Origin of the sequence: Nocardioides sp. NPDC051685 (assembly GCF_044453405.1) — a bacterium.
Classification (GTDB): Bacteria; Actinomycetota; Actinomycetes; order Propionibacteriales; family Nocardioidaceae; genus Nocardioides.
On record NZ_JBITCR010000001.1, the window covers coordinates 913,544 to 1,026,356 of the forward strand.

Annotated in this window: 105 protein-coding genes and 3 tRNA genes (2 of these 108 cut by a window edge); 49 read left to right on the forward strand and 59 right to left on the reverse strand. The window is 69.5% G+C overall.

Annotation, left to right across the window (positions count from 1 at the left end; genetic code table 11):
* On the forward strand, positions 1–1,241 hold the 3' portion of the coding sequence (locus ACIA03_RS04425) for a polyamine aminopropyltransferase (RefSeq protein ID WP_396979623.1). It extends 310 nt beyond the left edge of the window; 1,241 of the gene's 1,551 nt are visible here — the last part of the coding sequence; the start codon falls outside the window, past its left edge; its stop codon occupies positions 1,239–1,241.
* Positions 1,241–2,266, forward strand: coding sequence for an ion channel (locus ACIA03_RS04430; RefSeq protein ID WP_396979625.1), 1,026 nt, complete (start codon positions 1,241–1,243; stop codon positions 2,264–2,266). The genes ACIA03_RS04425 and ACIA03_RS04430 overlap by 1 nt, the downstream gene beginning before the upstream one ends.
* A gap of 72 nt (positions 2,267–2,338) precedes the next feature.
* Here the strand turns inward: ACIA03_RS04430 and topA are convergent, their stop codons facing one another.
* Complete coding sequence (gene topA / locus ACIA03_RS04435) at positions 2,339–5,032, reverse strand: type I DNA topoisomerase (RefSeq protein WP_396979627.1); 2,694 nt, start codon at positions 5,030–5,032, stop codon at positions 2,339–2,341.
* Positions 5,033–5,326: 294 nt separating this feature from the next.
* On the opposite strand from topA, the gene ACIA03_RS04440 reads away from it, so the two are divergent.
* Entirely contained in the window at positions 5,327–6,064 is a 738-nt protein-coding gene (locus ACIA03_RS04440) for a hypothetical protein (protein WP_396979628.1), read from the forward strand.
* On the opposite strand, the gene ACIA03_RS04445 is transcribed toward ACIA03_RS04440, so the two are convergent.
* Together ACIA03_RS04445 and ACIA03_RS04450 are read right to left on the reverse strand one after the other, a co-directional pair.
* Complete coding sequence (locus ACIA03_RS04445; RefSeq protein ID WP_396979630.1) at positions 6,012–7,490, reverse strand: methyltransferase; 1,479 nt, start codon at positions 7,488–7,490, stop codon at positions 6,012–6,014. The genes ACIA03_RS04440 and ACIA03_RS04445 overlap by 53 nt on opposite strands.
* 25 nt (positions 7,491–7,515) lie before the next feature.
* Positions 7,516–7,851, reverse strand: coding sequence for an anti-sigma factor antagonist (locus tag ACIA03_RS04450; protein ID WP_189117522.1), 336 nt, complete (start codon positions 7,849–7,851; stop codon positions 7,516–7,518).
* Positions 7,852–8,039: 188 nt separating this feature from the next.
* Between ACIA03_RS04450 and ACIA03_RS04455 the strand changes: the two genes are divergently transcribed.
* Entirely contained in the window at positions 8,040–10,346 is a 2,307-nt protein-coding gene (locus ACIA03_RS04455) for a DEAD/DEAH box helicase (RefSeq protein ID WP_396979633.1), read from the forward strand.
* 15 nt (positions 10,347–10,361) lie between these two features.
* Positions 10,362–10,694, forward strand: a complete 333-nt coding sequence (locus tag ACIA03_RS04460) for a hypothetical protein (protein WP_396979635.1) — start codon at positions 10,362–10,364, stop codon at positions 10,692–10,694.
* Here ACIA03_RS04460 and ACIA03_RS04465 read toward each other — a convergent pair.
* The 7 genes from ACIA03_RS04465 to ssd all read right to left on the reverse strand — a co-directional run bounded on the left by ACIA03_RS04465 (position 10,691) and on the right by ssd (position 15,560).
* The gene (locus ACIA03_RS04465; RefSeq protein WP_396979637.1) at positions 10,691–11,044 is read right to left on the reverse strand and encodes an Rv3654c family TadE-like protein; all 354 of its coding nucleotides are present in this window, start codon (positions 11,042–11,044) and stop codon (positions 10,691–10,693) included. The two genes, ACIA03_RS04460 and ACIA03_RS04465, sit on opposite strands and share 4 nt — an antisense overlap.
* Entirely contained in the window at positions 11,041–11,415 is a 375-nt protein-coding gene (locus tag ACIA03_RS04470) for a TadE family type IV pilus minor pilin (protein ID WP_396979638.1), read from the reverse strand. The genes ACIA03_RS04465 and ACIA03_RS04470 overlap by 4 nt, the downstream gene beginning before the upstream one ends.
* Positions 11,416–11,418: 3 nt before the next feature.
* Positions 11,419–11,595: a DUF4244 domain-containing protein gene (locus tag ACIA03_RS04475; RefSeq protein WP_396979639.1), complete on the reverse strand. Its 177-nt coding sequence runs from the start codon at positions 11,593–11,595 to the stop codon at positions 11,419–11,421.
* A gap of 263 nt (positions 11,596–11,858) precedes the next feature.
* Positions 11,859–12,575, reverse strand: coding sequence for a type II secretion system F family protein (locus tag ACIA03_RS04480; RefSeq protein WP_396979641.1), 717 nt, complete (start codon positions 12,573–12,575; stop codon positions 11,859–11,861).
* Positions 12,572–13,345, reverse strand: coding sequence for a type II secretion system F family protein (locus ACIA03_RS04485; RefSeq protein WP_396979643.1), 774 nt, complete (start codon positions 13,343–13,345; stop codon positions 12,572–12,574). Before ACIA03_RS04485 ends, ACIA03_RS04480 begins: the two co-directional genes overlap by 4 nt.
* On the reverse strand, positions 13,342–14,508 hold the full coding sequence (locus ACIA03_RS04490; RefSeq protein ID WP_396979645.1) for a TadA family conjugal transfer-associated ATPase: 1,167 nt from the start codon (positions 14,506–14,508) through the stop codon (positions 13,342–13,344). The genes ACIA03_RS04485 and ACIA03_RS04490 overlap by 4 nt, the downstream gene beginning before the upstream one ends.
* Positions 14,505–15,560: a septum site-determining protein Ssd gene (gene ssd, locus ACIA03_RS04495; protein WP_396979647.1), complete on the reverse strand. Its 1,056-nt coding sequence runs from the start codon at positions 15,558–15,560 to the stop codon at positions 14,505–14,507. The genes ACIA03_RS04490 and ssd overlap by 4 nt, the downstream gene beginning before the upstream one ends.
* 124 nt (positions 15,561–15,684) lie before the next feature.
* Between ssd and ACIA03_RS04500 the strand changes: the two genes are divergently transcribed.
* Positions 15,685–16,479 (forward strand): HAD family hydrolase, encoded by a 795-nt coding sequence (locus ACIA03_RS04500; RefSeq protein WP_396979649.1) that lies wholly within the window; start codon positions 15,685–15,687, stop codon positions 16,477–16,479.
* Between the two features lie 260 nt (positions 16,480–16,739).
* Here ACIA03_RS04500 and ACIA03_RS04505 read toward each other — a convergent pair whose 3' ends face one another.
* Positions 16,740–17,471, reverse strand: coding sequence for an oxidoreductase (locus tag ACIA03_RS04505; RefSeq protein ID WP_396979651.1), 732 nt, complete (start codon positions 17,469–17,471; stop codon positions 16,740–16,742).
* 34 nt (positions 17,472–17,505) lie between these two features.
* Here ACIA03_RS04505 and ACIA03_RS04510 point away from each other — a divergent pair, with 34 nt between their 5' ends.
* Positions 17,506–18,402: a class I SAM-dependent methyltransferase gene (locus ACIA03_RS04510; protein ID WP_396979653.1), complete on the forward strand. Its 897-nt coding sequence runs from the start codon at positions 17,506–17,508 to the stop codon at positions 18,400–18,402.
* Here the strand turns inward: ACIA03_RS04510 and ACIA03_RS04515 are convergent.
* Positions 18,386–19,225 carry a hypothetical protein gene (locus ACIA03_RS04515; protein WP_396979654.1) on the reverse strand — a complete coding sequence of 280 codons (840 nt, stop codon included), beginning with the start codon at positions 19,223–19,225 and terminating at the stop codon, positions 18,386–18,388. The two genes, ACIA03_RS04510 and ACIA03_RS04515, sit on opposite strands and share 17 nt — an antisense overlap.
* A 349-nt stretch (positions 19,226–19,574) precedes the next feature.
* Between ACIA03_RS04515 and ACIA03_RS04520 the strand changes: the two genes are divergently transcribed.
* A complete protein-coding gene (locus tag ACIA03_RS04520) occupies positions 19,575–20,774 on the forward strand; it encodes a glycosyltransferase (RefSeq protein ID WP_396979656.1) in 1,200 nt (399 codons plus the stop codon).
* 53 nt (positions 20,775–20,827) lie between these two features.
* On the opposite strand, the gene ACIA03_RS04525 is transcribed toward ACIA03_RS04520, so the two are convergent.
* The 3 genes from ACIA03_RS04525 to ACIA03_RS04535 form a co-directional block, all read right to left on the reverse strand.
* Complete coding sequence (locus ACIA03_RS04525) at positions 20,828–21,688, reverse strand: S1 family peptidase (RefSeq protein ID WP_396979658.1); 861 nt, start codon at positions 21,686–21,688, stop codon at positions 20,828–20,830.
* Positions 21,689–21,929: 241 nt separating this feature from the next.
* On the reverse strand, positions 21,930–22,802 hold the full coding sequence (locus tag ACIA03_RS04530; RefSeq protein ID WP_396979660.1) for a S1 family peptidase: 873 nt from the start codon (positions 22,800–22,802) through the stop codon (positions 21,930–21,932).
* Positions 22,803–22,968: 166 nt separating this feature from the next.
* Positions 22,969–23,841: a S1 family peptidase gene (locus tag ACIA03_RS04535; RefSeq protein WP_396979662.1), complete on the reverse strand. Its 873-nt coding sequence runs from the start codon at positions 23,839–23,841 to the stop codon at positions 22,969–22,971.
* Between the two features lie 384 nt (positions 23,842–24,225).
* Here ACIA03_RS04535 and ACIA03_RS04540 point away from each other — a divergent pair, with 384 nt between their 5' ends.
* On the forward strand, positions 24,226–25,119 hold the full coding sequence (locus tag ACIA03_RS04540) for a hypothetical protein (RefSeq protein ID WP_396979664.1): 894 nt from the start codon (positions 24,226–24,228) through the stop codon (positions 25,117–25,119).
* Positions 25,120–25,130: 11 nt separating this feature from the next.
* Here the strand turns inward: ACIA03_RS04540 and ACIA03_RS04545 are convergent, their stop codons facing one another.
* Positions 25,131–25,925, reverse strand: a complete 795-nt coding sequence (locus tag ACIA03_RS04545; protein WP_396979666.1) for a hypothetical protein — start codon at positions 25,923–25,925, stop codon at positions 25,131–25,133.
* Between the two features lie 53 nt (positions 25,926–25,978).
* The gene (locus ACIA03_RS04550; protein ID WP_396979668.1) at positions 25,979–26,752 is read right to left on the reverse strand and encodes an IclR family transcriptional regulator; all 774 of its coding nucleotides are present in this window, start codon (positions 26,750–26,752) and stop codon (positions 25,979–25,981) included.
* A gap of 151 nt (positions 26,753–26,903) precedes the next feature.
* On the opposite strand from ACIA03_RS04550, the gene ACIA03_RS04555 reads away from it, so the two are divergent.
* Both ACIA03_RS04555 and ACIA03_RS04560 read left to right on the forward strand, forming a co-directional pair.
* Positions 26,904–27,092 carry a hypothetical protein gene (locus ACIA03_RS04555; RefSeq protein WP_396979670.1) on the forward strand — a complete coding sequence of 63 codons (189 nt, stop codon included), beginning with the start codon at positions 26,904–26,906 and terminating at the stop codon, positions 27,090–27,092.
* 5 nt (positions 27,093–27,097) lie between these two features.
* Complete coding sequence (locus tag ACIA03_RS04560) at positions 27,098–27,757, forward strand: maleylpyruvate isomerase family mycothiol-dependent enzyme (protein ID WP_396979672.1); 660 nt, start codon at positions 27,098–27,100, stop codon at positions 27,755–27,757.
* Positions 27,758–27,769: 12 nt separating this feature from the next.
* Here ACIA03_RS04560 and sigJ read toward each other — a convergent pair whose 3' ends face one another.
* Positions 27,770–28,651 (reverse strand): RNA polymerase sigma factor SigJ, encoded by an 882-nt coding sequence (gene sigJ / locus ACIA03_RS04565; RefSeq protein WP_396979674.1) that lies wholly within the window; start codon positions 28,649–28,651, stop codon positions 27,770–27,772.
* Positions 28,652–28,792: 141 nt separating this feature from the next.
* On the opposite strand from sigJ, the gene ACIA03_RS04570 reads away from it, so the two are divergent.
* Positions 28,793–29,245, forward strand: a complete 453-nt coding sequence (locus ACIA03_RS04570; protein WP_396979676.1) for a carboxymuconolactone decarboxylase family protein — start codon at positions 28,793–28,795, stop codon at positions 29,243–29,245.
* Between the two features lie 87 nt (positions 29,246–29,332).
* Here the strand turns inward: ACIA03_RS04570 and ACIA03_RS04575 are convergent, their stop codons facing one another.
* Both ACIA03_RS04575 and ACIA03_RS04580 read right to left on the reverse strand, forming a co-directional pair.
* Entirely contained in the window at positions 29,333–29,515 is a 183-nt protein-coding gene (locus tag ACIA03_RS04575) for a hypothetical protein (RefSeq protein WP_396979678.1), read from the reverse strand.
* Entirely contained in the window at positions 29,516–30,304 is a 789-nt protein-coding gene (locus ACIA03_RS04580; protein WP_396979680.1) for a calcium-binding protein, read from the reverse strand.
* 153 nt (positions 30,305–30,457) lie between these two features.
* On the opposite strand from ACIA03_RS04580, the gene ACIA03_RS04585 reads away from it, so the two are divergent.
* Together ACIA03_RS04585 and ACIA03_RS04590 are read left to right on the forward strand one after the other, a co-directional pair.
* Positions 30,458–31,243: a hypothetical protein gene (locus tag ACIA03_RS04585; RefSeq protein WP_396979682.1), complete on the forward strand. Its 786-nt coding sequence runs from the start codon at positions 30,458–30,460 to the stop codon at positions 31,241–31,243.
* Between the two features lie 81 nt (positions 31,244–31,324).
* A complete protein-coding gene (locus ACIA03_RS04590) occupies positions 31,325–32,227 on the forward strand; it encodes an endonuclease/exonuclease/phosphatase family protein (protein WP_396979684.1) in 903 nt (300 codons plus the stop codon).
* 4 nt (positions 32,228–32,231) lie between these two features.
* On the opposite strand, the gene ACIA03_RS04595 is transcribed toward ACIA03_RS04590, so the two are convergent.
* Positions 32,232–33,455: an alanine racemase gene (locus ACIA03_RS04595; RefSeq protein WP_396979686.1), complete on the reverse strand. Its 1,224-nt coding sequence runs from the start codon at positions 33,453–33,455 to the stop codon at positions 32,232–32,234.
* A gap of 97 nt (positions 33,456–33,552) precedes the next feature.
* On the opposite strand from ACIA03_RS04595, the gene ACIA03_RS04600 reads away from it, so the two are divergent.
* Entirely contained in the window at positions 33,553–34,158 is a 606-nt protein-coding gene (locus ACIA03_RS04600) for a TetR/AcrR family transcriptional regulator (protein WP_396979688.1), read from the forward strand.
* A gap of 17 nt (positions 34,159–34,175) precedes the next feature.
* Here the strand turns inward: ACIA03_RS04600 and ACIA03_RS04605 are convergent, their stop codons facing one another.
* On the reverse strand, positions 34,176–35,267 hold the full coding sequence (locus ACIA03_RS04605) for a DUF1152 domain-containing protein (RefSeq protein ID WP_396979690.1): 1,092 nt from the start codon (positions 35,265–35,267) through the stop codon (positions 34,176–34,178).
* 60 nt (positions 35,268–35,327) lie between these two features.
* On the opposite strand from ACIA03_RS04605, the gene ACIA03_RS04610 reads away from it, so the two are divergent.
* Entirely contained in the window at positions 35,328–36,071 is a 744-nt protein-coding gene (locus tag ACIA03_RS04610; RefSeq protein ID WP_396979692.1) for a GntR family transcriptional regulator, read from the forward strand.
* 235 nt (positions 36,072–36,306) lie between these two features.
* Positions 36,307–36,948 (forward strand): TetR/AcrR family transcriptional regulator, encoded by a 642-nt coding sequence (locus ACIA03_RS04615; RefSeq protein WP_396979694.1) that lies wholly within the window; start codon positions 36,307–36,309, stop codon positions 36,946–36,948.
* A 60-nt stretch (positions 36,949–37,008) separates the two neighbouring features.
* Here the strand turns inward: ACIA03_RS04615 and ACIA03_RS04620 are convergent, their stop codons facing one another.
* Positions 37,009–38,217, reverse strand: a complete 1,209-nt coding sequence (locus tag ACIA03_RS04620; RefSeq protein WP_396979696.1) for an amino acid deaminase/aldolase — start codon at positions 38,215–38,217, stop codon at positions 37,009–37,011.
* 116 nt (positions 38,218–38,333) lie between these two features.
* Here ACIA03_RS04620 and ACIA03_RS04625 point away from each other — a divergent pair, with 116 nt between their 5' ends.
* Together ACIA03_RS04625 and ACIA03_RS04630 are read left to right on the forward strand one after the other, a co-directional pair.
* Positions 38,334–39,641 (forward strand): D-arabinono-1,4-lactone oxidase, encoded by a 1,308-nt coding sequence (locus ACIA03_RS04625; RefSeq protein ID WP_396979698.1) that lies wholly within the window; start codon positions 38,334–38,336, stop codon positions 39,639–39,641.
* Between the two features lie 241 nt (positions 39,642–39,882).
* On the forward strand, positions 39,883–41,928 hold the full coding sequence (locus ACIA03_RS04630) for an acyltransferase family protein (RefSeq protein ID WP_396979700.1): 2,046 nt from the start codon (positions 39,883–39,885) through the stop codon (positions 41,926–41,928).
* 10 nt (positions 41,929–41,938) lie between these two features.
* Here ACIA03_RS04630 and ACIA03_RS04635 read toward each other — a convergent pair whose 3' ends face one another.
* The 3 genes from ACIA03_RS04635 to ACIA03_RS04645 form a co-directional block, all read right to left on the reverse strand.
* A complete protein-coding gene (locus tag ACIA03_RS04635) occupies positions 41,939–43,234 on the reverse strand; it encodes an MFS transporter (protein WP_396979702.1) in 1,296 nt (431 codons plus the stop codon).
* Positions 43,235–43,435: 201 nt separating this feature from the next.
* Positions 43,436–44,359, reverse strand: a complete 924-nt coding sequence (locus tag ACIA03_RS04640) for a serine hydrolase (protein ID WP_396979704.1) — start codon at positions 44,357–44,359, stop codon at positions 43,436–43,438.
* On the reverse strand, positions 44,356–45,219 hold the full coding sequence (locus tag ACIA03_RS04645) for a LysR family transcriptional regulator (RefSeq protein ID WP_396979706.1): 864 nt from the start codon (positions 45,217–45,219) through the stop codon (positions 44,356–44,358). The genes ACIA03_RS04640 and ACIA03_RS04645 overlap by 4 nt, the downstream gene beginning before the upstream one ends.
* A gap of 108 nt (positions 45,220–45,327) precedes the next feature.
* Between ACIA03_RS04645 and bla the strand changes: the two genes are divergently transcribed.
* Positions 45,328–46,209, forward strand: coding sequence for a class A beta-lactamase (gene bla / locus ACIA03_RS04650; protein WP_396979708.1), 882 nt, complete (start codon positions 45,328–45,330; stop codon positions 46,207–46,209).
* Positions 46,210–46,322: 113 nt separating this feature from the next.
* On the opposite strand, the gene ACIA03_RS04655 is transcribed toward bla, so the two are convergent.
* Positions 46,323–47,204, reverse strand: coding sequence for an SDR family oxidoreductase (locus ACIA03_RS04655; RefSeq protein WP_396979710.1), 882 nt, complete (start codon positions 47,202–47,204; stop codon positions 46,323–46,325).
* Positions 47,205–47,315: 111 nt separating this feature from the next.
* Here ACIA03_RS04655 and ACIA03_RS04660 point away from each other — a divergent pair, with 111 nt between their 5' ends.
* The 5 genes from ACIA03_RS04660 to yidC all read left to right on the forward strand — a co-directional run bounded on the left by ACIA03_RS04660 (position 47,316) and on the right by yidC (position 51,140).
* Positions 47,316–48,059 carry an enoyl-CoA hydratase family protein gene (locus ACIA03_RS04660; RefSeq protein ID WP_396979712.1) on the forward strand — a complete coding sequence of 248 codons (744 nt, stop codon included), beginning with the start codon at positions 47,316–47,318 and terminating at the stop codon, positions 48,057–48,059.
* A 229-nt stretch (positions 48,060–48,288) separates the two neighbouring features.
* Positions 48,289–49,359 carry an NAD(P)H-dependent flavin oxidoreductase gene (locus ACIA03_RS04665; RefSeq protein ID WP_396979714.1) on the forward strand — a complete coding sequence of 357 codons (1,071 nt, stop codon included), beginning with the start codon at positions 48,289–48,291 and terminating at the stop codon, positions 49,357–49,359.
* A gap of 16 nt (positions 49,360–49,375) precedes the next feature.
* On the forward strand, positions 49,376–49,945 hold the full coding sequence (locus ACIA03_RS04670; RefSeq protein ID WP_396979716.1) for a GNAT family N-acetyltransferase: 570 nt from the start codon (positions 49,376–49,378) through the stop codon (positions 49,943–49,945).
* 35 nt (positions 49,946–49,980) lie between these two features.
* The gene (locus ACIA03_RS04675) at positions 49,981–50,268 is read left to right on the forward strand and encodes a hypothetical protein (protein WP_396979718.1); all 288 of its coding nucleotides are present in this window, start codon (positions 49,981–49,983) and stop codon (positions 50,266–50,268) included.
* 59 nt (positions 50,269–50,327) lie between these two features.
* A complete protein-coding gene (yidC, locus tag ACIA03_RS04680; RefSeq protein WP_396979720.1) occupies positions 50,328–51,140 on the forward strand; it encodes a membrane protein insertase YidC in 813 nt (270 codons plus the stop codon).
* Here yidC and ACIA03_RS04685 read toward each other — a convergent pair.
* From ACIA03_RS04685 to ACIA03_RS04695, 3 genes are all read right to left on the reverse strand, one after another.
* Positions 51,124–52,272 (reverse strand): acetyl-CoA C-acetyltransferase, encoded by a 1,149-nt coding sequence (locus ACIA03_RS04685; protein ID WP_396979722.1) that lies wholly within the window; start codon positions 52,270–52,272, stop codon positions 51,124–51,126. The two genes, yidC and ACIA03_RS04685, sit on opposite strands and share 17 nt — an antisense overlap.
* Before the next feature lie 155 nt (positions 52,273–52,427).
* Positions 52,428–53,222: an SDR family oxidoreductase gene (locus ACIA03_RS04690; protein WP_396979724.1), complete on the reverse strand. Its 795-nt coding sequence runs from the start codon at positions 53,220–53,222 to the stop codon at positions 52,428–52,430.
* Complete coding sequence (locus ACIA03_RS04695; protein ID WP_396979726.1) at positions 53,219–54,397, reverse strand: acyl-CoA dehydrogenase family protein; 1,179 nt, start codon at positions 54,395–54,397, stop codon at positions 53,219–53,221. The genes ACIA03_RS04690 and ACIA03_RS04695 overlap by 4 nt, the downstream gene beginning before the upstream one ends.
* A gap of 47 nt (positions 54,398–54,444) precedes the next feature.
* Here ACIA03_RS04695 and ACIA03_RS04700 point away from each other — a divergent pair, with 47 nt between their 5' ends.
* The 6 genes from ACIA03_RS04700 to ACIA03_RS04725 all read left to right on the forward strand — a co-directional run bounded on the left by ACIA03_RS04700 (position 54,445) and on the right by ACIA03_RS04725 (position 60,004).
* The gene (locus tag ACIA03_RS04700) at positions 54,445–55,290 is read left to right on the forward strand and encodes an enoyl-CoA hydratase (protein ID WP_396979727.1); all 846 of its coding nucleotides are present in this window, start codon (positions 54,445–54,447) and stop codon (positions 55,288–55,290) included.
* A gap of 119 nt (positions 55,291–55,409) precedes the next feature.
* Positions 55,410–56,540, forward strand: a complete 1,131-nt coding sequence (locus ACIA03_RS04705) for an acyl-CoA dehydrogenase family protein (protein ID WP_396979729.1) — start codon at positions 55,410–55,412, stop codon at positions 56,538–56,540.
* Complete coding sequence (locus ACIA03_RS04710) at positions 56,537–57,499, forward strand: acyl-CoA dehydrogenase family protein (protein WP_396979731.1); 963 nt, start codon at positions 56,537–56,539, stop codon at positions 57,497–57,499. Before ACIA03_RS04705 ends, ACIA03_RS04710 begins: the two co-directional genes overlap by 4 nt.
* On the forward strand, positions 57,496–58,452 hold the full coding sequence (locus ACIA03_RS04715; protein ID WP_396979733.1) for an acyl-CoA dehydrogenase family protein: 957 nt from the start codon (positions 57,496–57,498) through the stop codon (positions 58,450–58,452). Before ACIA03_RS04710 ends, ACIA03_RS04715 begins: the two co-directional genes overlap by 4 nt.
* The gene (locus ACIA03_RS04720) at positions 58,449–59,258 is read left to right on the forward strand and encodes a CoA transferase subunit A (protein WP_396979734.1); all 810 of its coding nucleotides are present in this window, start codon (positions 58,449–58,451) and stop codon (positions 59,256–59,258) included. The genes ACIA03_RS04715 and ACIA03_RS04720 overlap by 4 nt, the downstream gene beginning before the upstream one ends.
* Positions 59,255–60,004, forward strand: coding sequence for a CoA-transferase subunit beta (locus ACIA03_RS04725; protein WP_396979736.1), 750 nt, complete (start codon positions 59,255–59,257; stop codon positions 60,002–60,004). Before ACIA03_RS04720 ends, ACIA03_RS04725 begins: the two co-directional genes overlap by 4 nt.
* 167 nt (positions 60,005–60,171) lie before the next feature.
* On the opposite strand, the gene ACIA03_RS04730 is transcribed toward ACIA03_RS04725, so the two are convergent.
* Positions 60,172–60,789: a TetR/AcrR family transcriptional regulator gene (locus ACIA03_RS04730; protein WP_396979738.1), complete on the reverse strand. Its 618-nt coding sequence runs from the start codon at positions 60,787–60,789 to the stop codon at positions 60,172–60,174.
* A gap of 46 nt (positions 60,790–60,835) precedes the next feature.
* On the opposite strand from ACIA03_RS04730, the gene ACIA03_RS04735 reads away from it, so the two are divergent.
* Together ACIA03_RS04735 and ACIA03_RS04740 are read left to right on the forward strand one after the other, a co-directional pair.
* A complete protein-coding gene (locus ACIA03_RS04735; protein WP_396979740.1) occupies positions 60,836–62,371 on the forward strand; it encodes an AMP-binding protein in 1,536 nt (511 codons plus the stop codon).
* A 69-nt stretch (positions 62,372–62,440) separates the two neighbouring features.
* On the forward strand, positions 62,441–65,269 hold the full coding sequence (locus ACIA03_RS04740; RefSeq protein WP_396979742.1) for an FG-GAP-like repeat-containing protein: 2,829 nt from the start codon (positions 62,441–62,443) through the stop codon (positions 65,267–65,269).
* An 8-nt stretch (positions 65,270–65,277) separates the two neighbouring features.
* On the opposite strand, the gene ACIA03_RS04745 is transcribed toward ACIA03_RS04740, so the two are convergent.
* Positions 65,278–66,909 carry a cation:proton antiporter gene (locus ACIA03_RS04745; RefSeq protein WP_396979744.1) on the reverse strand — a complete coding sequence of 544 codons (1,632 nt, stop codon included), beginning with the start codon at positions 66,907–66,909 and terminating at the stop codon, positions 65,278–65,280.
* A 43-nt stretch (positions 66,910–66,952) separates the two neighbouring features.
* On the opposite strand from ACIA03_RS04745, the gene ACIA03_RS04750 reads away from it, so the two are divergent.
* Positions 66,953–67,213 (forward strand): ribbon-helix-helix protein, CopG family, encoded by a 261-nt coding sequence (locus ACIA03_RS04750; RefSeq protein WP_045549171.1) that lies wholly within the window; start codon positions 66,953–66,955, stop codon positions 67,211–67,213.
* The gene (locus tag ACIA03_RS04755) at positions 67,210–67,461 is read left to right on the forward strand and encodes a type II toxin-antitoxin system RelE/ParE family toxin (RefSeq protein ID WP_396979746.1); all 252 of its coding nucleotides are present in this window, start codon (positions 67,210–67,212) and stop codon (positions 67,459–67,461) included. Before ACIA03_RS04750 ends, ACIA03_RS04755 begins: the two co-directional genes overlap by 4 nt.
* 119 nt (positions 67,462–67,580) lie before the next feature.
* On the opposite strand, the gene ACIA03_RS04760 is transcribed toward ACIA03_RS04755, so the two are convergent.
* The 3 genes from ACIA03_RS04760 to ACIA03_RS04770 all read right to left on the reverse strand — a co-directional run bounded on the left by ACIA03_RS04760 (position 67,581) and on the right by ACIA03_RS04770 (position 70,544).
* On the reverse strand, positions 67,581–68,798 hold the full coding sequence (locus tag ACIA03_RS04760) for an acetyl-CoA C-acetyltransferase (protein ID WP_396979748.1): 1,218 nt from the start codon (positions 68,796–68,798) through the stop codon (positions 67,581–67,583).
* A gap of 9 nt (positions 68,799–68,807) precedes the next feature.
* Entirely contained in the window at positions 68,808–69,575 is a 768-nt protein-coding gene (locus ACIA03_RS04765; RefSeq protein WP_396979750.1) for an SDR family oxidoreductase, read from the reverse strand.
* Positions 69,576–69,656: 81 nt separating this feature from the next.
* The gene (locus tag ACIA03_RS04770) at positions 69,657–70,544 is read right to left on the reverse strand and encodes a hypothetical protein (protein ID WP_396979752.1); all 888 of its coding nucleotides are present in this window, start codon (positions 70,542–70,544) and stop codon (positions 69,657–69,659) included.
* A gap of 217 nt (positions 70,545–70,761) precedes the next feature.
* On the opposite strand from ACIA03_RS04770, the gene ACIA03_RS04775 reads away from it, so the two are divergent.
* Positions 70,762–71,454 carry a nitroreductase gene (locus ACIA03_RS04775; protein ID WP_396979754.1) on the forward strand — a complete coding sequence of 231 codons (693 nt, stop codon included), beginning with the start codon at positions 70,762–70,764 and terminating at the stop codon, positions 71,452–71,454.
* Positions 71,455–71,549: 95 nt separating this feature from the next.
* Here the strand turns inward: ACIA03_RS04775 and ACIA03_RS04780 are convergent, their stop codons facing one another.
* On the reverse strand, positions 71,550–73,646 hold the full coding sequence (locus ACIA03_RS04780; RefSeq protein ID WP_396979756.1) for a YhgE/Pip family protein: 2,097 nt from the start codon (positions 73,644–73,646) through the stop codon (positions 71,550–71,552).
* A complete protein-coding gene (locus ACIA03_RS04785; RefSeq protein WP_396979758.1) occupies positions 73,643–76,336 on the reverse strand; it encodes an MMPL family transporter in 2,694 nt (897 codons plus the stop codon). Before ACIA03_RS04785 ends, ACIA03_RS04780 begins: the two co-directional genes overlap by 4 nt.
* Positions 76,337–76,397: 61 nt before the next feature.
* On the opposite strand from ACIA03_RS04785, the gene ACIA03_RS04790 reads away from it, so the two are divergent.
* The 4 genes from ACIA03_RS04790 (at position 76,398) to ACIA03_RS04805 (ending at position 79,547) form a co-directional block, all read left to right on the forward strand.
* A complete protein-coding gene (locus tag ACIA03_RS04790; RefSeq protein ID WP_396979760.1) occupies positions 76,398–77,018 on the forward strand; it encodes a TetR/AcrR family transcriptional regulator in 621 nt (206 codons plus the stop codon).
* Between the two features lie 48 nt (positions 77,019–77,066).
* Positions 77,067–78,293 carry a TerC family protein gene (locus ACIA03_RS04795; RefSeq protein WP_396979762.1) on the forward strand — a complete coding sequence of 409 codons (1,227 nt, stop codon included), beginning with the start codon at positions 77,067–77,069 and terminating at the stop codon, positions 78,291–78,293.
* 94 nt (positions 78,294–78,387) lie between these two features.
* Positions 78,388–79,053: an NAD(P)-dependent oxidoreductase gene (locus tag ACIA03_RS04800; RefSeq protein ID WP_396979764.1), complete on the forward strand. Its 666-nt coding sequence runs from the start codon at positions 78,388–78,390 to the stop codon at positions 79,051–79,053.
* A 71-nt stretch (positions 79,054–79,124) separates the two neighbouring features.
* Complete coding sequence (locus tag ACIA03_RS04805; protein ID WP_396979766.1) at positions 79,125–79,547, forward strand: anthrone oxygenase family protein; 423 nt, start codon at positions 79,125–79,127, stop codon at positions 79,545–79,547.
* A gap of 29 nt (positions 79,548–79,576) precedes the next feature.
* Here the strand turns inward: ACIA03_RS04805 and ACIA03_RS04810 are convergent, their stop codons facing one another.
* Positions 79,577–80,470, reverse strand: a complete 894-nt coding sequence (locus tag ACIA03_RS04810) for a sigma-70 family RNA polymerase sigma factor (protein WP_396979768.1) — start codon at positions 80,468–80,470, stop codon at positions 79,577–79,579.
* A 180-nt stretch (positions 80,471–80,650) separates the two neighbouring features.
* Positions 80,651–81,562: an AraC family transcriptional regulator gene (locus tag ACIA03_RS04815; RefSeq protein WP_396979770.1), complete on the reverse strand. Its 912-nt coding sequence runs from the start codon at positions 81,560–81,562 to the stop codon at positions 80,651–80,653.
* A 73-nt stretch (positions 81,563–81,635) separates the two neighbouring features.
* Between ACIA03_RS04815 and ACIA03_RS04820 the strand changes: the two genes are divergently transcribed.
* On the forward strand, positions 81,636–82,424 hold the full coding sequence (locus ACIA03_RS04820; protein ID WP_396979771.1) for an NmrA family transcriptional regulator: 789 nt from the start codon (positions 81,636–81,638) through the stop codon (positions 82,422–82,424).
* Complete coding sequence (locus ACIA03_RS04825; RefSeq protein ID WP_396979773.1) at positions 82,421–82,858, forward strand: anthrone oxygenase family protein; 438 nt, start codon at positions 82,421–82,423, stop codon at positions 82,856–82,858. The genes ACIA03_RS04820 and ACIA03_RS04825 overlap by 4 nt, the downstream gene beginning before the upstream one ends.
* 158 nt (positions 82,859–83,016) lie before the next feature.
* Here the strand turns inward: ACIA03_RS04825 and ACIA03_RS04830 are convergent, their stop codons facing one another.
* The 3 genes from ACIA03_RS04830 to ACIA03_RS04840 all read right to left on the reverse strand — a co-directional run bounded on the left by ACIA03_RS04830 (position 83,017) and on the right by ACIA03_RS04840 (position 94,494).
* Entirely contained in the window at positions 83,017–84,369 is a 1,353-nt protein-coding gene (locus ACIA03_RS04830; protein WP_396979776.1) for a serine/threonine-protein kinase, read from the reverse strand.
* Between the two features lie 699 nt (positions 84,370–85,068).
* The gene (locus tag ACIA03_RS04835; protein WP_396979778.1) at positions 85,069–85,923 is read right to left on the reverse strand and encodes a hypothetical protein; all 855 of its coding nucleotides are present in this window, start codon (positions 85,921–85,923) and stop codon (positions 85,069–85,071) included.
* Positions 85,924–85,938: 15 nt separating this feature from the next.
* Complete coding sequence (locus ACIA03_RS04840; RefSeq protein ID WP_396979780.1) at positions 85,939–94,494, reverse strand: DNRLRE domain-containing protein; 8,556 nt, start codon at positions 94,492–94,494, stop codon at positions 85,939–85,941.
* Between the two features lie 947 nt (positions 94,495–95,441).
* On the opposite strand from ACIA03_RS04840, the gene mobF reads away from it, so the two are divergent.
* The gene (gene mobF, locus ACIA03_RS04845; protein WP_396979782.1) at positions 95,442–98,147 is read left to right on the forward strand and encodes a MobF family relaxase; all 2,706 of its coding nucleotides are present in this window, start codon (positions 95,442–95,444) and stop codon (positions 98,145–98,147) included.
* Between the two features lie 19 nt (positions 98,148–98,166).
* Here the strand turns inward: mobF and ACIA03_RS04850 are convergent, their stop codons facing one another.
* From ACIA03_RS04850 to ACIA03_RS04875, 6 genes are all read right to left on the reverse strand, one after another.
* A complete protein-coding gene (locus ACIA03_RS04850) occupies positions 98,167–98,502 on the reverse strand; it encodes a helix-turn-helix domain-containing protein (protein ID WP_396979784.1) in 336 nt (111 codons plus the stop codon).
* Between the two features lie 28 nt (positions 98,503–98,530).
* Complete coding sequence (locus ACIA03_RS04855; RefSeq protein ID WP_396979786.1) at positions 98,531–98,851, reverse strand: type II toxin-antitoxin system RelE/ParE family toxin; 321 nt, start codon at positions 98,849–98,851, stop codon at positions 98,531–98,533.
* A 507-nt stretch (positions 98,852–99,358) separates the two neighbouring features.
* Positions 99,359–99,583, reverse strand: a complete 225-nt coding sequence (locus tag ACIA03_RS04860) for a helix-turn-helix domain-containing protein (protein WP_396979788.1) — start codon at positions 99,581–99,583, stop codon at positions 99,359–99,361.
* A gap of 121 nt (positions 99,584–99,704) precedes the next feature.
* Positions 99,705–100,982 carry a tyrosine-type recombinase/integrase gene (locus ACIA03_RS04865; RefSeq protein ID WP_396979790.1) on the reverse strand — a complete coding sequence of 426 codons (1,278 nt, stop codon included), beginning with the start codon at positions 100,980–100,982 and terminating at the stop codon, positions 99,705–99,707.
* Positions 100,979–101,263, reverse strand: coding sequence for a helix-turn-helix transcriptional regulator (locus ACIA03_RS04870; protein ID WP_396979792.1), 285 nt, complete (start codon positions 101,261–101,263; stop codon positions 100,979–100,981). Before ACIA03_RS04870 ends, ACIA03_RS04865 begins: the two co-directional genes overlap by 4 nt.
* 148 nt (positions 101,264–101,411) lie before the next feature.
* Positions 101,412–101,484: transfer RNA gene (locus ACIA03_RS04875), tRNA-Arg, on the reverse strand.
* Between the two features lie 107 nt (positions 101,485–101,591).
* On the opposite strand from ACIA03_RS04875, the gene ACIA03_RS04880 reads away from it, so the two are divergent.
* Complete coding sequence (locus tag ACIA03_RS04880; protein ID WP_396979794.1) at positions 101,592–102,671, forward strand: LuxR family transcriptional regulator; 1,080 nt, start codon at positions 101,592–101,594, stop codon at positions 102,669–102,671.
* Positions 102,672–102,683: 12 nt separating this feature from the next.
* Here the strand turns inward: ACIA03_RS04880 and ACIA03_RS04885 are convergent, their stop codons facing one another.
* The 3 genes from ACIA03_RS04885 to ACIA03_RS04895 form a co-directional block, all read right to left on the reverse strand.
* Complete coding sequence (locus tag ACIA03_RS04885) at positions 102,684–102,839, reverse strand: hypothetical protein (RefSeq protein WP_396979796.1); 156 nt, start codon at positions 102,837–102,839, stop codon at positions 102,684–102,686.
* A 182-nt stretch (positions 102,840–103,021) separates the two neighbouring features.
* A tRNA-Ser gene (locus tag ACIA03_RS04890) sits at positions 103,022–103,112 on the reverse strand.
* A gap of 43 nt (positions 103,113–103,155) precedes the next feature.
* Complete coding sequence (locus ACIA03_RS04895) at positions 103,156–103,650, reverse strand: hypothetical protein (RefSeq protein ID WP_396979886.1); 495 nt, start codon at positions 103,648–103,650, stop codon at positions 103,156–103,158.
* A gap of 90 nt (positions 103,651–103,740) precedes the next feature.
* Between ACIA03_RS04895 and ACIA03_RS04900 the strand changes: the two genes are divergently transcribed.
* Positions 103,741–104,046 carry a hypothetical protein gene (locus ACIA03_RS04900; RefSeq protein ID WP_396979798.1) on the forward strand — a complete coding sequence of 102 codons (306 nt, stop codon included), beginning with the start codon at positions 103,741–103,743 and terminating at the stop codon, positions 104,044–104,046.
* A gap of 3 nt (positions 104,047–104,049) precedes the next feature.
* Here ACIA03_RS04900 and ACIA03_RS04905 read toward each other — a convergent pair.
* The 4 genes from ACIA03_RS04905 to ACIA03_RS04920 all read right to left on the reverse strand — a co-directional run bounded on the left by ACIA03_RS04905 (position 104,050) and on the right by ACIA03_RS04920 (position 107,100).
* Positions 104,050–104,137 (reverse strand) — tRNA-Ser (locus ACIA03_RS04905).
* A gap of 42 nt (positions 104,138–104,179) precedes the next feature.
* Positions 104,180–104,410: a biotin/lipoyl-binding carrier protein gene (locus ACIA03_RS04910; RefSeq protein WP_396979800.1), complete on the reverse strand. Its 231-nt coding sequence runs from the start codon at positions 104,408–104,410 to the stop codon at positions 104,180–104,182.
* A 49-nt stretch (positions 104,411–104,459) separates the two neighbouring features.
* Positions 104,460–106,238, reverse strand: coding sequence for a hypothetical protein (locus tag ACIA03_RS04915; RefSeq protein ID WP_396979802.1), 1,779 nt, complete (start codon positions 106,236–106,238; stop codon positions 104,460–104,462).
* 85 nt (positions 106,239–106,323) lie between these two features.
* A complete protein-coding gene (locus ACIA03_RS04920) occupies positions 106,324–107,100 on the reverse strand; it encodes a carbon-nitrogen hydrolase family protein (RefSeq protein WP_396979804.1) in 777 nt (258 codons plus the stop codon).
* Between the two features lie 24 nt (positions 107,101–107,124).
* Here ACIA03_RS04920 and ACIA03_RS04925 point away from each other — a divergent pair, with 24 nt between their 5' ends.
* The 3 genes from ACIA03_RS04925 to ACIA03_RS04935 all read left to right on the forward strand — a co-directional run bounded on the left by ACIA03_RS04925 (position 107,125) and on the right by ACIA03_RS04935 (position 109,433).
* Positions 107,125–107,694 (forward strand): molybdenum cofactor guanylyltransferase, encoded by a 570-nt coding sequence (locus tag ACIA03_RS04925; RefSeq protein WP_396979806.1) that lies wholly within the window; start codon positions 107,125–107,127, stop codon positions 107,692–107,694.
* Between the two features lie 159 nt (positions 107,695–107,853).
* Entirely contained in the window at positions 107,854–108,828 is a 975-nt protein-coding gene (locus tag ACIA03_RS04930) for an NAD(P)H-quinone oxidoreductase (RefSeq protein WP_396979808.1), read from the forward strand.
* Between the two features lie 14 nt (positions 108,829–108,842).
* On the forward strand, positions 108,843–109,433 hold the full coding sequence (locus ACIA03_RS04935) for a bacterial proteasome activator family protein (protein ID WP_141795874.1): 591 nt from the start codon (positions 108,843–108,845) through the stop codon (positions 109,431–109,433).
* Between the two features lie 101 nt (positions 109,434–109,534).
* Here ACIA03_RS04935 and chrA read toward each other — a convergent pair whose 3' ends face one another.
* Positions 109,535–110,671, reverse strand: coding sequence for a chromate efflux transporter (chrA, locus tag ACIA03_RS04940; RefSeq protein WP_396979810.1), 1,137 nt, complete (start codon positions 110,669–110,671; stop codon positions 109,535–109,537).
* A gap of 165 nt (positions 110,672–110,836) precedes the next feature.
* Between chrA and ACIA03_RS04945 the strand changes: the two genes are divergently transcribed.
* On the forward strand, positions 110,837–111,052 hold the full coding sequence (locus ACIA03_RS04945; RefSeq protein WP_396979812.1) for a hypothetical protein: 216 nt from the start codon (positions 110,837–110,839) through the stop codon (positions 111,050–111,052).
* A gap of 266 nt (positions 111,053–111,318) precedes the next feature.
* Here ACIA03_RS04945 and ACIA03_RS04950 read toward each other — a convergent pair whose 3' ends face one another.
* The 3 genes in view from ACIA03_RS04950 to ACIA03_RS04960 are tightly spaced (at most 10 nt apart) and all read right to left on the reverse strand, a layout consistent with a single transcriptional unit that may run on beyond the window.
* Entirely contained in the window at positions 111,319–111,888 is a 570-nt protein-coding gene (locus ACIA03_RS04950) for an NUDIX hydrolase (RefSeq protein ID WP_396979814.1), read from the reverse strand.
* Positions 111,889–111,898: 10 nt separating this feature from the next.
* Complete coding sequence (locus ACIA03_RS04955) at positions 111,899–112,228, reverse strand: YnfA family protein (RefSeq protein ID WP_396979816.1); 330 nt, start codon at positions 112,226–112,228, stop codon at positions 111,899–111,901.
* A protein-coding gene (locus tag ACIA03_RS04960) for a histidine phosphatase family protein (RefSeq protein WP_396979818.1) crosses the window boundary here: on the reverse strand, positions 112,225–112,813 show its 3' portion. 47 nt of this gene lie beyond the right edge of the window; only the last 589 of its 636 coding nucleotides appear in the window; its start codon lies beyond the right edge, outside the window; it ends in the stop codon at positions 112,225–112,227. Before ACIA03_RS04960 ends, ACIA03_RS04955 begins: the two co-directional genes overlap by 4 nt.

Consider the following 112,813-nt stretch of genomic DNA (forward strand, 5'->3'; position numbering starts at 1 on the left):
ACACCCCGATGATGCTGCTGGTGACGTTCCTGATCGGCGCGCTGGTCGGCGCCGAGATCCCGCTGCTGATGGAGCTGCTGCAGCGGCTGCGCCGCCAACAGGCCTCGCTCGCGGTCGCCGACATCAACGCGGTCGACTACGTCGGTGCGCTGATCGGCGGGCTGGCGTTCCCATTCGTGCTGCTGCCGACCCTGGGGCTGCTGGTGGGCACGGTGGCCACGGCCGCCCTGAACGTGCTCGCCGCCTGGACGGTCGGGGTCGCGCTGGCCGGGTCGCGCCGGCATCGCGGGCTCGTCACGGCGGTCTGCGGCGTCCTCGCCGTCGCCCTCGGCACGACCGCGGTGTTGGCCGACTCCTTCGAGCTCAACGCCCGGCAGGCGCTCTACCGCGACCCGATCGTCCACGCCGAGCGCTCGGACTACCAGGAGATCGTGGTGACCCGGGGCGCCCCGTTCGGACCGGAGTTCGACGACGTACGCCTTTTCCTCGACGGTGACCTGCAGTATTCGTCCTTGGACGAATACCGGTATCACGAGATGCTCGTCCATCCGGCGATGAACGGTCCCCATGCGCGGGTGCTCATCCTGGGTGGCGGGGACGGGCTCGCCGCGCGGGAGGTGCTGCGCTACCGGTCGGTCTCGTCGGTGACGCTGGTCGACCTCGACCCTGCCGTGGTGTCGCTGGCGCGCACCTTCGCGCCGTTGCGGGTGCAGACGCACGGCTCCCTCGACGACCCGCGATTGACGTACGTCCCGGCGGACGCGTTCTCCTGGGTGCGGGACTACTCGGGGGCACCGTTCGACGTGGTCATCGCGGACTTCCCCGACCCGGACTCGACCGCGCTGGCCAAGCTCTACTCGGTCGAGAACTACACCATGATCTCCCGGCTGATGGCTCCGTCCGCGCGGCTGGTCGTGCAGTCGGGCAGCCCGTTCTTCGCGCCGGACGCGTTCTGGTCGGTGCGGCACACCCTCGCCGCGGCCGGCTACCGCACCACGCCGTACCAGGCGGACGTGCCGTCCTTCGGGAACTGGGGCTACGTCCTCGCCGGGCGGGGTTCGTCGGCTCCCCCGCTCGCCCTGGACGACGAGGCGCCGGGCGGGCTGCGCTACGCCAGCGACACCGTGCTCGCGGCAGCCGCGTCCTTCCCGCCCGACCGTGCCGAACGGCCCACCTCGGTCACCACGCTGCTCGACCCGGCGATCCTGGACTACGCCCGCAAGGGCTGGGTGGGCTACTGATGTTCTTCCTTCTGCGCATGGTCCGGCGCACCTCGCGGCACTACGCCTGGGTGCTGCCGCTCGCCATCATCTGCTTCGTCTTCGTCACCGGCTGGATCGCCATGGCGCTGGCCCAGCCGGGCACCGACATCGTGCATCCCGCCAACTACTGGTGGTGGTTCCTGGTCACCGCGACCACGGTCGGCTACGGAGACTTCTTCCCGGAGACCACCGGCGGCCGGTTCGTCGGGGCGTACGTCGTCTTCGGCTCCATCACCACCCTCGCCATCTTGTTCAGCCGGATCTCGGCAATCATCGAGAACGCCAAAGGACGCCGCATGCGTGGAGAGATCAGCTTCAGCGGACAGAACCACATCGTGCTGCTCGGCTACACCGCCGGGCGCACCGAGCGGCTCCTGGCCGAGCTGCTCTCCGAGCCCGAACGCGAGGTCGTCCTCGCGACCTGGGAGGACCAGCTCGCCGAGCACCCGATGGCCGGCGAGGACCGCCTTCATTTCGTACGCGGCGACATCACCGATCTCTCCGTGCTCGCCCGGACCGGGCTGTCCGGTGCGCACAGCGTGCTGATCGACGCACGCGACGACAACGAGGCGGTCACCCTCACCGTCGCGGCCAACACGGCGGCTCCGTCGGTACACACCATCGTCGCCCTGCGGGACCTGCGGGTGCAGCGCACGATCTTCCGCATCGACACCACCGTCCACTGCGTGCAGTGGCACAACACCCAGCTCATCGCGGAAGAGCTCAGCGACCCCGGGATCGCGGAGGTCTACCAGGAGCTCGCCACCGCCGGCGGCAAGGGCACCTACTCGCTCACCGTGCCTGACTCGGCCCCGACCGCGGCCGTCGGCGCCTGGCAGTCCGCTCTCGGGCGTGGCCACGGCGCCACGCTCCTGGCCGTCCGCACCGACGGCGGCATCCAGGTCAGCCCCTCCTGGGATCTGGTCGTCGGTCCCGGCGCTCGGCTCTTCTACATCGCCGCCGACCGGTTGGACTACGACGAGGTCGTCGGGTCGCTCGGCTGAGGGTCGCCCTCAACTGACAGAACCCCGCCATGGCGGGGTTCTGTCGAGTGCGGCCAGGCCGCGGCGTACGGACTATGACTTCTTGGTCGCAGCCTTCTTGGTCGTCTTCTTGGCGGTCGACTTCTTCGCCGGGGACTTCTTGGTGGTCTTCTTCGTCGTCCGCTTGGTGGTCTTCTTCGCCGGGCCCTTGGCGCGCTTGTCGGCGAGCAGCTCGGCGGCACGCTCGGCGGTCAGGGTCTCCAGGTCGTCGGCGGCCCGGAGGGTGGCGTTGTATTCACCGTCGGTGACGTAGGGACCGAAGCGACCGTCCTTGACGATCATCGGCTGCCCGGAGACCGGGTCGGGGCCGAGCTCCTTGAGCGGCGGCTTGGCCGCGGCACGGCCACGCTGCTTCGGCTGAGCGTAGATCTGCTCGGCCTCCTCGAGGGTGATCGTGAGCAGCTGGTCCTCGGAGCTCAGCGTGCGGGAGTCGGTGCCCTTCTTCAGATAGGGCCCGTAGCGGCCGTTCTGGGCGGTGATCTCCTCGCCGTCGGCGGCGGTGCCGACGACCCGGGGAAGGGTCAGCAGCTTGACCGCGTCCTCGAGCGAGATCGTCTGCAGCGACATCGACTTGAAGAGGCTGGCGGTGCGGGGCTTGGCGCCCTTCTTGGCGTCCTCGGGGAGCTGCTCGGTGACGTACGGACCGAACCGGCCGCTCTTCGCGACGACGGTGAGTCCCGTCTCGGGGTGGACGCCGAGGTTGAGCTCCTCGCCGGCGGGGTTGGCGAAGAGCTCCTTGGCCTTCTCCAGGGTGAGCTCGTCGGGGGGCAGGTCGTCGGGGACGTTGGCCCGCACCGCGAACGGGGTGCCGTCGTCGCCCGGGCCCTCGATGTAAGGGCCGTAGCGACCGACCCGGAGGTTGACCCCGGCCTCGGGGCTGCCGACCGGGAAGGTCGCCAGCTCGCGGGCGTCGATGTCGCCGAGACCGTCGACCAGCGGCTTGAGACCCTTGACCCGCTCCGAGCCGAAGTAGAACTCCCCGAGCTCGGTGGTCATGTCCTTGTGGCCGTTGGCGATCTCGTCGAGAGTCTCCTCCATGCTCGCCGTGAACCGGTAGTCGATCTGGCGCGGGAAGTGCTCCTCGAGGAGCCGGACCACCGAGAACGCGACCCAGGCGGGCACCAGCGCGGTGCCCTTCTTGAAGACGTAGCCGCGGTTGATGATCGTCTGGATGATGCTCGCGTAGGTCGACGGGCGGCCGATCTCGCGCTCCTCGAGCTCACGAACGAGGGTCGCCTCGGTGTAGCGGGCCGGGGGCTTGGTCTCGTGGCCGTCGGCGGTGATGCTGGCCGCGTTGACCGTGTCGCCCTCGGCGAGGTTCGGGAGCCGGGTCTGCTGGTCGTCGGAGGTCTGCTCGGCGGAGTCGGTGCCCTCGACGTACGCCTTCAGGAAGCCGTGGAAGGTGATCACGCGACCGGTGGCGGAGAAGACCACGTCCTCGCCCGTCGTCGCCGTCGCACCGAGGCGGATCGCGACCGAGTTGCCGACCGCGTCCTTCATCTGGGAGGCGACGGTGCGCATCCAGATCAGCTCGTAGAGGCGGAACTGGTCACCGGTGAGCCCGGTCTGCGCCGGCGTCCGGAAGGAGTCGCCGGCGGGCCGGATCGCCTCGTGGGCCTCCTGGGCGTTCTTGACCTTGGAGGCGTACGTCCTCGGCGCATCCGGCAGGTATTCGGCACCGTAGAGCTCCCTGACCTGAGCGCGGGCGGCGCTGATGGCGTCGCCGCTCAAGGTGGTGGAGTCCGTACGCATGTAGGTGATGAAGCCGTTCTCGTAGAGACGCTGCGCGACCGACATCGTGGTCGACGCGCTCATCCCGAGCTTGCGGCTGGCCTCCTGCTGCATCGTGGTGGTGCGGAAGGGGGCGTAGGGGCTGCGCTTGTAAGGCTTCGACTCGACACTGCGGACCTCGTAGGTCTGGTTGTCGAGGGCTGCCACTAGAGCCTCGGCGCGGCTGCGGTCGAGGTGGACGACCTTGTCGCTCTTCAGCACGCCGTCGGGGCCGAAGTCGGCGCCGCGGGCGACGCGGTTGCCGTCGATCGAGGTGATCTTGGCCGGGAACATCCGCGGGTCGTGGTCGGAGCCGGCGTCGAAGGTGCCGGCCAGGTCCCAGTAGGAGGCGGTGCGGAAGGCGATCCGCTCGCGCTCGCGGTCGACGACGAGCCGGGTGGCGACGGACTGGACCCGCCCGGCGCTCAGCCGGGGCATGACCTTCTTCCAGAGCACCGGCGAGATCTCGTAGCCGTAGAGACGGTCGAGGATGCGGCGGGACTCCTGGGCCTCGACGAGGTCCATGTCGAGCTCTCTCGGGTTCTCCGCTGCCGCAAGGATCGCCGGCTTGGTGATCTCGTGGAAGACCATCCGCTTGACCGGGATGCCCTTCTTCGGCTTCAGCTCGTCGAGGAGGTGCCAGGCGATGGCCTCACCCTCGCGGTCCTCATCGGTGGCGAGGTAGAGCTCGTCGGCGTCCTTGAGGAGCGACTTGAGCTTGGCGATCTGCTTCTTCTTGTCGCTGGGCACGACGTAGTAAGGGGTGAAGCCGTTGTCGACGTCGACGCCGAAGCGCCCCCACGGCTTGTCCTTGATCTTGGCGGGGGTGTCTGCCGCGCTCTGCGGAAGGTCGCGGATGTGCCCGACGGATGCCTCGACGACATACCCCTGTCCGAGGTATCCGCCGATCTTCTGAGCCTTCGCCGGGGACTCGACGATCACCAACTTGTGTGCCACTGACGTCCTTATCTCACTGCAGCAGAGCCTGGCACCACTGACAAGCTCTGGCGAGACACGTTAGCGCGTGTCTCCAGCCGGCATGGGTCCAGTCACCGCGGTTCATGCGGCACTGAGCTCTCGGACAACATGGCGTGTTGCCTTGGGCGCCGCGAAGACAATACCTAGCACGGCCGGGAGCGGGAGCGTGAAATCGGTGTCTCATCCGCTGCTGTCCAGAAACTGTCGGTGGTCGCCCCTAGAGTGGCTTTTCGAGGACGGCGAGACCCTTTCCGAACCGAGAGGTCTCTCCTGATGATCGACACCGAATACATCGACTACACAGAAGGCCTGGCCACGCCCCCGGAGCATCTGGTCTGCTCCGAGTGCGCCCAGCTGCTCACCAGGACCAACATGATCCTGGAGCGGCTGGAGGCCGAGCTGACCCGGCCGGCCGCGCCGCGTCCCGAGCACGAAGTGGCGCTGGACTGGCTGGCCGCGCTCTGCGGCGGCCACGAGGCGGTCACCGCGCTGGATGCCGCGCCGCTGGTCGACGACGCGCTGGACCTGCCGGTCGTGGAGGACGCGGCGGGACGTACGCAGCTGGCGGCGGTGGCCGCGCTGCTCGACGAGGTCGCGGCCGACTTCCCGGTCGAGGAGGTGGGCTTCGCCTTGCGTCGGGCGCTGCTGCGGCTGTGGGAGATCGACCCGCTGGTCATCGACCGGCCCGCGGCGCCGGCTCAGGTGGCCGCCGGGATCGTGTGGATGGTCCTGGGTGCCAACGGGCTCGCCGGGCCGGGTGGTCTGGTCACCGCGACCGCGCTCAAGGAGCGGCTGGGCCTGAGGACGATGCCGACGGCTCACGGGAAGCAGCTGGCCGCCGCGCTCCGAGGCTTCTGGCCGTGGCAGACGCAGCGACCGTGGGGCATGCGGGACCTGCCCGACCTCGAGCCGCTGGGCTATCCCGACCTGCTCGTCTCGAGCGTGCGCCGACGCCTGGTCAGGCTGCGGGACCAGGCGTGCCTGGCGCGGGACGGAGGAAGCCCTCGCTGACCAGCTCCCGGGCGATCGGCAGATAGCTGCTGCGCACGACCGCGGGATCGCGGTCGAGGATCTGCGCGAGCGCGTCGAGGATCTGGCCGACGGTCAGGTCGCCGTCGCATGCGCCCGCGAAGGCCGCCTCGATCGTGTCGGCCTGGCGCGCGCGGCGCAGACCCCGCTGCTGGCGCAGGATGACGGTGCTGGGGTCCTCGGCGCCGGGCTGGCCGAGGGTCTCCTGCTGGACGTCCTCGACGAGCACCAGCGTGGAGTCCTCGGTGACCTCGACGCGGGCGGCCTCGCCCCATGCCTTGAGCGCCGGGGCGATCGGCTGCTCGACGTCGTAGGGCCACTCGAGGAGCTCGCGCTTCGGGTTGCTTGCGCCGGTGCGGTGAAGATTGATCCAGCCGAACCCGACACCCTCGATCTTCTGCTCCTCGAACCAGGACAGCCAGGTGTCATAACGGGTCAGGTAGTCCTGGGCGCCGTGGTGGCCGGAGTCCTTGAGCCAGAGCTCGACGTAGGCCGCGGGGTCGAGGATCTCCCGCTGGACCACGAACGCGTCGACCTCGTCGCCGAGCCATCCCTCGAGACGGTCGTCCCAGGGCTGGTCCTCGGAGATGATCCAGTTGCCCAGGATCTGACACCAGCCTCCCTCGGTGAGCATCCCGGGGGCGGCCTTGACGATGTCCTCGACCACCCGGTCACCGGGGAGGCCGGAGTCGCGGTAGACGAGGCGCTCGCCGGTCGCCGGGCTGATCACGAACGGCGGGTTCGTGGCGATCAGGTCGAAGCGCTCGCCGGCGACAGGCTCGAAGAACGACCCGTTGCGTACGTCGATCCGGTCGGCCACGTCGTTGAGCGCGGCGTTGAACGCGGTGATCCACAGTGCTCGCTGGTTGACGTCGGTCGCGACCACCCGGTCGCTGTGCGTGGCCAGGTGGAGCGCCTGGACGCCGCAGCCGGTGCCGAGATCGAGCGAGGTGCCGACCTGGTCGCGGATGGTCAGCTGCGCGAGGGAGGTCGAGGCAGGGCTGATCCCGAGCACGTGCTCGGGACCGACGCGCTGGGGGCCGCCGTCGAGCCCCGGCGTGAGGTCGGAGACGACCCAGAGGGCGGTGTCATCGGTGGCGTACGGACGTACGTCGAGGCGGGCCGCGACCTCGCCGACCGACTGCTCCAGGATCCCCTCGACGGCGAGCCGGTCGACGAGCCCGGGGAGAGCTGCCTCGGCGAGGTCGAGCGAGACGGTCGTCTGCAGCAGGAAGAGCCGGATGAGGGTCTCCAGCGGGGAGCCTCCGTGGGTGCGCCGCCGGCCCGGGAGCGTCTCGTTGCGACTCAGCGCATTGTGCGCGATCGGGCCGAGCAGCTCGGCGACGGAGTCGTAGGAGAAGTCGGCCTGCTGGAGGGCGTCACGGAGCCGGTGCGGGAGGTCACTCACACCTGGAGCCTATGGCCTGGTCGGGTCAGCCCGCTGCCGCGCCCTCGGCGCTGGCGTGGATGTCGAAGACCTTGGCGAGTCCGGTGATCCGGAAGATCTTGAGCAGTCGCTCCTGGGTGCAGACCAGGCGGAGCATGCCGTTGTGCTGGCGGACCTTCTTCAGGCCACCCACGAGGACGCCGAGGCCGGTGGAGTCCAGGAACTCCACGGCTTCGAGGTCGACGACGATGTCGTAGTGACCCCGGGCGACGAGCTCAGTGATCTTGTCCCTCAGCTTCGGCGCGGTATAGACGTCGATCTCGCCGCCCACGGCCACAACGGTGGCCGAGTCGAGCTCGCGAGTCGCAAGCGTCAGATCCACTTCGAAGTTCTCCTGCCAAGGAACGTGAGACAACCGGCTCCGGTATCGAGCATCCTCGCGTCCGATACCCAGAGTCGATCGTAATGTAACCACGCCTCACCAGCATGCGCGCAAGAAACTCGCAACGTCATGGATACGATCCAGGGCCGCAAGCGTGGCTACCACCAGGATTCTGGGAGAATAGGCAGGTGTTGACGACAGCGACCGGTGATCTCGTACGCCGGCTCGCCGCCGTCCCCGGTCGCGAGGACCGGCTGGCTCACCTCGAGCAGGTTCCGCCACGTGAGGCCGTCTTCGCCGACTGGCCGACCTGGGCTTCCGCCGATGTGGTCGGCGCCTTCACCGCTCGCGGGATCCAGCGCCCCTGGCAGCATCAGGTGGTGGCCGCCGAGGCCGCGTACGAGGGCAGCCATGTGATCGTCTCGACCGGCACCGCGTCGGGAAAGTCGCTGGCCTATCAGCTGCCCGCCCTGACCGCGATCCGAGACGGACGGGGTCCACGTGGTGAACGCGGCGCCGGTGTCCTCTATCTGGCACCGACCAAGGCGCTCGCCCAGGACCAGCTGACCGGCCTGCGCGAGCTGGGCGTCGATGTGCGTGCGGTGACGCACGACGGTGACAGCACCCGGGAGCAGCGGGACTGGGCGCGAGACTTCGGCGAATACATCCTGACCAACCCCGACATGCTGCACCGCTCGCTGCTTCCCGGACACGAGCGCTGGACGGCCTACTTCCGGTCGCTGCGCTATGTCGTCATCGACGAGTGTCATCACTACCGCGGTGTCTTCGGGGCCCACGTCTCACATGTGTTGCGGCGGCTGCGGCGCATCTGCGCGCTCTACGGCTCCTCGCCGACGTTCATCCTGGCCTCGGCGACCGTCGCCGAGCCGGCAACCGCCGGCGAGCGCCTCATCGGCCTCCCGGTGCTGCCGGTGACCGCCGACTCGTCACCTCGCGGCGAGCTCTCCATCGCGCTGTGGCAGCCCCCGCTGACGACGTACGCCGGCGAGAACGGCGCCCCCGTACGCCGCGCCGCCTCCGCCGAGACCGCCGATCTACTCGCCGACCTGGTCTCCTCGGACGTACGCACCCTGGCGTTCGTACGCTCTCGGGTCGGTGCCGAGCAGGTCGCTCTGACCGCGGCCGCCGAGCTCGCCGAGGTCGATCCCTCGCTGCCGGGGCGGGTGGCGTCCTATCGCGGCGGCTATCTGCCCGAGGAGCGCCGGGCGATCGAGGCATCGCTCCGCTCCGGCGAGCTGCTCGGGCTGGCGGCGACGAACGCGCTCGAGCTCGGCATCGACATCAGCGGCCTGGACGCGGTCGTGCTGGCGGGCTACCCCGGCAGGCGTTCGGCCTTCTGGCAACAGATCGGCCGCGCCGGACGCGGTGCGGGCGACGCCCTCGGCATCCTGGTCGCCCGCGACGACCCGCTGGACACCTACCTCGTCACCCATCCGGATGCGCTTCTCGGTCAGCCGGTCGAGGCCACCGTCTTCGACCCGGCGAACCCGTACGTCGTCGGCCCCCACCTGTGTGCCGCCGCGCAGGAGCTGCCGCTGACCGAGACGGACCTGCCGCTCTTCGGACCGGGCGCCCGGGAGATCCTGGACAACCTGGTCGCCGCAGGGCTGCTGCGCAAGCGGCCTCGTGGCTGGTACTGGACCGACCGCCGACGTGCTGCCGACCTCGCCGACATCCGCTCCTCGGGCGGGTCGCAGGTACAGCTGATCGAGGCCGAGACCGGCCGGGTCGTCGGCACGGTCGATGCGGCGAGCTCGCACGCGAGCGCGCATGCCGGCGCCGTTTACATCCACCGCGGTGAGACCTATCTCGTGCACGAGCTGGACCTGGAGGAGAACGTCGCGGTGATCTCCCGTGACGACCCCGGCTACTCCACCTCCGCCCGGGAGATCACGGAGATCTCGATCGTCGCCGAGCGCGAGCAGGTCGCCTGGAGCGAGTGCCACCTGGCGTACGGCGATGTCGACGTCACCCACCAGGTCGTCTCCTTCCTGCGTCGGCGCCAGCCGAGCGGCGAGGTGCTGGGAGAGGAGCTCCTGGACCTCCCCGAACGTACGCTGCGAACCTCCGCCGTCTGGTGGACCGTGCCCGCCTCGGCTCTCGAGTCGGCTGGCCTGGAGAAGGCGGACATCCCGGGCGCCGCCCACGCCGCCGAGCACTGCTCCATCGGGCTGCTCCCGCTGATCGCGACCTGCGACCGCTGGGACATCGGTGGTGTCAGCACCGCGTCTCACCCGGACACCGGCATGCTCACCGTCTTCGTCTACGACGGTCACCCTGGTGGCGCCGGGTTCTCCGAGCGTGGATTCCGTGCCGCCCGGGAGTGGCTCGGCGCCACCCTGGAGACCATCGAGGCGTGCGAGTGCGACGACGGCTGTCCTTCCTGTGTGCAGTCGCCCAAGTGCGGCAACCAGAACAATCCCCTCGACAAGCGGGGCGCGATCGTGTTGTTGCGTCTCCTGCTGCAGAAATAGGCCTACGCTGGGGAAATGTTGATCCTGGGACTCGTGCTGATCGTCGTTGCAGCAGCTCTCATCGCTATCGGTCTCTTCACCACCGGCAACGGTGACCTCGAAGACCCGACCGCCACTCTTCTCGGTCTTCCGGTCGGCGCGACCACGATCTTCGTGATCGGCCTCGTCGCCGGCGTACTTCTCCTCTTCGGCCTCTCGCTCACCAAGTGGGGCGGCAAGCACCAGATGAAGTACATGAAGGAGAAGCGCCAGATGCGAAGCATCGTCAAGACGCTCCAGGACGCCGAGCCCAAGTCCGAGCCCAAGTCCGACGAGCCCAAGTCCGAGCCCAAGTCCGACGAGGCCTAGTCCGATCGTGAACCGGTCGGACCGGCCCTCGCTTTGGCGACCGGATCCCCCGGCTGGCCGAGCCAGCGTGGCCCCTCGACCCGCACCGTGACGGTGACGTCCTCCCCAGCGATCTCGCACGACTCCAGCGTGGCCCGGTTGCGGTCGGCAATCGTCGCTGCTGCCGCGCATGCGTCCTCGGAGATCTGGAGCGCGTTGGCCCCCGCCAACGCTGCCAGGTCGGCCGCGGACTGTGCGGTGCGGTGGGCCACGAAGACCGCGCCCACCACACCCAGCGCTGCACCGAGGAAGAGCAGCAGCCCGATCGCGCCGACCGCGAACGCCGCAGCCGAGCCGCGTTCGTCGCTCACCGCTCCTCCTGGGTCGCCTCGGTCGCGGCAACCGCCTCGCCCCGCACCGTCACCCCCGGCATCCAGCTGAAGATCCCTCCTGGACCGTCCACGCGGGCGCGAGCCGACGCCACGACCTCCTCCGCACCGGCACTGACACTCACCTGGGTGCCCGCAGGTCCGACCCGACGTCCGCGAGCCGCGGCGGAGCCGCTGTCGTCGCCTCGCGCGACAGCCCGGGCGGTCTCCCGGGCCGCGTCGACCACCTGGATCTGCGCCGCTCCCACCGACAGCAGCCACACCAGCCCGATGGTCACCGCCACCAGGAGCGGGATGACCATCACCAGCTCTGCGGTGGCGGCACCCCGCTCGCCCCGCTGCCCACGGACCACGGCTCAGATCCCCAGCAGGCTGAGGACGTGCTGGAACAGCCGGTTGAGCAGGTCGTTGCCGAAGCCACCGGTGAGCAGCTTGTAGAGCAGGCCGGCGAGCCCCGCACCGGCCGCCGTGCCCACGGCATATTCAGCCGTCGTGATCCCCTTCTCGTTCTTCTCGAGATGTGCCTTGGCCATGGTTGGTCCTCTCTGGTCGATGGCCGTCCCTACGGCCGTTCAAGGACGACGATGACCTGCTCCAGCGACATTCGCGACCGCCTTGTCGTCCGCTGTGGACAACTCGATCCCGAACCCACCCTGTGGATGACAAACGGCCCGTTGATCAGGGAAAACAATCCTGACGAGACGTCACGCAGGTCGGCCGAGTTGGCAGTCGAATGCCAACTCGGCCGACGCAAGTGACGTCTCGGCCGACGGGGGTGACGTCTCGGCGAGGGGGGTCAGATGCCGAGGTTGGTGAGGAGGCCGCCGACGACCGGGACGACGCCCAGCAGCAGGAAGGCGGGGAGGAGGCAGATGCCGAGAGGTACGGCGGCTTTGACTCCTACCGCACGGGCCCGGTCCTCGACCTCGGCGCGGGCGTTTCTGGTCAGGTCGTCGGCGAGGCGCTCGACGGTGGTGGCGACCGGGGCGCCGGTCGCCTGAGCTCGGGCCAGCGCCCGGCCCAACGGCGCCAGCGCGGGATCGTCCACCAGGGTGCGCCACGTCTTCTCCGGATCTGCCCCCAGACGGAGCCGGGAGGCCGCCGGCAGCAGCCGGGCAGCCGCCGGACCGGGCAGGGCTGCCGCAACCGCCACCAACGCCTCGGCGGGCGCCGCGCCGGAGGAGAGGGCAGCGGAGAGAAGGCGAACCAGGGCAGGCAGCTCGGCCTTCGCGGCCTCCCGCTCACGCCGGACCTCGACAGGCTCGGCCCGGCCGATGACCAGCCAGCAGACGACGCTCGCCGGCGCAGCGAGCACGACACCCACGGTGCCCCCGACGAACACATGGACCGCAACGGCGGCGAGCAGCGCCAGCAGCGGTCGCCAGCGCATCATCCAGCCGTCCGTCTCACGCCGCTCCGCAACGGCCGCGACCGTGCCGGGAAGTGGTGCTGTCGGCGCGGGCAGCAATGCCGCCGCCAACCCGAGCGCGACCACCGCGAGCCAGATACTCATCTGGCCTCGACCCCGCGCGCGATCGCTTCGATCCACCACAGCCCCAGCCAGCCGAGCAGCAGCCCCAGACCGAGGCAGGCCAGGCCGACCGGCGAGCCGAGGAGGAACGCCAGCGGGTCGCCGCCGACTCCGCTGCCCATCGCCAGGGCAGCCACCGGCAGGCCCGCGATCAAGCGTGCGGTGGAGCGGGCCGACCCGAGCTCGCCGTCGACCACCCGCTGGGTGGCGGCCGCTGCCCGCAGATCGAGCGCAACCCGGTCGAGCGCGTCCGCGAGACCACTCCCGGTCTGGTGCGCGATCTGCCAGGCCGCGGCGACCACGCGGAGCGAACCCGCACCGGGAACGCTCGCGACCTGTCGCCAGGCGGCCGGGACGTCGGAGCCCATCCGCTGCGCTTCCGCGACCGGCTCGATCACCGGCCACTCGGTGGCGAGCTGCGACAGCGCCGGCCCGGGCGGGTGCCCGGCGGCCAGCTCGGCGGCCATCTGCTCGCAGGCCTCGACCACCCGGTCAGCCGTACGTCCCGCCTCGATCCGCTCGCGGCGGCGCCGCCACAGGGCGACGCCGCCGAAGCTGGCGATCCCGAGCAGGACAGTCGCGACGACCGCCTTGCCCGGGAAGACGACGGGGATCAGGGCGACCAGGAGGAACGCCCACCGCGGCACCCGCCACACCGGCGGCCGTGACCCGACCGCGGCTCGCGGGCGGATCATCAGCGCCGCCGCGGCACCGGCCAGGCAGGCGATCAGCCCGAGGCTCAGCCCGCTCAACGTTCCGCTCCCAGCAACGTCTCGAGCCGGCTCGAGGCGGGGCCGGCGATCACGTCTCCGTCGGTGGCCACCGAGCAGGCGGTCTCCATCCGGACCAGCCCGTCGGCCCCGCGACACGGGACCGCGATCTCGGTCAGCACCCGGCGGCCCCCACGCCGCCGCAGATGCACGACCACGTCCACCCCGCTGGCGAACTGGCTGTGCGCCGCCTCTCTGCCGAGGCCCGCGGCGAGCGCCAACGCCTCGACGCGGGCCGGGACATCGGCGGCGGAGTTGGCGTGCAGCGTGCCGCAGCCGCCTTCGTGGCCGGTGTTCAACGCGGCGAGGAGGTCGACGACCTCGGCGCCACGCACCTCGCCCACGACCAACCGGTCGGGCCGCATCCGGAGCGCCTGGCGGACCAGCGTGTGCAGCTCGACGGCACCGGCGGCCTCGATGTTGGCCGGGCGCGCCTCGAGGCCGACCACATGGGGGTGGTCCGGACGCAGCTCGGAGGCGTCCTCCACCAGCACCAGGCGCTCCTCGGGCGGCACCAGCGAGAGCAGCGACGCCAGCAGGGTGGTCTTCCCGGTGCCGGTGCCTCCGGACACCAGGAACGCGGACCGTGCCAGCACCAGCCGCCGCAACAGATCGGCCACGAACGGAACGACCATCCCCGAAGACTCCAGCTCGGAGAGCGTGAAGGCGCGCGCAGAAGGCACGCGCAACGAGATCACCGTGCCCGGACGCGCCAGCGGCGCGAGCACCGCGTGGAACCGGCTGCCGTCGCCCAGCCGCAGATCGACGTAGGGCGAGGCGTCGTCCAGCCGTCGGCCGGCCCCGGCCGCCAGCCGCTGCGCGAGCCGTCGGACCGCATCGTCGTCGGGAAACGCGACCGGAGCGGGCTCCAGACCAGCTCCGCGGTCGATGAAGACCTGATCGGCCCCGTTGACCAGCACGTCGGTCACCCCGGGCAACCGCAGCAGCGGCTCCAACGGTCCCGCCCCGACCACATCGCGACGCAGCATCTCGAAGACCGCCAGCACGGTCGCGTCACCGACGATCCGCCCCTCCGCGCGGAGCGCCTCCTGGACCCGGTGTGGGGTGAGCTCTCCCGGCGTACGCGCCAGGTGGTCGCGGACGAGGTCGACGACCTGGGGCGCGATGTCGACGGCGCCGATCATGCGACCATCACCCCGGCGCGGACCCGGCAGCGCATCAGCACCTCGGCCGCGGCACGGGCCAGCGGCGCCCGCTTCGAGCGGATCGGCCCCAGGCCCAGGTCGATGGCCTCCGAGAGCCCGCGCTGGTCGGACATCGAGGCAATCACCGGGAGCCCGAGCGCACGCCCGACGGCCTCCGGCTCGGCCGCGCGGCCACGGACGACGACCCGCACCCGATCCCGCTCGGGAAGGCGGGAGATCAGCCGGGCGGCGGACGCCGTGCCGGTGACGTTCGCCCGAACGACGACGAGGACGATGTCGCAGCCGGTCAGCAGCGCCTCGGTCCCGGCGTCGGACTCGCGTGGCAGGTCGACCACGACCAGGTCATGGCCGCGACGCGCGGCGGCGAGCACCTCGCGCACAACCTCCGGCCGCGGCGGCACCACCTCGCCACCCGGCCACCCCAGCAGGCCCAGCGACCCGACGTGCGGCACCGCCTCGCGCAGCGCCCGCGCCCCCAGCCGCCCCGCGGTCTGCCCGAGATCACCCCAGGTCACTCCCGGAATCTCGTCGAGGCCGAGCACCCGCCCGGCGCCAGGTCCGAGCCGATCCGCGTCGATCAGCAGGGTCGGCCCGCGGTCGGCCCCCAAGCTGGCCAGGGCCGCGGCGTACGTCGTCGCCCCGGCGCCACCCGATCCGGCCAGCACGCCGACGACCATGCCGGCGCCGCCCTCACCGTCGCCGACGTCGGCGAGCAGTCCGGCGACAGCGGCCTCGGCCGCGGGCAGCTCCAGCACCGTCTCCGCACCGATCTCCAGCGCAGCCCGCAGCAGCGGCTCCCCGGTCGAACCCCATCCCACGACGTACACCCCGTCTCTCCGGGGCGGACGCAGCGATGCCACCTCCGCCAAGAGGTCGGCGCCGACGAGGATCAGTGGTGGGCGTTGCCATCGACGCAGCGCGCCTACGGCGTCGGTGCACTCCTCGACGGTGACGCCGGAGGCGGCGGCCAGGCGGGCCGCCTCAGCGGCCAGCAACGAGTCCGAGGTGATGACGAGAGGTTCCGAGGTCATGGCAGCAGGATCCGCCGCGGCACCCACATTTCCAGCCGCAAATCCGGCGCCTGTGGATAACCCCGTCCCGAACCCGCCCTGTGGAGGGTGATCGGCCCGCCCAAGGGCCGTCTACCATGTGCCCATGACACGCATCGCTGCGTTCTTCGATCTCGACAAGACGATCATCGCGAGGTCGAGCACGCTTGCGTTCTCCAAGCACTTCCAGGCCGGCGGCCTGATCACCCGCGCGGCCATGATCCGCTCGGCCTACACGCAGTTCGTCTACGTCGTCGGCGGTGCCGACCACGACCAGATGGAGAAGATGCGCAAGGCGCTCTCCGAGATGGTCACCGGATGGGACGTGGCGACCGTCAAGGAGATCGTCGCCGACACCCTCCACAACGTGGTCGACCCGCTCGTCTACGAGGAGGCCGTGCAGCTCATCGAGCAGCACCACGCCCAGGGCCACGACGTCATCATCGTCTCCGCCTCCGGCACCGAGCTGGTCGAACCGATCGGGGCGATGCTCGGCGCCGACCACGTCGTCGCCACGCAGATGAAGATCGAGGACGGCCGCTACACCGGCGAGATCGCCCTCTACGCCTACCGCGAGGAGAAGGCCCGCGCGGTCCAGCAGCTGGCCGAGCGGTTCGGGTACGACCTGGAACAGTCGTACGCCTACTCCGACTCCGTCACCGACCTCCCCATGCTGGAGGAGGTCGGTCACGCGTTCGCGGTCAATCCCGACAAGGACCTCCGCAAGGTCGCCAAGGAGCGCGGCTGGGACATCCTGGTCTTCAACAAGCCGGTCGCCCTGCGCAGCCGGGTGCTCACGCCGTCCACGCCGACCCTGGCCGCGCTGGCCGTCGGGGGTGCCGTGGCGATCGCCGGCGGCGTCATCTGGGCGGGCACGAAGCGCCGTCGCCTCGGCGCCTGACGCGATTCTGCAGGAGCGACATGATCCTCCTCATCCTGCAGAAATTCCAGCCTTGAATCTGGCCGCCGATCAGCGTAGAAACGAACACGTAACAAGACGTACACGAGGCCAGGCACCCACGCGGCGATCCACCCATCTGATGGGGTGCTGTAGCCGGGGAGACATCCCGACGCAGTGACCAGACCTTGCACGCTTGGTAACCAGAAAGCCTCGTGGACACGGTGGCATCCGGTGCTCACAACCCACCGGGTGCCACCACTTTATTCGGCCGCGTTCAGGCGCAGCGGCGATGCCTCGGCCCCGGCGGCGTACGCCTCGGCCGCATAGAGCAGCCACGAGTGCGCGCCCGCCTGACCGCCCTCGCGGAAGCCGCGCAGGTTCGACTCGTAGGCGGCGCGCAGCGCCAGATGGCCGGCCTCGGGCACGACCAGGGACTTCTCGTCCACCCCGCGCGCGACCAGGATGAGCCGCTCTGCGGCACGCGCGACCATCCCGTTGTGGGAGGCGAACGGAGCCGCGGTCGCCAGATCGGCGTGCACGAACGCCGCCACGACCAGCGCCGGCGCGGACGTCGGCGCGAGCAGCAGATCGGAGAGACGCCGCAACCGCTCGGCCGACTCGGCCGACCGCGGACGGCCCAGCTCCTCGGCGTCCAGCGACGCCCCGGCCGCCAGCGCGTGCAGCCGCGCGAACGCCTGCAACGGCGCCTGCTTCACCACCGGCACCAGCGAGAGCAGCTCGGTCGAGAGCCGCACCGCGTCCTGCGCGATCGCGTCCCCGCCGGAGGCACGGACCTCGCCCAGGGACGACGAGGACCCCTCCAGCACAGCAGAGGCGTGCGCCCCGCGCAGCAGCGACTCGGCGGTCGTCTCCGGAGACGTACGCCGCAGTCCCCGGTCACGCAGCATCACGTCGATGCCGTCACGAGCTGCGGCGAAGCCCGAGGCCACACCTTCGAGCGACACCAACCGGGCAAGCGGATCGTCCTTCACGCGTCAACCTTAAGCGCGCGTTACCCTGACCGAGATGACGGACCCAGCGAACCCCGACCCGGCACGCTCCTTCGGAAGCGTGGCGGACAGCTATGACCGCGGGCGCCCGTCCTACCCGGCCGATGCGGTGAAGTGGCTGGTCGGCGACGAACCGGTGAGCGTTCTCGAGCTCGGCGCCGGCACCGGCAAGCTCACCGAGGTCCTCGTGCAGCTCGGCCACGACGTCTTCGCGACCGACCCGGACGACGCGATGCTCGACATCCTCTCCGAGAAGCTCCCGGACGTACGCGCCACCAGCGGCACCGCCGAGCAGATCCCGACCGGGGACGGCCTCTACGACGTGGTCGTCGTCGGCCAGGCGTTCCACTGGTTCGACCACGCCAAGGCGCTGGCGGAGATCGGCCGCGTCCTCAGGACCGACGGACGGCTCGCCGTGATCCAGAACGAGCGTGACGAGCGGATCCCCTGGGTGCGCAAGCTCGGCAGGCTGATCGGCACGCACGACAATGGCTTCGACCCGAACCCGATCCTCGACGACTCCGGGATGTTCTCGGCCGTCGAGGCGCAGACCTTCCGGCACTGGCAGGTCGTCGACCGCCACTCGATCCAGGACCTGGTCCTGTCGCGTTCCAACATCGCGGTCCTCAGACCCGAGGCCCAGGACCACAAGCGCCGCGAGGTGCTGGCCTTCTACGACGACTACGGCCGCGGCATGGACGGCATGCAGCTGCCCTACAACTGCCGTGCCTGGCGCGCGCAGGTGCTCCCCCACGCCCCGGTGGTCTCGACAGGCTCGACCACCGGTGGGCACGAGGCCGACGAGGAGCCGTCGGTGCCGCTGGCCAAGCGCACCGACACCGCCGTACGCCTCCCCCGGGTCGTGACCGACCCCGAGAACGGCGACGACGACCTGCTCATCGACTTCCGGTGAGCGGGTCTCGCGGACGCGTGGTGGCGGCGTCGCGCTCCGGGTCCATCAGGTCGAAGCTCTGGATGACCCAGAAGATCGCGAAGCAGGCCAGCAGCGAGACCTCGGTCGCCAGGAGCCAGTAGGTCCAGCCGGTCAGACCCAGCACGATGCCGGCGCCCAGCAGCACCACCATCGCCAGCACCAGGGCCCAGTAGGTCTTGTCGAGCCGCGTACGCGCCTTGTCGGCCTCCCGCGCGATCTTCCGCACGCCCCAGTCGGTGTTGAGCACGACCGCCAGCGCGAACGGCGTGAAGGTGAAGATCGCCGCCAGCCCGTGCGCCTTGGTCGCGAAGCTCTCCTGGTCGATCAGCAGCCAGCCGACGCCGACGACCCACGCCCCGGCGACCGAGACCAGGCCGATCAGCCCCCAGCGCGACGGCCAGGCCCCGGCGGCGGCGCGCTTGCGGAGGCCGAAGATCAGCACGACCACCCAGCCGATCGCCATCACCGCCAGATAGCTCCAGGCGTTGTTGACGATGGCCGCCTTGTCGATCTGCTGCCCGATCTCCGGGGTCGGCACGAAGCCGACCATCGGCGCCGAGAGCCCGGCGAGATTGAGCGCGGTGTCCTCCGCGTCGGTGTAGCCCCGCAGCACCACCAGACACACGCCCAGCGCGCAGAGCACCGCCGTGAAGACCGGGCCCGCCGCGGTGTAGTAGTAGGACGAGATGGAGGTCTCCCACTCGCCGCTCGCGATCGTCTGAGCGCCCACCGAGATCGCCAGCCCGGCGAGCAGACAGCACAGCGCGAAACGGACATAGCGGTACGTCGTCACCTCGGTCATACTCCCCGAAGGTAGCGGGATCCGGCCGCCCACGGGGCCCTATCCGGCAGCGCGTCCGAGACCCGCTCCAACCGTTCGCCGAGCAATCTCGGTGAACGCATAGCGTGACGCACACCACATCAGATAACGTAAATCGACTCCGGATGCCCGCCGGTTTCGATAAATCCTCCGCCTCTCCCTACGATGCGCGCGTGAAGATGACCATCAAGTGAAATCCTTCGCCCCGAGCCGACGATGTCTTGGGAAGCGCCCACGGACGCGTTAGCGTCCGGACGAAGCCGCAAATCTCTGCCGTAGCCCCACCACCATCACCGCTCGGGCGATGCCTCTGCGGAAAAGTGAGGTCGACATGTCTACCGTGGCATACCTCGAGGACGGCCCCGCCGTCCTCTCCCTGTACGAAGGATTCTTCGCCGGTGGCGCCCGGATCCTGCACACCGCAGTCGTCCGCGCACTCGACGCGACCACACCGCAGCAACACAGCGTGCTGAGCCTCAGCGACCGTGTGCAGCGCGAGTTCACCGCCCAGCGGATCTCCTCCGACAACTCCTACCGGCGACTGACCGCGGCCGGTGTGCCGGTGAGAGCCTTGAGGCGTACGCCGACGGGCCCCATCACCGCCAGCCAGCTCAAGCGGGTGGCGCAGTCGGTGGCGAAGGCCGACGTGGTGCTCTCCCTCAAGGAGCAGCCGCTCACGGTGCTGGGCCGGGTCGGCACGTCGGGCACCCCGCTGATCACCTGCCTGCACCGCTCCGACCCGGAGCACCAGGGAGCCGGCGTACAGGAGCTCATCGACCTCGACCGGGCCGGGTTGCTGACCGCGGCGGTCTGCTGCGCGGAGTCGACCCAGCTGGCCTATCACGAGGCGACCGGGATCCCACTGGAGCGGCTGCCGGTCTTCCCCAACGGGGTCGACCTCCACAAGTTCCGCACCGATGCCGAGCTGCGCGCGAGCAAGCGCGCCGAGCTAGGCGTGAGCGGCGAGGAGCCGGTCGTGATGATCGCGGCCCGCTTCGACGAGATGAAGAACATCCCGCTCTTCGTCCGGGCTGCGCGCCGCTTCGTCCAGGAGCACCCCGACGCCCACCTCGTGATGTGCGGCGCCGGGATGACCGCCGACAACCCGGCCTTCGCCCAGCTGATCACCGAGGAGCTCGGCGCCTGGCCGGCCCTGGAGACCAACCTGCACGCGCTCGGGATCCAGAGCCAGATGGCGCCGCTCTACAACGCCGCCGACCTGATCACGCTCACCTCGGCGTTCGGCGAGGCCGCCCCGCTGTGCCTGCTCGAGGGGATGGCCTGCGGCGCGGTCCCGGTGACCACGCCCGTCGGCGACGCTCCGGCGATGGTCGGCGACCCGCGCCTGGTGGCGACCTTCGACCCGGCCGAGATGGCCGAGTCCTGGAAGGCCGCCTTCGCCCAGCGCGAGGAGCACTTCGAGCGCATCTTCCGCAACCGGCAGCGCCTCTCCGAGCAGCGGCTCTTCGACGCGTACGCCCGGCTCATCAACGAGTCGGCGGACTCAGCCCTGATCCCGGTCGCGGTCTGAAACGACCGCTGGTCGAGCCCCGGGAACGGGACTCGACCAGCGGAAAGTGTGGCTCAGTAGACGGTCACGCCATAGGCGTTGACGGCCTCACGAACAGGCTGGAAGAAGGTCGTTCCGCCCGTGGTGCAGTTGCCGGAACCGCCCGAGGTGATGCCGAGGGCCTTCGTGCCGTCGTAGAGCGCGCCGCCGGAGTCGCCCGGCTCGGCGCACACATTGGTCTGGATCAGGCCGCTGACCCGGCCAGAGCCCTGGTAGCGAACGGTGACGTTGAGCGCCTGGACGGTGCCGGTGTGGATGCCCGTGGTGGAGCCGTCACGGGTGACCTTCTCCCCGACGTACGCGTCGGCGACCGTGAAGCCGCCGGGGTGCGAGAGCGAGGCGTTGTCGTAGCGGACCAGGGCGTAGTCGTTGCCCGGGAAGCTCGAGGAGACCGTCGGGCCGATCAGGGTGGACTGGGCCGAGTTGGCGTACCAGGTCGGGACCACGTCACCGCAGTGACCGGCGGTGATGAAGTAGTAGCTGCTGCCACTCTGCACGTTGAATCCCAACGAGCAGCGGTAGCCCGAGCCGTAGATCGCGTCGCCGGCGGCGAGCAGCGTCGTGAACTTGCCTGCGGAACGCTTGATCGTGAGCGCGTCGGCGTTGGCGCCGGCGGCCTTGGTGACCTTGGCGAGCTCCGCCTTCGAGACGGTGGAGTCGGCGGTGACGACCACCTTGCCGGTGGCTTCGTCGGTGTACCAGGCGATGCCGGACACGGCCGACTTGTCGACGGCGGAGTTGACGGCAGCCAGCGCCTTCGGGCTGAACTGCTTGTGGGCTGGCGCGGCGACGGCGGGCATGGTGGCAGCGGTGGCTGCCAGGCCAAGACCGGCCAGGACTGCGGCCAGGCGGGTGCGGGACGTGGTGAACCTCATGCGTTCCTCCTACGAAACGACCAGGAACCCGCGTGGTTGCGGGCGCCAGGAGTGCCCGACCACCGCGATGTGCCCGAGCACGACCTTCTCGGGAGTATGTCGGCGGGTCAGCGGGGCGGCCATGCCAAGGAAGAAAATTTCACCGTTACCACGAAATCATTACCCAATGGGGCGAAGTGGTTCAGACCACTTCGCCCCATTTTCGGTCCTTCCGTGCCTCGGCGAGAGGCATCCACCTGTCTCAGTAGATGTTCACGTCGTACGCGTTCAGAGCTTCGCGGACGGGCTGGTAGAAGGTGGTGCCACCCGAGGAGCAGTCGCCGGTCCCGCCCGAGGTGATCCCGAGGGCGGTCGAGCCCGCGTAGAGCGGGCCACCGGAGTCGCCCGACTCGGCGCAGATGTCGGTCTGGATCATCCCGCGCACCGTGCCGGACCCGCGGTAGCGGACCGAGACGTCGAGCGCCTCGACCTCGCCGGAGTGCGCACCGGTGGTCGAGCCGTCGCGGGTGACGCGCTGGCCGACCCGGGCGTCGCCGACGCTGTAGCCACCCTGGTGGCTCAACGAGCTGTTGGCGTAGCGCACCAGGGCGTAGTCGTTGCCCGGGAAGCTCGACTTGACGGTCGGTCCGATCCGGGTCGTCTGATCGGAGTTGGTGTACCACGTCTCCACCTCCTCGGCGCAGTGACCGGCGGTGAGGAAGTAGTTGGTCCCGTTGCTGCGTACGTTGAAGCCGAGCGAGCAGCGGTAGCCGTCCCCGTGGATGGCGTCGCCAGGGCCGAGGAACGGCTTGAACTCGCCCTCGGCACGCTTGAGGGTGATCGCGTCGGCATCGGCGCCGACGGCGTCGGTCAGCCTGCTCAGTGCGCCCGAGGGGACGGTGGAGTCGGCGGTCACGACCACCTTGCCGGTGGCCTCGTCGGTGTACCACGCGATGCCGGACAGCGCGGACCTGTTGACCGCGGCATCGACGGCGGAGTAGACGGCCGCGAGCGCCCTGGCGCTGCGCTTCTCATCCGGAGGGGCGGCGACCGCCGGCATGGCCGCGGCGCCGGCCGCGAGTCCTAGACCGACCGCTGCAGCGAGCAGACGGTTACGTGACCTGGTGAACCTCATACGTTCCTCCACCGCGATGTGCCCGAACACGACCACAGTGAGTATGTCGTTGTAGATGCCTCATCGGCCAGTCGTTGGCAAAAAACTTTCGTAGTTCGACGAGATTTCGTACGCCGCGGAGCAAAGTGGCCCAAACCACCTCACCCCGCGGCGTACCTGTGATTGATCAGTAGATGGTGGCGCCGTACACGCTGAGCGCCTCGGTCACCGGCTGGAAGAAGGTCGTGCCGCCGGTGGTGCAGTTGCCCGACCCGCCGGAGGTGAGACCGAGCGCGGTCGAACCGGAGTAGAGCGCACCGCCGGAGTCACCGGGCTCGGCGCACACGTTGGTCTGGATCAGACCGCTGACGGTGCCCTCGGCGTAACGGACGCTCGCGTTGACCGCCGTCACGGTGCCGGTGTGGACACCGGTGGTGGAGCCGTCACGGGTGACGCTCTGGCCGACCCGGGCGGTGCCCGCGGTGAAGCCACCGGTCTTGGTGATGGTCGAGTTGTAGCGGACGATGCCGTAGTCGTTGCCCGGGAAGCTCGAGCCCGCGGTCGAGCCGAGCAGCGTGGTCTGGGACGAGTTGGCGTACCAGGTCGAGACGTCGTTGGTGCAGTGGCCCGCAGTCAGGAAGTAGTCGGCGCCGCCGACCTTGACGTTGAAGCCGAGGGAGCAGCGGTAGCCGCCCCCGTAGATGGCGTCACCAGCGCCGATGAGCGGGGTGAACTCGCCCTTGGTGTGCTTGACGGTCACGGCCTGGTCGCCCTGGCTCGTCTTCTCGGCCGCGGCCTTCTTCACCTCGGCGATCGCCGAGTCGGAGACGGTCTCGTCGACCGTGATCACGACCTTGTTGGTGGCCGGGTCGGTGTACCACGACGAGCCGACCGGGGCGGACTCGGCGACAGCCGACTTGACCGACGCGACCTCGGCCTTGCTGAACTCGGCGTCCGCGGCGGCTGCCGGGACGGCGACTGCGGCGGAGGCCGCGAGACCCACACCCGCGACGAGCGCGGCGAGCGTGCGGGGACGGAAGGTGGTGCGTTCGAACCTCATACGTCTCCTCCTGGGGGAAAGGCCCGCTCATTGCGGGCTCCGCCCCCGGAACCACGGGTTTCGCGGCTTACCGGGAACGGGTAACTGAGTTTCGTGTTCTTTCCGCCACCCCGCATCACATTCGATTCCCCAAGAATCTGCATTGCAAAGACTCGTTCTTCGGACTTCTGCACTGCAGCAACACGCGACGACCGCAGGGTTTCCGGCGCTCGGCCGGTCGAAGAGGATTGGGTAAGCATGGCCAAGTTGTAGGTGCCCGCGCCGTGGGCCGCGTACGGTGGGTATCCCTGTTCATCTCGCTGCTCGAGCGGGAGATTCGGATGGAAATCGTCCGTCTTCCACACCTTCGGCGTGGCGACCGTTGATAGATGGTAGACAAACCCCATGCCGTATCCGCCGCCCCCAGGCTCCCCCGGTTCGGGCGCGCCTGACGAGGAGCCGCAGAAGCAGCCTGCGCCGTTCGACTACAACGAGCGCCTGATCGGGCTCTCCGAGGAGATCGGCGACCGGCCTGCCTTCAACGCCCGCAAGGAGCGAGCCGGGCACGGCGGCGCGCTGCGCCAGGTGCTGACCATCGCCGCCTCCCTCGCGCTCGTGGTCGTGTGCGGGGTCGTCGTCTACGCCCTCTTCACCCGCGAGGACGACGCGGCCACGACCGCCGGGGCGCCGACGGCGAGCGAAACCACCTCCACGAGCACGGGACCGAGCGAGTCGGCGGGGGCGGGCGGTGGGACCTCCGACGTCGGCGGCGAGGCCAGCGGCTGGCCCGGGACGAGCTCGCCGACCGACCCGAGCGACGGCGCCACCTCGCGTTCGACGATCGGCCCCGAACACCTCTCCAAGGCCGACGTCCCGCGCCCCTGGAAGTTCACCTACGGCGAGGTCACGCTGAAGGCCCGCTACCTCAGCGGCAAGGACTACTCCGGCTGCAAGGCGACGCTTCGGCGCGCGATCCGCGACATCGGCTGCGACTACGCCGTCCGGGTCTCCTACAAGGCTCAGCAGGGCAACTTGCGGATGACCCACTTCATCTACGACTTCAGCACCGTCGAGGACGCCGAGAAGGCCGCCGCGAAGATCGAGCCCAAGCACGTGATCCCACCCGAGGAAGCCTCCCTGCCCGGCTACACGCAGGGCTGGTTCAAGGTGAAGGACTACGGCAAGTACGTCGTCTACACGATGGTCACGGCCAACGACGCCATCACCGTGGCCAAGGGCAAGGAGTACACCTCCTACGGCAACACCGACCTCGGCGCGGAGATCCTCTTCCGGATGTGAGTGCCCCTGGCTCAGGGAGTGGGCTCGTCCCCTACGGCCGATGACGTCGGGGCCGTGGGCGAAGGCTCGCTCGACGCGCTGCCGCTCTCGCTCGGCTGCGCCGTGGGCGAAGCGCTCGACCCGGTCGAGGACGACGGCTCGGCGCTGGGCTCCTCCGTCGTGGCCGACTCCGACGGCTCGGTGCTCTCCGAGGGCTCGGTGCTCGCGCTCGCCGACTCCTCCGGCGTTGCGGTGGCGCCCGTCGAGGGATCCTCGCTCCGCCCCTCGTCGCCCTTGTCCGAACCGCCCCCGGTCACACCGGAGATCGTCGTGCCGCCGTTCCCGCCACCCACGATCGAGCTGACGCTGCGTCCGGCCAGCAGCTCGAAGGTCGTGATCACGGCGATCACGACCACGAACATCGCCAGCGACAGCAGCGCGATCCGCTTCCAGGGCAGTGTCTTGAGGCGCTCGCGCCAGGGCGGCGTCGGCTCCGCTTCGCCGCTCTCCGCCGCCGCGGCGTCATCTGCTGCCTCGGCCGTCGACATCGAGCCGTTCCGTACGCCGGCGAGCCCGGCCGAACGCCACCGGGCCAGCGCCTGGACGCTGGTCACCTTCTGGTGGGTCTTGGCGAGCCACTGCGAGTAGAGGTTGGAGCCGATCGTGGCCGCGACGCTGCCGATCGCTGCCCCGACGAGGGTGCCGACGGCACCGAGCGTGGAGAGCAGCAGCGCGGAGGTGACGGCTGCGAGGGCACCGGCTGTGGTCGCCAGCCAGTCGATCGGTTTCGTTGCTGGGGTGTCGCTGGAGGGCGGATTGTCGCTCATCGACCTCCACGGTAACTCGCCAACCGATGCTACCGGGGGTAACTTGACGCAGATCACCCTTGACTCAGGTCACGCTCCAGAGCCGCAGCACCGGACATCAGGGTCGCGACGACGCTCGGCAGCGACTCCTTGTCGTAGCGGACGCTGGGCATGGAGATCGACATCCCGGCGACGACGTCGCCCCCGGCGCCACGGACGGGGACGCCGACCGCGATCACACCACGCTCGGAGCGGCCGTCGTTGAAGGCGAAGCCGTTGCGGCGTACGCGCTCGAGCTCGGTACGCAGCGCGTCCAGGTCCGGGCGATCGGCCAGGTGATCGGCGTACCTCTCCCGGGAGTAGATCGAGGCGAGCTCGTCGTCGGAGATCTGGGCCAGGAGCAGGAGACCGGCGGTGGTGCGGTGGGCCGGGAAGACCATGCCCTCGCGGGAGCCGACCTTGAGCGACTGGGGAGACTCGACCGAGGCGATGAACCGGCAGGTGTCACCGGCGCGTACGGCGACGTTGGCGGACTCGCCGAGCAGGTCGACCAGGCGCTGCAGGTGCGGCAGCGCCACCTGGCGGAGCCGTGAGGCGGTCGAGCGCGAGTGGGCGGCCAGCTCCAGCACCGGTCCGGCCCGGTAGACCTTGTCCTCGTCCTGGACCGCGAAGTCGCGGTAGACCAGCATCGCGAGCAGCCGGTGGGCGGTGGAGCGGGCAACGTCGAGCCGAGCCGCTGCCTCCGAGACGGTCAAACGGCCTTCGAGCTGAAGGATCGTCGCCAGCTTGAGTGCGTGGTCGACGCTGGTGATCGCGTACGGGGGCCGGGTCTTGAGCGGCTTGTCCATCCCACCTCTTCCTGATCACACCAAACCTGGCACCGATCGCTCGCCGCCGCAGGAGATTGACCGAGCTGGGGGCGACGCTGTGACAATGGCCACGCCTTCGAGGCGGTGCGTCCCGACCACACCCGGATCGACAAGTGAGGAACACCAGACGATGAAGCTCACCACCATCCGTACGGCCGCGGGAACCCACGCGGTCAGGCTCGACGGGGACCAGCACGTGGACCTGGGCTGCGGGGTCGGGCACGCCCGGGCGCCGCAGGAGTTCCTGTGGGGCGGCGAGTCCGTCGAGATCACCGTCGAGGGGATCGGCACCCTCACCAACACGATCGTGAAGGGCTGAACGCGATGAGCCTCCTGATCGGCACCACCCCGACGCGTACGTTCGACGACGCCCGCCGCTGGGTCACCGAGGGCACGGCCCTGCTGACCGGCGCCATCGAGGGTCTCGACGTGGCGGCCTTCGACGACGACTCCCAGCTGCCGGGCTGGACCCGCAAGCACCTGCTCGGCCACGTCGCCGCCAACGCCGACGCCCTCGGCAACCTGATCTCCTGGGCCGAGACCGGCGTGGAGAAGCGGATGTACGCCTCCACCGAGCAGCGCAACGCCGACATCAAGGCAGCCGCGACACGGCCGGCCGACGAGCTCCGCGCGTGGTATCACCGCAGCGCCGGCGAGCTCGAAGCGGCCATGGGCCGGCTGAGCGCCGAGCAGTGGGAGCACGAGATCATCACCGCGCAGCTCGTCACCCGCAAGGCCTCCGACGTCCCCTGGATGCGCGCCCGCGAGCTCTTCGTCCACGCCGTCGACCTCGGCGTCGGGATCACCTTCGCCGACCTCCCCGACGACTTCCTGCTCGCCCTCGCCGACGAGATCCGTACGAAGCGGGGGCTCTCCGACGACGACCTGCGCGGCGTCGAGGGCTCGCTGCCCGACGTCGCCGCCTGGCTCGCCGGACGGCCGCACGGCCTCGTCGCCGCGCCGGAGCTCGGGCCGTGGCTGTGACGATGCCTGGGATCAGCTCCAGCGGGCGAGCTTGTCCGGGTTGAGCACGATCCAGACGTCGGTGACCCGGCCGCCGGCAACCCGGAGGTTGGCGACGCCTCGGTGAGCGCCGTCCTCGACGAGCGTGAACCCGAGACCGTCGGCGGTGGCCTCGGTGCGGATCGTCCAGGTCGGCCGCTTCGTGAGCACGCCGAGCAGGAACCGGGCCACCTTCTCCGCTCCCTCGATCGGGTTGCGGGCCGCGCTGACCCGGCCGCCGCCGTCGGAACGGAGCGTGACCGACGGGTCCAGCAGGGTCACCAGCCGGCCGAGGTCTCCCCCGGCGGTGGCCGATACGAAGGCGCGGACGACGTCGTCGTGCTCGGGCGGCGGGGCGACGTCCGCACGATGCTCGGCGACCCGGCGGCGCGCCGAGGCGGCGAGCTGACGCACCGCGGCCGGGGAGCGACCGACCACCCCGGCGATCTCGCCGAATGGGACCGCGAAGATGTCATGGAGCACGAACGCGACCCGCTCCGCCGGCGTCATCGCGTCGAGCACGACCAGCAGCGCGGTGCTCACCGTGTCGTCCAGGGTCGCCCGGTCGGCCGGATCCTCGGGTCCGACGAGGAGACCCGGCCGGACCGGCTCGGGCAGCCAGGGGCCGACGTACCTCTCCCGGCGGGAGCGGGCCGACTTGAGCACGTCGAGGCAGACCCGGCTGGTGACGCGGCTCAGCCAGCCGGACGGGTTGTCGATGGCGGCCCGCTCGTCGTCGGAGAGGCGATACCAGCGCAGGTAGGTCTCCTGGACCGCGTCCTCGGCCTCCTCGACCGTGCCGAGCAGTCGGTAGGCGAGCGCGATCAGGCGACGACGCTCGACCATCACCTCGCCCAGGTCGTCCATGTCAGGCATCGTGGCACCTTTCTCTCGCGCTCGCTCAGTGTGACGAGGCAGACAGCGCGAATGTGAGGCCGTGACCTCACATTCGTTCTCGACGTCTCGTCAAGCAGTGCGAGTGCCCGCGCAGTGGCGGGCCAGAACCGAAGGACCCCGATGCTCGCCAACGTCAACGTGACCAAGCTGTTCCCCGCTGCGTACAAGGCCCAGATGGCCGTCGAGGAGGCGGTCGAGGAGGCCATCACCGTCGCCGGCCTCGACCGGCTCGCCGTCGACCTCGTCAAGCTCCGCGCCTCCCAGATCAACGGCTGCGCCTTCTGCCTGCGGATGCACACCCAGGACGCCCTCAAGAACGGCGAGACGACCGACCGCCTCGCCGTCGTGGCCGCCTGGTGGGAGTCGCAGTACTTCACGCCCGAGGAGCAGGCCGCCCTCACCATCGCCGAGCAGATCACCCGCATCGGCGAACTCCACAACGCGCCTGCCCCCAAGGTCGACGTCGAGAGCATCCTCGACGCCAAGCAGATCGCCGCGCTGACCCTGGTCGCGATCTCGATCAACACGTGGAACCGCATCGCGATCTCCAGCCACTACCCCGTCGCTCCGTGACCGAGACGGTGTGACGAGGTAGTCCGGGACGTTCTGGTCCATTACCCGCGGGTATAGGGACCGGAACGTCCCGAACTAATTTCGGGACTACCGGTTGCTGTCGCGGCCGAGCAGGTAGCCGACGGCCAGCGCAACGATCGCCAAGGCCACCGGATAGCTCCTCAGGACACCCCCGAGAACCACGTCGGCCATGAACCCGAGCAGTTCGAGGATCACCCAGATCGCCAGCACCGCGCCGACGACGATGAGGACCTTCCACTTGGTTTCCATCTACTGGCTCACATAGTCGGTGCCGGAGCCGCCGTAGAGCGCATCGCTTCCGGTGCCGCCATACAGGTGGTCCGATCCGGACCCGCCCCACAGATGATCGGCGTAGTCGCCGCCGTAGAGATGGTCGTTGCCGCTGTCGCCGTGCAACCAGTCGTTCTCGCCGCCTCCGTAGAGCTTGTCAGCGCCTCGGCCACCGTAGAAGTAGTTCTCGTCGATGTCTCCGATCAGGGTGTCGGCGTACGCCGTTCCCGTGATCGCCTCCACCCCGATGAACGAGTCCTTGCCTGCACCCGTGGCCTGTGCGGCTCGGGTGGCGAGCGAGACCTGTACGCCTCGGACATGACCGGCATAGGTCACTCGATCCTGAGCGCCCGAACCACCGTCGATGCGGTCGTTGCCGGTGCCCGGACGGATGACGTCCTTGCCGACGGACGCGTTCAAGACGTCGTTGCCAGGCCCGCCGTCGAGCAGGTCCGCACCCAGGCTCGCCGAGATGTTGTCAGCACCGCTGCCGCCGTACATCCGGTCGGAGCCGTCGGCCCCGACGATGGTGTCGTCGCCGCCCAGTGCGCAGACCAGGTCGTCACCGCTCATGGCGTAAATCGTGTCGTCACCGCTCGTGCCGAGGATGACATCACGTCCCGAGGTGGCCGATTGCCCCTTGCCCAGGTCGACGGTGACGGCAACGCCGTGGCAGGTCGGCGCCGCAGAGGCGTGCCCCTCGGAAAGAGCGAGGGCCGGAACGAGAAGCAGACCAGAGATGACGTAGGTGGCCAAGCGGGGGCGCATGGGGATCCTTTTGCGGAGACGTGAGTGACCGAGACGGCGCCCACCCGTCGGCGCATCGCTGAAGGTAGCAGCGGCGGTTGGGACGTACGAGAGAATCGTGGAACCGCGTGGGAACGCTTCTCCCACGAGATTCTTTACTCGGGCAAGGGACTGATGACGACACCGACACCACCGCCACCACCGTCGCAGCCGGACGGCTACGGTGCGATGCCTCCGGCGCCGGACCTCGGCACGCAGCCCGGATGGACGCCGAACGAAAGTTCGTTCGACGCCGGAGGACCACCGCCACCGGAGAAGCCGCACAACCCGTGGCCGATCGTGATCGGGCTCGGCGCGATCGCCGGGGTGCTGGTGATCGGCGTGATCATCACTGCGGCGATCGTCATCCTCCGCGGCGCCGAGGACCCCACCACCCGGCCCGGTCCGGTGACGGTGACCGCGACGCCGACCACCTCGCCGGACCCGTCGTCCGCGGCCCCTGCCCCCGGAGGACTGGCCGCGGAGCTCTTCGAGGGTGACTGGAGGTTCAAGCTCGGCGACGTGAGCATGAACGCGACGTACGTGGCCGCCCAGGACTATCCGGACTGCGGGCCGATCGCGTCGGCGGCGCTGGACCGCAAGGGCTGTCGTTACGCAGCGATGGGGATCCACGACGCCGAGGGCGGGAAGCTCCGGATGCTCCGGGTCATCTACGTCTTCGACAGCGAGGCGAAGGCGACGGCGGCCGCGGAGTCGGTGAAGGAGACCGACATCGACCTGCCCACCGGCAGCCTCGTCCAGGACGACGTGATCGGGAAGTGGGTCGCGAAGGACTCCTCCAAGGCGGTCGTCGTGGGTTTCGTGACCGCGCAGAAGGGCGTGCCGGAGACGACCGTCGACGATTTCCTCCACTACGGCACCGCCGACATCGCGGGCGCTCTGATCTTCATGGACCTGTAGACCCGCAGGTTCACCCGAGGTTTCTGAGTATTCGAAAGCGTTTGGTTCAGCGCACACGGCGGACTCATACCGTCGGTAGGCGTGTCCCCCAGACTCTTCGCCTCGGGCCCCAGCCGGGCGGCGTTGCTACGCGCTTCGGTGCCTGCAGTCGCGCTCTGCGGCGTCCTCGGCGCCGCCCTGAGCTTCCTCGTCCCGACGACCGCCGCCGCCGGCCCGACCGTCGAGGTCACCCAGGCGGCACCGGTGCAGCCCGGCTTCCAGCGCTTCGCCTGGCTCAACGCCTGGGCCGACCACCACACCGCACCCGGGGGCGCTGCCGCCGGCCGGCTCGACGGCGTGCCGCGGATGCGGATCGTGGTCGGGCACCTGCGGCGTACGGTGGTCGATTTCGGCGTGCTCGCCGAGGTGGAGGCGCCGCAGCGGGAGGCCTTCGAGTCGTTCGGCCGGGAGTATGCGCTCGTCTCTACGCCCGACGCCACCGACGACGGGGTCTTCTACCGCCGCTCGGTCTTCCGGCTGGTCAGCGCGGACACGGTGACCATGTACTACCGCCACGGAGCCCGCGTGACCTCGCCGGTGGTCGTGCTCGAGGAGCGTTCCTCGGGGCAGCGGGTCGGGGTCCTTCCCGTCCACTTCCCGGCGAGCATCCCGTCGGCTCCCCGGCAGAAGAAGTGGCGCGACGTGAACGCCCAGATCGTCAGGGACGTGGTCGCGCGCGCCGAGGTGCCGATGGTCGTCGCCGGCGACTTCAACCAGCGCAACGACATCCTGTGTGCCCTGACCTCACCCGGGACCGGCCTGGTGAGCCCGCTCGCGGAGCACGAGGAGTGCGCCACCGGGCGCCGGGCGCCGATCGACCAGGCCTTCCTCAGCCCGTCGCTGCGTCCCGACCGCTACCAGGTCTACTCCGGCCCGTCGGCCCGGCGGGCCACCGACCACGGCGCGTTCTACCAGCTCCGGGTGCGGCTCTCCGGCATCGCCTGATCCCTCAGAAGTACGTCCGGACCAGCTCGGTCACGGTGTAGTCGAGGTCGACGACCGGGATCAGCCGCCACTTGTCGAACGCCGTGCACGGGTGCGAGATCCCGAAGCTGACCAGGTCACCCGGCCGCAGTCCGGCATCGGTGCGCAGGAAGCCGTGCTGGTCGCCCATCTTCTCGACGGTGCCCTCGAACGGCTCCGCGCCGCCGAACCCGTTGCGCCGCACTGCGAGCGGGACGGGCATGCCGCTGTCGTAGGGCGCGTCCCGCCTGCCCATGCCCACGATGACCAGCCCCTCCTCGGGCGCCGAGACCACCTGGGCCCAGACCTCGATGGCCGGGTCGAGAGTGCCCTCGATGCGGTTGTAGGGCGTCTCCTCGGCATAGAGGCTGTGGTCGTGGGTGACGTACGCACCGCTGCGCAGCACCTTGCGAGGCGTCATCCCGTCCGGCCAGCCCGTGGACCAGCGCTCGGCGAGGACGTCGAAGAAGGCACTCCCACCTGCGGAGACGATGGCGTCGGCAGCGACCAGGCCCTTGGTGAACAGTGTCGAGGCGAGCTCCTTGAGCCGGTCGAAATAGTCGCCGACGGCCTCGACCGTCCCCAGTCCGCCCTCGTAGCCGGCCACGCCGGCCAGGAGTACGCCGGGAGTGGAGTCCACCAGTCGGGCGAGCTCGACCGCCTCCTCGACGGAGCGGCAGCCGGTGCGACCGCCGGGGAAGCCCAGGTCGATCAGCACCGCCAGCGGTCGGTCCGCGACACCCACCAGGGCCGAGGCCTCGGCCGCCGCCTCGACTCCCTCGATCGAGTCGACCCAGTGCAGGTGGAGGAACTCGGGATCGGCCGCACGCTCCGAGGCGACCCAGCTCAGCGCGCTGTGGTCGAGGATCTCGTTGGCGACCAGGACCCGGCGTACGCCGGCATGGCGGGCGACCAGCGCCTGGCTCGGCGTGGCGACCGTGATCGCCCACGCCCCCGCGTCCAGCTGCCGCTGGTAGAGCGAGGGCGCCATCGTGGTCTTGCCGTGCGGCGCCAGCAGCAGGCCGTGCTCCTCGGCGAACTCCGCGAGGGTCGCGATGTTGTGCTCCAACGCGCCCTTCTTGAGCACCATCACCGGCCAGGTGAACGAGCCGTCGAAGAGGTTGCGGCCGGAGGCAGCGTACGTGGTGAGATCGGCGGCTTCGCCCGGCTCCCAGAAGCCCTTGTCAGCCCAGGTCACGTGATCGTCCATCGGGACCGAACCTACCGACGGCCCACCTGCCCGGCATCGGGTTTCGAGAAAACTTGGAAATCGCCGCGGCGTTCTCGGCGTCGCATATCGTGACGCCATGGCAAGCCGCCGGACAGCCCAGAGGGAGATGACCCGCCGCCTCCTCCTGGACGCGGCGATGGAGCGGTTCGTCGCCAGCGGCTACGCAGCCACGACGATCGACGAGATCGCCTCCGCGGCGGGCACGACACGGGTGACCTTCTACGCCTACTTCCCCTCGAAGTCGGAGATCGTCAAGGCGCTGATCGCCGAGCGGCTCGACGGGGAGCTCGCGCGGGCCCCCGAGGGTTGTACGACGGCCCTGGCACTCATCGACGCCGTGGCGCACGGCACCCGCGAGCACCTCGGCGCGTGGATCCGTGACGTCGCGGCTCACTGGCCGACGGTGCAGCCGATCATCAAGATCTGCCGCGCCGCCCAGGCGATCGACCCCGACCTGTGCGCGGGCATCGACACCTGGATCGAGCAGGCGATCGACGACATCAGCGCCGGGCTCGCCAAGGCCGGCCGGTTCGAGGCCGAGAGCCGGCACTTCCGTGGCGCGCTGGCGATGGGACAGTTCGACTACGTGTTCCAGCGCTGGACCGACGGGATGTGGGGTGTCGACCAGGAGCGCATGTGCGAGCTGCTCACCCACAGCTGGTTCCAGCTGCTCGGCGAGTGACCGGCCGAGCTTGGCGGTCAGTGGCGGGTTGTCACTGCACTGGCTGCGAGTTCATCGAGATCCCACAGCCCGAGCCCATCGACTCGCGCCGTCTCAAGGCTGAGCAGATCGGTTGTCCCCGTCTCCAGCAGTCTGCGCGTCGTGATGAACGTTGCACCTTGGTGGCGGCTGGCTTCCACGACGACGGAGGTCGACTCGGCCGGCGGCTGCGAGTTGCGCTGTGTGGCTCGCCGACGTTCGTAATCGAGCTCGTCGACGGCGACGTCTCGCATGATCCGCTCGGCGCTGACGAGGCTGCGCGTCTGCATCAGCGCCGATGCGAGGGGAAAGCTCGCCGGATCAGGAGAGTCCAAGACCCATACGGCCGCGCTGTCGTCGAGCAACGGCACGGGCTCCAGACCTCGCCGCATGTCGACGGCGCCTCGGTGCCCGAGCGCGGCCGCTGCCGCAAGGGTCGTCGCCTCCGTCGGATGCCACACAAGGACATCGTGAAGTGCCGCCACATCGTCGGGCGTCACAACGCCAATTCTCTCAGCTCGAAGGTGCCTCAGAATCTTGGTCACGTCGTTTGCGGTGAGTTCTCCGTCGACTCCCGGACCGAGGATCGCGAGCCGAACGGAGAGCCCCGTCCGGATACTCGCTGCGAGGGTCAACGAGTCCGCCAACGGGCTGAGAAGCCCGCGCTCACCACCATGTGCAACAACGTCTCCGCCGACGTCGACAACGGTGAGGGACTCGGCACCGACCGAGTTGGCCAGGGCTCGGAGCTGATCGGCTAGGCCCACCGCACCCCCGGTGAAATCGTGCACGAAGATTCGGGCGTCGACATCCCCGGCCAACCTGGGCAGCACTGATCGGCCGGCAGGAAGGGTGTCGCTGGTGGGCACGACCTCGGCTCGAACTCCACCGACGGATCGAAGACCAACGAAGTCGCTGCGAGATCGTGGACCTGGCACAGGATCAATGCGGAGACGCTCCCACGCACAGGTCGAAATCAGGGCTGGTTCACCCCCGATCGACTCCAGCAGGCGCCGAGCCAACAACGTACCGACGGCGTCGCCTCCCCCACCAGCCGCCACATAGAGAGTCCGCACGCTCTCGATTCTCACCTTTGGTCGGGAGACGCGCTACCGTTCACAAGTGGTATTCACCAGTTGGACGAAGTGGCGATGAGCAGCAAGGCACAAGGATCACCGAAGTTCCGTCAGATCGCGGAGCAGATTCGCGCCCGGATCCTCAGCGGTGAGCTGCGCCCCGGGGACGAGATCCCGAGCGAACGCGCGGTGGCTGCGGATTACAGCGTCTCGCGCCCGACGGCAACCAAGGCTCTGATGCTTCTTCGGGAACTCGGCCTGGTGCACTCGGTGCAGGGCTCGGGGACCTTCGTGTCCGACCTGGCGGTCAACCGTCGAGCGAGTGAGCGCTACAGGAAGGCTCGTACGTCTGGACGGATCTACGCCGACGACACCCGCGCCGAGATCGTGGCGGCCGAGCTCGTCCCCGAGGCCCCGAAGCACGTCGTACGGGCACTGCAGCTCGAGGCCGGAAGTGCGGCCATCCGCCGGCGCCGCATCACCTGGGAAGGTGATCGCCGAGCCGAGACCTCGACATCCTGGTTCAGCGCCGGACTGACGGCATCCGCTCCTCAGCTACTCGTCAAGGAGCGGATTCTCTCCGGGACACTGGCATACGTCGAGACTCAGACCGGCCGCCACGGGACCTACGCCCGCGACCGAACATGCGCGCGTGCGGCCGGCGCGGACGCAGAGGACCTCGGACTGACCGACAACAGCGCACCGGTCCTCGTGGTCGAGCACACCGTCTATGACCAGCACGATCACGCAATCGAGTTCGTGGAGGCGGTCTATCCGCCGGATCGCTGGACCTACGAGCAGCGGTACGACCTCAGCTAGTTCCCACATTGAGCTTGCGGAACACTCTTGCGATTCCAAGTGGTATATGCCAATCTGTGACAAGTGGCATATACCACTTGGTTCAGGGCTCCGGTTCAACGAACGAAGGATCGGCTGACCCAGTTCAGCGTTACTCGCAGTCTCGACACGCCAGGAGACCCACATGTCACCAACCGCGCGCCAAGCAGGGCGCCCGCGTCTCGTTCCGCGCGTAGCGGGCGGGCGACGATCTGACATGGAGCCACGCGAGGAGATCCTCGACGTCTGCGCGGGCCTGTTCGTGGACTGCGGCTTCGCAGCGACCTCGACCCGGGACATCGCCGAGGCCGTCGGGATTCGCCAAGCCTCGATCTACTACCACTACCCCGCCGGTAAGGACGCGATTCTTGCCGAGCTGCTCCAACGATCCATCCGGCCCACCCTCGACAGGATCGAGAAGATCAAGATCCTCGGAGCCGAGACCGAAGCCGCACCCGAGGCCCTGCTGTATCTGCTGGTCATGCTCGACGTACGCACCCTCGCCGATGCGCCACGCAACGCCGGAGCGCTGGCCAGGCTGCCCGAGGTGCAACGCAAGGAGGTCTTCGAGCCGTTCGGTTCCGCACGCGAGGAGCTCGGGGCTGCGTACGCACGACTGGGGGCGCAGGTCGCAGCGGCTCATCCGGAGGCACGGATGACACCGGACAGCAACCTGCTGGGCACATTGCTACTGGGCTTGGTCGAAGTCGTCATCGCAATGCGCTCCGAAGGACACTCCATCACCCCGAGCATCGAGGCCATCGTCGCCGCATCGTGTCTGCGGATCTGCCTGGCCGACCAGACCAGCATCGATGCCGCCGCCGCACGAGCGGCCGACCTGATCGGGGCTATCGAATAGCCGCAGGCCACGAACCGGTCGCTGGCCCATCACGAGGTGGCGGGTCGGCGACCGCACGTGTCACAGGAACGTCTGGCCCTCGCCGCGGTAGGTCGGCGCGACGGTGATGATCGAGTCGCCCTCGATCAGCTGGAGCACGTCGAGCCGCTCGCAGACCTCGCCGGCCTTCGCATGGCGGAACCAGACCTTGTCACCGATCGCGAGCTCGTCGGCGGCATGGCCACGCAGCGGCGTCTGGACCTCCCCGGCACCTTCGGTGCTGACGTACGACAGGCCGAAGGGGTAGGTGGGGCTCGGGACGCGGTCGAGTCCTGGTGGACCCGAGGCGATCCAGCCGCCGCCGGCGACCGTGACGATGCCGGGGGCGGGACGGCGGACGACGCTCAGCCCGAAGTACGCCGCCGGGTGGGGTGTGAAGCCGTCGTAGCGGTCGAAGAGGGTCGGACCGAAGAGGCCGGAGCCGGCGGCGATCTCGGTCACGGAGAGGTCGGCGTGGGTGGACTCGATCGAGCCGGTGCCGCCGCCGTTGACGAACTCGAGGTCGGTCAGGGAGCGTACGGCCGCGACGATCCTCCCGCGGCGCTCGGTGATCTCGGCGATCGAGGCCTTCTTCATCCGCCGGATCACGGGCGCGGGCGGGTTGCCGCTCAGCGGGCGGTCGACGGTACCGGCGACCTGGCCCTCGTAGGCCATCAGCCCGACGAGCTGGAAGTCAGGGTCCTCGGCGATGATCCGGGCCAGCGCGACGGCATCCTCGGGGGTGCGGACCGGGGAGCGGCGGGCGCCGAGCCAGATGCGGCGCGCGATGACCAGCGCCGCGTCCAGGTCGATGGCCACGCGTACGGGGGCGGCCGGGGTGCCGATCGCGGCCTTGACCAGCGACAACCCCTCCGCGCTGTCGATCATCAGGGTGATCCGGGCGAGCTTCTCCTCGTCCTTCGCGAGGGCGGCGAGCGTTGCCCGGTCGACGGTCGGATAGCCGACCACGACGTCGTAGTGCGTCTCGGCCAACCACAGCGCCTCGCCCAGGGTGAAGGCGAGGATCCCCTCGTACCCCTCGCGGGCGAGCACACGGTCGATCAGCGCCCGGCAGCGTACGGACTTGCTGGCCACTCGGATCGGGGTGCCCGCGGCCCGGCGCACGAGGTCGTCGGCGTTGGCGTCGAACGCCTCCAGGTCGACGGCTCCGACGGGGCCGTCGAGAGCGGCGGTCGCACGGTCGAGCCGCTCGTGCTGCTGGGCGGAGAGATGGTGGGAAGTCGTGACCACGACCCAAGTGTTTATGCCCCGCGTGGCAGTCGCGTCAACGGCAGATGACCAACTGTGCCGCCGCGCGGTCCGAAGGATCTGTTGACCGGACGGCTCCGACCCGACACCCTTGCCGCGTGGGTGAGTGGCAGAACTGGGCGGGCAACCAGCAGACCGGGGCGATCGAGGTCGTCGTGCCTCGCGACGAGGCGGAGCTCGCCGCGGTCGTCGTGGCCGCCGCCGAGGCCGGGCGGAGGGTCAAGCCGATCGGCGCCGGCCACTCATTCACGGCGATCGGGTCGCCGGTCGACGTCCAGGTCAGCCTGGACCGGCTGTCCGGGATCGTCCGCGCCGACTCGACCACCGGGCTCGTGACGGTGCGCGGCGGCACCCGCCTCAAGGTCCTCAACCGCGCCCTCGAGGCGCTCGGGCTCTCGATGACGAACCTCGGTGACATCGAGGAGCAGTCCATCTCCGGTGCGATCTCGACCGGCACCCACGGAACCGGAGCGCGCTTCGGTGGCCTGGCGACCCAGGTACGCGGCCTGCGGCTGCTCCTCGCCGACGGCTCCGTTCTCTCCTGCTCCGCGACGGAGAATCCGGAGGTCTTCGACCTCGCCCGCGTGGGGCTCGGCGCACTCGGGATCATCGTCGAGGTCACCCTCCAGACCGAGCCGCTCTTCGCACTGCATGCGCGTGAGGGCAACGGGGAGCTCGCCGACGTGATGGCCGCTTTCGACTCGCACGCGTCGGAGACCGACCACTTCGAGTTCTACTGGTTCCCGCACACCACCCGGGTGCTGACCAAGCACAACACCCGATTGCCGCTGCCGGAGACTCCGCTGGAGCCCGTGGGCCGGGTCCGCGGGTGGATCGACGACGAACTCCTCTCCAATACCGCGTTCGGGGCGACCGTCGAGCTCGGTCTCCGCGTCCCCCGCCTGGTCAAGCCGCTGGCCCGCTTCGCCGCCTCCGCGCTCTCGCCGCGCGAGTTCACCGACATCTCCTACCGCGTCTTCACCTCGGAGCGGAGGGTGCGGTTCGTGGAGAGCGAGTACGCCGTCCCGCGCGCCGCCGGCATGGAGGTCCTCGCCTCGCTGCAGCGTGCGGTCGAGGCGTCCTCGTGGAACATCTCCTTCCCGGTCGAGGTGCGGGTCGCGGGCGCCGACGACATCCCGCTGTCCACCGGATTCGAGCGCGAGAACGTCTACATCGCCATCCACACCGCACCCTCGTCTCCGTGGCGATCCGAGTATTTCGCGGCCTTCGAGCGGATCGCCACCGAGGCCGGCGGCCGCCCGCACTGGGGCAAGATGCACACGCTTTCCGCCGCTGACCTGGCCGAACGCTATCCGCGCTTCGGTGACTTCGTCGCGCTGCGCGACAAGCTCGACCCGTCGCGCACCTTCGGCAACCCCCACCTCGAGCACATACTCGGCTCCTGACCGCCGACTCGGCACAACTGTCCCGCCCAGAGCCGCCGAGTCGGCGCCAATGTCCCATCTCCGGCACCCGAGTCGGCGCCAATGTCCCAAGCCTCTGGGACTGACGCGCCGAGTGGACACCGGATCCTGGGAGAGTTGCGCCGACTCGACGTTGTTTGGCGGGACAGTTGCGCCGGGTCGACCTACCTGGTCTTCACTTCGCCGTCTTCCCGGTGTCACCGGCCAGACCTAGCCTGGCGCGATGCCAGACGCCCCACGTCCCCAACGGATCGCCGAGATCCACGGGCTGCGGGGGCTCGCGCTGGCGCTCGTGGTGGTCTTCCACCTCTTCGGCAACGGCCGGGTCTCCGGCGGCGTCGACGTCTTCCTGGCGCTGACCGGGTTCCTGGTGACCCGGTCGCTGGTCCGCCGGGTCACCTCCTCGGAGCTGCGGCTGGCCGACCACTACGGGCGTACGTTCCTGCGGCTCTCGGCTCCGACGCTGGTCGTGCTCGCGGGGACGGCGGTGCTGATGGTCGCGGCCATGCCTCGGTCGATGTGGGGCTCGACGCTGCGGGAGATCGCTGCGTCGGCGGCGTACGTCCTGAACTGGGAGATGATCCGCTCGCAGCTCGCCTACGGAGCGGCCGGGCCGAGCGCGAGCCCGCTGCAGCACTTCTGGTCGCTGGCGGTGCAGGGGCAGTTCCTGCTGGTCTGGCCGGTGGTCGTGGTGGTGGTCGGGCGGCTGGCGCGGGGGCGGCTGCGGCTCGTGCTGGCGCTCGTCGTGGCGGTGGGGACGCTCGCCTCGTTCGTCTTCGCATGGTGGCTCGGGGTGGCCGACCAGCAGGTGGCGTACTTCCACACCGGAGCGCGCTTCTGGGAGCTCGGCCTGGGGGCACTGGTCGCGCTCAGGCTCGATCATTTGCGTCCGCCGGACGCAATTCGCCCTGCGCTCGCCTGGCTCGGCCTGCTGCTGGTCGCCAGCTCGGGGTTCGTGCTCGACGGAGCGGCGCTCTTCCCGGGGCCGTGGGCGCTGTGGCCGGTCGGCGGGGCGCTGCTGGTCGTGCTCGGCTCCGGATCTTCGGCCCGATGGGGCCCGCAGCATCTCCTCGCGATCCGTCCGCTGCGGTTCGTCGCGGACATCTCCTTCCCCCTCTATCTGTGGCACTGGCCGCTGCTCGTGGCGTGGCTGAGCTGGACGTACGCCACCCGGATCACCCTCCCCGCCGCCGTGGTCGTGCTCTCGGCCTCGGTGGCACTGGCCTGGCTCACCCACCGCTTCGTCGAGCTGCCCGTCACGCGCGTGGGGCCGCCCTTCGCCGGTCTCCGGCGGCTCGTGACCGTCCCGGTCGTGCTCGCGCTCGTCGCCGCCGGGACGCTCACCGGCGCCGCCGAGGTGGAGCGCCAGGACGCCGCGGCGAGACAGGCCGCGGTCGAGGCCGCGAAGAGGTACGCAGGCTGCATCGGCGCCGCCACCCTGGACCCAGCGACCGCCGGCTGTGAAGGTCCGGACCGACTGCTCGACGCCAGTCTCGGCTACCAGGCGCCCGACGGGTCGGACTGCTGGTCCAACAAGGAGCGGCCGGTGCGGTTCAAGGTGTGCACGCTCGGGCCCTCACGGGGCTATCCGCGCCGGCTGCTCGCGATCGGCGATTCGCACAACCACCAGCTCGTCCCCGCCTACCGCGAGATCGCCGAGCGTCGCGGCTGGCGCATCGACGTCGCCAGCCGCGCCGGCTGCCACTGGAACGCCCGGGACCGAGTCGGGTCGCCGCGGACGACCGTGGACCTGTGCCGGGAGTGGAAGTCGCAGCTCGCCGCCTATCTGGAGACGGAGCCGGGGATCGACGCGTACCTCGTCATCCACTCCAGCCAGATCGCGGTCGAGGCCCACGACGGTGAGACCCCCGGCGAGGCGCTCAGCAACGGTCTCGCCGAGGCCTGGGCGAGCCGGCCCGACCCGACGGTGCCGGTCATCGCGATCCGGGACAGCCCGATCTTCGAGGGCAGCACGACCCGGTTCGCGCGTGTGGTCCAGCCGTGCATCGACGACGCCGGGCTCGCGGCGGCGACCTCGTGCGCGCGCGACCGGAAGCAGGTCGTACGCGACGACGGCACCGCCGGCGCCACCCGGCTCACCGCCAACGCCCATCGCATCGACCTCACCGACTACTTCTGCCGGGCCGAGACGTGCTCCCCCGTCGTCGGCAGCCTGCAGGTCTACCAGGACGGCTTCCACATCTCGCCGCTCTACGCCGCCACCCTCGCGCCCTATCTCGGCGACCGGATCGCGAAGATCCTGCGCTGATCCGGCCGGGCTAGGCGACCGCGGGCTCCGGCTCGTCCTCGCGGGGGAAGTGGGCCTCCTTGAAACGTACGGCCAGGGCGACCGACGGGCGCATCGCGGCGGCGGCAGCGACGATGATGGCGCCGATGACGATCCAGCCCGCGCCGCTGTAGAAAGCCGGGTGCCAGCCCATGGCGAGGAAGGTGAACAGAGCGGGCGCCCAGGCTCCGCCGAGCTGGCGGCCGATGCCGGCGACACCTTCGTACTCACCTCGTCTGGCCGGGTCCATGAGCTCGGCTTGGAAGGCCCAACCGGCGGAGCCGATGGCCAGCTCGGCGCCGGTGACGGCGACGTGGCCGAGCCAGACCAGGAAGATGGTGAGGAACCCGTGGGTGTCGTGGGTGACCAGCGTGATCGCGCAGGCGGCGACGAAGAACGCACTGCTCCACCAGACCCGGCGCAACGCGTCGCGGACGCCGTGGACGCCCTTCGAGGTGTAGGCCGGGAGGACGATGCACAGCACCGTGTTGGTCGCGAAGAGCCAGGCCAGCAGCCAGCGCGGTGAGTCGGTGTAGTTGACCAGCCACAGCGGGATCACGGTGTGCAGCAGCACCTGGTTGGACCACAGTGTGCCGGTGAAGGTGGTCACCAGCAGCCAGCCGACGTTGCGCAGCGCACCCGGACCGGGCACCTTCTCGGTGACCTCGCCGGCCGCGCGCCGCTCGTCGTGAGGCGCCCTCGGCAGCCGGGAGATCCAGACCGAGTTGGCGATCCCGACGGCCAGCGCGAAGAACGGCACGCCCCACTTGAGGACCGTGTCGGTGTCCATCGCGAGCGCGATGCCGGCGATCAGGGCGCCGATGGTGAAACCGAGGTTGAGGCTCGAGTACATGAACGCCTGGGTCTCGACCCGCTCCTTGTCGGGGAGCACATCGAGGACGTACGCATTCCGGCCGGCGCCGCCGGCGTTGTTGACCACCTCGAAGACCACGATGACGCCCAGGTAGGCCCAGAAACCGTGGATGAACGGCATCGTCGCGAACATCATCGCGCTGATCAGGGCACTGATCGCCCAGATCCGCTTCGGGCCCACGAAGTCGGCCAGCCGGCCCATCGGGTAGGCGGTGAGGAACGACGCGATCCCCGCCACCGTCAGGCCGATACCGATCTGCGCCGGGGTCAGCCCCACGAACGCGACCAGGTAGAACGCGGCCGCGGTGTTGAACGTCCCGTCCCCTGCTGCGAAGAGCAGCGACTGCGTCGCCAGACGCTTCGACAACGGCGTCGGCGGGATGAGGTTGTCGATGAAACCGGGCAGGGCGGGCACCGGCCAATTGCACCACCGGGAGGGGGACGTTGCCATCTGGTTTTTGCCGAGGCGTCAGTCCGGTCGGCCGAGGCGTCAGGCGCGTCGGCCGAGGTGGCATCGGGGTGACGCCTCGGGCGACGTACGTGACGCCTCGGCCGACGTAGGTGACGCCTCGGCCGACGTAGGTGACGCCTCGGCCGACGTAGGTGACGCCTCGGCTCAGGGGTGGCGGGAGGCGAGGGCGTCGACGGCGTCGCGGGCGGTGGCGGCGATGGCGAGGTCGACGTCGTTCTGGATCCGGGCGGTGCGGTCGGAGTCGGTGAGTACGGCGATGGCGACCCGGCCACCGGGGTGGGTGACGACGGCGATCTCGTGCCGCAGGGTGAGGAAGCCGCCGGTCTTTCCGGCGAGCTCGATGTCGTCGGCGAGCAGGTCGGCGGCGATCCGGTGGGTGAAGACCTGCTTGCCCATCAGCCGTCGCACCATCTCGGTGGCCTCGGGCTTGGCGACCTCGTCGCGCCAGACACGCTGGAGCAGGTCGACGCAGGCGCGCGGCGAGCCGATCGTGGCGCGCTCGACGTCGAGGGAGTCGATGACGTGCCGGCCGCCCGGCCGGCGACCCTCGACCGCGAGCTGGGTGGCGAGGGCGAAGTCGGGGCCGGCGACGCGGGTGGCGTAGTCGTACATCGGCTGCATCCGGTGCCGCACCCGCAGCCCCTCGATCCCCCATTCGGCGAGCTGCTCGTCGACCTCCTTCGGCGGGACGAGGTCGAAGAGCGCGTCCGCGGCGGCGTTGTCGCTGAGGCCGAGCATCATCAGCATCAGGTCGGCGACGGAGCAGGTGGCGTCGTGGGCGAAGGCCGAGATGCCGTACGGCCCGTAGCTCCGCTCCGCCGCGGTCAGCGTCACCATCGCGCGGCCGTCGATCTCACCGCGGGCGATCCGGTCCGCCACGACCAGGGCCAGCGGCACCTTGGCCACCGAGGCCAGCGGCATCGGCCGGTCGACGCCGACCCCGACCTCCTGGCCGGTGTCGATGTCGCGGGCCAGGAACACGGCCCGCACCTGGAGGGTCTCGAAACGCTCCGCGGCCGCCTCGGCGAGGTCGATCAGGCCTCGGTCGCTGCCGACGAGCGGACTCATCCGCGCTCCTTCTCAGGGGCGCCGAGGCCCTCACCGAGCAGCGCGAGCGCCTGCTCCCGCACCGGACCGGCGGCCAGCGGCCCGGGCACCGGCGCCTGCTCGACGAGCCGGTGACCGCGCGGCACCGGGTCGATGAAGGGCGACCAGCTCAGCCCGTACGTCACCGCCTCGTGCCGCGCACAGACCAGCGTCCCGCGCCCCGCCAGCGCCTCGGCCACCGCGAGCCGGTGCGGCGCCGCGCGCAGGGTGGCCGGTCCGACGCCGGCCCGGTCCGCCAGCCGTCTCAGCCGGCCGGCGGGGTCGTCCAGGTCTCGCGGGAGAGCCAGCACCTGCGTACGTTCCCCGCCTCTGCGGGGTCGGAGGGCGCTCAACGACACCGGCCCCTGCGCGGTCCCAGGCGCGGTGGCCGCACCCAGCGGGGTGACCCAGGTGGCCGCGTCGGGGTCGCACGCCTCGACCAGCCAGGCGGCCGACTCCGGCACGTCGGTGGTGGCGCTCGCGAGGCGTACGTCGACGCCTTCCTCCTCCAGCAGCGCGACCAAGCGGGAGAGCGGGGCGGGGTCGCAGCCCGGCGGCACCGCGACCACGAACGGCTCGCGCTCGTGCCGGCGGACGCTCCGCAGCAGATGGTCGGCCTGGTCGACGAGATGCCTCGCCCGCGGCAGGAGCGCGTGGCCGGCTGGGGTGAGCGCGATCTGCCGCCGGCTGCGGTCGAGCAGCTCCACCCCGAGCTCCCGCTCGAGGGCACGCAACCGACGGCTGAGGAGCGGCTGGTCGACACCCAGCTCGAGCGCGGCCTCGGAGACGCTCATCTCGTCGGCGACCGCGGTGAAGCCGCGCAGGTGAAGCAGTAGGTCCACGCGTACAGGATGGCTGATCGCCCCCACCTCGTCCCATGTCAGCGATGCATACGTCCATGCCGGATCGTCCTTGGACGCCGGCCTCGCGGCGGCGTCACGATGCCATGCATGACCCACCCGATCCTCAGCCGCCGTGCTCTGCTGGGCGGAGCCGCCACAGCGGCCGCCGCTGCCACCGTCGCCGCGACCGGCAGCTCGGTGGCGTACGCCGCCGACAGCCCCGCGATCGCCGCCCTCGAGCAGAAGCACCAGCGCCACCTCGGCGTCTGGGCCAAGAACCTGCGGACCGGCCGCGTCGTCGAGCACCGTGCCGACGAGCGCTTCCCGATGCTGTCGACCTTCAAGACCCTGCTCGTGGCCGCGATCCTGCGCGATCTGCCCGCGCGTACGCTCCAGCAGCGTCTGACCTGGGACGACGCCGACGTCGTCGTCAACTCTCCGGTCACCTCGCTCACTGTTCGTAACGGTCTGACCGTGGCGCAGCTCGCCGAGGCGACGATGACGCGCTCCGACAACACAGCGGCCAACGAGCTGCTCCACCTCGTCGGTGGCCCCGCCGGCGTGACGTCCTTCGCCCGATCCCTCGGCGACACCGTGAGCCGGCTCGACCGCTGGGAGCCCGAGCTCAACACCGCGATCCCGGGCGACCCGCGCGACACCACCTCGCCGCGTGCGATCGCCCAGACCTACACGCGGCTGGTGCTCGGAGACGCCCTCGGTGGTGCGGACCGGGATCAGCTGGTCACCTGGATGCTCGCCAACCAGTCGACCGTCACCCGTTTCGGCGCCGGGGTCCCGGCCGGCTGGCGGCTCGCCGACAAGACCGGCGGCGGCGACTACGCGTCGCGCAACGATGTCGGCGTCACCTGGACCCCTGACGGCGCCCCGATCGTCATCGCCGCCCTCACCCGCTCCGACGACCCCGCCGCAGCGCCCCTCGACACCCCGCTCGCGGACATCGCGGCGACGGTCTGCGCGGAGCTCGGCTGACGGGCCGGCGAGCTGTAACACGTCGTTCGTAGGTCTTCTCGCCCTATCAGAACGACCGGATAGTCCTACGAACGACGTGTTACACGTGCGGCATCGGCCTGATCTCGGCCGACTCAGGCTCCGTAGACACCCTCCGGCTCCGGCGCCTCACCGAGCAGCTTGCGGAGGGCCGGTCCGACATCGGCAGCCACCCAGCGAGCCCCGGCATCGGCGGAAGGGCCGTGGGCCCAGCCGTTCTCCACGGTGATCACCGAACCGTCGATCTCGATGACCCGCCCGGTGACATCGCGCGCGTCCGGAGAGGCGAGCCAGGCGACGACCGGTGAGTTGTCCTCGGGGAGCGCCATCGCGGAGGTGTCGAAGGCGCCCTCGGTCATCCGGGTCTTGGCGACGGGCGCGATCGCGTTCACGGTGACGCCATAACGCGCCATCTCGGCGGCGGCGACCAGGGTGAGCCCGGCGATCCCGGCCTTGGCCGCGGAGTACGTCCCCTGCCCGATCGAGCCCTGCAGGCCAGCACCCGAGGAGGTGTTGATGACCCGGGCGTCCCGCTGACGGCCCGCCTTGGACTCCGCCCGCCAGTACGCCCCCGCGTGCCGCAGCGTCGCGAAGTGCCCCTTCAGGTGCACCCGGATCACCGCGTCCCACTCCTCCTCGGAGGTGTTGACGAGCATCCGGTCGCGTACGAAACCGGCGTTGTTGACGAGGATGTCCAGCCCTCCGTACGTCTCGATGGCCTGCTGCACCATCTCCGAAGCCGCCGCGAAGTCGGCCACGTCGGCGGCGTTGGCAACCGCATCCCCACCTGCGGCAACGATCTCGGCCACGACCTGGGACGCGGGCGACTCACCGGTCCCCTCGCCCGCCAGCGAGACGCCGAAGTCGTTGACGACCACCTTCGCGCCGTGGCGGGCGAGCTCGAGCGCGTGCGCCCGGCCGATTCCCCGCCCCGCTCCGGTGACGATCGCGATCCGGCCGTCCAAGAGTCCGGTCATTGAGTGCTCCCTGCGTCGATACGTACGTCGGTCTTGCCAGCGTGAACCAAGCAACTGCTAGGCTACCAAGCAATCGCTAGGTTAGGCAGTGCACATTCAAGGACGGACGCCATGGGCATCTCCACCGAGATCACCGACGAGCAGATCGCCGTCGTCACGATGAACCACCCGCCGGTGAACGCGCTGCCGGTCAAGGGCTGGTTCGAGGTCGCCGACGCGGTCACGACCGCCGCCGACAACGGCGCCCGGGTCGTGATCCTGCGCGCCGAGGGGAAGGGTTTCAACGCCGGCGTCGACATCAAGGAGATGCAGCAGATCGAGGGGTTCGAGGGCATCCTCGGCGCCAACCGCGGCTGCTATGCGGCCTTCAAGGCGATCTACGAGTGCCCGGTCCCGGTCATCGCCGCGGTCAACGGCTTCTGCCTCGGCGGCGGCGTCGGCCTAGTCGGCAACGCCGACACGATCGTGGCCAGCGACGACGCCTACTTCGGTGTCCCTGAGGTCGACCGCGGCGCCCTCGGAGCCGCCACCCACCTGAGCCGGCTGGTGCCCCAGCACATGCTGCGTACCCTCTACTTCACCGCGCAGACCATCACCGCCCAACGCCTCCACGAGCTGGGGTCCGTCCACGCGGTCGTCCCGCGGGCGGACCTCGACGAGAAAGCCCTCGAGGTCGCCCGGCAGATCGCGAAGAAGGACCCGCAGGTCATCCGCGCCGCCAAGGCCGCGCTCAACGGCATCGACCCGGTCGACGTGAACGCCTCCTACCGCTTCGAGCAGGGCTTCACCTACGAGCTCAACCTCGCCGGCGTCGCCGACGAGCGCCGCGACGCCTTCGTGAAGGACGGAAAGTGATGCCCACTCGGCGCAACTGTCCCACCCCACAGCGCCCACTCGGCGCATCTGCCCCATCCCACAGCGCCCACCCGGCGTGTCTGTCCCAGGACCTTGGGGCAGACGCGCCGACTCGCGCCGGTTTCGCGGGGCACACGCGCCGAGTCGGCATCAGATCTTGGGGCAGACGCGCCGAGTCGGCGCCGGATCTTGGGGCATTCGCGCCGACTCGGCAGGATCAGGAGGCTCGATGAGCACCGAACAGACATTTCGTACGCCGCTGACCGACCTCACCGGCGTCGACCACCCGATCGTCCAGACCGGGATGGGTTGGGTCGCCGGCCCGCGCCTGGTCTCCGCCACCGCGAACGCGGGCGCGCTCGGCATCCTGGCCTCGGCCACGATGACCCTCGACGAGCTCGAGAAGGCGATCGTCGAGGTCAAGGGCCGCACCGACAAGCCGTTCGGGGTGAACCTGCGCGCCGACGCCTCGGACGCTCCCGACCGCTGCCGGCTGCTCATCGACCACGGTGTGAAGGTCGCGAGCTTCGCCCTGGCGCCCAAGCCCGAGCTGATCAGCAAGCTCAAGGAGCACGACATCGTCGTGATGCCGTCGATCGGCGCGGCCAAGCACGCCAAGAAGGTCGCCGGCTGGGGCGCGGACATGGTGATGATCCAGGGCGGCGAGGGCGGTGGCCACACCGGCGCGGTCCCGACCACCCTGCTCCTCCCCTCCGTCCTCGACGCCGTCGACATCCCCGTCGTCGCCGCAGGCGGCTTCTTCGACGGCCGCGGACTCGCCGCGGCGATGGCCTACGGCGCCGCCGGTATCGGCATGGGGACCCGCTTCCTGCTCACCGCCGACTCCGCGGTCCCCGAGGACGTACGACGGCGCTACCTGACCTTCGGTCTCGACGGCACTGTCGTGACCACGAAGGCCGACGGAATGCCGCACCGCCTGCTCCGCACCGAGTTCATCGACACTCTCGAGAAGGAGGGCATCACCGCGAAGCTGGCCCGCACGATCAAGCGGACAAGGCAGTTCAAGGAGATGTCCGGCCTCCCCTGGCGCACGCTCGTCAAGGACGGCCGGAGCATGGTCCACGGTGGCGACCGCACCTGGGCCGAGGTCGTCCTCGCCGCCAACACCCCCATGCTCCTCCGCGCCGGCCTCGTCGAGGGCGACACCTCCGCAGGGATGCTCTCCAGCGGCCAGGTCGTCGGCCTCCTCGACGACCTCCCCACCTGCGAGAAGCTGGTGGACCGCGTCATCGCCCAAGCCGCCGACCGCCTCAAACATGTGGACGCGAACCGCGCCTGAGCAGCAGGCTGGCCCCATGGCCATCGAGGTTCGCCCGGCAGAGGTGTTCGAGGACGTACGCACCCTCGTCGGACCCAAACGCCCCGACGCCAGCGTGTGCTGGTGCCTGAGCTACCGGATCCCGTCGACGATCAACAACAAGATGCGCGGCCAGGAGCGCGGTGAGTTCGTACGCAACCTGCTCGCCGACGGGCCACTGGGCGTGCTCGCCTACGACGGCGAGGAGCCGGTCGGCTGGGCCGCCGTCGCGCCACGCGCGGACACCACCTTCGCCCGCAACCGGAAGATCCCGCACGTCGACGACCTGCCGGTCTGGTCCGTCTGGTGCATCCGGGTCCGGCCCGGCCACCGCGGCCAAGGCATCTCGCACACGCTCATCGAGGGTGCCGTCGAGTTCGCGCGCGACCGCGGCGCCCCGGCCATCGAGGCCTATCCGCTCGACAACCAGGGCGCGAAGGTCGACCTGACGATGGCCTACGCCGGGATCCGCAAGAACTTCGAGGCCGCGGGCTTCACCTGGGCCGCCGACACCACCTCGGTCCTCGCCGGCCACCCACGCGTCCTGATGCGGCGCGACCTGAGCTGACGCACCGGTTGACCATCATCGGTACACTGACGTGCGTGAAGACCGACACGAGCCGCGTACGCATCGCGCTCGTCGCGCTTTTCACGCTGATGCTCCCGGCGCTGATGAGCGTCGACCCCGAGCAGGCGCTGCTGACCATCGCGGTCTCGACCGCCCTCGCCGCCGTCACCATCGGCGCGATCCACAACATCGGGTCGTTCGCCCTGGTCAGGGCCCATTCGACGGCCCCTCGTGACGCCTCCGACGGGCCTCACCATCTCGCTGCCCGGGTCACCGACCCGGTCTGCTCCCCGCGCCGTCCGCGCGCTCCTGAGCAGGTCTGACCGCTCGCCCACCGGGGCGAACCACGTCAGGCCATCCCACTCACCTCAGGAGCACACCCATGTCCGTACTCGCCCCGTTGTCGCATGCCCTCGCCGCCGTACTCGCCGGCGCCCACCACGTCCTCGCCTTCGCCGGCGACAACGTCAGCTGGCTACTGGCCATCGCCGCCGTCGTGGTGCTGGTCCGCCTCGCCCTCCTCCCGTTGACGATCCGCGGCGTACGCACCGCCCACGCCGCCGCCCGCGCCCGCCCGCAGCTCCAGGCGCTGACCAAGAAGTACGCCAAGAAGAGCTCCTCCGGCAGCCCGACCCAGGCTGACATGATGGCGATGATGGAGGAGCGGCGGAAGATCAACGAGGAGCACGGCGTACCCCGCTTCGCGATGCTCGCCGCCTTCGCCCAGCTGCCGATCTTCCTGGCGCTCTACCACCTGCTCTCCGACGTCAGCCGGCAGCATGCGGTCGGCGCGATGGGCGACTCGCTGGTCGCCTCGCTCGGGGCGGCGACCTTCCTCGGCACGCCGCTCACCGGCCGCGGCTACCTCTCCGGCGACACCACCCATCTGGTGATCACCCTCGGCCTCGCCGCCACCGCCGCCGCGGTCAGCTACCTCAGCCAACGGCTGTGGGTCCTGCCCAACATGGTGCGCGCCGACATGCCCGAGTCGATGATCCGGATTCAGGAGCTCATGCCCGTCATCTCCGCCGGCGGCATGCTCCTCGCCGGCAGCAGCGTTCCGCTCGCCCTGCTGGTCTACTGGGTCATCAGCGGCCTGTGGACCGCCGGCCAGGCCGCGGTCATCCACCGCTGGTTCCCCACCCCCGGCTCCCCCGCCGCCGAGAAGCAGCTCGAGCTCAGAGCCGCTCGATGATGGTGACGTTGGCCTGGCCGCCGCCTTCGCACATCGTCTGGAGACCGTAGCGACCGCCGGTGCGCTCGAGCTCGTTGAGGAGGGTGGTCATCAGCCGGGTGCCGGTGGCGCCGATGGGGTGGCCGAGGGCGATGCCGCCGCCGTTCACATTGACCTTCGAATGCGGGATGTCGAGCTCCTTCATCCACGCCAGGACGACGGAGGCGAAGGCCTCGTTGCACTCGAACAGGTCGATGTCGTCGACGGTGAGGCCGGTCTTGGCCAACGCGTGCCGGGTGGCCTCGATCGGTCCGGTGAGCATCCAGACCGGGTCGTCACCGCGGACCGAGAGGTGATGGATCCGGGCTCGCGGGGTGAGGCCGAAGGTGCGTACGGCCTGCGCGGAGGCGACCAGCAGCGCCGAGGAGGCGTCGCAGATCTGCGAGGCGACCGCCGCGGTGATCCGCCCACCCGGAGCGAGCGGCTCCAGCGAGGCCATCTTCTCGAGCGACGTGTCGCGCGGGCACTGGTCGACGGCGAAGTCGCCGACGGGCACGATCTCCCGGTCGAACCGCCCCTCGGCGATCGCGGTCTTGGCGCGCTGATGGGAGGCCAGGGCATAGGCCTCCATGTCCTCGCGGGAGATGTCCCACTTCTCAGCGATCATCTCGGCGGAGCGGAACTGGGAGACCTCCTGGTCGCCGTAGCGCTTCACCCAGCCGGGCGACTCGGCAAACGGGGTGGTGAACCCGTATTCGGCGCCCACCAGCATCGCCGCCGAGATCGGGATCGCGGACATGTTCTGCAGCCCACCGGCGACCACCAGGTCCTGGGTCCCCGACATCACCCCCTGCGCCGCGAAGTGCACCGCCTGCTGGGAGGAGCCGCACTGCCGGTCGATGGTCACGCCGGGTACGTGGTCGGGCAGGCCGGCCACCAACCACGCCGTCCGCGCGACGTCGCCGGCCTGCCCACCGATGGTGTCGCAGCACCCCATGATCACGTCGTCGACGGCCCCCGGGTCGATCCCGGTGCGGTCCACGAGCGCGGCCAGCGAGTGCGCACCCAGATCTGCCGGATGAATCCCGGCCAGCGCACCCCCGCGCTTCCCCACAGCCGTACGAACCGCATCGACGATGAATGCCTCAGACATGAGCCCTCCAGACTCTCCGCGAAAGGTCGATTTCTGACGCCGAGGCGTCGATTATTGGCGTCGAAGCGTCAATTTCTAGAAGGTCGCGGCACAGAAACTGACCCCTCGCGATCAGAAATCGACCTCTCGTGGTCAGAAACTGACCTCTCGGCGGGTTAGGCATGTTGGCTGCTTACCGAGACGACTTCGCCGGTCATGTAGGTCGCGTAGTCGCTGGCCAGGAAGACCATGACGTTGGCGACCTCCCAGGGCTCGGCGGCGCGGCCGAAGGCCTCACGGGCCTTGAGCTCCTCAAGGAGTTCCGGACTCGTGACCTTCTCCAGGAACGGGTGCATGGCCAGGGACGGCGAGACCGCGTTGACCCTGATCCCGTGCGGCGCCAGGTCGGCGGCGGCCGAGCGGGTCAGCGCCATCACGCCGGCCTTGGCCGCGGCGTAGTGCGCCTGCCCCTCCTGCGCCCGCCAGCCGATGACGGAGGCGTTGTTGACGATCACGCCGCGCTTCCCGGCGGCCGCGAAGCGTTGCCCGACGGCCCGGATGCACCGGAACGTCCCGGTCAGGGTGATGTCGAGAACCCGAGTCCACTGGTCGTCGGTCATCTCCAGCACCGACGCGGTCCCGCCGAGCCCGGCGTTGTTGATCATCACGTCGACACCGCCGTACGGCTCGGCGGCGTCGAGCAGCGCCTGGACCTGGTCCTCCTGGGTGACATCGCAGGTCACCGCAGTGATCCGGTCCTCCCCGAACTCCTCGGCGAGGGCATCGCGCGACTCCTTGAGCCGACGCTCGTGGGTGTCGGAGACGACGACCGCCCTGGCGCCCTCCTCGAGCACCTTCCGCACGACCGCCGCCCCGATCCCCGCACCGGCGGCGGCGGTCACGACGACGACCCGACCCTCCAGGAGTGAGTGGCCGGGGACGTACGCGGGGGTGGGCTGTTCCGGCTTCATGCACGAGCCTCTCGTGGCAGGCCGAGCACGCGCTCGGCGATGATGTTCCGTTGGATCTCGTCCGAGCCGCCGTAGATCGTGTCGGCACGGGAGAAGAGGTAGAGGGACTGGAGCCGGTCGAGCGCGTAGCCCTCGCCGGTGGTCAGCCCGGCGAGCCCGACGACGTCCATCGCCAGCTCGCCGAGCTCGCGGTGCCACCGCGCCCACAGCAGCTTGGAGACGCTCGCCTCGGGGCCCGAGGACCCGGAGTCGTACGCAGAGAGGGTCCGCAGCGCGTGCAGCCTGAGCACCTCGAGCCCGACATGGGCCTGGGCGAGTCTCGACGAGATGTCGGGCGAGTCAATGGTGCCGTTGGCCCGGGCGGCCTCCTCGACCGTCTCCAGCTCGCGGGCGAAGCCGACCTGCTGGCCGATCGTGGAGACACCGCGCTCGAACCCGAGCGTCGCCATCGCGACCTTCCAGCCGTCGCCGGGCTCACCCACGACCAGGTCGGCCGAGGTGACAGCGCCGTCGAAGAAGACCTCGTTGAACTCGGAGGTGCCGGTGAGCTGCTCGATCGGCCGTACGTCGACCCCGGGCTGCGCCATCGGCACCAGCAGGTAGGACAGCCCGTGGTGGCGCGACGAGCCCGGATCGGTGCGGCACACGACGAAGCACCAGTCGGAGAGGTGGGCATTCGACGTCCAGACCTTCTGCCCGTCGACGACCCACTGGTCGCCGTCCAGCCGGGCGCGGGTGCGCACGCCGGCCAGGTCGGAGCCGGCACCGGGCTCGGAGTAGCCCTGGCACCACAGCTCCTCGACCGCGACGATCTTGGGCAGGAACCGCTCCTGCTGGGCAGCGGTGCCGTGCGCGATCAGGGTGGGGCCGAGCAGCTCCTCCCCGAGGTGGTTCACCCGGACCGGGGCATCCGCGCGGGCGTACTCCTCGTGGAAGATCACCTGCTGGAACAGCGGCAGGCCGCGGCCGCCGTGCTCCTCGGGCCAGCCCAGACACGTCCACCCGTGTGAGGCCAGGTAGCGGTTCCACGCCAGCCGGCCCTCGTACGACTCGTGGTCGCGGCCGTTCCCGCCGGTGCCGCGCAGCGCCGCCCACTCGCCGACCAGATGGTCGGCGAGCCACTCGCGCACCTCGGCACGGAACGCCTCGTCCTCGGCGGAGTAGGTCAGGTCCATGCCGGACAACCTACCAAACCAAGCACTTGTTTGGTAGCGTCTCCCGCATGAGCGCCACTCCAACCGAGACCAGTGTCGTGACGTACGAGACCCACGGACCTGTCGCGGTGGTCCGGCTGAACCGCCCCGAGTACCGCAACGCCCAGAACTCGAAGGTGACCTACGCCCTCGACGCGGCGTTCACCCGGGCGACCAACGACGACGAGATCAAGGTGATCGTCCTCGGCGGCAACGGCAAGCACTTCTGTGCCGGCCACGACATCGGCACCCCGGGCCGGGACGTCGACGAGAGCTTCGAGCGCAAGGCCGTGATGTGGTGGGACCACGTCGGCAAGTCAGGTGTGGACAGTCGGTTCGCGCGCGAGTCCGAGGTCTACCTGGGGATGTGCCGCCGCTGGCGTGAGCTCCCGAAGCCGACGATCGCGATGGTGCAGGGCGCCTGCATCGCCGGCGGTCTGATGCTGGCCTGGTCCTGCGACTTCATCGTCGCCTCCGACGACGCGTTCTTCTCCGACCCGGTGGTCAAGATGGGCATCCCCGGGGTGGAGTACTTCGCCCACCCGTGGGTCACCAACCCCCGCGCCGCCAAGGAGATGCTCTTCACCGGCGGCCGCTTCTCTGCCTCACAGGCGGAGACCTGGGGCATGGTCAACCACGTCGTGCCCCGTGACGACCTCGAGACCGAGACCCTCGCGCTCGCGGGCCGGATCGCCGAGATGCCGCGCCTGGGGCTCGCGCTGGCCAAGAAGGCGGTCAACCAGGCCGAGGACCTGATGGGCATGCGCGCCGGGATGGACTCGGTCTTCGGCCTCCACCACGCCGCCCACGCCCACAACGCCGAGGTCGGCAAGGACTCCCTGGCGGGGATGGACGCAAGGTCGATGAAGTCGTGAGGTTCGAGCGCGGAGGGCCGGCCCGGCGAGCTGTAACACGCTGTTCGTCGGACTACTCGCCCTATCTGAACCGCCGGTTGGATCCTACGAACGACGTGTTACACGGACCGAGGAGCGCGATGAGCACCCTGGAGTTCACCGAGGCCGAGGAGGCCTTCCGACTCGAGGCCCGCGAGTGGCTTGCCGCCAACAACCCCGGCCTACTGCCGTCGATGGACACCGCCGAGGGAGCCGCGGCGCACCGGGAGTGGGAGCGCACTCTCGCCTCCGGACGGTGGTCGGTGGTCACCTGGCCCGAGATCTACGGCGGCCGGGACGCCTCGTTGACCGAGTGGGTCATCTTCGAGGAGGAGTACTACCTCGCCGGCGCCCCCACCCGCATCTCGCAGAACGGCATCTCGCTGCTCGCGCCGATCATCTTCGGCCACGGGACCGAGGCGCAGAAAGAGCGCTACCTGCGCGAAATGACCGACGGGACCCTGGTCTGGGCGCAGGCGTGGTCCGAGCCGGAGGCCGGTTCCGACCTGGCCTCGCTCCGGGCGACGGCCACCCGCGTCGACGGCGGTTGGAGGCTCAATGGGCAAAAGACCTGGAGCAGCCGAGCGCCGTTCGCCGACCGCGGCTTCGGTCTCTTCCGGAGCGACCCGGAGGCGGAACGGCATCGGGGCCTGACGTACTTCCTCTTCCCGCTCGACGCCGACGGCGTCACGGTGCGGCCGATCGACCAGCTCGACGGTACGCCGGGGTTCGCGGAGATCTTCTTCGACGACGTCTTCGTGCCCGACGAGGACGTGCTCGGTGGCGTCGGCGACGGCTGGACGGTCGCGATGTCGACCGCCGGCAACGAACGCGGTCTGTCGCTGCGATCGCCGGGTCGGTTCTGCGCCGCCGCCGACCGCCTCATCGACCTGTGGCAGACCGACCCGCAGCCTCACCTGCGCGACCAGGTCGTCGACGCCTGGATCGGCGCGGAGGCCTACCGCCTCTACACCTGGGGCACCGTCACCCACGTCGAGGCCGGTGGCTCGGTCGGCGCCGAAGGCTCGATCAACAAGCTGTGGTGGTCCGACCTCGACCTCTCCCTGCACGAGACCGCACTGTCCCTGCTCGGCGCCGACGCCGAGCTCGACGGCCGCTGGGTCGACGACTACCTCTTCTCCTTGTCCGGCCCCATCTACGCCGGCACCAACCAGATCCAGCGCAACATCGTCGCCGAGCGTGTGCTCGGCCTGCCGAGGGGTGGCCGATGAGATTCGGACGTACGCCGGAGCAGCACGCCTTCTCCGAAGCACTCGACGACCTCCTCGGTGCCGCCGACGTGCCGTCGGCCGCGCGCGCCTGGGCGGCCGGTGACCACTCGGCGGGACTGAAGCTGTGGCAGCGTCTCGCCGAGCTCGGCGTCACCGGGCTGCTGGTGCCGGAGGAGCACGGGGGCGTCGGAGCGAACCCGGTCGACCTGACCGTCGCCTTCGAGCGGCTCGGCTACCACGGCGTCCCTGGCCCGTGGATCGAGTCCGTCGCCGTCGCACCGCACCTCCTTGCGGGCACTCCCGACTCGGACCTTCTCCCGCGGTTGGCCTCCGGTGAGGCGCTGGTGTCGGTGGCTCCCGCGACGCGGGCGCTCGACTCGGACGTCGCCGAGCGGACGTACGCATTGAGCACCACACTCCACCGCGCGGCCGTCGGCGCCGAGCGGCGTTCGGTAGATCCGACCCGGCGGCTCTTCGAGGTCACCGTCGGCGAGGAGATCGCCACGATCGACCCGGCGCGGGCACTCGATCTCGCCACCCTCGGCTGCTCGGCCCAGCTCCTCGGCGCGGGGCTGCGCCTGCTCGACGACTCGGTCGCGTACGTGAAGCAGCGCACGCAGTTCGGGCGCCCGATCGGCGAGTTCCAGGCGGTCAAGCACCTGCTGACCGACGTACGCGTCGCCCTGGACTTCGCCGCCCCGCTGGTGCACAACGCCGCCGTCGAGCTCGACGCCGAGGCGGTGACGGCAGCCCGATCGGTCTCGGCCGCGAAGGTGGCGGCCGGGGACGCGGCGTACCTTGCCTCGCGCACCGCGCTGCAGGTCCACGGCGCGATCGGCTACACCCGCGAGTTCGACCTGAGCCTGTGGATCCTGAAGGTGCGCGCGCTCGTCGGCGCCTGGGGCACCCCGGCCGAGCATCGTGCCCGGATCCTCGAGTCGCTGGTGGCGGCCCGATGAGGTTCGCGCTCACCGAGGAGCAGACCGATCTGGTCGCGACCGTACACACCGTGATCGCCAAGCGGGCCGCGTCGATGGATCTGCGGGCGGCGATCGCGACGCCTGAGGGGTACGACACCACCCTTTGGCAGACGCTGACCGAGCAGATCGGGGTGACCGCACTGGCTGTCCCCGAGGCGCACGGCGGGGTCGGCTGCTCCTACATCGAGGCGCATCTCGTCCTCGAGGAACTCGGGGCCACGCTCACGCCCTCGCCGTTCGTCGGCACCCTGCTGGCGACCCAGGTCCTGGCCGCCGCCGCGACCCCTGCCGCCGGTGAGCTGCTGGAGCGGATCGCCGGCGGAGCGACGGCCGCGGTGGTGGTCCCAGGCTCCGATCTCGTCATCGACGGGGCAGGAGCGGAGATCCTCCTCGTGCTGCATGGCGACCAGGTCCACGCCGTGGACCCGTCAGCGGTCACGGTCACCCCGGCCCCCGCCCTGGACCCGACCTGGAGGTTCGCGACGGTCACCGTCCAGGACCCGACCGGTGACCCGGTCGGCACGGTCGCCCCGGCGTACGTCACCACCGTCGGCGCGACCATGATGACCGCGCTGCAGGCCGGCGCCGCGCGCGAGGCGCTGGAGCGTACGGTCGCCTACCTCAAGGAGCGCCACCAGTTCGGTCGCCCGCTCGGCTCGTTCCAGGCGCTCAAGCACCGCTGCGCCGACCTGCTCGTCCAGGTCGAGACGGCCAGGACGATGAGCTGGGCGGCGGCCTGGGAGCTGACTCAGGCAACCCCCGACGTACGCCTCATCCAGGCCGCCAAGACCTGGTGCTCCGACGCGTTCTCGCAGGTCGCGGCCGAGATGATCCAGCTCCACGGCGGAGTGGCGATCACCTGGGAGCACGACGCCCACCTCTACTTCAAGCGCGCCCATGCCACCGCTCAGCTCTTCCGAGGAGACACGTGAACAAGACACTCCCGCTGTCCGACGTCACCAGCAAGCTCGAGTCCGGGATGACCATCGGCATCGGCGGCTGGGGCTCGCGCCGTAAGCCGATGGCCCTGGTCAAGGAGATCCTCCGCAGCGACATCACCGACCTGACCGTGGTCGCGTTCGGCGGCCCCGACGTGGGCCTGCTCGCCCGTGCCGGGAAGATCCGCAGGCTGGTCTACGGCTTCGTCAGCCTCGACTCGATCCCTCTCGACCCGAACTTCACCCGCGCCCGCGAGCGCGGCGAGATCCCGGAGACGAGCGAGTACGACGAGGGCATGTTCGTCGCCGGCCTTCGCGCCGGCGCGAACCGGCTCTCGTTCCAGCCCATCCGGGCCGGGCTCGGCAGCGACGTGATGGCAATGAACCCCGACCTCAAGACGGTGAGGTCGCCCTACGACGACGAGGAGTACGTCGCCGTCCCCGGCCTCCGCCTCGACGTCTCGCTCATCCACCTCAACCGCGCGGACGCCGCGGGCAACGGGCAGTACCTCGGCCCCGACCCCTACTTCGACGACCTCTTCGCGATGGCCGCCGACACCACGATCCTGTCGGTCGAGCAGATCGTCTCCACCGACGACCTCACCGCCAAGGCCCCACCGCAGACGCTGCTGGTCCCCCGGATCTTCGTGAACCACGTCGTCGAGGCCCCCGGCGGCGCCCACTTCACCAGCTGCGATCCCGACTACGGCCGGGACGAAGAGTTCCAGAAGACGTACGTCGCGGCGGCCAAGGCCGAGTCCGACGAGCAGTGGACCGAGTTCGAGGAGCGTTACCTGTGACCCTGCAGACGATCAGCCGAGCAGACATCTGCGTCGCCGCCGTCTCCGACGCCTTCAAGGGCTCCGGCGAGGTGCTCGCCCACGCCGTCGGGATCGTCCCGGCCATCGGCGTACGCCTGGCCAAGGCCACCCACACCCCCGAGCTCGCGCTCAGCGACGGTGAGGCGTTCATGATGGCCGAGGCTCCGCCGCTGCTGAAGACCGCGGCCGCCGGCGGCACCCCGGAGGCCTGGGTGCCGTTCCGCAGCATCTTCGACATCGTCGCCAGCGGCCGCCGGCACTCGATGATGGGCGCCAGCCAGATCGACCGCTACGGCAACCAGAACATCTCCTCGATCGGTGACTGGCGTCAGCCGAAGCGGCAGCTGATCGGCGTACGCGGCGCCCCCGGCAACACCGTGAACCACCGCGTCGACTACTGGGTCGCCAAGCACTCCGCCCGGATCTTCGTCGACCGCGTCGACGTCGCCAGCGGCGTCGGCAACGACCGTGCGGTCGGCACCGCCGGCCGCTTCCACGACCTCGGCGTCATCGTCACCAACCTCGCCGTCTTCGGCTACGACGACGCCGGCCTCATCAAGGTCGACTCGATCCACCCCGGCGTCACCCCCGAGGAGCTCCAGGACGCCACCGGCTTCGAGATCGACGCCACCGACGTCCCCCTCACCCGCGAGCCCACGCCCGACGAGCTGAAGATCATCGAGGCAGAAGACCCCAAGGGCCTCCGCTTCAAAGAGGTCCCCTAAGACCGTCGAGTCGGCGCATCTGTCCCAGATTCCGACGCCGAGTCGGCGCATCTGTCCCGAGTTATCCACAGCCTCGCGGGACATAAGCGCCGACTCGGCGCTCCGGGGTGATACTGACGCGCCAGCTCGGCGATCTCACGCGGGGCTGATGCGCCGACTCGGCGACCTCAGGCGAGGATGCCGGAGTGGAGCAGCTTCAGATACTGCGCCGAGAGCGTCTCGGGGGTGTGGCGGCCGCCGGGGCGATACCAGGAGACCGTGGACCAGACGCCGTCACGGATGAACCGGTAGGTCAGCGCGGGGTCGAGCGAGGCCTGGAAGACGCCCGAGGCCTGACCGGCCTCGAGGACCCGGATCCACAGCGCCTCGTTCTCGCGTGAGCGCTCGGCGACGAACTCGAAGCCCTCGACGGTGGCCAGGAAGGACGCCTCGTTCTGGTAGAGCGCGACGGCGAGCCGTTCGTTGTGGATCGTCCGGAACGACTCGGCGATCAGCCCGTCCAGGTCGGCCTGCGGGTCGACGCCGGACTCGACGATCTCGGTGAACCGCGCGTTGAGCCCGTCGAGGAAACCGGAGAGCAGCTCGGTCAGCATCGCTTCCTTGGAGCGGAAGTGGTGGTAGAGCGAACCGGACAGGATCCCGGCGGCATCGGCGATGTCGCGTACGGTCGTCTGGGAGAACCCCTTGGTCGCGAACATCTCGCCGGCCAGCGTGAGCAGCTCGGCCCGCCGCGACGACCCCGACTCCGTCCCCCGCCTTCTCGGCGCAACCCCCGTGTCAGTCATGGGCGAAGTCTACCAAACAAGCAGTTGCTCAACTACTCTTGCCAGGGTGACCCCCCGCACGATCCCCGCCCTGATCGAGAAGGCCAAGCAGACGTACGCCGACCACCCGGCGATCGTCGACGGCCCCACGACGCTCACCTACGTCGAGCTCGCCGACGCAGCGGACGCGGCCGCGCGCGCGTTCCTCGCCAGTGGCGTACGCAGCGGCGACCGCGTCGCGATCTGGGCGCCCAACCGCTGGGAGTTCCCGGTCGCGGTCCTCGGCGCGCAGACGATCGGGGCGGCCGTGGTGCCGCTGAACACCCGCTACCGGGGCCATGAGGCGCGCGAGATCCTGGAGCGGTCCCGGGCCACCGCGCTGGTGACGGTCAACGGCTTCCTCGGGACCGACTACGTCCAGATGCTCCACGACGCCGGCCCGCTCCCGAAGCACCTGCTGACCATCGTCGACCTCGCCGACGGCTGGGACGAGTTCTTGGCCAGAGGCGACGGCACGACCGAAAAGCGTCTCACGGACGCTAAAGCGACCGTCACCCCCGACACCCTCGCCGACCTGCTGTTCACCTCCGGCACCACCGGCAAACCGAAGGGCGTGATGAGCGCCCAGCGCCAGACGATCGGCGTCGCCGACGTCTGGGCACGCGGCGCCGAGCTGACCCCGAAGGACCGCTACGCCATCGTCAACCCGTTCTTCCACGGCTTCGGCTACAAGGCGGGCTTCATCGCGGCGTTCACCTCGGGCGCGACGGTCTACCCGATCGCGACCTACGACCCCACCCAGGCGCTGAAGCTGATCCAGGACGAGCGGATCACGGTCCTCCCGGGCGCTCCCACGATCTTCACGACCCTCATCAATCACGAAGACCTGAAGGCGTACGACCTCTCCTCGCTGCGCTTCGCGATCGCCGGCGCCGCGAGCGTCCCGGAGAGCCTCTTCGCCGACATGCGCGACATCCTCGGGATCGACGAGGTCAAGGGGGCCTACGGCCTCACCGAGTGCATGGTCGCCACGACCACCCGCCCCGGCGAGGACCCCGAGCATGTCGCCAAGGTCGTCGGCCCCGCGGTCGAGGGTCTCGAGATCCGCACCGTCACCGCGACCGGCGAGGACGCCGAGCCGGGCGAGGACGGGGAGGTCTGGATCCGCGGCGACAACGTCATGCTCGGCTACTTCGAGAACCCTGAAGCCACCGCCGAGGCGATCGACGAGGACGGCTGGCTCCACACCGGCGACGTCGGCTTCCTCGACGAGCACGGCTGCCTGAAGATCACCGACCGGATCAAGGACATGTTCACCGTCGGCGGCTTCAACGTCTATCCGGCCGAGGTCGAGAACACCCTCGCCGGCCACCCCGGCATCGTCGAGGCCGCGGTCATCGGCATCCCCGACGCCCGGCTGGGCCAGGTGGGCAAGGCCTTCGTCGTCGTCCGCGACGATCTGACCGCCGACACGATCGCGACCTGGCTCAAGGACCGGCTCGCCAACTACAAGCAGCCGAGGGCATACGTGCTGGTCGACAGCCTCCCGCGCAACGCCAGCGGCAAGGTCCTGAAGACGGACCTGCGCGACACCTCGATATAGGTGAGACACCCCACCCCGCGGGGGTATAGGTTTCCTCAGCCCGTCTTTACTTCCCCCACGGAGGCCTCGATGCCCCGACGCGCCAAGATCGCGTCCCTCTCCGGCACCACCCTCGTTCTCGGCGCCGCCGCAGTGGCGATCCCGCTGACGCTGAACTCCGCCACCGCCGAACCGACCACATCCGGCCCGCTGGCCGCGTTCGAGGCGGCGAACAGGGAGCCGTCCACCCTTCCCGCCGGCCCGGTGAAGTCTCACGTCGAGGAGATCGCACTGACCACCTCGACCGGCAAGGCGACCAAGCACGCGACGAAGGTCGACAAGCCCCGTACCGACGTCATCAAGAGCGACCCGCAGGACGTCACCGGCTTCGGCGTCGTCGGCGTGACCTGGGCCGGCGAAATCCCCGACGACGTACGCCCCGAGATCCGCACCCTGAAGGACGACGTGTGGTCGTCGTGGAGCCCGATGTCGGTCGAGGTCGCAGACCACGGTCCGGACGCCGGCACAGCGGAGGCCAGGAGCGTCCGCCCGGGCACCGACGAGTTCCTGGCCGGGCACGTCGACCAGGTGCAGACCCGGATCGTCGTCCCCGACGCCGCCGAGATCCCCGGCGACCTCGAGCTCGCGGTGATCGAGCCGGGCAGACCTTCGGACACGGTCGAGGAGCTCCCCGAGATCGAGACCGACAAGGACAAGCCCCGGGCGGCCGACGTCCACCAGGGCAGCAAGGACTCCGACCTCAACCTGGCCGCGTCCACCTACACCGCGAGCCCGACGATCTACAGCCGTGCGCAGTGGGGCGCCGACGAGACGCTCCGCGAGCAGACGGACCCGACCTACCGCACGATCCACGGCGGTTTCGTCCACCACACCGCGGGCACCAACGACTACACCGAGACCGACGTTCCCGCCATCATCCGGGCCATCTACGAGTACCACGTGACCACCCGCGGCTACCGCGACGTCGGCTACAACTTCTTCGTCGACAAGTTCGGCCGCATCTGGGAGGGCCGCTACGGTGGCGTCGCGCTGCCGGTCGAGGGCGCCCACACCAGCGGCTACAACTACGACAGCTTCGGCACCGCGGCGCTCGGCTGCTTCGACACGGTCGCGGCCGGCTGTCCTGACGACGCCGGCTCGACGGACAACCAGCCGACGGACGCGATGATCCAGGCGTACGGCGCTCTCTACGCGTGGAAGCTGGCCCTCCACGGCGTCACCGCCAACGCCACCAACGTGTCGCTGACCAAGACCGACGGCACCAAGACGGTCTTCCCCCACGCGATCCAGGGCCACCGCGACGCGAACACGACGGCGACCATCTGCCCCGGCGAGAACCTCGAGGCCAAGCTCCCCCAGATCCGTACGCTCGCCACCGGCCTCCAGAAGAGCTGGAGCGGTCGCGACCTGGAGTCCAACATCGCCGGCACGAGCCACTCCGACTTCGTGGCGCGCCGGGCGTCCGACGGCCGGATCTTCACGCTGCGTACGGGCGGGTTCGCGGGGTTCAACTCGACCAGGACGTCGACGACGTTCGGCAGCACGGTGCGTGAGCAGGTCGTGACCCCGGACATCACCGGCGACGGCAAGGCCGACCTGATCTTCGTCCGCAACGACGGCTCGGCAGGGATCCGCAAGGGTCGCGGCGACGGCACCTTCGCGGCGGTCTACAAGAACCTGTCGACCTCGACCTTCTCCGGCGTCTCGAAGATCACCGCGGTCGGCAACATCGGCGGTACGTCGCACAACGACCTCGTCGGCAAGAACGCCAAGGGCTACCTGGTCCGCTACACCGGCAACGGCGCCGGCGGCTTCACCCGGGCGAGAACGACGCGCTCGCTGAGCGGCTTCGACAAGCTCGCCGCGACCGGTGACGTCAACAAGGACGGCAAGCGCGACCTGATCGGCCGCAAGTCCGGTGCGCTCTACTACTTCAAGGGTTCGGGCAGCGGCACGTTCGGCTCGCCGACCAAGCTCGCGACGCAGAGCCCGTCGTGGTCCTCGCTCGTCCAGATCTCCGGCTACGGCGACTTCACCGGCGACGGCCGCGGCGACCTGATCGGCCGCGACGGCTCCAACCGAGGCTGGATCTACCCCGCCAGCGGCACCGGCTTCGGCAAGCCGCTCGGCCCGTTCGCCGGCGTCGACAAGACCCTCCTCGGCGCGGTCAACCTGGTCGGCAACAGCCTCCCGGACCTGATGCTGCGGTCGGGCTCGACGCTCTACGTCAAGCCCAACAGCGGCCGCCTCAGCCTGGCCAAGCCGATCGACTCCGGCGTGACCCTGACCAGCGCCACCGCGCTGATGAACGCCGGCGACTGGAACCGCGACGGCAAGGGCGACTTCCTGGCGAAGATGTCCGACGGTTCGGTCCGCCTCTACCGAGGCTACGGCACCGGCAAGTTCGCCAGCCCTGTCACGATCGCGACCGGCCTCGGCACGGTCAGCGTCATCGACGCGGTCGGCGACATCACCGGCGACGGCTACCCGGACCTGATGGGCCGCACCTCCGACGGCACGATCAAGCTGTGGCCGGGCAAGGGCTCGACCAAGGTCGGCGCGTCGATCACCATGAGGTCCTCGGCTTCGGGCAGCCGCCTGGTCGGCGTCGGGCGCTGGAACAGCGGCAACACCCCCGACGTACTCTTCGTCAACGGCACCAGCACCGTCGTCCACGAGAGCAACGGGCCCGGCGGCCTGGTCTCCACGCAGACCCTGTCGATCAACCTGTCCGGCTATGACGCGGTGCTCGGCGTTCGCGATCTGCGGGCCGGCTCGGGCGGCGACCTGATCGTGCGGTCGGGCAGCTACATCTATGCGCTGGAGCGCAACAGCACCGGCACCGGCCTGACCCGGACCTACCTGGGTGCGCTGTCGGGCTACAACCTGCTGGGCTGAGCCACGACTCACGCGGAGAGCTGGCGCTCCTGGTTCACCCGGAGCGCCTTCGCGGCGAGGTCGGAGCCGGCGGAGGCGTACAGGTTCAGGACGGCGTGGGCGCCACGCTTCTTGAGCTCGTCGCGCTCCTCGGGGCGCAGGGCGATGGCGGCCACGGTGCCGGTGAAGCCGAGCTTGCGGAGCAGGTCCATGGCGAGCAGGTTGTCGCCGTGGAAGGGCATGGTGAGGACGACCAGCTCCATGCCGGCGCCCTTCTTGACCCGCTCCCAGAAGTCCTGGTCGGTGGCGTCGGCCTCGACCACGTCGAAGCCCTCCTCCTTGAGCGAGGCGGCCCGCAGCGAGTCGTGCTCGACCGCCAGGACGTGGTAGCCCTGGGTGTCGCGCAGCTCCTCGTAGGTCGTACGTCCCACCCGGCCCATCCCGACCACCAGCGCCTTGGCGTCACCGAGGTTGATCGGCCGGTCGGCCTCCTGGAGCCGCTCGGGCCGCCGCTCCGGCAGCAGCCGGTTGAGCAGGTTGATGAGCTTCGCGGCGTACGCGTTGAAGACGGCGGCCACCAGGAACGAGAGCGACGTCGCGACCGCGAGGACGGTCTGCCACTGCGCCGAGGCCAGACCAGTCGCCGCGGCGATCACGATCACGATCAGCCCGAACTCGGAGTAGTTGGTCAGCGTGAACGAGGCCAGCGTCGCGGTGCGGTAGCGCAGCCCCATGACGACGAAGATCACGACGTACGCAGCGGCCTGGAGCGGCAGCAGCACCTGCAGCACGGTGGCCAGCGCCAGGTCCTCCAGCGAGGGCACCCCGGTCAGCCCGATGCTCAGGAAGAACGCGATGAGGAAGAGCTCCTTGGTGCTGAACAGCAGCTTGGCCAGCGCCGGCGCCTTGGCGTGCGACCCGAGGAGTACGCCGACCACCAGCGCTCCGAGGTCGCCCTTGAGCCCCACGGTCTCGAAGAGCCAGTAGCCCGGCACGAGCGCGATCGCCAGGCCGAAGAGCGCGGTCAGCTCGGCCGACGTGATCCGGTCCCAGATGCGGTGGGCGAGCCAGGCGCCCGGGAGGAGCAGCACCAGCGCGAAGACCCACGGTGAGGGCCAGTGGCCCTCGGAGATGGTCAGGAACGCGACCGCGACGATGTCCTGCATGACCAGCACACCGATGGCGATCCGGCCGTAGAGGGTGTTGTTGTCGTGGCGCTCGTCGAGGACCTTGATCGCGAAGACCGTGCTCGAGAAGGAGAGGACGAAGGCGATCAGCGCCATCTCACCGAGGTCGGCGTCGGCGAGGAGCGCGAAGCCGAGCGGGGCGATGCCGGCCAGCAGCCCGACCCCGATGAGGACGCTGAGCCCGAGGTGGGCGACGGTGCTCAGCCACACGTCGGGCCGGAGCAGCGATCGCACGTCGAGCTTGAGGCCGATGCCGAACAGGAGCAGCGTGACACCGAGATCGGCCAGCGTGTGCAGGCCCTCCAGCTCGCCGACGCCGGCGGCGTGCAGCCCGAACCCGGCGGCCAGGAAGCCGACCAACGGCGGAAGCCTGAGGAACATCGCGACCAGCCCCGCCCCCAGTGCGACAAGCAGGTAGAGCGCGGTCAGCGACATATGGACGTCCCCCAGGATGAAGCTCGACGGTTCGGACATACGTACGATACCGCGTGATACCACCTCGGGTTACGCTGGGTCCATGGCTATGACTCTGCGACTCAGCGAGGCCGACGACCGGCTGCTGACCGACCGCGCCCGGACGGAGAACCGGTCCAAGCAGGAGATCGCCCGCGAGGCCATCCGCGCCTACCTCAACGACCACGACCGGCGCATCGAGGATCTCGAGGACGATCTCGCGCTCGCGCGCTACTCCCTGCGCCGCGAGCTCGGCGAGGTCCGCTACACCCCGCATGCCGAGGCCCGCCGCGCCCTCGGTCTCGACCGCATCGCCAGCGAGTGACCTATCAAGTCGTCTGGGCCGACGAGGCGTTGCAGTCGGCTGAGGCGTACGTCGACGACGACCCCATCGGCCTCATCCAGGTCTTCGACACCGTCGACACCCTGACCGAGACCCCGCGCGACGTCGGCGCCTACGCCTGGGGCAAGGACCGCTACCGCCTCCGCGTCGGCCGCTACCGCATCATCTACGTGGTCGAGGAGCGCCGCGTCACCGTCGCCGTGATCCATCTGGGGCGGCGGAGCGTCTAGCCCCGCTGGGTCCGGCGGCGGTCGTGTAACACGCTGTTCGTAGGACTACTCGCCCTATCTGATAGGGCGAGTAGTCCTACGAACGACGTGTTACACGTCCGATGCGGCGACCAGTCAGATCAACCCAGCCGCTCGATCACCAGCGCCATCCCCTGACCACCGGCGGCACACATCGTCTCCAGCCCGTAGCGGCCGCCGGTCTCCTGCAGACCGTGGAGGAGCGTGGTGGTGAGGCGGGCGCCGGTGGAGCCGAACGGGTGGCCGAGGGCGATCGCGCCGCCGTTGACGTTGACCCGCTCGGGGTCGAGACCGATCCGGTCGATGCTGGGGAGCACCTGGGCGGCGAAGGCCTCGTTCATCTCCACGAGGTCGATGTCGGACGCCGAGAGGCCGGCGCGGGCGAGCGCCTGAAGGGACGCGTCGACCGGTCCGAGGCCCATGATCTCGGGCGAGAGCCCGGAGACGCCGGTCGAGACGATCCGCGCCAGCGGCGTGATCCCGAGCTCGGCGGCGCGAGTGTCGCTCATGATCACCAGCGCGGCCGCACCGTCGTTCAGCGGACAGCAGTTGCCGGCGGTGACGGTGCCGTTCTCACGGAACACCGGCGCCAGCCCGGCGACCTTCTCGAGGGTCACCCCCGCCCGCGGCCCGTCGTCGGTGGACACGACCTCGCCCGACGGCAACGTCACGGGGGTGATGTCGCGCGACCAGAAGCCCCGGGCGGCGGCGGCCTCGGCGCGGTTCTGGGAACGTACGCCCCACGCGTCCTGTGCCTCCCGGGTGACGCCGCACATCTCGGCGACGTTCTCGGCGGTCTCGCCCATCGCGAGGTGGTAGTCGGGCAGCTCGCCGGCCTCGCGAGGATCGGTCCAGGCGGTGCCCGCCGCTACCCGAGCAGCGCCGCGCTCGCCCGCCTTCAAGAACGACTCGGCCTTGGTGTCGGGCATCCCGTCAGCCTTGCCGTGCTCGTAGCGGGACACGCACTCCACCCCGGCGGACACGAACGCGTCCCCCTCGCCCGCACGGATCGCATGGAAGGCCATCCGGGTGGTCTGCAGCGACGATGCGCAGTAGCGGTGGACGGTGGTTCCGGGCACGGCGTCCAGACCGAGACGTACGCCGACGACCCGGCCGATGTTGTAGCCCTGCTCCCCCGCGGGCTGGGCACAGCCCATCATCAGGTCGTCGAGCTGTTCCGGGTCCAGCTCCGGAACCGACGCGAGGGCGCTGCGTACGATCTGCTCGGCCAGCTCGTCGGGACGCAGATCCTTCAGCGACCCCTTGAAGGCGCGGCCGATCGGCGAACGGGCGGCAGAGACGATGACTGCTTCGGGCACGGTTTCTCCTCAGGAGTTGGGGGTGTGCTGGAGGAAGGCGGGCCACTCGCCGCCGCCGTCGACGGCGAGGACGGCACCGGTGATGTGCGCAGCGAGCGGGGAGGCGAGCATGAGGCAGGCGTCGCCGACCTCCTCGGGGGTCGCGAAGACGCCCCGCGGGATGGTCGCGGCCACCGCGGCCCGCTGCTCCGGGCTGCCGTAGTGATCCTCGGACCCGGGGGTGGCGACGATGCCGCAGGAGATGGCGTTGACGCGTACGTCCGGTGCCCACTCGACCGCGATCGACCCGGTCAGGCTCTCGACGGCCGCCTTCGCGGCCCCGTAGACCGCGGTCCCCGGGCTGGGCCGGCGTGCCGAGATCGAGCTGATGTTCACGATGGACCCGCGGGAGGCCTTCAACGCCTCGTACGCCGCCTGGCAGACGTGGGCGGTGGCCAGGAAGTTGATCGAGGCGATCTTCTCGTGGAAGCGCGGCGACGCGGTCGCGAAGTCGGCGTAGGGCGCGCCACCGGCGTTGTTGACCACCACGTCGAGCCGCCCGAGGCGCGAGGTGATGGCGGCGATCCAGGCCGCGACCTGCTCCGGATCCCGGACGTCGACCTGGGAGAAGACCGGTTTGCGCCCGTCCACGACGGGCAGCTCGTCCGGCGCGGTCCGGCCGCATATCTCGACCTCCGCACCGGCTTCGAGGAACCGCGCGACGATCCCGGCACCCACGCCCCGCGCGCCACCGGTCACCGCGACCACCTTGCCGCTGAAGTCGATCTCGACTGCCATGTCGGGCAGTCTAGAGCGCCTACCAAGCAAATGCTAGGTTGATGGTCACGGTGACCGGTTCAGACGGTCAGACGCAGCGCCTCAGACGCAGTGCACGTCCACCCAGTAGGTGTGTTCTCCGCTCATGTGCTTCTTGACCTGCACCGGAACGGTGACCGAGCCGCTCGCGTCGGGCAGGAAGGTCGCCCCGGCGTAATGCACGTCGTCGATCTCGCAACCGGCCTGATCGGACACGGTGATCTTGTGCAGACCCATCTCCGCGGCCTCGACGTGCGCCTCGTGGAACGCGAGGACCGCCGGGTCGTATTCGGAGTACTTCACGTTGTGCGCGCCCAGGGTGTCGGTCCACTCGGCCGCCAGACCGTCGATGAACGCCCCGCCGTGCCGCGAGAACCGGGTGTCGATCTCGACGATGGCCTTGGCCTTGACCTTGAAGTTGTCGGTCTTGCTGTCCGCGGGGACGAAGCCGTGCCGGTTGCCCGGAGCGGTGTAGTCGAGTGCGGCGTACGGCGTCAGCCAGACCTTGTACTCGCCACCGTTGTTCGGGGTGTCGAGGTAGGGGAACAGCTGCACGGTGATGCCGCCGTCCTCCGCGTCGGTGCCGGTCGCGTGCGCGCAGCCGCCGCTCGGTGCGACGCTGACGAAGCGACCGCTGGCGTCGACCTCGACCCGGCGACAGGCGACGGGATCGGTGGAGAGCAGCGTCTTGCCGGACGGGTCGGTCACCTGGAAGGCGTAGATCCCGGCGGGCAGGCCGGCCGCGTCATCGGGCGCGTTGATGCCGGGGCCGCCGTTGAGATAGACGTCCTCCTTGGCGGCGTAATGGTTGAGATTGACCGGCGCGCCGGAGACGTCGGTCGTGAAGATCGCGCCGGAGAGCTGCAGCAGCGGCGCCGCTGAAGCCGGCATCGACCAGAGCGCCGCCGCGGCGACCCCCGCCGCGACCGCACAGACAAGCTTTCGAATCATGGGTTTCCCCCTCAGATAGGTCGGAACTCGAGTCTTCGACCCACCGAGCCCGAGGCCCCGACCCGACGCCGGGGTATCACCTGAACCGGGTAATTGCCCTGGGATGTGTGATGAACCACCTTCACCGTGGCCTCGGAATACCGGAGAGTCCCTCCGTCTTGCTTCAGGAGTGGACCGAGGTCATCAGCCCTCGGCAGACCTGAGAGGAACCATTCTTGTGAGCACGACCGCCGTCGAGACCTTCACGGACGTGATCCGTTCGCGCCGCTCCGCGCGGGCCTTCCTGCCCGACCCGGTGCCCGCCGACGACATCCGCGGCGTGCTCGAGGACGCCCAGCGCGCCCCGTCGCACAGCAACACCCAGCCCTGGGAGGTCCACGTCTTCTCCGGCGACGCCCGCGACCGTCTCAGCGAGGCGATGCTCAAGGCGTTCGAGGCCGGCCAGATGAGCCCCGACTTCACCACGACGTACGGTGCCGACGACAGCGTGCACGTCCAGCGGTCGCAGCAGGCCGGGGCCGTCCTCTACGGCGCCATGGGCATCGCGCGCGAGGACAGCGACGGACGGGCCAAGGCCGTCGCCCAGAACCTTCGCTTCTACGGTGCGCCCCACGTCGCGCTGCTCTTCGTGCCCGAGCTCGGCGATGTCGTACGCGCTGCCAACGACGTCGGCATGTACGCCCAGAACTTCCTGCTCTCCCTCACCGCCCGCGGGTACCACGGCGTCCCGCAGGGCATGCACGGGCTGTTCGCCGACGCCGTCCGCGCCCACCTCGGCCTCCCCGCCGACCTCAAGCTGCTCTACGGCATCTCCTTCGGCACCGCCGACCCTGACGCCTCGGTCAACCGCCTCGACATCGGCCGCGCCCCGCTCGACGAGCACATCGTGCTGCACGACACCTCGCTCTGAGCCGCCGCCGCGAAGCCGCCTGAGCGCGCTGTAACACGTCGTTCGTAGGACTTCTCGCCCTATCGGAGCGACCGGATAGTCCTACGAACGACGTGTTACACGCCCGACGCCGCCGCCCCGCGGATCTCCGCCACAGACGTACGCTGCGCCCGACTCGCCGCGAAGACGCTGACCGCCACCGCGAGCAGGAGCCAGAGGACCAGGCCCCCGACGGGCGCACCGACCGCGGCACCGCTCTGCGCGACCACGACCCCGCGCAGCGCCTCGGCAGCGAGCGGGACCGGCAGGATGCCGGTGAGCGCGCCGAACGGCTCGGACGCCGTGGCGGCCGGCAGCAGCCCGCCGAGGGAGACCAGCTGCAGGGCGAGGAAGCCGAGCGAGATCAGCCACCCGCGACGCTGGCCGGCGAGCGCGACGACGGCCTGGTGGACGGCGACGAACACCGTGGCGGCCAGCACCGCGATCCCCACTGCGGCCAGAGGCCGGGCGAGATCCGCACCGAGAAGGCGAGCCGCGCCCACCAGGAGCACAGCCTGCACCAGCCCGACCAGAACCGCCGGCCACAGTCCGACAAGGGTGAGCCGGCGGGCCGTGAGAGCCTCACGCAGCCGCCCGGCGGGGAAGGCCGGACGGAGCAGATAGATCGCGAGCGCACCGAGCCACAGCGCCAGCGCGATCACCGTCGGCGCCAGCCTGGTCGCCCCCGAGGTGGAGTGTGCGGAGGCGACCGAGACCTGCACCGGGTCGGCGACGACGTCGGCCTGCTTCTTCCCGGGGACCGTGATCTGCGAGGCCCCGTCGTCGAGGCCCGATGCCAGCGAGGACGCGCCCTCGCTCAGTGAGGACGTCCCGGCGGACAGGTCGTCGGCCCCGGAGGCCAGCGAGGACGAGCCGTCCTCGAGCCGCTTGGTGCCCGAGGCGAGCTGGGAAGCACCGGAGGACAGCGCGGTCGCACCGTCGTTCGCCTCCCCGACACCGGCGGAGAGCTCCCGCGCCCCGGCGGCCACACGCGCGTTGGCCGACGCGAGCCGGGACGCGCCGGACGCGACCTTCCCGGCACCGTCCGCCGCCGACGAGATCCCGCCGGTCAGCTCGGGAGCCGCCTGCGAGAGAGCGGAGGCACCCGAGGCGACCTGGGCCGCACCGGCGGCGAGCTGGTCGGCCTGCGCACCACCGGAGCCGACCGCCTGCGCGGTCGCGCCGCACAGCTGCGGCTTGGAGGCCGCGAGCAGCGGGTCGCTCGCGCACACCTGCGCCCAGCCCTTGGCGAGCTGGGTGTAGCCGTCGACGCCCTTCGAGACCTGCGACGCCCCGTTCGCCAGCGACGAGGTCTGCGACGGCAGCGCGGCGGTCGACCGCTCGAGCCGGTCGAGCCCGCCGCTGAGCTGGTCCGCCCCGGAAGCCAGCGAGGACGCGCCCTTGGACGCCTTGCCCGCGCCGTCGGCCAGCGAGCCCGCGCCCGCCTCGAGCCGCGCGGTCCCGCCGGCGAGCGAGTCGAGGCCACCGGCGACCTGGGAGGCGCCATCGGCGGCGCCCGCGGCACCGGAGCTGAGCGCACGCGCGCCATCGGCGACCTTCCCGGCACCCGAGTCGGCGGCAGCGCTGCCGTCGGCGAGCCGGCCGGCACCGTCGGCGGCGTCGGTCAGGCTGGACTTGAGCTCCCCCGTCTGCGAACGGACCCCGTCGAGGTAGGTGGTGGTGACCGTACGCCCCAGGGTCGAGGCCGACTGTCGCGCGACCTGCCGGGCGATCTCGGCGGTGACCTCGCTGGAGGCGTCGGACGCCTCCACGCTCACGCGGCCGGCGCTCGGGTCGCTGCCCTGCAGCCCGGAAAGCGTCTTGGAGAGGTCCTCGGGGATCGTGATGACCGCGGCGTACTTCCCGTCCGCATACCCCGAGCGCGCGTCCTCCTCGTCGGTGAGCTCCCAGCCCAGCGTGGGTCCGGACGAGCCGGAGCCCGAGGAGGAGACCAGGTCCGCGGCGAGCGCCCGCCCGGCGTACACGGTCTGCTTGTTCTTCCCGCTCCCCGTCGTCACCGGCTTGTCGAGGTTCACCACCGCGGCGGGGACCTTGTCGAGGTTCTCGGTGCGGTCGCTGAGCGCGACCAGCGCGAGCGCCGTCACGACGACGGGCAGCAGGATCGCGGCGGCCACCAGCCGGCGGCCCGACCACCATGATTTCGTACGTGTCATCGAACTGTCTCCAGATCAGCGACCGAAGCCGCGGTGTCAGTGAGCGCAGGAAGAGCGCGGGCAGGCTCGGCGCACGCGAGTGCGTCCGCGACCTGCGGTACGGCGGGCGGCGACGGCATCCCGAGCAGGACCGTCGTGCCCCGTGAGGTCAGCGCGGACAGGGCCGCGAGCTGACCGGGGTCGAGCGAGGTGGGGCTGTCGATCGCGACGAGCGCCGGGACGCGTCGGGCGCCCACGAGCCGGAGCGCCTCCGAGACGTCACCGACGAGAGCGGCCCGGGCACGTACGGCCCCCGACTCCTCCGGCAGCAGCCGGTCGAGCACGACCAGCTGTCCGGTGAAGCCGAGCCGCCCGGTGATCGCCGCGAGCGCAGCGGAGCGCGCCACCGGGTCGGACCCGTGGACGATCCCGAGCCCACCCGGGCGAAGGTCGAGCGAGAGCGGCGCGAGCGCCTCCAGCACCTCGACCTCACGTGCCCTGACCGCGACCTCACCGTGAGCGGCGACGTGGTCGGCGTGCTCGAGGTGGTGGACGAGTGCCTCACCCTCGATGTCGAGGACCGGCATCCGCCGCTCGAGCCACCGCGGCAGCCACCAGGCGCCGCGCCCGAGCAGGGCGAGCACCGCCGGCACCAGCGTCATCCGCACCAGGAACGCGTCGACGAGCACGCCGACGGTGAGCCCGAGCGCCATCGGCTTCACGATCGGGTCGCCGTGAGGGACGAAGGCCGCGAAGACGGCGATCATGATGATCGCCGCGGCGGTGACGACGCGGGCGCTGGCGGCGAAGCCGGTGTCGACGGAACGCCTCGCGTCGCCGGTGTGGACGTAGTCCTCCCGCATCCGGGAGACCAGGAAGACCTCGTAGTCCATCGCCAGCCCGAAGAGCACGCCCATCAGGATGATCGGGAAGAACGCGATCACCGGGCCGACCTTGGCGACGTTGAACAGGTCGGCGCCCCAGCCCCACTCGAAGACCGCGGCGACCACCCCGAACGAGGCCGCCACCGACAGCACGTAGCCCAGCGTCGCCTTCAGCGGGACCGCGATCGAGCGGAACACGATCGTCAGCAGGATCAGCGACAGTCCGACGACGACGGCCCCGAAGGGCAGGATCGCCCCGGAGAGCCGCGCGCTGACGTCGATCGCGACCGCGGTCTGTCCGGTGACCCGGACGTCCTCGATCCCGAAGCTCTTCTCCAGGTCAGCCGAGTCCGCGCGGATCGACTTGACCAGCGCCGCGGTCGCCGGGTCGCTCTTCTCGGTGGTCGGGTAGATCACGACCAGCCCGAGATCGGCGGTGCGGTTCGGCGTCGCCAGGGCGACCTTCTGCACCCCGTCATAGGTCCCCAGCGCCTTGCCCAGCGAATCCATCACCCCGATCGGGTCGGTGGTGTCGATGATGTCCGCGGTCACGAACAGCGGCGCGTTGTAGCCGGGCCCGAAGTCACGGCTGATCAGGTCGTACGTCTCCCGCGGAGCAGTCCCCGGTTCGGCGCTGCCGTTGTCGTTGAGCCCGAGCGCGAGGTCGCGCGCCGGGATCGCCAGGACGGCGATCACCAGCAGCGAGACCACGACGGTGAGGACCGGCACCTTCGTCACCAGCCGCACCCAGCGTGCTCCGAGGGTGGTGGCGTGAGGCCGCCCCTCCGCGACAGCCTCACGCCGGTGGGCCCGAGACCCAGGCTTCGGCCGGAGCCGCTCACCCGCGAGCGCGAGGAGGGCCGGCACGGCGGTGAGGGCGACGAGCACCGCGACCAGGACGGCCGACGCCGCTGCGTACCCCATCACCGCCAGGAACGGGATACCCGCGACCACCAGGCCGCACAGCGCGATGACGACCGTGACGCCCGCGAAGATGACCGCGCTACCGGCGGTGGCGACCGCCCGGGCGATCGACTCCTCCACCCCGAGGCCGGTGGCGAGCTGACTGCGGTGCCGGGCGATCACGAACAGCGCGTAGTCGATCCCGACGGCGAGCCCGATCATCAGCGCGAGGGTCGGGGTGGTCGCCGAGATCGTGGTGACCGCGGCGACCGAGAAGATCCCCGCCATCGCGATCCCCACCCCGAGCAGCGCGGTCAGGATCGGCAGGCCGGCGGAGAGCAGCGACCCGAACGTGATCGCGAGGACCAGCAGGGCGATGAGGATCCCGATCCCCTCGGTCGCGCTGACGTGCACCCCGGTGACGGAGTACGCATCGCCGCCGACGTGGAGCTCCAGCGACGATCCGGAGGGGAGCTCCGCGGCCTTCTCCAGGTCCGCGGTCACACCCTCGGGGAGCTCGTCGAGACCGAGGTCGAACTGCACCGTCGCCAGCGCGTCCCGGCCGTTGTCGCTGACCGTCCTGCTGTCCTTCGCCAGAGGATCGGTGACCGTCGCGACGTGGTCCACCTTCTCTACCGCGTCGAGCACCTCGCGGATCTCCGTGCGGTGGTCCTCGACCTTCTCCCCCTCCGGGGCGACGAAGACGAGCTGGGCCGAGGTCCCGGAGACCTCGGGGAAGCGCTGGGTGAGCGCGTCCAGCCCCTGCTGGGACTCCGTGCCCGGGATCGTGAAGTCGTTCTGCAGCTTGCCGCCGAGCGAGACGGTCAGCGCACCCAGGAGCACGGCGAGCAGGAGCCAGAGCGCCAGCACGGTCTTGGCACGACGGGCGACCAGCCGGCCGAGTCGGTAGAGGTAGGAGGACACAGTGGATACATTAACGTATTGAATACGAAAATGTATCGTGGCGATATGTGAGGATGACTACATGACCGAGGTGAAGGCCCCCAGGCGACGCACGAACACCCGCGCACGGCTGTTGGCCGCGGCCGTCGACGTCTTCGTCGAGCGCGGCGGGCGCCGGGTCACGGTCGACGATCTGGTCAGCGCAGCGGGCTACACGCGCGGGGCGTTCTACTCCAACTTCGGCAGCGTCGAGGAGGTGCTGCTCGAGGCGTTCAAGGAGGAGTCCGAGCGGCTCATCGCGGCCGTACGCACCGCCGTCGGCGAACATGCCGACACCGACTCCAGCGGATCGCTGATCGGCGCGGCCTTCGACGCGGTGCGCCCGATGCAGGACCGTTGGTTCGTGCTGCAGAGCGAGGTGGTGCTGCAGAGCCTGCGCGACCCCGACGCCCGCGAGATCAGCTCAGCCACCTTCGCCGCGCTCAGCGAGCAGCTCGTCGAGGTCGTCGGGCTCGCCCTGGACCGCCTCGACCGCACCTCGACGATGCCGATCGACCTCCTCGCCCAGACGATGATGGGCGTGTTCCTGCACAGTCTCGCGATGCGTACGCTCCACCGCGACGACCCCCGGGCCGACCGGCTCCTCGACGACGCGATCCCGCAGATCCTCGACGGGCTGTCCATCCCCCGGGGCTCCGCCTAGGCTGAGGCCGGGTCCACTCTCGGGACCGACTCTCAGGGGGTTGTCAGTATGGGCGCACCGATGTGGGTGTGGGTGGTCACCGTCGTCGCGATCGTCGGCCTGCTCGCGTTCGACTACGTCTTCCACGTACGCAAGGCGCACGCGCCCACGCTCAAGGAGGCCGCCACGTGGTCGGCGATCTACGTCGCGATCGCGCTGCTGTTCGGCGTCGGCGCCCTGGTCTTCGGCGGCGGCACGATGGGCGGGGAGTACTTCGCCGGCTACATCACCGAGAAGGCGCTCTCGGTCGACAACCTGTTCGTCTTCCTGATCATCATGACCAGCTTCCGGGTGCCCCGCGAGGACCAGCAGAAGGTGCTGCTCTTCGGGATCACCTTCTCGCTGATCGCCCGCACCGGTTTCATCTTCGTGGGCGCCGCGCTGATCAACAACTTCGCCTGGGTGTTCTACGTTTTCGGGCTGATCCTGCTGATGACGGCCGGCAACATGCTCAAGCCCGACGACGACTCCCACGGGGAGAACTTCGTCGTCCGGCTGGCCCGGCGGCTGTTCCACGTCAGTGAGCACTACGACGGCGACAAGCTCTTCACGGTGGAGGACGGCAAGCGCATCCTGACGCCGATGTTGCTGGTCATGGTGGCCATCGGCGGCACCGACATCCTCTTCGCCCTCGACTCGATCCCGGCGATCTTCGGCCTCACCCAGAACGTCTATCTGGTCTTCACCGCGACCGCGTTCTCGCTGCTGGGCCTGCGGCAGCTCTACTTCCTGCTCGACGGCCTGCTCGACCGGCTCATCTACCTGTCCTACGGCCTGGCCGCGATCCTCGCCTTCATCGGCGTGAAGCTCATCCTGCACGCCCTCCACGAGAACAACATCCCGTTCGTCAACGACGGCGATCCCGTGCACGTGGTCGAGATCAGCACCGGCCTCTCCCTCGGCGTCATCCTCGGCGTACTCGTCGTCACCATCGTCGGCTCGCTCTTCAGCAAGCGCGGCCGCGCCCAGAACGCCATCGCCAACGCCCGCCGTCACGCCGCCGCCTACCTCGACTCGGAGTACACCGCCGATCCGGCCGAGCGCGAGCGCATCCACAACGCCCTCCTCGCCGAGCGCGACATCATCGTCGCCCTCGGCCCGAAGTACCTGCAGATCGCTCGCGAGGAGACCCCGCTCATGGAGCTCCTCGAGCGCGCCCTCGCCAGCCACACGGCCGCCGTCGAGCGCGGCGAGGCCACCCCTGCCGGCCCGCCGAAGATCCTGCGCGAGGAGTGAATCGGAAGCGATTGTCACACTGATCTGTCGGCGTTCGTCTTCTTGATGAGGGGCTACAAGCTGCCCCTGAGCCATCACTCATCGGAGGATCCTCATGAAGCTGACAATCTTCGCAGCGACCGGCGGCATCGGTCGACACGTGGTAGATCAGGCAGTGGCGGGCGGGCACGATGTCACCGCCGTGGCGCGCAACCCCCGCGACCTACCGGCCCAGGCCCGGCTCGTCACCGCTGACCTGTCCGCGCCCGACCCCGCGATGCTGGAGGCCGCGGTCGGTGGGGCGGATGCCGTGCTCTCCGGGCTTGGCCCCCGGTCACGGGCGGACTCCGGAATCACCTCACGCGGGACCGGGCCGATCCTGGATGCGATGCGGATCAGCGGCGTGCGGCGCATCGTCGTCGTCAGTGCCGCCCCGGTCGGCACCGTCGCCTCGCCCGGTCAGCCTCACCCGCCTCGTCACGACCCCGGCGAGGGTTTGCTGATGCGGTATGTGATGACCCCGGCGGTCAAGTGGGTGCTGCGCGAGCACTATCAAGACCTCGCCCTGATGGAGGACATGCTCCGCGACAGTGGTCTCGACTGGACTGCCGTCCGGCCTCCCCGGCTGACCAACAGCCCTGAGACGCGCGAGTACCGGACGGCGTACGGGCGCAATCTGCCGGGAGGCACGGTGATCTCGCGCGCGGACGTGGCGCACGCCATGCTGTGGGCACTCGAGCAGCCGGAGTCGATCGGCAAGACCCTCGGAGTGGCGAGGTGACCGGGGACCGGACGCTACCGGGGCGTCGGGTGCTCGGGGTCGCGCGGTCTGTGGGAGGTGGATTCGGTGGCGTGTTCGCGGGGTTCATGGTCACCGTCTTGGTCATCGAGCTGACGTTGCGTGGTGAGGGAGTCCGCACCTACATCGTGACGCGGCAGGTGATGCTGGAGTGGTTGGACGTCCTCGCCTCCGTCACCTTGCTGCCGGCGTTGGCCGCGCTGGCAGTGCTCGTGGTGGGCGCTCTGCGGTGGCGTGGCGAGCGCGTATGGCCCTCAGCGGCGGCGCTCGCACTGCTGATGATCGTGCTGGTCATCTCGTTCACCTTCAACCTGCCGATCAACGCTGATCAGCGAGGGTGGGACGCAATGAGTCCGCCGGCCGACTGGGCGAGCATTCGCGACGAATGGCAGTGGGCCCACGTGGCACGTACGGCGCTGGCACTGACAGCCTTCGGCCTGCTCTGCTTGCCTTTCCGGAAGCGGCAGGACGGCTGAGCTCCGTCCACGCGCACCGCTTCCGTCGGTCATCTCGCCGATGTCGCGGCACGCACCTTCTCGGGGTCGAGGACCAGATCGATGCGCAAGATCTGGTCCTCGACCACGGTGATGCCGGCGACCGCGATCGGTCCCGATCGCGCCTCCGCCAGGATCCCGATCGCACCGTTGACCAGTGCCAGCCGGCACAGCGACGCGAAGCGCGGGCCCTGCAGAGCGGCCTGCCGGGCCACCTCCGCCGATCCCTCGAGCAGTGCGGGTGCTGCGCGGCGGACGCTTCCGGCATCGACGAGGAAGACGACCTCGGGATGCAGTAGATCCAGGAGAGCGTCGAAGTCGCCGTCGCGTGCCGCGGCAAGGAACGCCGCCGCGACCCGGCGCTGCCTGCCGAGATCGGGATCCGGAGAGGCATTGGCGCCGCGGACCTTGCGTCGCGCCCGGCTCGCCAGCTTCCGCGCAGATGCCGGCTCCCGGTTCAGCACCTGGGCGATCTCGTCGAACGCGACCCCGAACATGTCGTGCAGCACGAACGCCAGGCGTTCCGGCGGGGTCAGGGTTTCGAGTACAACGAGCACAGCGAGCCCGACAGAGTCGGCCAGGATCGCCTGGTCTTCGGGTCCCGCGGTCTGCGGGCCTCCGTTGTCGGAGCGATCACGATCGGCTCGGGGATTCGAAACCCCGGCGTACTCCTCCCGGCGGGACTTGCGCGAGCGGAGCATGTCGATGCAGACCCGTCCGACCACCGTCGTCAGCCAGCCGCGTAGGTTCTCGATCGCATCAGCGTCGGATCGACCGAGCCGCTGCCACGCCTCTTGGACAGCATCATCGGCCTCGGCCGCCGAGCCCAGCATCCGATAGGCCACCGACCGCAAGTGCGCTCGGTGTTGTTCGAACTCGTTCGCCTGCCAAGTCGCCGCGTCCATGTTCATCCTCCGAAGTCTCGGGCTCGCTACCACTACGACGGATCAGGGCTGCGTGGTGTGACCGGCGGCCTTGCGAAGAACGCCATCGGCAACGCCCGCCGACACACCGCCGTCGTCGAGCGCGGCGAGACCACTCCCGCAGGACCGCCCAAGATCCTTCGCGAGGAGTAGGCCAGGGCCTCAGGCGACGTGGCGGCTCCGGAAGGAGGTCGGCGAGGTGCCGTGGTGGCGCTTGAAGGCGGCGCTGAGGGCGAACGGGTTGGCGTAGCCGACGCGTGCCGCGATCGCCGACAGGGTCAGGTCCGTCCCGACCAGCAGGTCTGCGGCCAGAGCGAGCCGCCACCGGGTCAGGTACGCCAACGGCGGCTCGCCGACCTGCTCGGTGAAGCGCCGGGCCAGAGCGGCACGCGAGAGACCGACCTGCTCACCGAGGCCGGCGACCGTCCAGGGCAACTCGGGGTGCCGTTCCATCGTCCGCAACACCGCGGCCACCGCGTCGTCGGCCGGAAGGGCCGGGGAATCCGCGAGCACCTCCCGCACGGCTTTGACCACGAGTACGTCGAGCAGCCGGTCGAGCAGAGCCGCCTGCCCGGCCTCGTCGCGCTCCAGCTCTGCCGACAGCAGATCGAGGACGGCGGTGTCGAAGCCGCGGAGCACCACGCTCGTCGGTAGCCGGGACAACAGCAGCGAGCCCACCGACGTCTCGCGCTCATAGGTCCCGATGAGCATCACGGTCGCCTCCGGCGAGCGACTGTTTCCCCAGGTGCGTACGCCCAGCGCCAGCTCCTCGGCGAGCAGTGCCCCGCTCGGGTCGACACAGATCTGGCCGGGCAGGATCCGGATGTCGGCGGGGCGATCGGCCGAGTCGGCGATGACATAGGTCGCCGGCCCGCGGCACACGATCACATCACCTGCCGCCACCTCCTGCGGTCCCTCACAGCCGGTGAAGACCGCCTCGCCGCGGGCGATCGCAATGACCGTGAGCGGCACCTCGTCCTCGGCGGTGATCGACCACTCCCCGGCGAACACCGCCTTCAGCAGGAAGGCGGCCTGGGCCCGCGGACCGTCCATGAGCAGGTCGAGTGACGACATGATGAGACGATAACGCATGCCGTCTGGAGTTGGACGTATTCCATCGTCGCTCGCGACGGACCAGATTGGACGCATGACAACTCTCATCACCGGTGCCACGGGCAAGACCGGACTGCGCGTCGCCCACCGCCTCCAGGCCCTCGACCGGGACGTACGTGCCGTCACCCGCCACTCGACACCCCGGTTCGACTGGCACGACCAGACCACCTGGTCCGAGGCCGTCGACGGCTGCGCGTCGGCCTACCTGACCTTCCAGCCCGACCTCGGCCTACCGGGCGCCGACGAGATCATCGGCGCGTTCGCCGCCCAGGCGGTCGCCGCGGGCTGCAGCCGGCTCGTACTCCTCTCCGGCCGCGGTGAGGACGGTGCCCAGCGAGCCGAGCAGGCCATGACGGCCTCGGGCGCCGAGTGGACCATCCTGCGTTCGGCCTTCTTCCTGCAGAACTTCACCGAAGGCGCGTTCGCGGACGAGCTCGCCGCCGGGTCGCTCAGCATGGTCGAGCACACCGTCGCCGAGCCGTTCGTCGACGCCGCCGACATCGCCGACGTCGCCGTCGCAGTCCTCCTCGACAAGGAGTACGTCGGCCGGGTCCTGGAGCTCACCGGGCCTCAGCTGCTCACCTTCGAGGAGGCCGCGCACGCCATCGGCGGACCGGCCGTCGCCTACCAGCCCGTGCCCACCGAGGACTACATCGCGGTCCTGACCGCGGCCGGGTTGCCGGCCGCAGACGCGGCCGGGCTGGCGTACCTCTTCGAGGAGGTTCTCGACGGACGCAACGCATACGTGACCGGCGACGTCGAGTCGGTCCTGGGCCGCGCTGCTCGAAGCATCGATGACCTCGACCGGGGTGAGCAGTCATGAGCGAGGTCGTACTCACCGGAGCGAGGCTGCTCAACGGCGTCACCGCCGGCATCTACATCGCCTTCCTGGTCGCCTTCATGCCGGCGCTGCACGGCCAGCCGGACGAGGTCTACGCACGGGTCATGAACCGGCTCAACGTGGTCATCGTCAACCCGGTGTTCCTGGCCTTCTTCCTGGGCGCCCCGCTCCTGGCCCTGCTTCTCCTCGGCTGGCACCGGAGCCCGCTCTCCATCACCGCCGCCTGCCTCGCCGTCGCCGCCGTCGTCATCACCTTCGCGGCGAACCTGCCGCTGAACGACGCCCTGGCGGCCGGCGGTGCCGTGTCCTCGTTCGAGAAGCCGTGGCTGATCTTCCACACCCTACGAACCCTCACCGCAACCGGTGCCTTCGTCCTTCTCAGCCTGCCCGGGACGGTCACCCGGATCTCGGGCTAGTGGTGTGTCGTGGAAGTTCCTGACCGCTTGGCGTGGTCAGGGTGTGTGCATCGCAATGCGGCGCCGCGAAGTCATACCGGCGTCTTCCGAGCGGCGCCGACGCAGCGAGGTGCGTGCCATGGCGGCGCGAAGCGCCCAGGAACTTCCGGGACGCGCCACTAGCAGCAGACGACCTGCTGCACCTTGAACAGCGTGTCTTCCTGGCGCTGCATGTTGACGTAGCCCTGGTCCACCCAGACGACCCGGAAGAGCCCGTCCCCGAGGTCCTCGACCCGTCGCTCGCCGTCGGCGTCGAGGTCCTCGAGGATGTGGTAGTAGAAACCGTCCCCGCCGTTGGCGTCATCGGTGCAGTTCCACGCGGCCGGGTCCGCGAGGTCGGGGATGTAGAGGCCGGCGGCCTCGCAGTCACCCGCCTGGAGCGCATCGACGAACCGAACGGCCGCCGTCTCCGCGCCGCTGACCGGCTTCCCGGTCGTGGTCACCTCATCGCCGACCGGGTCCTCCGCCTGGCCGCGCACCACGAACCAGGTCGCGGCACCACCCAGCACCAGGGCGGCGCCGACGGCGACCGCGACGAGGATCGCCTTGCGCCCGCGGGCTGCCGGCAGCGACTGCGGCTGCGGCTGCGTCGCCGGAGGCGGCTGCGTCGGGCCCGGCGAACGGAGCACGGTCGCCGCGTCCGACGGAGGAGGCACGGCGACCGCCTTCCCCTCGGCCGCGGCGGTGAGTGCTGCGGCGAAGCTACCCGCGTCCGGCCAGCGGTCCTCGGCCCTCGGCTCGAGGGCGCGCATGATCACCGCGGACACCGTCGCCGGAACGGGCGCGACCGTGCCGAGGTCGGGCACCCGGGACACGACCGTCAACGCCGGCGAGGGCGAGCGGCCCGCGAACATCGCCCACGCGACCGCACCCAGGCTGCGTACGTCGGCACGATGGTCGATCGGCAGCGACTCGTCGAACTGCTCGGGCGCCATGTAGGCGGGCGTCCCGATCTGCCTGGTCACCTCCGTGTGCTGGTCGAGCGCCCGCGCGACACCGAGGTCGGCGACCATCGCGCGCAGCCGCCCGTCGGACCCACCGGCGAGCAGGATGTTGGCCGGCTTCACGTCGCGGTGGATGACCGAGCGCACGTGCAGTGCGTCGAGGCCGGACGCGGCCTGCGCCACCAGATCGGCCACCAGCTGCGGCGGCATGCCTTGCGGGTGCTGGCTGATCAGCTCCGCGACGCTGCCCGCGTCGGCGTACGCCATCACGAAGTAGGGCGCACCCTCCGGCGTCTCGCCGATGTCGTGGACCGAGACGACGTGGGACGAGTCGACCGAGCGGAGGAAGCGGGCCTCCTGCAGGAACCGCTCGCGGATGTCGGCCGCCTGGGTCCACTGGGCGCTGAGCACCTTCACCGCAACAAGCGAGTCGAGGACCGGGTCGTGGTAGAGCCACACCTCGGCGAAACCGCCGGAGCCGAGGGGCTTGACCTGGCGCAGACGCCCGAGGTTCTGGGGAAGGGTCACCGGGACATTATGGGGCCGGGCCTGAGCCGGCGCGCGCAACCCGTCGATCTCGCCGACCCCGGACATGAAGAAGGCCCCTGACCGGGCTTGTCGCCGAATCCGGGGCCAATCTCTCACTTACGCATTCTGCGCGCCCGTAGGGATTCGAACCCCAAACCTTCTGATCAAGATCGCATAGACCGACATCCCGGCCGATCTCGTCGATCTTCGGTTCGGCTCGCAGCATCTCTGCCTCTGACCAGCAGGAACGTCCGACACTCCGGGTTCCTTCGTCGTCAGACTACCCGACATCTCGGACCACTTCGAGGCTTCTACCAGCACCTTCGCAAGGCTGATGTGTGGGGTTTTCGTTGAGCACCACACCTGCGGAATCGGCCTCAGCTGCGGTCGCTCACGGCCTCCAACTCAGCCCACGACTCCGGCAAGCCCATGCGGTTGAAGACCTCGAAGAGTTGAAGGAAGGCATCCCCAGTCGGCTCATCCGTCGGAAGCCACAACGCCTCACACTCATCGCACACCTGAAACAGTGCCCCGGTGGACCGAAGCCGGTACACCTGCACGTCTCCCTGCTGACAACGCGGGCACTCCATCACGGCACCATCAACGGGTACGACGAGATGCCGACGACCCAAGTGTCGCGATGATGACACCGCCCCGCCCCGTACAGACCAGGTGTCCAGGCCACGTTGCAGCACGGCGTCATCGCCCGTCGCCGGGACCCGGTTCTGCCCGAAGATGGAACGGGGCAACCTCTCGCGCGTCGCGAAAGACCAACCCCTGCGGCGGCCCGACCTTCATCCTCCGAGGAACTCCACTCGGCAAGGCCGGCGCCAGACACTCCCACAGCGCCTGCATCATCGCCTCGTCGTAGTCCTCGGGACGCGGACCAGCCTCAACCAAGAGCACTCCGGAGTCCGCCCGGCGGGTCTGCAGCATCGGGAACGCCTTGGCGCGCTCCTCAATGAGCGGCTCCAGCCCGACCGGAACAACGGTCACCCATGCGTACCCACGCAGCACCTGCTCGGACTGGTAGAAACCATCAACATACGATCGGCGAAGCGCGGGCTCAAGTGGCGGGCGGCCGACTCCATTCACCGCACTCGTGACGGCGCCGTAGCCGACTCGGAACCGGGATACGTGCTCGGCCACGAGTTCACGAAGGTGAACCGCCACATCTGCTGCGCTGAGGTTGTCGGAACTCGCCTCACAGATGAACTTTCCGAACGGAAACTTGTCCATCCAGACGCTGACATCCACCTCACCCAACGGACGAGGCGACTCGAACGGACCCGGAGGAATCGGATCCGGTACTACCGACCAGTACTGCAGAGACATCCGCGGCGGGAACGTGATTGAGCCAAGGTCCAACTCACCGTCGAAGTCAACACCCCAGTTCGATCCGCCATGGCGCGGTTCTCCGAGCCCGGCGAACACCGGCCCTGAGAGATGCTCGCGGCACAGTCTGAACCAGTCCTCCACACGGGACTCAAGATCATCGCTCCTTCGGAACGACACCATTGCCTGGAACTGAAGTCGCTCGTCGTCGCCTGTCACCGCAACGCACTCCTTTCACGCACACAGGGGATCTTGCCAGCACGGCACCTGACCATAGTCGTCGTCGGTAAGGATCCTGAGTCCTTCCAGGTAGGTTTCCAGCACGAACAGGGGCCCCGGTCTTCCTGTCCTTGGGGGCTTCTGAGGACTCGGCAAGTCGTCGATGCTCTCAGACAAACTCGAGGAAGATCGGTCGTACTCCGTCGGCCGTCGGTTCGAGCGAGACGTAGGTTCGTCGCCCCCCTTTCCGCCGAAAGCCCAGGGGCGCACGCCACGCCGACTCTCGTCTGACCACACTCGACCGGTGCGCTCCCTCCTCAGGTTGAAGCCAGCCGACGGAAGATTCACTCCAAGGTTCACGATGGCGTCTGGGTACATCTCCTCGAGTCCCTCGACATACCGGACTAGAGCAGCCGCCGCCTCCTTGGCATTCTTTCCGGTCTTGTCCTTGTGCTTGATCTCCCAGACCCAGATCTGGTTGGAATCTTCGCCGGTTCCCCAGAAGATCACGTCGGCGAATCCGTCGTGGTCGCCGCTCGGCCCAGCGTTGTCGATTCGGTTCGCCTCGTTGTGGCCGGAAACATCGGTCGTGGTGGTTCCCTCGATCCCGTTGTCGGCGGCCCAGTCATCGACGGCATCCGCCGTCACCTCAACGGCTGTGTCGTGTGCGTCGGCCCAGTCCGATGCGTGGGACACGTACACCGGATTGCCGTCGCCGTCGATGGCGATGTGGCCGTCGAGCTCAATGCGGCCAATCGGGTTCCCGCCAGCGAACGCATATCTGTTGGTGTTCCACGGGTCGGTCCCGAGCGCGAGGTCCTTGAGGGCGCCTTGGTAGAAGTCGCGGGTGAGGAATCGGTTGATGCCGGGGTCGTAGTCACGGAACCCGATGTCGTAGGTCCCGGTGCCGCCGTGGATCCGTTTCCCGGAGAACCGGTAGGGGTTCACGTTGTCGAGGTCGGCGGCCATCCGGTCGGTCTCGCTGGCGGCGGTGGAGTAGGCGTCCTGGCCGGTGGTGCCCTTCTTATCCGGAGCGCCGTAGGCGGTGTAGCGGTAGGTCGAGGCGGTGGTGCCGTCGGCCTTGGTCAGGGTCTCGATGTCGCCGTGGGGGTTGGTGCCGTAGTACTGGGTCTCGGTCGTCGAACCGTTGACCGGGGTGTCGGTCAGCTGCAGCTTGGACCCGTCCGGGCCGTAGGCGTACTTCTTGGCGACCTCCCAAGTCCCGCCGGTGTTCTTCTCTTCCTCGACCGCGACCTGCTCGGAGGTGCCGAGGTAGGTGAACCGCAGCGACTTGGTCGGTTTCCCGGTGATCGCGGTGGTCTGGGTGGTGGTGCGGTCGAAGGGGTCGAAGGTCTGGGTCTTGGTCAGCTGCAGTGTGCCGGTGGTGGTGTACTTCTGCTCCCGGATGGTCCGGTCGAACCCGTCATAGCCGTAGCGTTCGATCTCGTGTGCACCTTGGTCGCGAGTGACCAAACGCCCGTAGGGGTCATAGCGGCTGTAGATGGTGGCACCGGTCCCGACCTTGGTTGTGGTCAACCGGTTCCGGTCGTAGGTGAACGTCGTCGTGACCGCACCGGTGGTCTGGGTCGTGATGTTCCCGGCGGCGTCGTAGACATACGATTCGTCCTCACCGGCATCGGCACCGGTCTTGTCCACCCCAGCGACCTGGCCCGCGGGTGTGTAGGAGAACGTGGAGCGCTGGTCCAGGGTGCCGGTGCTGCCGGCCTGGTCGAGCTTAGCGACATCGAAGGACTTCTGCCCGTCGGCGTCGTAGTCCAGGGTGTGGGCTGCGACGACCTGCTTACCTCGGTCTGCGCTGGTGCGCTCATCGGAGGTCCGCAGCAGCCGGTCCTCGTAGAACGAGTAGCCGACCCGGTTGCCGTTGGGTTTGGTCAGCGAGGCCGGGAGCCCGCGCGAGTCGTACTCGTAGGTGTAGCCCAGGTTCGTGGGGGCGTTCGCCTCGGCGGCGTTATCGCCGGTGCGGACGGTGGCGACCATGTTGCGGACGTCGTAGGTGTAGCCGGTGTAGCGGGTCGCGGCCAGGTTCCCGCCACCGGTGTCCGTATCGGGCTTGCGGTCGGCGAACGTGCTGGTCAGGTTGGAGTTGAGGTCGTAGGTGTAGGTGGTGGTGCGCCGGGTGACCTGGTTGGGCGAGGTGCCGGCGAGCTCGCGGGTGGTCGCCGGCCGCCCCATGCCGTCGTAGGCGGTCGTGTAGGCGTCGGTCTTCGCCCCGGGGGTGTGGTCGTTGACGGTGGTGGTCAGGCCGTTGCGGTCGTATTCGTAGGTGTAGGACTTCGAGGGGCCGGGCGCAGACGGGATGAGCCGGATGGTGTCGGCGACCACTGCCCCATCGGTCGACGGCTTCAGCACCATCGTCTTTGTCACGCCGCCGGCGAACCGGTATGAACCCAGCGAGACCCACTTCTGGGCGCTCGTGCAGGCCTTCTGATTCATCGTCGCGGTCTTCGCGCCGTCAGCGGTGTTGATCGTGTAGGTGGCTGCCGTGGTCGTGTCGGTGCGGACCGGGCAGGCGGCCTGGATCTCGTAGGTGTCATCGTTGTCCGGCGTCATCCGCCAGGTCGCTGTGTCAGCGGCCCCCGTCGAACCAGCAGCCGCGGCGGCGTGCATCACATAGTTGGCGCCGTCGGTGTTGGTGCCACCGGTGACGGTGGTCCAGGTGCCGGTCGTTGCGAACACATGCGGTGAGGAGTTGCCGTAGTACTTCGTGGGCTCGATGGGCGCCTGCTCGTCCTTGGCTCGCAGCGACCCGTCGGGGTTGTAGGTCATCGAGGTCGTGCGTGACTGCGAGGCTCCGGCGGAACCGTAGTAGGAGCGTTGGGTCTGCTGGCCGAGCTGGTTGTAGACGTAGGAGGTGGCCACGCCCAACTGGTCTGTCGAGGTCTTGATCTCCCCGGAAGGGAAGTAGGCGAACTTCGTCCACTGGTTCGATGTCTCAGCCGGCGGCGCGGTGTCGAAGGTCGGCAGCGACTGCTTCTCGAGACGACCGGCGCCGTCGTAGGTGAAGAACGTCGAGGCCGGGCTCGGGTAGTCGGCATCACCGGTCTTGAACGGCGCCTTGGCCTGAGTCACCTCCCCCGCGAGGTTGTAGATCGTCTCGGAGGCCCGGCCGGTGGGGCTGGTCTTCTTGATGACCTGGCCGACCTTGTCGTAGTCGACCTTGGTGACCTGGTCCCGCGCCGAGGTCGCTCCCCACGGCGTGTGCGGGACGTGGGTCTCGGTCAGGCGCCCGACGGGGTCGTAGACCTTGCGGACCCGGATCCCGCGGGGGTCGATGGTCGCGGTGACCAGGCCGTCGGCGTCGTACTCGGTCTTGGTGACATACCCCTTCGCGTCCGTGGAGGTGATGGGGCGGTGGTTGAGGTCGTAACTGATCCGGGTGGTGTAGTCGGAGTCGACCGCGGTGGCGTTCTTGACCGGGTCGACGGTCTTGACCAGGTTCCCGACCTTGTCGTAGCTCGACGTGGTGGTTGCCGTCTTCTTGGTGCCGTCGGTGTCGGCGAAGGGGACGTCGACCCGGATCTGCTGGCCGACCTTGTCGTAGACGTAGCGGGTGACGAAGTCGTCGGCGTTGGTGGTGGTGGCCACGCCTTCGGGTGCGGTCTGCTCGACCAGGCGACCGAGATCGTCATATGAGGAGGTGATCGCCCGCTCGGTGACCGGGTCGCTGTTGGCCGGCAGCTCCTGTCGGGTGGGCAGGTCGGCGGCGTTGTAGGTGCTGGTGGTGACCGCCCCGTTCGGGGCGGTCGAGGAGGTCAGGTTGTCGTTGAGGTCGTAGGCCGACACCGTCGTACGGGTCGCCTTGGGCGATCCTGGGGCGGAGTCGTCGCCGGGGGTGGTGACCTTGGTCGGTCGGCCGAACCCGTCGTACTCGACCGTCGAGACGTTCCGGAGCGGGTCGGTCACGGTCAGCGTATTGCCACGCTTGTCGTAGGTCATCTCCGAGAACCGGGTGGTCGTGGCGGTGACCGGGGTGGTGACCTTGGTCGGCATGCCCGACTCGTCATAGGTGTTGTAGGTGGTGACCGCGCCCTTGGCATCGGTCGCCGTCGCCAGCAGCCCGGTGGCGGTGTAGGTGTAGCTCGTGGTGTTCCCCAGAGCGTCCGTGACACTCTTCAAGGCGCCGGTGGCAGGGTCGTTGGTGAAGATCCACGTCCTCGAGCCCGGGTCGTCCGGGGTCTTGGGCCGACCCGCAGCGCTGGTCTTCGACGTCAGCACGGTCGGGCTACCCGGGGCGTTGGTGAGGCGCTCATAGGTGAGCCGGATCCCGGGACCGCCGTTCTTGACGGTCTGGGCGTCGCGGATGGTCTCCGGGTATCCGGTGCGGTTGTCGTAGTCCCAGGTCGAGACCGCGCCGTTGGGCTCCTCGAGGCGGATCACATTGTGGTCGCGGTCCCAGCCGAGCTTGGTGGTCTGCTGCAACGAGTCGGTCACCGAGGTGGTGCGGCCGTACCCGTCGACCCGGTAGGTCGTCACGGTGGCGCCGGGGCTGCCCGGCGTGCTGCCACCCGGGGAGGCGGTGGCGTTGTTGTCGGTGATGACGGCCTGGTTGTCGACGCCCTCGGAGGAGTCGGGGTCGGAGTAGGTGAAGTCGGTGGTCTTGTTGCGGCGGTCGGTGAAGGTCTTGGGCCAGTTGGCGTAGGCCGAGTTCTCCGTGGAGGTGAAGTACGCGATCTTCGAGACACCATCACGTGGGTCGGTGACCGTGGAGAGCATCGCGTTGCTGTTGGTCGAGTTACTGGTGTAGGTGAACCCGAACCGCTTCACCGGCTCCGAACCGGCCGGCACCCCATTGGTCGGGGCCGACGTGTCCGACAGCGACGTCAGCTGGTGGGCGGCGTTGTAGGTGAACCCGATCCGCTGACCCGCGATATCGGTGATCGAGGTCAAACCAGCTGCATCCCAGTTCAGGGACAGCACCGTACGGCCCTGGGAGTCCTTCACCGTCTCCAGACGCTCGCCCGTGCTCGAATACCCGAAGGAGAGCCTGTTGCCATAGGTGTCGACGACCGCGGTCTGTAGCCCGGCATCCACCGCGGTCGCGACCACCTGGCCCGTGGCGGGGTCCCTTTCTTCAGGCGCATCTGCCTGTGCGAAGAAGAACCGGGTTCCGTCCGGACGCGTGAACACCCACTGCTCCCGCACCGGCGCCGTCGCATCGCGATGCAGCTCCAGCGCCACACCCGCGGGACGGTCATACTCCAGAATGTTGGGAGTCGTCGTGTCGTCGTGGATCTTGTAGGTGTGGCCGGTGCCGTCACCATCGATGAAGGTCATCTCGTTGTTCGTCGACCCACCCGAGGGCACCGACAGCCTGCTCCCCAACCGGGTCAACGTGCCCGGCTGCACCGACACCCCGAACCCAGCCCCGGTCTCGACCTGATCACGCGAGTTGTACGTGATCCGCACGAACGCCGAGGGACCCACCGACGGGTTCGAGATCGGCTCATACGACCACGACACATTGCCCGAGGACAGGTTCGTCAGCACCTGCGATCCGGCGCCGGTCTCCTCACCGGTATAGGTCCCGAACTTCTCCAGACCCAGGGCTTTGGAGGTTGCCGACTCCACCCACCGGTCCTGACACAGCAGACCCGTCTTGACCATCGCACAGCCCGGGGTCGAGTTCTGGGTACCGCCCGGCTTGTACTCGTGCGCAGGATCGGCCGACCACCACGCTCCGGTCGTGGTGTCGCGCAGATCCAGATAGAAGTCGTAGGCGATACGCTTGTTGCCCGAGTCCGAGTTGATCGGAACCCGCACCGGCAACACCAGATCGACCGACTCACCCGGCTGCAACGCCCGCCCGACGGCGACCTCGAGCCGGTCCCCCTCGACCGTCTTGTCCGTGGCCGAGCCAGGGTCGGTCCACCGATAGGTCAGCTCCAGGGTGCTGGGCCATGCAGTGTCGGTGGTGTTGGTGACCGTGACCGGCACCCTCGTGATGGTGTTCGGGACGAACCGCTCCGGCATCGTGGGTGCCTCGAAGACCTGGTCGTCGTTCTTCACCAGGTGCTCGACCCGCAGCCGCGGCCGCAGGCCAGGGTCGGCTGCTTCGCTGTTCAGGATCGAGACCCGATGGGTGGAGGCCGCCTCGTCACGGACCTTCAACAACAACCCGTTCGGAGCGCCAGCGGTGCCATCAACCCACCCCTGGACCGCCGCCTTCAGACCGGTGGTGTCGAACACAACCCGGTCCGGGTCGTTATTCAGGCTCGCGGAGGCCACCGCGGTCGCTTTGTAGTCACCGCCGGCCGTCGACCACGCGTCAGCGGTCGATGCCTTCTGCCAGGTCGCCTGGTTCTCCACGAACCCCCGGGTCATCTCGTGCAGGTCATAGGTCGCAGTCGTCCCCGCACCGCTCGACTTCCACAGCTCGAACGACGCCGACATCACCTTGACCCGGCGGTTGATCGGGGAGGTGTCGAACCCGAACACCGCCCGCTCATCCCCATAGGTCGCGGAGTTGTTGCCGGCCTGCACCCAGGTCCGGTCCCCGGCCGTCACCGAGTCCGGGTTGGGGATGTTGGTGGTCGGCTTCGCCGCCGACAGGGTCGTGTCCGCAACATCCCCGCCCGGAACACCCTGCACCCGGCTGGTCGTGAAGATCCGGGCGATCCGGCCTTCTTGGGGGATCTGGACGGTCATCGGCGATCCCACCGCCGTCCCGTCACGCCCCTCCTCCGCGCTGCCTCCCGAGGACGGTGCCTGGGTGTCGGCCACGGTGCGGGCGACCACCCAATAGCGGTAGGTCGCCTTCTCGGTCGCGGTCGAGGCCACCGCGGTGTCGTCGCGGAACTGCAAAGTGTCCGCGGGGACCGACCCGACCAGCTTCAACGCCCCGTTGCGGGCGTACTCGGTCGTGAAGTCCTCCCCCACTGGGGTAGTGCACGCCGCGGCCGGCAGCGAGACACAGCCGCGGAAGATCTGATACTCCGCGACATCATCCTCCTGCGCAAACGAGGGGTCCGAGGCCGAGGACCACGACAGCTCCGGGCCGTCGGCGTGCACGGTCGACGGGACGTCTTGGACCGGGCCGGGCTGGCCGAGCACGACCACCAGTTGCGGGCGGGTGTCGCCCTCGGCCGCGGCCGCGTACGGGGCATCGGAGGAGTGGTAGTAGGGACCGCCGACCGGGGCCGTGGCCGACTCGTCCAGGGCCTTGACCATCACGCCGTGGTTGGCGGCGGGGTTGTCGATCCAGCTCTTGACCATCGTCCCGAGGCCGTAGGTGTGCCATCCGTCGCGCTGGGTCGCGGGCTTGAACGCCCGGTTGTACTCGATCCACCGCACCGCATCCGCCATCGGCGCCGTCGCGGTCGTGCCGGACTGGCGGGTCATCCGGATCCGGGCCGTCGCACCAGGCGCGAAGTGCTGCTGGGACGAGATCCGCCGCCACTGCGCCGTACCCGCGGCGCCCGCGGTCTGGTCGATCCCTATCGAGGTGCTGCTGCCCTGATCACCGTTCGCGACATAGGTCGGAGTGCCCCGCGACGCCCCCGGCAGATGCCGGGTCTCGGTGTCATACAGCCCAGACCACGGCAGCTTCGCGTTCCAGTCGAACGTATCCGCGGTCGTACCCGACGAGAGCGCCGCGTACGAGCCGTACACCGCTGCCGGGTCGTTGACGTCCTTCCACGGGCCCGCGAACGAGGTGGCGCCGCTGTCGGAGTCGTCGATCAGGAACTGGTTGATGAAGTTCCCGTTCGTGAACGAGGTGTTCATCTGATTCCACGTCGCCGCGGTCTCGGTCCACGCCTTCGTGATCGGATACGCGCGCATCTCCACCGGCTCGGTCTCGGAGTTGTGCACCGAAGAGAAGTGCAGCCGCAGCTGCGCCGCGTACACCTGCGAACCCGTCGGGATCGCCGAGGTGTCGAACTTGAACAGGCCACGCCACGCACCCGTCGCGCCCACCCCGACCGCGATCGTCGGCTCCGAGGGACGTGCCGTGTCCGGCGACCCCGCCCCGATGGAGACATCCTGACCATCCGTCTCGTCCGGCGCATACACGAACGTGGGGTCGATGCTGACCGGCCAATCGCGACCAGACTCCCCCAGCCAGCCGGTGTCCGGCTTGATCGTCACCGTCGTGGTGCCGTCGGCGCTCTCGCCGAGGGCCTGCGTCACCTCGTCCGAGCGGACACCGGCTGCATCGGTCATGAACGGCGCCGGCAACACCAGCCGCGGCCGCTTCGCGTTCTTGCTCTTGTAAAGCCCGATCGCGCCGCCCTCGAGCTCCTTGGCGACCAGACCCTTCAGCTCGAGCGTAAATGTGAACCCTTCAGCCGGTACTGTCTCGGCGGCCGCCGCGTTCGGGAGGAGGATCTCCTCCTTCAGCTCACCAGCACCCACCGAGTACCGCAGACCCGCCGCCGCACGACCGGTCCCGAAGACCTCATCGACGGTGACCTGGGAACCCTTCGCCTCCGGCGCCAGCTTGCCCTCCGCGGGCTTCCCGTCCGCGCCGACCGCGCCCAGGGACACCGACCAACCATCCCCCGTGGCCGTGGCCAGATCCCCGCGGGACTCACCGAAACGGGTCTCGAACACGTTCGTCTCGTTCACGAACGCCGTCGCACCCGTCCCGGGCTCGACTTCGGTCTCGATCGGCTCCCACTCATCCGAGGACGACTCACGCCAATGCACCGGCGAAGTGGACAACGTCACCTGACGCGTCCCATCCGACATCACATGCGTCGTCGACCGCTCACCACGCTTGCTCTTCAGCTCACGAACCCGATACGGCCTCCCCGAGCCCGCATCCTCCCGCTTGGAATCCTTCCGCGCGGCCACGGTCGTCGAGACCAACGACCGCGACGGCTTCGCCGCCACCGCAGGACTCGGCGCCTTCAACGGCGCCGAACGCGACCCGGACGCCAGGCCTCCACGGGCCGCATCAGCCGGGGCCGCCACCGGAATGGTCAAACCGGCAGCTAATAGCAGCAGGCCCAACAGTCCGATCACAGACGTGAGAACCGCACGAATGATCGCTCGAGACACAGAAGACACGAGAACTCCTGACGAGGTGGGGAACAAACGTGCCTACCCGAGCGGCAAACAAGGAACCTAGCGGGGTACATGTACGGCGCGCTGCAGAATTCGCGAAATTTCGGAATCGTTCACCAAACCACGGCAATTCCACATCCCCGCCCGAGTGGCGCACCAGGACCACAGACCGGCCCCCACAAGCCGGCCGACGGGTCCTCTCGGTCGGCCCCGTCGCTCGCAGCCCTACGGCATCTCTCCACGACACACCGCGCTATCCGCACACCGACGATGACTGTCGAACACTGCCGACACCTGAATCAGCAGGCCTCAGGCACTCCTCAGGCCTTCAAGACTCTCGGCACGCATGCTACGACGGTAGGGAGCAACCGGGCCGCCTTCGGGCGGCCCGAGGTGCGTTTTCAGGGTAGTTGACGGTTGTCAGCGGACCTCGACGGGACCACCCGGGTTGCTCACGGAGGGGAGCAAGGGGGTACGTGGTGCACGGCGGGATGAAGACCTATCACGGGGCGGCGCGGGATGCCAGGAACTACCTGGAGGCCGACCGGTCCCGGGCTGACGACTACTACCTGGACGACGGAAGCGGCCTGGCCAGGCGGTACGGCGCTACACCAGAGGCGGTCGCCGACCGGGGCATGATGGACGGGCTGGTCTACGAACGGTGGGTCGCGGGGTTTGACGTCGAGACCGGGTGTGCGAAGGGCCGGCTGCTTAAGGATCGGCTGGCGGACGGGACGAACCGGAAGCCGGTGCGGTTCGTCGAGGTGACGGTCAACGGGCCGAAGACGTGGTCGCTCGCGGCGGCGTTGCATGCCGAGATCGGGGACGCGTACGAGGCGGCGCAGCAGCGGGCTGCCCGCGAGATCATCGGCTGGTTGGCGCAGCATGCGACCACTCGGGTTGGGCCGAAGGGGCGGCAGGTGCAGGTGCCGGTCGAGGAGCTGGAGGCGGCGGTGATCACGCACTACACCTCCCGGGCCGGGGATCCGCACCGGCATCTGCATCTGCAGATCAGCAGCCGGGTCTTCGCCGAGGCCACCTGGCGAGGCCTGCACACGGTCGGGGTACGAGATAGCCTGGCCGCTCTCAACGGCATCGGGCATGCCGCGGTGATGTGTGATCCCGAGTTCCGTGGCGTCCTCGCCGCTCACGGGTACACGCTGGACCTGACCTCGGGAGAGCTCCAGGAACTGCGGCGGTTCGTGGGCGAGTTCTCCTCACGAGCAGCGCAGATCCGCACGAATGTGGAGCGTTACGAAGCCACGTGGCGGGGAGAGCACCCGGGCGAGCACCCCGGTCCTCGGCTGCGGAGAGCATGGGATGCGCGGGCGTGGGCGGATGCTCGTCCGGACAAGGTAGCGCCCGTCGACGGCGTGAGTCTTGCGCAGCATTGGATCGACGAGCTGTTCGCGTTGGGCTACCGGCCACCGCGTCTGTCGGCCGGGTCGCCGTCCGGACCGGAGGCGACCGCCATCGGCCGGTTGGACCGCGACCTGGCGGCCCAGCTGGTGATCGATCGACTGGGTGCCTCCGCTTCCGCGTGGAACGCCGCCGACGTCCGTGGTGGCGTCGAAAGGTTGGTCGCCGAGGTCGGGATCGTCGCCGTACCAGAGGTCCGGCGCGAACTGGCCGAGGATCTCACCGCCCGTGCCATCGACTGCTGCAGACCGCTGCTGCCGCGGGGCGACGTGCCTGAGCATGTCCGATCCCTTACCTCGCGGCGGGTTCTTGACGTCGAGGCCGATCTCAATGCCCGCCTGGCGCTGCGTGCCGAGACCTCCGCGACGCTCGGGGTTCTGGGCCGCGTGCCCGGTCTCGACCAAGCACAACGGGCGGTCGTCATGGCGCTGATCGGTGAGGGCCGGTTGCTGGTGATCGAGGGCGCCGCGGGGTCGGGGAAGACGCGGACGCTCGCGGTCGCGGCTGCCAAACTCCAGCGCCGCGGTGAGCGGATGCTGGTGGTCACGCCGACCAAGAAGGCCGCGAACGTCGCGGCCCGGGAGGTGAGGAGCGCTGCCTCGTCGGCCGCGTGGCTGGCGTGGCAGCACGGCTTTCGCTGGGACGAGGACGGTCGTTGGGGACGCGTCCACGCGGATGCTGATGGCGGGAGGGGGCCGGTCGACCGGCGTGCGCGCCTCGGGCCGGGTGATCTGCTGGTCGTCGACGAGGCCGGGATGCTCGATCAGGATCTCACCCGGGCGCTGCTGATCCTCGCCGATGAGTCCGGTGCCCGGGTCGCGTTCGTCGGTGACCGGCACCAGCTCCCGGCCGTCGGCCGCGGTGGCGTTCTCGACCTCGCCGCCCGCTGGGCCGACGACAGCGGGCGCCTGACTCTCGACGTCCTGCATCGCTTCGCCGACACCGAGTACGCCGACCTGAGTTTGAAGATGCGTGCCGGTCGTGACGCCGACACGGTCTTCGACCAACTGCTCGCTCGTGGCGAGATCGTGATCCACGGCAGCGACGTCGAGCGCCTCCACGCTCTCGCCACGCTGGCCGCCGACGCCCATGACCTCCTGATCACGGCGGACACCCGAGAGCAGGTCGCAGCACTGAACGCGGCCGCTCGACAACACCGCCTCCCGACCGAGACCTCGGGACGGTCGGTGGTGACCGACTCCGGGGAACAGATCGGTGCAGGTGACCGCATCACCACCCGCCAGAACAGTCGAAAACTCGATGTGGCAAACCGTGACTGCTGGACCGTTACGGGTGTCAGTCTGGACGGTGGGCTCCGGATGAAGGGGGCAGCCGGTCACCGACGGCTCCCGGCCGCCTATGTGACCGAGCATGTCGAGCTCGCCTACGCCAGCACCATCCACGGCGCCCAGGGCGAGACGGTCAACGAGGCCCATCTACTGCTCGGGGAGCGCACCAGCGCCGCGGCCGCGTATGTCGGGATGACCCGCGGGCGGCGCCGCAACGTCGCGCACCTGGTCGCCGACGATGTCGAGGATGCTCGCCGCCAGTGGGTCGAGGTCTTCGGCCGCGACCGGGCCGACCTCGGACCCGCGCACGCCGCCCAGCGCGCGGTCGAGGACATCGAGCGCTACGGCTCCAATGGCGCCCGCCGCTACGTCCGCCGGCCCAGCCCGTCGCGCGCGGCGCCCAGCAGGACAGCTCGCGCCCAGCAGGCCGAGCCGTCGACGCCGTGGAGCACTGCGGCGACCTCGCCCGAGCGGGGCGTCGGGCTGTGAGGGTTTGTGCGAGCGAGGGTCAGGCGGCGTCGTGGCCGGCGCCCCGCAGAATGTACATGTCGTCACCGAAGACCGCGGAGACCTGGATCTCGCCGCCCAGCGCCTGGACGTAGCGGCTGATGGCTTCCATGGTGGAGACCTCGCCGCGCTCGATCTGGGAGATCCGGCTCTTGGTGACGCCCATCCGCTCGGCGACATCGCTCTGCGTCAGGGACATCGACTTGCGGCGTTCGGCGAGGCGGTGGCCGTCGATGTAGGCCTGGTTCCGCTTGCGTGCCTCGGTGATGCGTTCCTCGCCGCCGGCGGCCTCGACCAGGCCGGGGCGGATGTCGCTCCACTTCTGGAAGCTGCTCATGACGTGCCCTCCTCTGCTTCTCGTTCCTTCAAGTACGTCTCGAAGAGCTCTTCAGCGAGCGGGATGGCGGCCCGGTACCAGCCAGACCAGTTGCCGGATTTGTCCCCACCGACCAGCGGATCGCGGAGCGCCAGGGGTCGAAGACGAAGATCACGCGGATCTCGGTGCGTCCGGTCGACCCCGGGCGGAGCTCTTTGAGGTTGTGAATGTCGGAGCTCTGGAGACGATCGACCAGCGGTCGTCCCAACGCTGGACCGACCTCGGCGAGCCGGTCGATGGCGTCAATGAGCTGTTGCCGGGATCGTTCGTCGAGAAGGTCGAACCACTCACTGAACGTGTCGGTGACCATGATCTCCCACTCGTCCACATCCCAAAGTGTAGCAAATCCTCGACTATCCGGCGCTGCCCACTGTGACGATTGTTGACGGTTGCAGACAGCAGTGGACGGATCAGGCTTTGACCGTTGACATACTCACCAAAAGAGCGCATGGTCGAACGTATGTTCCCCTCAGGCCGGCACGTGGTTCGCTGTATGTGCGTGCCTGCGATGCGAGAGCGACTGGTGCCGGACACCGTCCAGCACCGTGCCGGAGCGACGGCGAGGTCGCGGAAGAAGACGGTGGTGTTGATTCATCACCACCGTACGGCGATGGGCACCGCTCACCGCAGTGCGCCTGAGGGCCGTTCGGAGGAGTGGGCGGTTCCGATGATTCATCGGCACCGGTCATCGGCGTCATTTCGATGCCACGGTTCCGGTGACTCACCGGCACCGTAAGCTGCGCGGTGACCAAGGAACGGTTCCGGCGATTCGCCGGATCCGTCCACATCAGACCACGTGGTCCTGCTGAGGACTCGCTCAGATCAGCCGACGACTCGCAAGCCGCTGCTCACGCATGAACCGGCGAACGTCGCCCACCGTGCTGACCAGCCGGCGCCCCATCTTGAACAGCTCGGGCCCGGTGTTCTGCTGGCGCCACCAGCGCAACGTGTTCGGCGAGACCTTCAGCACCTCCGCCACCTCGGCGAACGTCAGCAGCTCCTCCCCGTCACGCTGGGAGAACGGAACCTGATCGATACTCATACCTACCTCCTGTTGATGTGAATCCGACCACTCCTGCCGCCAAATTGGTCGTGTGGGCTGTCGACGGTGATCGGTGGTTCGGCAGGTAGGTGTGCAGGGGCCGCCACGACCGACATATCGCTCAGATCGCGGGCTCGTCGTCTTCGCTCGGTGGGTCGATGTCGTCGAGGATGTCGGCCTCTTCCTCACTTGTCGCGGCCGCCAAGAGTCTGGGATCGGGCTGGAGCACCCGCAACGTACGGTCCAGGTGGACGGCGAGGGAGAGGTCGACCTTCTGGTCCGGTTCGATGTAGTGGCCTTCGGTGATCGCCGCCGAGGTGTGCCCCAGGAAGCCAGCGGCCACGTCCGTGCCCATCGCTCGGGCGATCACGGTGGCCGCTGTGCGGCGATACCAGCGCAGGCTGATGCCTGAGTCGGCCAGTCCTGCCAGCACGAGGAACTCCCGGAACGTCCGCCGCACGTTGGGCGGGCTGAGCACACCGCCGTTGCGGTTGGCGAAGATCGTCCGCTCGGGCTGGTCGTACAGCGGCGTGATCCTGCGGCGCAGGACCTCGGCGGCGAATCTTGGCACCGGGATGAATCGGACCGATGCGTGGGTCTTCGGGTGCTCCTGCCGTAGAGCACCTTTGCCCTTCATCTGAACGACGGTGCCGTTGACCTTGATGACCATGCCGCCCCGCCGGTCGCTCACGTCGCAGGGACGCAGCGCGAGGACCTCGCCGGGCCGCATCCCGGTTCCGAGGAGCACCTCGATGATGTCGCGTACGTTTCCGTCGGGCTTCGGTCCGGGCCTGCCGGGCTCGGTACGCCACGAGGCCGCTGCCTCGCGGATGGCGGCGACCTGCGCCAGCGTCAGCGCCTGCGGCGCCTCCTTCGGTCGCGGGAGCCGGGAGGTGCCGGTGACCGGGTTGCGGGCAAGCGCGTCGTGGCGGAGCGCGAAGTTGAAGAGCAGGTTGAGCACTGTGCGGCATTTGCGTGCCTGAGTCAGGGAGATGGCGCGCTGCGCCTTGAGCACCCGTTCCACCCGTCCGGTCGTGATCTCGCCCAGGATGAAGTGCTCGAACGTTGGGCGCACGTGCAGGCGCAGCTGGTCGCGGTAGGCCTGTCGGCTGTTCTCGGCCAGGTCCTGAACCTCCAGATCCTCGAGCCAGAGATCAGCGAGCAGGGTGAACGGGCTGGTGCGCGTCAGCCGGCCATCGCCGATCACGTTGTTCCGGTCCCGAAGCCGCTTCTTCAACAGCGCAGCTGCCGCGGTGCGTGACTCGCCGGTGGCAGTGGCCTGGCGCATCTTGCCGTCGTCGTCGCGGACCCAGGTGCCCGCCACGTACTTCTCGCCCTTACGGCTCACCCAGATCTCGCCGTGGGTGCCGATCTCGGTACGCGGGCGCCCGCCGCTCATCGCTTCCCCCCGGCACGGTCGCCGGGATGCCGCTCGGCGTCGGCGTGCTCGAGGCGTGCCAGCCACTCCTCGACCTCGGCAAGGCGAAAGCGGAGCTGGCGCCCGACCCGGAAGCCGCGCGGGCCGCGGCCCTGGCTGCGCAGGTCGTAGAGCGTCTGAACGTTCACGTGAAGCTGCGCGGCGAGCTCGGAGAGGGTGACGACGGCACCCATCTGGGCGGTCTCGTCAGCGTGTCGGTCGATGTGTCGGCTGGGGGTCACTGGTGTGGTGTTGGTCTCCATGCACCACAGGTGCGCGAGCCGCACCGAGCGCCGCCGAAATGAGGCCAGGCCCGCCGATGGCGGGCCTGATCTGTTGAGTTTCTGTTGAGTCAGCATGGTCTCTCCTCAGTTGAGGAGGCCGTACGTTCCTGCTGACCTGCACGTTCTGCGCGCCTGTAGGGATTCGAACCCCAAACCTTCTGATCCGTAGTCAGATGCTCTATCCGTTGAGCTACAGGCGCAGTGTTACCGAAGCAACGTGTAGAAGATTAGCGGAAGATGGTCCGTGACCAGAAATCGCCACGTGTGAGAAGATCTGGCGCTAGCCACAGCATCGGGGAGGTGGAGCGTGAGCAAGCGTCAACCCACGCCGTCCGGCGAGGAGCAGAATGTGAGGGACGAAGGGCACGCACCCAAGACGCGTGCACTGCTCGAGGCCAAGGGCATCGAGCTCTTCGAGCTCATCGCGGACCTGGGTGAGATCTCTGTGTCCGACGACCGGATCGTCGAGGGTGGTGAGTTCGCCAGCGCCCTGACAGCCCTCGAGGAGTTGGGGCTTGTCCGCAAGCCCGACGAGGCAGCGGACACCTGGGTGACCGTCGACCCAGCAACAGTGCAGGCGCGAATCGTTGCGCCCATGACCCAGGAGGGGATCCGGCTCCTCCAAGAGTCGGCGGAGTGGGCCAACGACTTCACCGCCCTGCGCAATGCTTGGCGCCGATCGGCCCCCGCAGCCCAGCAGGGACCCTTCGCGTACGTGCACAGCCCCGCGATCCAGCCGTTCATCGATTCGCTCGTTGCCGAGTGCGAGGAGGAGATGCTCACCGCGCAGCCCCAGACGCGAAGGGACACCGGCAGCAAGCTCACCGCAGCGATCCAGAAGGACACAGAGCTTCTCGAGCGCGGCGTACGGGTTTGCACGCTCTACCAGCACGCCGCTCGACGTAACAGCGCGACTCGCGAGTACGTGGCGGCCGTGTCCGAAGCCGGAGGGGAAGTACGCACCCTCGACGAGTTCTTCAACCGCATGATGATCTTCGACCGCCGGATCGCTGTGATTCCCAGCCCTGACGGCGTAGACACCGCCGTAGCCGTCCGCGAGCCTTCCGTCGTTGCCTATCTGGTCGACGTCTACGAGCGAGCATGGGAACGAGCCCGGCCGTTCTCCAGCTCCGACTCCACGACCCTTCGAGACATCGCTGGCGAACAGCGCGCCATGACGCTGCGCATGCTCATTGAGGGACACTCCGATCCTGCAGCGTCGAAGCGCCTGGGCGTCAGTCCGCGTACCTATGCGGGATACGTGTCAGACCTCAAGGAGGAGTTTGATGTCGACACCCGATTCCAGTTGGGCTACGAGATCGGCAGAAGCGGAAACGACCAACCGATGGCCGACGGACGTCCCGCCTCTGACCACGGGAAGAGCTAAGCCCTCCCCGTGCTAGCGGCGACCGACACCCCAGCTCGAGTCGTCAGTGGCCGTGATGCCCCAACTCGAGTCGGCAGAAACCGTCGTCGCGTTTCCAAATGCACCGATGGCGACGACAGTTGCGGCGGAGGCCAGCGCGAGCGCCACCGCCTTGCGTACGTGCTTCATGTCGTTCCTTCCTGATCTCGAGGCCATGTCTGGTGCCGAGAGGCCTACGGATTGATTATTGTGCATGGCACGGCGTTACGGATAGTTCACGTTCCGGCGTACGGTCTGTTGCAATGCATAAAATTGCAGGTCAGAAAGCAGTTTGGCCCCCTTGTAAAGGGGGCCAAACTCGATGAAACCTGCGGAGGCGGAGGGATTTGAACCCTCGATGGGGTTTAAGCCCCAAACTCGATTAGCAGTCGAGCGCCATAGACCGGACTAGGCGACGCCTCCATACTGCGCGAACAGGCTACAAGACCAGCGCTCCTGGGACCAATCAGGGCGCTTCGGTCGTTCCCGCAGCCGGGCCGAGGGGCTTGATGGTGGCCTTCAGATAGCCCTGGAGATCGCGTACGAACTGCTCGCGGTCGATGCTGAGGATGGTCACCGGGATCGTGGTGGCGCCGCCCTTCTTGAGCCGCAGCTCCAGGCACGGCGTGCCGGCGGGCATGGTGGTCACCGCCTCCTGGACGTCCGCCCAGCGGGCCTCACGGACACCGGCACCCCGCACGAAGGCGATCCGGTAGCCCTGGGCGCTGGCGCGCAGGACGTACGCCTTGTTGCGAAGCCACCAGCCGAACCCGATCACACCGGCGATGCCGAGGACGAGGGGGATGAAGAGCCACGCGAAGTCGATCCGGGCCGCGATCACGACGGCCGTGCCGGCGAAGACCACGAGCGCCAGGCCGACCACGGCGGCACCGAGGAGGCGGGCCTGCACGGTAGGAGCGAGGCGGTAGTAGGTGAGCTCAGCAGATGACACGCTCTCCATTGTGGACGACACGAGTGCCGGGAGCCGCATCGGCTTGCTCCTTTACGTGACCTAGGTCACAATCTGCTCATGACAGGTGTGCTTCCCAATATGTCGGATGCTCTTCGGGCCCTGGATACCGCTATCGCCGCTCCCCGTCCCGGGACCAACGTCGGTCTCTGGCGCTGGTCGGTGCGCCAGCGCCTGGGGGGCGTACGTGAGGCGCTGCTGATCCTCGACACAGGTCAGGAGTGGCATGCGCTCACCGATGTCAGCGCGCTCCGTGACCGGGGCACGCTGCTGAGCCGGCTCGCCGTCCTCGCCGACGATGTGCTCGACCGCACCGATCTCGAGGATCTCCTCCTCGAGCTGCGGCGGTTGATGATCGATGTGGATCGACACCTGCAAGAGGTCTAGCTCTGGCAGAGGGAGCGGGATTCGAACCCGCGGTAGGTCTCCCTACGACCGCTTTCAAGGCGGTTCCGATCGGCCACTCCGGCATCCCTCCATGCGCCCGTGGGCGCTTGGCCGAGTCTAGTGCGCCCGAGGCTCAGGCGCTCAACTCGACGAGAACGTCGCCCTCCTGCACCACATCGCCGGAGGCGACCTTGACCGCCACCACGGTGCCCGGGGCCTCCGCGAGGACCGGGATCTCCATCTTCATCGACTCCAGGAGCACGACGGTGTCCCCGGCGGCAACCGCGTCTCCGGGCTGCACCTCGACGCTCATGACGTTCGCCACCATCTCGGCAGCGATCGTGGTGGGGGTTCTGCGGTTCATAACCCAGAACGTAGGGGTTACCCGACGGTATCCCTAGCGGATCAGGGCTTCAGAGCAGCGCGTGGGTGCGGCCGGGCTCGGGGCGAACGGCGCTGGCCTCGTCGGCCTCACGCGCCGCCCTGCGACCACTGCCGGCAGCCGTCGAGCCGGTGAGCGCGAGGTCGATGCGGATGATGATGAAGGCGATCGCCATGCCGATGAGGATGCTGTAGACCACTGAGAGGGCGGCCTCGGCGAGCCCGACATCGGGGTTGAGGAAGGTGCTGGCGACCGGCGCGGTGAGCGCGACACCGAAGAGGCAGACCCACCAACCCTGGCGGCGCCGGGCACGCATGTGGGTGCCCCAGACCAGCGCCGGGACTCCGAAGAGCGCCTGGATCGGGTGCGGGTAGCCACCGAGGTGGATGCGGCACCAACGCTGCATCTCGTCGACCGAGTCCATCAGGTCGGTGCTGCCGTAGCGGCGCAGCATCTCGGCGTAGATCAGGGTGAGCGCGAGCATCAGACCACCGGTGCCGACCACGATCGCACCGCGCCGGCCGAGGCCGTGCAGACCGGCACCGAGGCGGTAGACCGCGAAGAAGGCGATCGCGAGCGAACAGGCCAGCGTGGCGTACTCGAACCGGGAGACCATCACCACCGGCTCGAAGCCGAGCGCGGCGAAGCTTCCGAGCGCGGCGATGCCGACCGCGATGAACGTCTCCCGGATCGTCTTCGGGAAGCGACGTGAGGGGACCGTGCCCATCACCGCGAGGACCGCCGCCACCGATGCGACGAGAACCGCCGCCCCCGTACGCAACGCCTCGTTGTCCGTGAGCACCACGACGAGCCCGGCGGCCCCGGCCAGCGCACCGAAGACCAGCGGCCGGCCACCGGTGCGGTGAGCCAGCGCGAAGGTGTAGGCGGTGCCGACCACGGCGGCGCCGAGGCCGCCGAAGATCTCCGGCCCCAGGTCGAAGGCGGTGACCGCCAGGCCGAGCAGGCCGACGGCGAGCACTGCCAGCCAGATCGCCCGGATCGTGCCGGCGGTCAGGCTCTCGATGATCCCCAGGCCCGCGCGGGCGGCACCGGCGCCGGGGACCCGGGGCTGGGCGAGGAACGAGGTCACCTTGGCAGCGGCGGCGGGCCGGCCGGTGGACTCAGACTCGTAGGCCGCCGGATCGTAGACCGGCTCGAGGTGGCCGGACTGGTAGGGGTCGGACTGATATTGGTCCGGCTGGTAGGCCGGCTGCTGGATGTGGGACGGCGTCGGCGGCGCCTGCACCAGACCGGGCATGACTGCGTAGCTGCCCGTCGTGGAGTAGGCCGGCGCCTGCCGCGCGCTCGGGGGCGGCGCGGTCGGACTGCTCAGGGCGGGCTCCGGCGTGGGCGCGGGCCGGACCGGCACGTCCGCGTAGCCACCTCCGAATCCATCACCGTCGTAGCCACGGCCGACGGGGGCCGGCGGCTCCGGCGACGTCAGGCGCGCGCGCTTGCCCGTGTAACCGGTCGGCTCGTCGAACTGCTCCGGCTCGGTGCGCCCCGCGATCCGGCGCCCGCCACCCGGTGTGGGCGGCTCCTGGGACGGCTGCCGCTCGTCGTACCACGTCTCGTCGGCCCAGCCGGTCTCGCTCCAACCCTGGCTGTTGCTCTGCCCGCCGTAGGGCTGATCGGCTTCCTGGCCGAGTTCATGATGACCGGCGGCGGACCAGTCGTCCTCAGCCCACTGGTCATAGGCCAGCGCCTCGCTCGAGGTGGGCTCCACGTAGGCGGGTGTGGGCTCGCTGCGACCGGCTGCACGACGGCCACGCTTGCTCTTGTCAGCGCGACGGCGGGGGGCTCGGTCCATAACAGGCGAGGATACCGGGGATGGGGTGAACCTAACGAGTCATCGATATCCGTTTACCGCTGTGACGGGGAGTTGTTGACCAGGGTCACATTCTGCGGTTGACCAGGGACGGGTTGGTCCGACGGGCGTCCTCGAGCACGGCTCGATCGATCGTCGCGGAGACGATCTCGTCACCGTCACCGGCCTCGGTCAGGACGTCCCCGAGGGGGTCGACGATCATCGAGTGACCGCAGTAGCGAGGCGCCGACTGGGCGGCCGCCGCGATGAAGACGGTGTTCTCGATCGCGCGGGCACGAACGAGCGTGCGCCAGTGGTCGACCTTGCGTGGCCCGGCCACCCACGCGGCCGGCAGGACGATCAGCTCGGCACCCTGGTCGACCAGACGTCGCGCGAGCTCGGGGAAGCGCAGGTCGTAGCAGGTCATCAGCCCCGTCGGCACGCCGTTGATGTCGACCACCACCGGCTCGATCGCGCCCGCGACCAGCGCGTCCGACTCCTTGTAGCCGAAGGAGTCGTAGAGATGGATCTTCCGGTACGCCGCCTCCGCACCACCCCGCACGAGCAACGTGTTGAACGGCCGGCCGTCGGGATCACCGCTGGTCTCGAGCATCCCGGCCACCACCGTCGCTCCGCGCTCCCCGGCGACCCGGGAGAGCTCGGTCCCGAACGGCCCGTCCAGCCTCTCGGCGTACGGGCTCAGGTCGGATCCCGGCTTGCCGAAGTCGCGGGCGAAGACCTCGGGGAAGACGACCAGGTCGCCGCCGCGCGGGGTCAGCTCGGCCAGCAGGGACCGGTTGGCGTCGGGATCGAGACCCGAGGCCTGCTGGACGAGGCTGATCCGGAGGCTGTTCCAGGTGGTCACATCTCCAGACTAGAGTCCCGCTGTGTGACTGCTTGGGACGAATGGGAGCCGTACGCTGCCGTGCTGCTCGCCGGAGGACGCAGCTCCCGCCTCGACGGGATCGACAAGTCCGGGATCGAGCTCGGCGGCCGCACGATGCTGGCGTGGGCGCTGGATGCCGTCGTCGACGCGATGGAGGTCGTCGTCGTGGGCGACCCGGTGCACACCGAGCGCCCGGTCACCTTCGTCCGTGAGGATCCCCGCTTCGGCGGCCCCGTCGCCGCCCTGCTGACCGGCGTGGACGCGCTGCTGAACCCGAGGGCGTACGTCGGCGTCATCGCCGTCGACATGCCCTTCCTGCGCCCGCGCACCCTGTCGAGGCTGCGCGAGGCGGCGTTCGGCCGCGACGGCGCCGTGCTCGTCGGCCCCGACGGGCACCGGCAGCTCGCCCTGGTCCTCTCCGCCGCTCGGCTCGCCGAGGTCCGCCCGGACCACGAGGGGCAGCACGGGATGCCGCTGCGCAAGCTGCTGGCCGACCTGGATCTCGTCGAGGTCCCCGCCGAGGGCGACGAGCACCGCGACATCGACACCTGGACGGACCTGAAGTCGCTCTGAGGGATGGCCGCGGGGTGGCCGCACGGCTCGCGCGCGAGCTGTAACACGCTGTTACACCGACTATCCGGTCGTTCAGAACGACCGGAAAGTCCTACGAACGACGTGTTACACGACGCCAGCGCGCCACTCACCACCACCGCAGACCCCTAGGGTTGAGGCATGCGAGCCGTCGTAGCCGAGCAGCCCGGAGGACCCGAGGTCCTCACCGTCACCGAGCTCCCCGACCCGGAGCCCGCACCTGGTGAGGTCGTGATCGACGTCGCCGCGGCCGGGCTCAACCGGGCCGACCTGCTGCAGCGGCAGGGCTTCTACCCGCCCCCGAAGGGCGCCAGCGACATCATCGGGATGGAGTGCAGCGGCGTCGTCTCCGCGGTCGGCGAGGGCGTCGACGAGTGGCAGGTGGGCGACGAGGTGTGCGCGCTCCTGGCCGGTGGTGGTTACGCGACCAAGGTCGCCGTGCCGGCCGGACAGGTGATGCCGGTGCCCGAGGGCGTCGACCTGGTCACCGCCGCGGCGCTCCCCGAGGTGACCACCACCGTGTGGTCCAACGTGTTCATGGTCGGTGGGCTGACCCCCGACGAGACGTTCCTGGTCCACGGCGGCGCCGGCGGGATCGGCACGATGGCGATCCAGCTCGCCAGCCAGATCGGTGCCCGGGTGATCACGACGGTCGGTTCGGCCGAGAAGGCCGAGCTGGCCAAGTCGCTCGGCGCCGAGGTGGTCATCAACTACAAGGACCAGGACTTCGTCGAGGTCACCAAGGTCTACGGCGGCGCCGACGTCATCCTCGACAACATGGGCGCCAAATACCTCGCCCGCAACATCGACGCCCTCAACCCCGAGGGCCGCCTGGTCATCATCGGCATGCAGGGCGGCACCAAGGCCGAGCTCGACATCAACGCCCTGCTCCGCAAGCGCGCCGCGGTGATCGCCACCAACCTCCGCGGACGACCGGTCGAGCAGAAGGCAAGGATCTGCGCCGAGGTCGTCGAGCGCATCTGGCCGATGATCGAGGCCGGCGAGGTGAAGGCGGTCGTGCAGGACGTACTTCCGCTGGCGGAGGCCGCCGAGGCGCACCGGCTCATGGAGTCCGGCACGCACACCGGCAAGATCCTGCTGACCACCGCGGGCTAGGTAGGGTTGAGCGCATGACGCAGGAGCAGACCGGGGAAGTCGTGGTCATCGGACCCGACGGGCAGCCGATCGCGGTGCCCGCCGACGTACTCAAGGACGCCACCGCGACGGAGGCCACCGAGGACGAAGAGCGCGACGTGACCGACCTCGTGGAGCAGCCCGCGAAGGTGATGCGGATCGGATCGATGATCCGCCAGCTGCTCGAGGAGGTGAAGGCCGCCCCGCTCGACGAGGCCTCCCGCAACCGGCTCCGTGAGATCCACCATGCCTCGATAAAGGAGCTGGAGTCCGGGCTCGCGCCCGAGCTGGTCGAGGAGCTGGAGCGGCTCTCGCTGCCCTTCGCCGAGCAGCAGACCCCGTCCGAGGGCGAGCTGCGGATCGCGCAGGCCCAGCTGGTCGGCTGGCTCGAGGGCCTCTTCCACGGCATCCAGACCGCGATCTACGCCCAGCAGGTCGCCGCGCGCGCCCAGTTCGAGCAGATCCGCAAGGGCCTGCCGCCGGGCGTGAGCCTCTCCCCCGAGGGCCAGCCGGCCCCGGGTCAGGGCGGCCCGCAGCAGCAGGGCCAGCACGACCACGGCGACTCCTCAGGCGGCCTCTACCTCTAGGCAAGGGCCGGATGTTCACCGAGGTAACTCGGTGAACTCCAACCTCCTTCGTTGAACTCCACGAGGGAAGCGAACGCCGGCCGAGTTACCTCGGTGAGCATTCACGGCAGCGGCCCGCCGGCCAGGGCAACAACCACCCCGACAGCCGCCGCGAGCAGCAGCGTGAGCACGACCCCACGCTTCAACAGCAGCAGGAGTACGCCGGCAGCCGCGAGCACCACCCACTGCCACCATTCGCTCGTCGCCATCGCCAGCGGCACCGCGGAGCCGAGGATCGCACCGATCGCGGCCGGCCCGGCGCCGTCGAGGAAGGCGCGGGCGAGCGGTGAGGAGCGCAGCGCCTCGAAGTGCCGCCCACCGGCGATGATCATCACGAACGACGGCCCGAAGGCGATCACCGCGGCGAGCAGCCCACCGAGCAGCCCGGCGGCCGCGAAGCCGACGACCGCGACGGTGTGGACGACCGGGCCCGGGGTGATCTGCCCGAGCGCGACCGCGTTGAGGAACTCGGCGTCGCTCATCCAACCGTGGCGATCGACCGCGTCGGACTGCATCAGCGGGATGATCACGAACCCGCCGCCGTACGACAGCGCACCGACCTTGAAGGCCGTCCACGCCAGCGGCGCTCCCACGCCGACGGTGATTGCTCCCTGAGCCAGGACCGGCAGCGTGAGGACGGACTGGAAGGAGTTCGTACGCCACGGCCTCCGCATCGCCACCTCGACGAGCCCGGCCCCGACGAGCACGAGGACCACCCACGCCCCGGTGGTCGCGGCGGCGAGGGTCCCGAGGACGGCGTAGAGGATCCATCGCGGACGCGACGGGGTCCGCTCGTAGGAGGACGGCACCAGTGCCCAGCCCGCCTGGACCGCGACCGCGGCGACCGCCGCACCGGCACCGGCGCCGGCACCCAGCACCCATGCCGGCGGCTGACCCAGGAAGAGCGCCGCCAGGGCGAGGATCAGGACGAGGCCCGGCAGGATGAACGCGAGCCCGCCGACCAGCGCACCGAGCACCCCACGGACCCGCCACGCGGTGAAGATCGCCAGCTGTGTCGAGGACGGTCCCGGGAGCAGGTTGCAGGTCGCGATCGCATCCTCGAACTCCTCCGGCTCCACCCATCCGCGGCGCTCGACGACGGTCTCGCGCAGCAGCCTGATGTGGGCGGGCGGACCGCCGAACCCGATGACGCCGATCCGGCCCCATTCCCGAGTGATCTCCGCCAAGGACGTGGTCATGACGCGCAGCGTACGGGCTCGAGGTGATGTTTCTCGATTGTGGAGATTTCGTAACTCCAAAGTGGCAGAAAGCCGCGTCATGAACCCGCTACGGCCCCGTTCCACTCACGTGAAGGCCGCCGGACAACGGCTGGCCAGCGCCGCCCGCCGAGAAGAGGAATCACCATGGCAACCACCACGATCACCGCACGTCACCGCAGTGACCTGACCGCCGTCGAGTCGATCCGCAACAACGTCCTCGACGCCGTCCGCAGCATCCGCAAGAACGACCAGCCCGAGCACAAGCATCGCGGCGGGATGCCGCCGGCCGTCGGCACCACGATGTTCGGGGTCGCCGCCGTGGCCGCCACCGGCATCGTCGCGCTCGGCGCCTTCCGCTGACCATGCGCCTTCATCTTCGGTCCGTCGTTCACAGCCTGAGGCTGTGGGTGGACGCCCTGGGCCTACTGAGGGGGAGGCCCGGGGCGCGGTCGGGGGGCCGCTCCACGGACTGAGTGTCGTCGCGCGAGCGGATCGGGGGATTCACGCTCGCGCAGACGACACATGCGAGAGATCTCGTCGCACCGAGGGATGTCGACCAGATCTCGCAAGACCGCAGCCGACCATCGAGGGGGATGGTCGGCTGCGGCGTTTCTGCAGGTCGGTCGTCAGGCCGGGACCGTCGACTCCTCCACCCAGCCGCCATCGACCGGAGCGGAGGCGGCCGTGTCGCGGCGTACGTCGGCGTCCTTCCACAGGTCGAGGAGGACCGCCGGCCAGATCTCCTCATCGGTCGTCGCGAGCTCCTCGCGCGTCCACCAGCGGTGTGCGGCCATGGTGAGCTGCTCCTCCTCGGTGTGGCCGGCGGTGGAGACCTCGAACGCGGGAACCCAGCAGGCGTAGAAGACGTCCTCCTGGTCGATGACCACGTCGCTGTAACCGTGCACCACCGTCCTCCGCATCGTCGGCCCCACGAGGTCTGCCTCGGTGATCCGCAGACCGGTCTCCTCCTCGACCTCGCGGACAGCCGCGACCGCCTCGCTCTCGCCGTCGTCGATGCCACCGCCAGGAGTGATCCACCAGCGCACGCCCGGGATCCCCGGGTCGGAGTCGGCGAAGAGCAGGATCCGGTCGCGGTCGTCGATCAGGAGTACGCGGGCAGTGCTGCGGCTGCGGCGTGGCCGCTCCGCCGGCGCGACGGGGACGAAGGTGCGGGGCGAGTCTTCCTCGGAGGCCATGACCCCATCCTCACCCACGTGGCGCGTACATGATCACGCCCATCCCGGCCAGGCACAGCGCCGCTCCGGCGATGTCCCAGCGGTCGGGCCGGTAGCCGTCCATCGCCATCCCCCAGGCGATCGAGCCTGCGACGAAGACCCCGCCGTACGCCGCCAGGATCCGCCCGAAGTGGGCGTCGGGCTGCAGGGTGGCGACGACGCCGTAGAGGCCGAGCGCGATGAACCCGGCGCCCACCCAGAGCCAGCCGCGATGCTCCCGCAGCCCCTGCCACACCAGCCAGGCACCACCGATCTCGGCGACCGCGGCGAGCACGAAGAGCAGGACCGACCGGAGGATCAAAAGCCATCGCCGATCAGGTGCGGCCCGCCCAGCGGGTCGTTGTTCCAGGAGATCGTCGTCCAGCCCTCCTCCAGGCTGCCCTCGACGATCGCGAGGCCGGTGTTGCGGATCCGGTTGTCGTCGCCGAAGGCGGGCGACTGCGAGGTGCGCAGTCCGGTCCACATCCGGATCGCGGCACCGTGCGAGACGATCGCGACCGTGTCGTCGGGCTCGTGCTGCTTGACCACGGACTGCACCGCGGCGTCGAAGCGCGCCAGGAACTCGTGGCCCGCCTCACCGCCGGGGACCGGCGTCTCGAGCGTGCCGCCGATCCAGTCGCCGAGCGCCTCGAGATAGATCGTCACCGACTCCCTGTCGGTGGCCATCTCCAGGTGGCCGGCGTTGATCTCCTCGAAGCCCTCCTGCACCACGACCGGCAACCCGAGCCGGGCAGCGAGCGGCGCGGCGGTCAGCTGGGTGCGCACCAGCCGGGAGGCGTACAGCCCCACGATCCGCTCCCCCACCAGCGCGTCCGGAACCGCCGCGGCCTGGGAGTGCCCCAGCTCGGTCAACCCGGCGCCGGGAAAGGCGGTGTCGAGCGCCCCG

Excerpts from the sequence above, each read along its gene's own strand:
- bla (WP_396979708.1), top strand. The coding sequence starts at position 45,328 with ATGACCCACCCGATCCTCAGCCGCCGTGCTCTGCTGGGCGGAGCCGCC.
- sigJ (WP_396979674.1), bottom strand. The coding sequence starts at position 28,651 with ATGCCTGACATGGACGACCTGGGCGAGGTGATGGTCGAGCGTCGTCGC.
- ACIA03_RS04740 (WP_396979742.1), top strand. The coding sequence starts at position 62,441 with ATGCCCCGACGCGCCAAGATCGCGTCCCTCTCCGGCACCACCCTCGTT.
- ACIA03_RS04860 (WP_396979788.1), bottom strand. The coding sequence starts at position 99,583 with ATGAGTATCGATCAGGTTCCGTTCTCCCAGCGTGACGGGGAGGAGCTG.
- ACIA03_RS04440 (WP_396979628.1), top strand. The coding sequence starts at position 5,327 with ATGATCGACACCGAATACATCGACTACACAGAAGGCCTGGCCACGCCC.
- ACIA03_RS04615 (WP_396979694.1), top strand. The coding sequence starts at position 36,307 with ATGGAGCCACGCGAGGAGATCCTCGACGTCTGCGCGGGCCTGTTCGTG.
- ACIA03_RS04475 (WP_396979639.1), bottom strand. The coding sequence starts at position 11,595 with ATGGCCAAGGCACATCTCGAGAAGAACGAGAAGGGGATCACGACGGCT.
- ACIA03_RS04600 (WP_396979688.1), top strand. The coding sequence starts at position 33,553 with ATGGCAAGCCGCCGGACAGCCCAGAGGGAGATGACCCGCCGCCTCCTC.
- ACIA03_RS04530 (WP_396979660.1), bottom strand. The coding sequence starts at position 22,802 with ATGAGGTTCACCAGGTCACGTAACCGTCTGCTCGCTGCAGCGGTCGGT.
- ACIA03_RS04550 (WP_396979668.1), bottom strand. The coding sequence starts at position 26,752 with ATGGACAAGCCGCTCAAGACCCGGCCCCCGTACGCGATCACCAGCGTC.
- ACIA03_RS04640 (WP_396979704.1), bottom strand. The coding sequence starts at position 44,359 with ATGAGTCCGCTCGTCGGCAGCGACCGAGGCCTGATCGACCTCGCCGAG.
- ACIA03_RS04945 (WP_396979812.1), top strand. The coding sequence starts at position 110,837 with ATGGCAACCACCACGATCACCGCACGTCACCGCAGTGACCTGACCGCC.
- ACIA03_RS04820 (WP_396979771.1), top strand. The coding sequence starts at position 81,636 with ATGACAACTCTCATCACCGGTGCCACGGGCAAGACCGGACTGCGCGTC.
- ACIA03_RS04715 (WP_396979733.1), top strand. The coding sequence starts at position 57,496 with ATGAGGTTCGCGCTCACCGAGGAGCAGACCGATCTGGTCGCGACCGTA.
- ACIA03_RS04580 (WP_396979680.1), bottom strand. The coding sequence starts at position 30,304 with ATGCGCCCCCGCTTGGCCACCTACGTCATCTCTGGTCTGCTTCTCGTT.
- ACIA03_RS04700 (WP_396979727.1), top strand. The coding sequence starts at position 54,445 with ATGAGCGCCACTCCAACCGAGACCAGTGTCGTGACGTACGAGACCCAC.
- mobF (WP_396979782.1), top strand. The coding sequence starts at position 95,442 with ATGAAGACCTATCACGGGGCGGCGCGGGATGCCAGGAACTACCTGGAG.
- ACIA03_RS04460 (WP_396979635.1), top strand. The coding sequence starts at position 10,362 with ATGTTGATCCTGGGACTCGTGCTGATCGTCGTTGCAGCAGCTCTCATC.
- ACIA03_RS04490 (WP_396979645.1), bottom strand. The coding sequence starts at position 14,508 with ATGATCGGCGCCGTCGACATCGCGCCCCAGGTCGTCGACCTCGTCCGC.
- ACIA03_RS04595 (WP_396979686.1), bottom strand. The coding sequence starts at position 33,455 with ATGGACGATCACGTGACCTGGGCTGACAAGGGCTTCTGGGAGCCGGGC.
- ACIA03_RS04745 (WP_396979744.1), bottom strand. The coding sequence starts at position 66,909 with ATGTCCGAACCGTCGAGCTTCATCCTGGGGGACGTCCATATGTCGCTG.
- ACIA03_RS04930 (WP_396979808.1), top strand. The coding sequence starts at position 107,854 with ATGCGAGCCGTCGTAGCCGAGCAGCCCGGAGGACCCGAGGTCCTCACC.
- ACIA03_RS04540 (WP_396979664.1), top strand. The coding sequence starts at position 24,226 with ATGCCGTATCCGCCGCCCCCAGGCTCCCCCGGTTCGGGCGCGCCTGAC.
- ACIA03_RS04765 (WP_396979750.1), bottom strand. The coding sequence starts at position 69,575 with ATGGCAGTCGAGATCGACTTCAGCGGCAAGGTGGTCGCGGTGACCGGT.
- ACIA03_RS04525 (WP_396979658.1), bottom strand. The coding sequence starts at position 21,688 with ATGAGGTTCACCACGTCCCGCACCCGCCTGGCCGCAGTCCTGGCCGGT.
- ACIA03_RS04575 (WP_396979678.1), bottom strand. The coding sequence starts at position 29,515 with ATGGAAACCAAGTGGAAGGTCCTCATCGTCGTCGGCGCGGTGCTGGCG.
- ACIA03_RS04910 (WP_396979800.1), bottom strand. The coding sequence starts at position 104,410 with ATGAACCGCAGAACCCCCACCACGATCGCTGCCGAGATGGTGGCGAAC.
- ACIA03_RS04555 (WP_396979670.1), top strand. The coding sequence starts at position 26,904 with ATGAAGCTCACCACCATCCGTACGGCCGCGGGAACCCACGCGGTCAGG.
- ACIA03_RS04950 (WP_396979814.1), bottom strand. The coding sequence starts at position 111,888 with ATGGCCTCCGAGGAAGACTCGCCCCGCACCTTCGTCCCCGTCGCGCCG.
- ACIA03_RS04685 (WP_396979722.1), bottom strand. The coding sequence starts at position 52,272 with ATGTCTGAGGCATTCATCGTCGATGCGGTTCGTACGGCTGTGGGGAAG.
- yidC (WP_396979720.1), top strand. The coding sequence starts at position 50,328 with ATGTCCGTACTCGCCCCGTTGTCGCATGCCCTCGCCGCCGTACTCGCC.
- ACIA03_RS04520 (WP_396979656.1), top strand. The coding sequence starts at position 19,575 with ATGTCTACCGTGGCATACCTCGAGGACGGCCCCGCCGTCCTCTCCCTG.
- ACIA03_RS04850 (WP_396979784.1), bottom strand. The coding sequence starts at position 98,502 with ATGAGCAGCTTCCAGAAGTGGAGCGACATCCGCCCCGGCCTGGTCGAG.
- ACIA03_RS04705 (WP_396979729.1), top strand. The coding sequence starts at position 55,410 with ATGAGCACCCTGGAGTTCACCGAGGCCGAGGAGGCCTTCCGACTCGAG.
- ACIA03_RS04665 (WP_396979714.1), top strand. The coding sequence starts at position 48,289 with ATGAGCACCGAACAGACATTTCGTACGCCGCTGACCGACCTCACCGGC.
- ACIA03_RS04510 (WP_396979653.1), top strand. The coding sequence starts at position 17,506 with ATGACGGACCCAGCGAACCCCGACCCGGCACGCTCCTTCGGAAGCGTG.
- ACIA03_RS04770 (WP_396979752.1), bottom strand. The coding sequence starts at position 70,544 with ATGATTCGAAAGCTTGTCTGTGCGGTCGCGGCGGGGGTCGCCGCGGCG.
- ACIA03_RS04545 (WP_396979666.1), bottom strand. The coding sequence starts at position 25,925 with ATGAGCGACAATCCGCCCTCCAGCGACACCCCAGCAACGAAACCGATC.
- ACIA03_RS04690 (WP_396979724.1), bottom strand. The coding sequence starts at position 53,222 with ATGAAGCCGGAACAGCCCACCCCCGCGTACGTCCCCGGCCACTCACTC.
- ACIA03_RS04500 (WP_396979649.1), top strand. The coding sequence starts at position 15,685 with ATGACACGCATCGCTGCGTTCTTCGATCTCGACAAGACGATCATCGCG.
- ACIA03_RS04610 (WP_396979692.1), top strand. The coding sequence starts at position 35,328 with ATGAGCAGCAAGGCACAAGGATCACCGAAGTTCCGTCAGATCGCGGAG.
- ACIA03_RS04865 (WP_396979790.1), bottom strand. The coding sequence starts at position 100,982 with ATGAGCGGCGGGCGCCCGCGTACCGAGATCGGCACCCACGGCGAGATC.
- ssd (WP_396979647.1), bottom strand. The coding sequence starts at position 15,560 with ATGACCTCGGAACCTCTCGTCATCACCTCGGACTCGTTGCTGGCCGCT.
- ACIA03_RS04515 (WP_396979654.1), bottom strand. The coding sequence starts at position 19,225 with ATGACCGAGGTGACGACGTACCGCTATGTCCGTTTCGCGCTGTGCTGT.
- ACIA03_RS04870 (WP_396979792.1), bottom strand. The coding sequence starts at position 101,263 with ATGGAGACCAACACCACACCAGTGACCCCCAGCCGACACATCGACCGA.
- ACIA03_RS04670 (WP_396979716.1), top strand. The coding sequence starts at position 49,376 with ATGGCCATCGAGGTTCGCCCGGCAGAGGTGTTCGAGGACGTACGCACC.
- ACIA03_RS04570 (WP_396979676.1), top strand. The coding sequence starts at position 28,793 with ATGCTCGCCAACGTCAACGTGACCAAGCTGTTCCCCGCTGCGTACAAG.
- ACIA03_RS04750 (WP_045549171.1), top strand. The coding sequence starts at position 66,953 with ATGGCTATGACTCTGCGACTCAGCGAGGCCGACGACCGGCTGCTGACC.
- ACIA03_RS04430 (WP_396979625.1), top strand. The coding sequence starts at position 1,241 with ATGTTCTTCCTTCTGCGCATGGTCCGGCGCACCTCGCGGCACTACGCC.
- ACIA03_RS04780 (WP_396979756.1), bottom strand. The coding sequence starts at position 73,646 with ATGACACGTACGAAATCATGGTGGTCGGGCCGCCGGCTGGTGGCCGCC.
- ACIA03_RS04885 (WP_396979796.1), bottom strand. The coding sequence starts at position 102,839 with ATGAAGCACGTACGCAAGGCGGTGGCGCTCGCGCTGGCCTCCGCCGCA.
- ACIA03_RS04585 (WP_396979682.1), top strand. The coding sequence starts at position 30,458 with ATGACGACACCGACACCACCGCCACCACCGTCGCAGCCGGACGGCTAC.
- ACIA03_RS04560 (WP_396979672.1), top strand. The coding sequence starts at position 27,098 with ATGAGCCTCCTGATCGGCACCACCCCGACGCGTACGTTCGACGACGCC.
- ACIA03_RS04855 (WP_396979786.1), bottom strand. The coding sequence starts at position 98,851 with ATGGTCACCGACACGTTCAGTGAGTGGTTCGACCTTCTCGACGAACGA.
- ACIA03_RS04915 (WP_396979802.1), bottom strand. The coding sequence starts at position 106,238 with ATGGACCGAGCCCCCCGCCGTCGCGCTGACAAGAGCAAGCGTGGCCGT.
- ACIA03_RS04900 (WP_396979798.1), top strand. The coding sequence starts at position 103,741 with ATGTCGGATGCTCTTCGGGCCCTGGATACCGCTATCGCCGCTCCCCGT.
- ACIA03_RS04480 (WP_396979641.1), bottom strand. The coding sequence starts at position 12,575 with ATGAGTATCTGGCTCGCGGTGGTCGCGCTCGGGTTGGCGGCGGCATTG.
- ACIA03_RS04795 (WP_396979762.1), top strand. The coding sequence starts at position 77,067 with ATGGGCGCACCGATGTGGGTGTGGGTGGTCACCGTCGTCGCGATCGTC.
- ACIA03_RS04825 (WP_396979773.1), top strand. The coding sequence starts at position 82,421 with ATGAGCGAGGTCGTACTCACCGGAGCGAGGCTGCTCAACGGCGTCACC.
- ACIA03_RS04935 (WP_141795874.1), top strand. The coding sequence starts at position 108,843 with ATGACGCAGGAGCAGACCGGGGAAGTCGTGGTCATCGGACCCGACGGG.
- ACIA03_RS04810 (WP_396979768.1), bottom strand. The coding sequence starts at position 80,470 with ATGGACGCGGCGACTTGGCAGGCGAACGAGTTCGAACAACACCGAGCG.
- ACIA03_RS04660 (WP_396979712.1), top strand. The coding sequence starts at position 47,316 with ATGGGCATCTCCACCGAGATCACCGACGAGCAGATCGCCGTCGTCACG.
- ACIA03_RS04535 (WP_396979662.1), bottom strand. The coding sequence starts at position 23,841 with ATGAGGTTCGAACGCACCACCTTCCGTCCCCGCACGCTCGCCGCGCTC.
- ACIA03_RS04710 (WP_396979731.1), top strand. The coding sequence starts at position 56,537 with ATGAGATTCGGACGTACGCCGGAGCAGCACGCCTTCTCCGAAGCACTC.
- ACIA03_RS04800 (WP_396979764.1), top strand. The coding sequence starts at position 78,388 with ATGAAGCTGACAATCTTCGCAGCGACCGGCGGCATCGGTCGACACGTG.
- ACIA03_RS04790 (WP_396979760.1), top strand. The coding sequence starts at position 76,398 with ATGACCGAGGTGAAGGCCCCCAGGCGACGCACGAACACCCGCGCACGG.
- ACIA03_RS04815 (WP_396979770.1), bottom strand. The coding sequence starts at position 81,562 with ATGTCGTCACTCGACCTGCTCATGGACGGTCCGCGGGCCCAGGCCGCC.
- ACIA03_RS04730 (WP_396979738.1), bottom strand. The coding sequence starts at position 60,789 with ATGACTGACACGGGGGTTGCGCCGAGAAGGCGGGGGACGGAGTCGGGG.
- ACIA03_RS04655 (WP_396979710.1), bottom strand. The coding sequence starts at position 47,204 with ATGACCGGACTCTTGGACGGCCGGATCGCGATCGTCACCGGAGCGGGG.
- ACIA03_RS04895 (WP_396979886.1), bottom strand. The coding sequence starts at position 103,650 with ATGGAGAGCGTGTCATCTGCTGAGCTCACCTACTACCGCCTCGCTCCT.
- ACIA03_RS04630 (WP_396979700.1), top strand. The coding sequence starts at position 39,883 with ATGCCAGACGCCCCACGTCCCCAACGGATCGCCGAGATCCACGGGCTG.
- chrA (WP_396979810.1), bottom strand. The coding sequence starts at position 110,671 with ATGACCACGTCCTTGGCGGAGATCACTCGGGAATGGGGCCGGATCGGC.
- ACIA03_RS04695 (WP_396979726.1), bottom strand. The coding sequence starts at position 54,397 with ATGGACCTGACCTACTCCGCCGAGGACGAGGCGTTCCGTGCCGAGGTG.